Raw genomic sequence first — 113,310 nt, 5'->3', positions numbered from 1 at the left:
AGCAGCCCCCCGCCGTCGTCCTTCTCCTCGGAGGCCGACGGCGACGGCGAAGGCGTCGCGGAGCCGGACGGCTCGTCGGTCTTCGGGGCGGACGGTTCGGGGGCCTTGGTCGGTTCGCTGCTCGCCGACGGGGAGGGCTTGGGCGAGGTGGTGGCGGACGGCCCGGCGTCGTCCTTCGCGCCGTCCTTCGCCGTGGAGTCCTCGCCGTCCTTGTCCGTCTTGTCCGGAGCGGTCACACACGGACCGTCCTTGAAGGGGCTGGTGGGCGGCTGCGGCTTGGCCATCGCCATCTGGGGCGTCAGCCCCATGCCCATGAGCACGGCGGACGGCATGGCGGCGATGGCGATCGCCTTTCCCGCGGGCACGTGGAGCCGTGTCAGCAACGGCTTCTTCGGCGCCGCGTGCCGCGGCCCGGATCTCGCCCCGGCGGCTGCGTTCTGGTGCAGCTCGTCACCCGGCACGGTGCCTCCTGTTCGTCCCGTTGGTCGGGCTCGTTCCTGACAGGTCGTCCAGTCCGAAGCCCGAACCGGCATCGGTGGCCGGTGTGGGATGGGTGGCCAAAACCGGCCCGGCGGCCACATCGCGGGCCGACTCACCGGCGTCGCCGTCGCTCTGCGGACTGCCCGGCGCCCAGGCAACCGCCAGCGCACCACCGATCAGCCCCATCAGGAAGCCGACCACGAAGCCGCCGAAGTTCGAGACGACCAGGGAGACCAGGGAGAGCAGAATCGCCGCCACGCCCGCGAAGACGCGAGAGGCGGGCTGGAACCACATGGTGAGACCGAGCACGACCAGCAGCACGCCGATGATCAGCGAGCCCGCACCGGCCGTTGTCGCCATGCTGAGGGTCATACCCCCGAGCGTGAGGTGCGCATAGGGGAAGTACATGATCGGGACCCCGCCGAGCAGAGTCAGCAGACCGCCCCAGAACGGGCGACGGCCACGCCACTCCCGGAACGAAAGCCGCTTGTGGCCGATGGACTCGATCAGCCGTGGTCGCGTTTCGGCGCTCATGTCGTACAGCTCCTCGGGACTGGCTAATTCGGTGGTTCTGAGCTGGAGTGGCCTACGACGCACCACCGGCGTACGGGCACGGGGAACGGCTCAAGAAGCCGCGCAGCCCCCCGCGCCCGCACGCTCAGTGCGTCAGTAGCACTCGTTCTTGCCCTTGGTGACCTTCATGCTGAGGCCGCTGAGCTTGAACGTGCCGGCCGTGGTCGCCCAGGCCGTCTGCTTGACGCCGGTCAGCACAGCGCTGTCGGCTTCCTGGGCGAACGAACCGGGGTCCGTCTTGTCGCCCTTCTTGATGCCGGGGCCCTTCGTGGTCGAACCCGCGGCAACACCGATGTTGATGTTGCTGAAGGTCGCGTCCGCGTTGAGCTGGTCGAGGTCGATGTAGAGGTTCTTCGCCTCGACCGGCTTGTCGGCACCCGCCTTGAGCACCATCGACACGTCGCCGAAGACCGGGACGGGTACGACGACGGACTGGCACAGGTTCTTGATCTTGGCGCTGGAGAACGCCGAGACCGCGACCGGGATGGCCTTGCCGTCCTTCTGGGCGTCAACGGCTCCGTACTGAACGAAGCCGGTGCCGTCCAGTCGGTCGGTGGCCACCTTGAACTGCTGGCCGGACACGCTGAACGAGGCCGCGAGCGCACCCTGCGAGAGGGCCACGCCGATCGCGGCAGTCGCCGCGACGCTCGGCACCATGACGACGGCGAACCGCTTCCATCTGGTCCCGCCACGAGCCAGGGACTCCATGACTTTCCTCCTTCTCGGACGTACATCTCCGGCGTCGGCCGTCTGAATTGAGCGGCCGCACCTGGGATGGGAGAAGTGCTACGTCCTCGGGAAGGAGAGCGCCCGTCCTCGGAGGCGCAGTGCGTTCCGAATACCGGCGATCACCCCCGAGCGACAACCACTGGCCACGCTCTCGCGCAACCTCCTGGACAGGCCCTGCCGGATGGGGCAGAGACCCCCCTGTCCAAGGCCGGCGCCACTGCCGCCGACCACTCGGTGGGGACCCAATTACCCCGCGGCACCGGCCGGATGCCGGGCTGCGGGAATGGACCGAGCGAGGCCGATCGTGGTGCATTCACGGCCTGGACACAAGAGGCTCGTTACTTGCGGGTAACGGGCCGATAACCGCGCTGCGACCGGCTGATATCACCTGGGCACGGACGGTCGTCGTTAACAACGAAGAGACATCGAGCAACTATGGACATTCCGCCGCGAACACCCCCAGCAGACTTACTCCAAGTAACAGCGGCCGCGTTTACCAAGTTTTGGTAAAACGCGGCCGCTGCTCGTTTGCTACAGGGGCTTGCGGGACCGTCTCGATGAGCGGCCGGCGGTCAGAACAGCACGCGGGCCAGGGCGGCGCGTGCCGCGGTCACCCGCGGGTCCTCCGCACCGATCACCTCGAAGAGCTCCAGCAGTCGCACCCGCGCGGCGTCCCGGTCGTCACCGAACGTCCGCTTCACCGTGTCGACCAGTCGCCCGAAGGCGTCCTCCACATGCCCGCCGACCAGATCGAGATCGGCGGCACGGATCTGCGCCGGCACATCGGCCGGGTTGTCCGCGGCCTCCTTGCGCACGGCCTGCGCATCCAGACCCTGCACCCGCTGGAGCAGTTCGGCCTGTGCGAGACCGAGCTTGGCCTCCGGGTTGCCCGGGTCGTCGGAGAGCACGTTCCGGTACGCCTGGATCGCGCCGCCCAGGTCGCCGGAGTCCAGCGCCGAATTCGCGGCCTCCAGCAGCGCGTCGTACGGGCCGACCGGCACCGGCGCCTCGGCCGCCGCCTGCTGCTCGCCCGCGGCCTGCGCATCGACCGGCGCGCCCACGATGCCGAACTGCTGCTCGGCGGCCTGCACCAGCTGGTCGAGCACCTGGCGGATCTGCGCCTCCGGGGCCGCGCCCTGGAACAGCGGGATCGGCTGGCCCGCGACGACCGCGAACACCGCCGGGATGCCCTGCACCCCGAACTGCTGGAAGAGCATCTGGTTGGCGTCGACATCGACCTTGGCCAGCACGAACCTGCCGGCGTACTCCGCGGCGAGGCGCTCCAGCAGCGGACCCAGCTGCTTGCACGGTTCGCACCACTCGGCCCAGAAGTCGATGACGACCGGAACCTCGGTGGAGCGCTGCAGGACGTCCTGCTGGAACCCCGCCTCGTCGACGTCGTACACCAGACGCGCGCCGCCGGCGGGCGCCGCGCCGTTACGGGCGGCCTCGGCTCGTGCCTGCTCCGCCTTCTGCTTCGCTTCCCCGGCCGCCTTCACCGCGGCGAGGTCGACGACTCCACTCATGGACATGTTGCGTGGCTGCATGGGTCCATCCTCCCCCCTGGGCGCTCTGTTCCGAAAAGCGATGCGGAATTTCCGGTCCGACGGGGGTGCACACACCCGTCGGACCCGCCCGCTGGGGCACCGCCCCCGCCCGCACGCCCCGCCGGAATGCCGGCGTACGACGGGTTCGGTGCCCGCTCGGTCCCGAGGAGGACCCTTGACCGGCCCGAGGAGGACCGGTCGGTGTGGGCCTGGGTCCCCACCCAGGCCCGGTGGCTATCGCTCTTACGCTACGACCCGTAGCGTAACTGCCTGCGCCCCCCTCCCGGCAACCACTTACGGGCCAGTACGCCGTGATCTGTCTCACGAGCCTCGGTTACGGCCCACTTACCGGCCGGTATGGTCGCCCGCATGCACCACTCCGCCAGCCCCCGGAAAGGCCGTACGGGCCGCCCGCGCAGCACCGAGGCCGACCGCGCGATCCTCGACGCGACGCGGGCCGCGCTCGTCGATCTCGGCTGGGGAAAGCTCACCATGAGCGACGTCGCGGCTCGGGCCGGCGTCGCCAAGACGACGCTCTACCGCCGCTGGGCCAACAAGAACGAGCTCGTCGTGGACGCGGTGGCGGTCCTCTTCGACGAGCTCGAACTTCCCGACCGGGGCTGCCTGCAGTCCGACATCGAGGGTGTGGTGCTCCAGTTCGGGGCGCTGCTGGCGCGGCCCGAGACCAAGACGGCGCTGATGGCGGTGGTCGCCGAGTCCACCGCCGACGAAGCGCTGCGCGAGCGGATCCGCTCGGCGATCGTGGACCGACAGAAACGTCTCGTCATCCTCGGCCGGGAACGCGCCCAGCAGCGCGGCGAACTCCCCCCGGACCGCCCGGGACCGGCCGGCGAGCAGGCCGCCGCGCAGGCCATCGGCCTGACCTTCGACCTCATCGCCGGCGCGATCGTGCACCGCACCCTGGTCACGGCCGAGGCGGTGGACACCGCCTGGGCCCACCAGCTCTCGACCGTACTGATCCGGGGGTTGGGCGGGCTGGGGTGAGGGGCCCCCGGCCCTCCCCCCGCGCCTAGACCTGGTACCGCTCCGCACGGAAGAGTCCCAGGTTGTCGGCCACCCACTCGGACGTCCGCGCCAGTCCCTCCTTCAGGGTCACCCGCGGCTCCCACGAAGACCATTCCCGCGCCCGGGAGTTGTCCGACAGAAGCCGCTCGACCTCACTGCCCGAGGGCCGCAGCCGCGCGGCGTCCACCACCACCTCCGCGTCCCGCCCCGAGGCCGCTATCAGCGCCTCGGCGAGCGCGCCGATGGAGATCTCGCGGCCGCTGCCGAGATTGACGACCTGCCCCAGCGCCCGGTCGCAGTCGGCCATCGCCAGGAAGCCGGCCGCGGTGTCGGTGACGAACGTGAAGTCGCGCGTCGGGGAGAGCGAGCCCAGCTTGATCTGCCGGGCGCCGGAGTGGAGTTGGGCCAGGATCGTGGGGATCACGGCGCGCGCGGACTGCCGCGGGCCGTAGGTGTTGAAGGGCCGTACGACCGTCACCGGCAGCTCGAACGCGTGCCAGTGCGACAGCGCCATCATGTCGGCGCCGATCTTCGACGCGGAGTACGGGGACTGCGGCTGGAGCGGATGGTCCTCGCCGATCGGGGCGGTCCGCGCGGTCCCGTAGACCTCGCTGGTGGAGGTGTGCACGAGACGGCGCACGGCGTGCCGGCGGCAGGCCTCCGCCACATTCTCCGTACCGACCACATTCGTCTGGACGTAGGCGCCCGGCGAGTCATAGCTGTACGGGATGCCGATCAGCGCGGCCAGATGGAAGACGGTGTCGCAGCCCGCGACGGCGTCCATCACCCGGCCGGCGTCCCGTACGTCCCCCGCGATCATCTCGACGGGGCCGCCGGGCGCCAGATAGCGGGCCAGATTGCCCTTCTCCGCATACGGCTTGTAGTGCACGAAGGCGCGCACCCGGGCGCCGTTCTCGACCAGCAGATCGACGAGGGTGGAACCGATGAACCCCTCGGCGCCGGTGACCAGGACCGTACGCCCCTTCCACCGCTGCTGCGTGGTGCTGACGTGCTGCGTGGTGCTGATGTGGGCGCTGACGCTCATGCTGACTCCTTCATGTGGGTGGTGAGGCGATGGGGGTCGGGGTGGCCGGCGAGGGCGAGCGCCTTGGCGGCCAGCAGATCGGCGGCCCGCGCATGGGTGCCGGGGTCCGCGGCGGCGCTCATCGCGGCGAGCCGCGCGGGATCGTCGAGCAGCGGCGCGACCAGCGCGTCCAGCCGCTCGGCGGTGGTCTCCGCGTCGGCCAGCAGCAGCGCCGCGCCGGCGTCGGACAGCACCCGCGCGTTGTGCGTCTGGTGGTCCCCGGGGGCGTGCGGGTACGGGACGAGGACGGCCGGCATGCCGATCGTGGCCAGCTCGGCGACGGTCGCCGAACCGGCCCGGCAGACGACCAGATCGGCGGCGGCGTAGGCCAGATCCATCCGGTCCAGGTACGGCACCGCCTCGGCGACCGCCGCCCCGCCGTTCGCCGCCAGTGCCTCCCGGGTCGCGTCCAGGGCCGCCGGGCCGGTCTTGATCAGCAGCCGCAGATCGTCCCGGGACCGGTGGCGGGCGGCCAGCCCCACCGCGGCCTCGGTGAGCCGGGCCGCGCCCAGGCTCCCGCCGTTGACCAGCAGCAGCCGCGCCCCGTCCGGCACGCCCAGCTCCCGCCTGGCGCCCGCCCGCAGGGCCGTACGGTCCAGCTGGGCCAGCGGCCCGACCAGCGGCATCCCGACGGTCTCGGCCCGCTCGCCGCCTACGAGATGTGCGCGGCTGCGGTCGAAGGCGAGCGCGAGATGCGGGGTGAGCCGGGCCGCGAACTTGTTGGCCCGGCCCGGCACCGCGTTGGACTCGTGGACCAGGCTCGGCAGCCCGGCCAGCCGCGCGCCGACGATGACCGGCGCGCTCGGATAGCCGCCCATACCGACCGCGACCTGGGCGCGCTGCTCCTTGAGGATGGCCCGGCACTGGGCGCCCGACCTGAGCAGCGCGGCCGGCAGCAGATAGCGTCGGGCGCCGAGTGACGGGTCGAAGGGGATCATGTCGACGGTGTGCAGCCGGTATCCGGCCTGCGGGATCAGCCGGGTCTCCAGGCCGCGTTCGGTCCCGACGAAGGAGATCACCGCATCGGGCTCGGCCCGGCGGAGCGCGTCCGCGAGGGCGAGCCCCGGATAGATATGGCCGCCGGTGCCGCCCGCACCGATCACGACGGAGAGTGGTGTGCGCATGGCCGCCACGCTCGCGAAGTGCCCTAAGAAGCTTCTAAGAGAGGTGTTTGGCAGCCTGTGTCCATGCCGTCCACGCCCCAGGGCCCAGCCCAGTCACCCACACCCGCGGCCGAGTCTCTCCCGCCCACCGCGGCCGAGTCTCTCCCGCCCACCGCAGCCGAGTCTCTCCCGCCCACCGCACCCAAGATTCTCGTCGTCGACGACGAGCCGGAGGTGCGCGCCGCGGTGGAGGACGGCCTCGCCGTCGAGGGTTACGCGGTGCACGGCGCCGCCGACGGTCTCGCGGCCCTCTCGGAGGTCGCCGCCTGGCAGCCGGACGCCATCGTCCTGGACGTGCTGATGCCGGTCCTGGACGGCCTGGCCGTCTGCCGCCGCCTCCGGGCGCTGGACGACCGCACCCCGATCCTCGTACTGACCGCGCTGGACTCGGTCAGCGAGCGGGTGGACGGCCTGGACGCGGGCGCCGACGACTACCTCGTCAAGCCGTTCGCGCTGGACGAGTTGGTGGCGCGGGTCCGGGCACTGCTGCGCCGCGCCTCGGTGACCGCCGCCGACGACACCTCCCTCGCCTTCGACGACCTGGTCGTCGACCCGGTGACCCGCACCGGCCACCGGGCGGGCCGGCCGCTGGAGTTCAGCCGCACCGAATGGGCGCTGCTGGAGCTGTTGCTGCTGCACCCGGGGCAGGTGATGCCGCGCGAGGTGATCCTGGAGCGGGTGTGGGGCCGCGACTTCGGCCCGGATTCCAACTCCCTGGCCGTATACGTCGGTTATCTGCGCCGCAAGCTGGAGGCCGGCGGCGAGCCCCGCCTGGTCCACACCGTGCACGGCGTCGGCTACCGCCTGGACCGGGCGGACGGGGCGTGACGGGGCGGCGCGGGCTGGGGGCCCGCTGGGTGCGCCGCCGACCGCTGCGTACCCGGCTGGCGCTGGCCGCCTCCGCGGCGGTGGCCCTGGTGGCCGTCGGCGTCTGCGCCGCCGCCTTCGTCATCATCCGCTACCAGATGACCCGCCAGCTCGAACTCAACCTGGCCCAGACCGCCACCCAGGTCACCCACCAGACCCGGGGCTGGGGCCCGACCGTCTCCGACACCTCGTGCCGCTTCCAGGCCGTGCCGTGCGTCCAGATCGTCCCGTCCAGCCCGGCCAGGGACCCGCGCCGGCCGTACGGGCTGCCGGTCGACGACGCCACCCGCGAGGTCGCCGACGGGCGTCGGGAGGCGTACTACACCAAGCTCACGGTCGCCGGACAGCCGGTCCGGATGTTCACCACCCACCTCCCGGGCAAGGACGAGGCGCTCCAGGTCGCGCTGCGCTCGGACACCGTGGAGCGGGGCGTACGGCACGCCGCCTGGGCGCTGTCCGCGGTCGGCGCCGCGGGGGTGCTGCTGGCCGCGGCCCTGGGCTACTGGGTCTCGCGCACCGGCCTGGCGCCGGTCGCCCGGCTCACCGCCACCGCCGAGCGGATCGCGGCCACCCGCGACGCCCGCCACCGCATCGAGCTGCCCCCGGGGTCCCCGTCCCGCGAGGACGAGATCACCCGCCTCGCCGCCACCTTCAACACCATGCTGGGTGAACTGGAGCAGTCGGTCACCGCCCAGCGGCGGCTGGTCGCGGACGCCTCGCACGAGCTGCGCACCCCGCTGACCGCGCTCCGCACCAACGCCGAACTCCTCGCCCGCGCCGACCGGTTGACCGACGCCCAGCGCGACCGCGCCTCCGCGGCGCTCGGCCGTCAGCTCCGCGAGGTCACCACCCTCGTCAACGATCTGATCGAACTGGCCCGGGACGAGGAGCCGCAGCCCCTGGTGGAACAGGTACGCCCGGCGGCACTGCTGGAGCACGCGGTCGGCGCGGCCCGCGAGCACTGGCCGGAAATCACCTTCACCGTCGTCGTCGACCCGGCGGCCGCCGACACCACCATCCCCGGCGTCGCACCCCGCCTCGCCCGCCTCCTGTCCAACCTGCTCGACAACGCCGCGAAGTTCTCCCCGCCCAGCACCCCCGTCGAGTCCCAACTCACCCTCTCCTCAGGCCAGTTGGACCTCACCATCCGCGACCACGGCCCCGGCATCACGGCCGACGACCTCCCCCATGTCTTCGACCGCTTCTACCGCGCGAAGGCTGCCCGCGCCCTGCCCGGCTCCGGCCTCGGCCTGGCCATGGCCCGCCAGATCGCCCGCGCCCACCACGCAGAACTCACCGCGGAGCGGGCGCCGGGGGGCGGCGCGTTGTTCCGTCTGCGGGTTCCGGCCACGGCCGGGGCGCGGTAACGCAGCTGCCGTCACGCCTCACGGGGCCGGTACGTGGCACCGGCGCCCTCGGCCTCCGCCTCCTCGGCCTTCTCCTCGACCGTCGCCCGCACCGCCTGCCGGTCCTGCGGCGCCATGGACCGCCAGCTGTCCCGCATCCCGGAAATGCCGTCGGTCAGCGCCCGATACCCGGACGGGTCGTCGAGCACGTCCTTCAGCTCCAGCCGACCACCGAGCATCTTGCGCGCGAGGTCCTGGAGAGCGGGCGGGGCGGACGGATTGTTCCGCAGGGCCCGCAGGGACTTGGTGAGGTGCTCGTTCTGCTCCTCCGCGAGGTCCCGCTCCTCGACGGGGTAGTCGCGGTCGCCGGGGGCGGTGAAGTTGCCGCTGTTGCTCATGGGGTGGGAATTCCTCTCAGCCGAAGGCGTCGCGCGCGCGGTCGGCCTCGGCCTGGCCGCTTTCGGTGGTGGGGGCAGGGGGCGGGGTGGGGGTGGCGGACCGTGAGGTCGTACCGCTCGCCGGGGTTGCCGCAGAAGCCGCCCCGTCGGATCCGCTGCCGGAGGAGGACGTGCTCCCGGAACCGCCCTCGGACGACGACGTGCTCCCGGAACCACTCTCCGACGAGGAGGACGAGGAGCCGGACTCGCCGCCGGAGGTGCCGCCTTCGCCCGTACCACTGCCCTCGGACGCCGGTGTCTTGTCCTTCGTGGCGATGCCGGCGACCTCGACGAGCCCCGCGGCCTGCTCCTGCTGCCCCTCCCAGATCTTCTTGCCGCCCTCGGCGAAATCGCCCTGCGCGACCTGCCCCACTCCCTGGGCCATGTGGTAGGCGCCGGTGCCGACCTTGCCGATGTCCTTGACCTTGTCGCCGGCGCCCTTGATGCCCCAGCCGTCTTCCTCGAACTCCACGAGGGGCTTCGCCCCCGCCTTCACCGCTTCGCTGACGGAGACCCCGTCCTTCGCCCCGAAGTGGTTCTGGATCCCCTGCGAGACGAGGTTCTGCCCGATCCCCTTGGCCGCGTCCGTGCCGACGGACTTGAGCAGCTCCAGCGCCATCTCCTTGGCGCTCCGCACCACCTTCTTCTGGATGGCCTCGGTGATGGCTTGGATGATCTTCTGCTTCGCCTCGGTGATGATCCTGCGGACGATGACCCGGGTCGTCGCCGTGGCCGCGACCGCCCCGGCTTCCGAGGCGCCGAGTGTGACCGGTGCGGCGGCCTGTGCCATCGCCAACTCGATGGCCAGCGCGATCAGTTGGGCAATCACCGCGATCTTCATCACCATGACGATCGTGGCCACCACCTGGAGCACGATGGCGAGCACCTCCGCGGCGTCGGCCGCGTCGTCGAGGTAGCCGTCGCCCGCGAACTTCTTCCAGGTGTTGTCGAACGCCTCGATCGCCTCACCGGAGTTGGCGCCGTGCACCGCGTTCGCGGCCGTCGTGCCCTCCGCCTGGTACTGGCGAACGGTGGCGGCGAAGCTACTCCAGGCCTCGGCCGCCTCCCGCATCTTGTCCTCGTCGACATTGGGCCACTGAAAGCCCAGCAGATCGAGGATCCAGTCGACCTCCGTAGGAAGCATGATGGTGGCGATGGTGAGTCACTCCCCCGAGCGGCGCAGGTGCGCCGGCGTGTTGGACGTGTGTGGGGCGGGCGGGCTGAACTGGGTGGCGTCAGTTCGCGATTTCGGGGCGGCTTGCCGCGTATTTCGCGAGGTGATCGTGCTGCTCCTGCTCGGTGGCGTCGTAGTGCGCGCCCATCGCCTCGAGCTTGCTGCCGATCTTGGAGAGCTCCTCCCCGAGATGGGGCATCGACTCGCAGATCCCCTCGGCCACCGGCCCGTAGAAGTCGTTGAAGGTGCCGACGAAGTCGTCCTTCCCCCACGCCTCACCGGGATCGCCGCCGACGGCGGCCTTCAGCTTCTTGGCGGCCTCGCTGAAGCCGGAGCCGATATCTCCGAAGACGCCGCCCTGCGTCTTGAGTACTGCCGGATCCACGTCGTAGCCGGAGCCTGCCACGAGTTCCCCTCAATCTTCGCGGTGACGGATCAAATAAATCTCATGGCGTACGGTATCCGACGTTCGCAACAACCGGAAAACGGAAGAGCAGTGAAGATCTTTTTCGTTTTTGCTGCACTTCATCTTCACGACGAGCCACGGCGGCGTCGATGATCTCGCCAGGAGCCGGGAAGGAAACATTCACTGTGCCCCAATTTCCCTCCGTATCCACCCTGAAGCAGGCATGGGGGCGATTCCTCGGCCTGGTCGGCATATTGCTCGGCTTGGCGCTCAGTGCGTGTTTCCTGTGGATGGGGCTGACCCAGACAGGCGTCATGGGTACGCCGGGCACGTTCACCGTCGAGGAGTGCCACCTCGTCACGCATCACAGCACGTCCAAACGCGGCACTCAATCGACCACCGACTACACCTGCAAGGGAGCATTCCGCTCCGACGACGGCAAGGTGGTTGACCCCGCTACCCAGTTGAGCGGTTTGACGAAGAGTCACCCGAAGGGATTCACCTTCGCGACCCAGCGCAGCGGCAATGACGTCCTTATGCAGGACAGCCGAAGCGGAACGGTGAAATTCATCGTCGCCTTCGCTTTTCTCCTCATCGACGCCTTTGGGTACTTCTTGTGGGTCACGCACCTCGACAAGAACAAAACCATGCGGGAGAGCTGGCGCTCCATCAAGGGCACGCCGGCTCGCGCGATCATGATCGGTGCCGCGTCAATAGCGCTCGTCGGAATGGCCGCCAGCGCAGTCTGTGCCCTCACGCTCGCCGGCTGAGCCGGACGGCGACGCCACAGGCCCCGATCCCCACGAAGGACAAGAACCGCCATGTCCAACTCTCCGCACATGTCCGGCAAGACGCCTTTGAAGACGCTATGCGGCCACTTTTTCTTCCTTGCTGTGGCTCTGGTGCTTTTCGTCGTTTGCTTCACCAAAGGGCTGACCGCAGCGGGACTCACGGGCACGCACGGGACCTTCACCGTCGAGGAATGCTTCCGGGAAAGCACAAGTCACCGCTCCACGGCCTCCGACGATTACCAATGTGAGGGCACCTTCCGCTCGGACGACGGGAAGGTCGTGGACGACAAGGCGTCCTTGGGCAGCCTCAACACCTCGTACGACCCGGGCTTCGAACTCGCGACCCAGGGGCACAACGACAGCACCGTTCTCAGCGTCCTGTCCGCTGCGACCTACACCGTCGCCGGTCGCGAGGCGGCCACAGCCAACTTCTCCACCGGCTTCGCCTTCCTCCTCTTCATCATCCCCCTGCAGCTCTTCTCCTGGCTCAGGCGCTTCGACGAACCCACTCGCACCATCCCCCAGCAGTGGGCGGCCTGGCGTGCGACCGCCGGCACCCGGACCCGCAAGATCGTGCTCGGCGCCGCCGCGGCGGCCCTCTTCGGGATGATCGTCGTCGGCCCGGTCCTCGGCTTCGCCCTGACCGCCGGCAGTTGAGCCGGGCCCTGTTGCGCAAAAGGGCGGGGCCGTCGGCATGACGGCCCCGCCCTCCACGTGTGCGGTACTCAGAAGCCGGCCGGCTCCGTGTAGACCCCCCACTCGTCGCGCAGCACCCCGCAGATCTCGCCCAGCGTCGCCTCGGCGCGCACGGCCTCCAGCATCGGCTCGATCATGTTGCCGCCGTTGCGGGCCGCGGTGAGCATCGCGTCCAGGGAGGCACGCACCGCCGCGTCGTCACGGGCCGCCTTGCGGTCCGCGAGCACCCGCACCTGGTCCCGTTCGACCTCATGGCTGACCCGGAGGATCTCCAGGTCGCCGGTGACCGAACCGTGGTGGCAGTTGACGCCGACGACCTTCTTCTCGCCCTTCTCCAGGGCCTGCTGGTACTGGAACGCGGACTCGGCGATCTCGCCGGTGAACCAGCCGTCCTCGATGCCGCGCAGGATCCCGGAGGTCATCGGCCCGATCGGGTGCGCACCGTTCGGCACCGCGCGTGCCCCGCGCTCCCTTATCTGCTCGAAGATCTTCTCGGCGTCCGCCTCGATGCGGTCGGTCAGCGCCTCGATGAACCACGAACCGCCCAGCGGGTCCGCGACATTGGCGACGCCGGTCTCCTCCATCAGCACCTGCTGTGTGCGCAGCGCGATCTCGGCGGCCTGCTCGCTGGGCAGCGCCAGCGTCTCGTCCAGGGCGTTGGTGTGCAGGGAGTTGGTGCCGCCGAGGACGGCCGCCAGCGCCTCGACCGCCGTGCGGACGACATTGTTGTACGGCTGCTGAGCGGTCAGCGAGACGCCCGCGGTCTGGGTGTGGAACCGCAGCCACTGCGCCTTCTCGCTGGTCGCGCCGTACACGTCGCGCATCCAGCGGGCCCAGATCCGGCGTGCGGCACGGAACTTGGCGATCTCCTCGAAGAAGTCGAGATGCGCGTCGAAGAAGAAGGACAGGCCCGGTGCGAAGGTGTTGACGTCCAGGCCGCGGGAGAGCCCCAGCTCCACGTACCCGAAGCCGTCGGCGAGCGTGTACGCCAGCTCCTGCGCGGCCGTCGCCCCCGCCTCGCGGATGTGATAGCCGGACACGGAGAGCGGCTTGTACGCGGGGATGCCCTTCGCGCAGTGCTCCATGAGGTCGCCGATCAGCCGCAGATGGGGCTCCGGCTGGAACAGCCACTCCTTCTGGGCGATGTACTCCTTGAAGATGTCCGTCTGCAGGGTGCCGTTGAGGACGCCCGGGTCGACGCCCTGGCGCTCGGCGGCGACGAGATACATGCAGAAGACGGGTACGGCGGGGCCGCTGATCGTCATCGACGTCGTGACATCGCCGAGCGGGATGTCCTTGAAGAGGACCTCCATGTCGGCGGCGGAGTCGATGGCGACGCCGCAGTGGCCGACCTCGCCGAGCGAACGCGGGTCGTCGGAGTCCCGCCCCATCAGGGTCGGCATGTCGAACGCGACGGACAGGCCGCCACCGCCGGCCTTCAGGATCATCTTGTAGCGCTCGTTGGTCTGCTCGGCGTTGCCGAAGCCCGCGAACTGCCGGATGGTCCAGGTCCGGCCCCGGTAGCCGGTGGGATAGAGGCCGCGCGTGAAGGGGTACTCGCCCGGCCAGCCGATCCGCTCGAAGCCCTCGACCGAGTCGCCGGGGCGCGGGCCGTACGCGGGCTCGACGGGATCGCCCGACAGCGTGGTGAAGTCCGCGTCCCGCTTGCGGGCGGAGTCGTACCTGGCCTGCCAGCGACGGCGGCCCTCATCGATCGCGTCAGCGTCCATACCTTCGAATTTACTAGGACGTCCTAGTAATTGTCGATGGGAGAGCCGCCACAGGGCGCCTGTGGCGGCTTCGCTACGCCTTGACCGGCTCCGGCGCCGCGTCCGCGACCAGCGGCTCGACCTCGCGGACGACCTTGCGCTCGACGAAGAACGCCGCGGTCGGAATGGTGCCCGAGACGAGGACCCACAGCAGCTTGCCGAACGGCCACTTCGCCTTGGAGCCGAGGTCGAACGCGAAGATCAGGTAGACGATGTAGAGCACGCCGTGGACCTGGGAGACGACCAGGGTCAGATCCTTGCCCGTGTCGAAGCCGTACTTGGCCACCATGCAGGCGCACAGGATGAGGAGCATGACTGCGGTGACGTAAGCCATCACCCGGTAGCGGGTCAGCACGCTGGATTTCATGGATACGAGCGTAACCGCCCGGAAAATCCCCGCGGACGCGGGGAGCACGCGATCACCCGGCAGCGGGTGAGGACTCTTCGCGGACCATCCCCGCATACGCAGGGCACAAGCGCGCTGACCCTCAGGAATCGTAAGCCGCGCCCTCAGCCCTTGTCCTCGAAATCCTCCGCCGCCACCCGCAGCGGCCGCAGCATCGCGAAGATCTCCCCGCACTCCTCCGCGTCGTACACCCCGAGGCCGAAATCCATCGCCATCAGGTCGCGGGTGGCCGCGTCGCAGACCTCGCGGCCCTTGTCGGTGATGGAGGCGAGCGTGCCCCGCCCGTCGTTCGGGTTCGGCCGCTTGGCGACCAGACCGGACTTGACCAGGCGGTCGACCGTGTTGGTCACCGACGTCGGGTGCACCATCAGCCGCTCGCCGATCTTCGACATCGGCAGCTCACCGGCCTTGGAGAAGGTCAGCAGCACCAGCGCCTCGTAGCGCGCGAAGGTGAGTCCGTACGGCTTGACCACCGCGTCCACCTCGCCCAGCAGAATCTGGTGGGCCCGCATGATCGAGGTGATCGCGGCCATGGAGGGCACGGCGCCCCATCTCTGCTGCCACAGTTCGTCGGCGCGCGCGATGGGATCGAAAGCAAGGCTGAGCGGCTTCGGCACGCATCCGACCCTACCCGGCGGTCATATTGTGGTCAGCCCTGTCTCAGGTTTCGGGCGCGGAGACGGGGCCATGAGGTCACGGCCGGTCTCCTCCCGTGCGCCGTACCTCGGCGATCACCGCCAGTACGCACACCGCGCCCACGACTCCCCCGGCCGGCATCACCACCCGGAGGGGCGCGAACTCGGCGGCCGCCCCGGCCAGCCCCATCGCCAGCCCCATGATCGTCATGCGTCCCGCCTGCATCACCGTCATGGCCTGTCCCAGCAGCTCCTCGGGGACCGCGGCGACGAACCACCGGTCCACGCCGAAGTTGTACGAGATCCCGGTGCCGGTCAGCACCAGCAGCAGCACGGCCCAGCCCAGCGAGGGCCGCACGGCGAACCCCAGGGACGGGACGACGGCGAAGACGCCCATGGGGTAGGTGAGCCGGGCGCGGGCGTCAGGGCCCAGGAGGGAGCCGACCAGGGTCTCGGCGACGACCGCCCCGACGGGCATGGCGCACAGCAGCAGTCCCAGGCCGGCTGTGCCGGTGCCCAGGAGGTCGGAGTAGGGGATCAGCAGCGACTCCGGGACGACGACGAACGCCGGTGGCAGCCAGGTCAGCAGCAGCAGCGCCCGGATCCGGCGGTCGGCGAGCAGTCGGCGGGTGCCGGCCAGCGAGGCGCCCAGCAGCGCGCCACGGGCCGCGTCGCGCGCCGGGCGGACGACGGTGCCCAGGCGCAGCAGCAGCGCCGAGCCGAGGAACGTGCCGGCGGTGAGGGCGAGCACCGCGCCGGGTGTCACGACGGCCAGCAGCAGGCCCCCGGCGGCGAATCCGGCGAGCTGCGCGCTCTGGTTGACGATGCGGATCACCGAGCGGCCCAGCACGAAGAGATCGCCCTCGCCGAGGATCTCGCCGAGCGTCGCGGCGCGCGTACCGGCGAAGACCGGCGCGATGGCGGCGATCGCGCAGCGCAGCGCGAGCAGCACCGCGACCGGGGTGTGCGGCAGCACCATGCCGGCCGCGGCGAGCGCGCACAGCAGGTCGCAGACGACCAGTACACGGCGGGCCGGGTAGCGGTCGGCGACGGCCGACAGCAGGGTGCCGCCGACGACGTACGGGAGCAGGCCCAGCGCGAAGGTCAGCGCGCTCAGCAGCGGCGAGGCGGTGATCTTGAAGACCAGGAAGGAGAGCGCGATCTCGCAGACGACCACGCCGAGGGAGGAGAGGAGGTGTGCGGCGAAGACGTACCGGAACTCGCGGACGGCGAAGACGGCGCGGTAGCCGGCCGGGGCGGGGCGCTGGTCCGGCGCCGCGACGGGGCACGGGGCGTCGGCGGGCGTGCCGTCCGCATCGGGGCGTGCTGGGGTGCGGCCCGGCTGCGCGGGCCCGGAGGGCGAGGGCATGGCGGCAGCGTGCCGGGCCGGTGACCCGCGCCGTAGTCTTTCGGCCGGAGCCGAATCCTGGGGAGGGGAGGGGCCGGCCATGCCGCTGGACCTGCATTTCGGGGCCGACGATCTGCTGCGTATCCGGTTCGCGATCTCGCCGCTGTGCGAGACCCACGAGGCGGTACGGACCCTGCGGCGCGCAGACCGGCACGGCTACCACCTGCCGTGGCTGCGGCGGATGCGGGAGACGCTGGCCGGGCTCGATCTCTCGCCGCTGTGGCTGTTCATGCCGTCGCCGCCACCCGGGTACACACCGGATTTTCTGGGCCCCCCGCCGGACGTCCCGCTGGCCGGTTTCGACGAGGAGCTGGCGCGGCTGCGTGCGACCGATCCGGCCCTGGCGCGCGCCGAGATGGTGAAGTCGCTGGCCGGGAGGCCGGAGGCGGCGGGTTCGGCGCGTGCCCGTGCGGCGCTGGCGGACCCGGCTCGGGCCGTCCGGGAGCTGGCCGATGTCACCGAGCGGGCCTGGCACGCGCTGCTCGCCCCGGACTGGCCGCGACTGCGCGCGCTGCTGGAGGCCGAAATCGCCTACCGTTCAGGGCAGTTGGCGGGTGGCGGGCTGCAGCGGCTGTTCGCCGATCTGCACCCGGGGATCTCCTGGTCCGGTGACACGCTCACCGTCCGCACCCGTACCGACTTCGTCCAGATGCAGGATCTGGACGGGCGCGGGGTGCTGCTGTTGCCGAGCGTCTTCGTATGGCCGGACGTGGTGAGTGGTTTCGAGCCACCGTGGCAGCCGACCGTCATCTACCCGGCGCGCGGCATCGGCGGGCTGTGGCACGAGCCGGAGACCGGCGCGGCGCTGGCACGGCTGCTGGGCCCGAACCGGGCCGCGGTGCTGGCCGCCCTCGCCGCGCCGTCCTCGACCTCGGCGCTCGCGCACCGCCTGGGCCTGGCCGCCTCGTCCGTCTCGGCGCATCTGTCCGTGCTGCGCGACGCCGGGCTGCTGGCCTCGCGCCGGCACGGCCATCAGGTGCTGTACGAGCGGACACCGCTGGGGATCGCGCTGGCGGCGGGCGGTTAGCCGGGGGGCGGCGGGGGCCGCCGCCCCGGTCAGCCCGCTGCGAGGTGGCGTTCGACCGTCTCGACCTTCGACGTCAGACCGTCCGTGACGCCGGGCCGGATGTCGGCCTTCAGGACGAGCGAGACGCGGCCCGCGCGGGCCTCCACGGCGGCGACGGCGCGCTTGACGACGTCCATCACCTCGTCCCACTCGCCCTCGATGGAGGTGAACATCGCGTCCGTGCGGTTGGGCAGCCCGGACTCGCGGACGACCCGGACCGCGTCGGCGACGTATTCGCCGACGTCCTCGCCGACGCCCAGGGGGCTCACGGAGAAGGCGACGATCATGCGTTGACCGTGCCTTCGCGGCGCGCGCGGGCGGCGATCACGCCGGCCTCCTCCTCGCGCTTGAGGACCCGGTCGCCGTACAGCCCGCCGAAGGGCAGGATCGCGAGCACGAAGAAGAAGGCGACGCGCTTGAAGGGCCACTTGGTGCGGTTCCACACGTCCAGCAGCAGCACCACGTAGGTGATGAACAGCAGGCCGTGGATCAGGCCGAGCGGCATGACCAGGGAGTCGTAGTCGAAGGCGAGCCGGAATCCGGTGCCGAAGATCAGCAGCGCCGGAAAGGAGATCGCCTCCGGGATGGATGCCAGGCGCAGTCGGTGCAGGGCAGCGGCGGTCTTGATGTCCACGGAAACCTCGTTCGGGCGGCATGGGAGGCGGCAACATGCTTGTGCAAGAGTTCACAAGCCTCGCCCCATTGTTACAGCCGCCCCGGCGATCACCGCGTCGGGGGCATATCGGGGAGAACCCGGAGGCAGGTCAGGGGCGAAGGACCTGCCTCGCACGGCTCCGGCCGACTACCGTCTGACCCGTGGCTCAGTTTCGGCTCCAGGGGAGCAAGGTGCTCGCTGTCGATATGACAGGCACCACAGGTGAGGCCGTCAAGGCGAAAAACGGCGCGATGGTCGCGTACGACGGCCAGATGTCGTTCAAGAAGATGACCGGTGGCGGCGAGGGCCTGCGCGGCATGGTCACCCGCCGGCTCACCGGCGAGCAGATGGCCGTGATGGAGGTGAAGGGGCAGGGCACCTGCTATTTCGCCGACCGCGCGAGCGAGATCAACCTGGTGCGGTTGCAGGGCGAGAAGCTCTACGTCGAGGCGAGCAATCTGCTGTGCACGGACGCGGCGCTGCACACCGGCACCACCTTCACCGGGCTGCGCGGCGCCTCACAGGGCAACGGCCTGTTCACCACCACCGTCGAGGGCAGCGGCCAGGCCGCGATCACCTCCGCCGGGCCCGCGGTGGTGCTGCGGGTCACCAAACAGTCCCCGCTCCAGGTCGACCCGGGTGCCTATGTGGCGCACACCGGCGACCTCAAGCAGCACTTCCAGTCCGGGGTCAACTTCCGTACGTTCATGGGCGAGGGCTCCGGCGAGGCGTTCCAGATCCGGTTCGAGGGCGAGGGCCTGGTGTACGTCCAGCCCAGCGAGCGCGACACCGTGGGCGGTGAGGTCTGATGCCGTTCACGGTCCTCAACTCCCGCATGGTGGAGGCCCGGATCGCCCCGGGCACGCGGATGTTCAGCCAGCGCGGCGCGATGCTCGCCTACCGCGGCGAGGTCTCCTTCACCCCGAACATCCAGGGCGGCCAGGGCGGCATCGGCTCGATGATCGGCCGCCGGATCGCCGGCGAGGCCACGCCCCTGATGACGGTGGAGGGCAGCGGCACCGTCATGTTCGGCCACGGCGGCCACCACGTCCATGTCGTCGACCTGACGGGCGAGACGCTGTACGTCGAGGCCGACCGGCTGCTGGCGTTCGACGGCTCGCTCCAGCAGGGCACGATGTTCATGGGCTCGCAGGGCGGCGTGATGGGCATGGTGCGCGGCCAGGTCACCGGACAGGGCCTGTTCACCACCACCCTCAAGGGCCATGGCGCGGCCGCGGTGATGGCCCACGGCGGCGTCATCGAGCTGCCGATCACACCGCAGCGCCCGGTCCATGTCGACCCGCAGGCGTACGTCGCGCACCGCGGCGAGGTCCGCAACAAACTGTCCACCGCCCTCGGCTGGCGCGACATGGTCGGCCGCGGCTCGGGCGAGGCGTTCCAGCTGGAGCTGTCCGGCCAGGGCACCGTCTACGTACAGGCGTCGGAGGAGAAGCTGTGACCGGTCCCGTCGTCCATGACGTCCAGACGCTCCCGGCCGATGACAACGTCAATCCCTACGCCTTCAGCGTGGACCTCAACGGCCAGTGGTTCCTGCAGAAGGGGAAGATGATCGCCTACTACGGGCGGATCGACTTCCACGGCATCGGGCACGGCCACCTCGACCGGCTGATCGCCGGATCGTTCCATTCGCCATTGCACGCCGCGGACTGGGTCGTCGCCGAGGGCCAGGGCAAGATGCTCCTCGCTGACCGTGCCTTCGACGTGAATTCCTATGATCTGGATGAGGGCAACCTCACTATTCGCTCAGGCAACTTGCTCGCCTTTCAGCCATCTCTGTCGCTGAAGCAGTCGATCATTCCGGGGTTTCTGACCCTCATCGGTACGGGCAAGTTCGTGGCCGCCTCCAACGGCCCGGTGGTCTTCGTCGAACCTCCCGTCAGGGTCGACCCGCAGGCCCTGGTCGGCTGGGCCGACTGCCCCTCCCCGTGCCATCACTACGACCATCAGTACCTGCGCGGATTCCTGGGCGGGCTGCGGGCGCACACCGGCATCGGCGGAGCCTCCGGCGAGGAGCACCAGTTCGAGTTCGTCGGCGCCGGAACGGTCCTGCTGCAATCCACGGAGCAGCTGATGCCGGAGCTGGCGACCGGCACGGTGCCGGACGAGGCGGGCGTGCCGGGCGGGGGCGGCCATGCTCAGCAAAGTGGCTCACAACTGCCCCAGCTGCCCGGAAACCTCGGGGGCCTCCAACGCCGCTTCGGGCTGTGAGCGGTAGTCTGCGGACGGTGACCTCGAACGTCTGACCAACACCCGGCACCGGAGCCCGGCCGAGGTTCACCGTCCCCCTCGCGCGTTAATTCATATTTCAACTTTACGGGTAGAATTCATCCATGACGACCGACAGCGACACCCCCTGGCTGACCGACCAGGAGCAGCGTGCCTGGCGCACTCATCTGGACGTCAGCCGGCTGCTGATGCACCAGTTGGAGCGCGACCTCCAGCCGTTCGGGCTGACCAACAACGACTACGAGATCCTGGTCAACCTCTCCGAGGCCGAGGACCGCCGGCTGCGGATGAGCGACCTGGCGACCAGCACCCTGCAGTCCAAGAGCCGTCTCTCGCACCAGATCACCCGCATGGAGAACGCCGGTCTGGTCCGCCGCGAAAGCTGCGAGTCGGACCGCCGCGGCCTGTACGCCGTCCTGACCGAAGAGGGCTGGGACACCATGCGCCGGGTCGCCCCGCACCACGTCGAGTCCGTGCGCAAGCACTTCATCGACCTCTTCGCCACGGAGGACCTGGAGGCGCTCCGCAGCGCCCTCACCCCGGTGGCCGAGCACCTCCGGGAGACCCGCGGCAGCCTCTGACGGCCCGCCGCGGCCCCGGGCGCGGGGGCCGCGGCGCCACCTGCCGGGCGAGCACCCGGCGCCACCCGACGACCCCGCCGGCCACCCGCCTCAGCCGGCCTCTTCTCGGCCGCGGGCCAACGGCAACCGCAGCTCGAAGACCGACCCCTCCCGTACGGCCAGCGAGCCGCCGTGCCGCACCGCGACATCCCGCGCGATGGCCAGCCCCAGACCGGCCCCGCCGTCGTCCCGGGCCCGCGCGTCGTCGAGCCGGACGAACCGCTCGAAGATCCGCTCCCGCTCCGCCTCCGGCACGCCGGGCCCGTCGTCGTCGACCCGCAGCACCGCCCACGCCCCCTCGCGCGCGACCGCCACCCGCACCGACGCCTCGGCATGCCGCTGCGCGTTGTCCAGCAGATTGCCCAGCACCCGCGCCAACTGACTACGGGACCCGGCCACTTCGCCGCCGGCCAGCTTCCCCACCTGCACCGGAATCCGGTCCGTGACCCGCTGAGAGCTCTCCTCCCGCACCAGCGCCGCCAGATCGACCCGGGCCTCCGAGGGACGCTCCCCCGCGTCCAGCCGGGCCAGCAGCAGCAGGTCGGCGGCCAGCCGCTGGAGCCGTACGGTGTCCTGCACCGCGCCCGGCACATCCAGCAACTCCGGGTGCGCCACGCCCACTTCCAGCTGGGTGCGCAGGCTCGCGATCGGGCTGCGCAGTTCGTGCGAGGCGTCCGCGACGAACCGCCGCTGCCGCTCCACGGACTTCTCCAGGGCCGCCAGCGTCTCGTTCGTGGTACGCGCCAGCCGGCCGATCTCGTCCTTCGACGACGGCACCGGCACCCGCCGGCTCAGATCGGTGCTCGCGGTGATCGCGGCCATCTCGCCGCGGATGCCCTCCACCGGCCGCAGCGCCCGCCGGGTCACCAGCCAGGTCACCCCGGCCACCACGACGAGCAGCAGCGGCAGCCCGACGAGCATGGCGTTGCGCACCGTGGCCACGGCGTCCTGCTGCGGAGCCAGCGGCGCGCCGGCCCGTACCGTGGCCTTCGCCCCGCGGGTGTCCTCGGCCTCGATCGACGCGAACCGGTAGTCGGCGACCTTGCCGTCGACGGTCGCGGTGCCGTCCCAGGAGCGCACCTCGTCGTCGACCTCACCGGGCTTCGGCCCACTGACGTCGTCGTCATCCTCGTCGTCGTCCGGCGCATCGGGCACGGGGCCGGACTGCCCGCCCGACGTGCCGACCGGTTTCCCGTCCACCGCGCCCACGTCCTCACCGGCCGCCAGCACCCGCCCGTCCTCGCCGACGACCACCACCGGGTGTTCGTCACCGTCGGGCAGGTCCAGCTTGCCGTAGGCCGTGCCCGTGGCGATCTGCGAGGCGACCTCGCGCGCCGTGACCTGGGCCTCCAGTTCGGCCTGATCGTGGAGATTGCGGCTCAGCACCAGCAGCACCGCGGTCCCGGCCGCGATCAGCGCCAGCGCCACCACCAGCGTCGCCCCGGCGGCCGCCCTGGCCCGTACGGAGCCCAGCACCCTAGCCACCGGTCACCAGCCGGTATCCCGCGCCGCGCACCGTCGCGATGCTGCCGGCGCCGAGCTTGCGGCGCAGCGCGCTCACATACACCTCGATGATGTTGAGATCGCCCTCGTAGGCGAAGTCCCAGACATGGTCCAGGATCTCCGCCTTGGAGACGACGTCCCCGGCCCGCAGCGCCAGCTGCTCCAGAACGGCGAACTCCTTGGCGGTCAGCGCCACTTCCGCACCGTCCCGCTCGACCTTGCGCGAGCCCTGGTCGACGGTGAGCGAGCCCACCCGCAGCACCGGCTGGGCGGTTCGGCCGCGCCGCCGCAGCAGCGCCTTGACCCGCGCCACCAGCACCACGTACGAGAACGGCTTGGTCAGATAGTCGTCGGCGCCGGTGTCCAGGCCCTCGGCCTCGTCGTACTCGCCGTCCTTCGCGGTCAGCATCAGGATCGGCACGTCATGGCCCGCCGCCCGGAGCGCGCCGCACACGCGGTACCCGTTCATGCCGGGCAGCATGATGTCCAGCACGATCAGGTCGTACACGCCCTCACTCGCCTGGTGCAGTCCCTCCAGACCGTCGTGCACCACATCGACCGCGTATCCCTCGGCCATCAGGCCCTTGGCCAGCGACAGGGCCAGCCGCTTCTCGTCCTCCACGATCAACAGACGCATGCGCCCACCATGCCAGGCCCTACCTGAAGAGCCTTTCAGGTGGCTTCAGGTCCCCTTCAGCTTGCTCCGGGCACATTGATCTCACAGCCGATCACCGGGAGAAGACATGAAGCGCAACATCATCATCGCCACCGCCGCCGCGGCCGCCCTCATCGCCGGGGGCACCGCCACCGCCGTCGCGGTCAACGGCAGCGACGGGCCCGGCAGCACGCAGTCCGGCGCGCAGACGTCGGCCCAGCTCGCGGCGCAGGACGCCGGGGCGCACGGCACGGGCCCGGCCAAGGCCCAGCAGCGGGCACAGCCCCAGGCACAGACCCAGGGGCAGTCCAGCATCCGTGTGCAGGACGACGGACGGGACGACGACGGCCGGGAGGACCTCCGCGAGGCCGCGGCCGCCAAGGTGAGCGCGCCGCAGGCCGCGGCCGCCGCGCTGAAGGCCGTCCCCGGCACCGTGACCGGCCTCGACCTGGACTCGGACCGTCCGGGCCTGGTCTGGGACGCCGATGTGCTGGGCAAGGACGGCAAGTGGCACGAGATCACGCTGGACGCCGGCAACGCCCGGGTGCTGAACCAGCGCGTCGACCACGAGGACGACGACGATCACGCCCGGGAGCGGGCCGCTCTCAAGAACGCCGAGGCCCCCAAGATCACGGCGGCGACCGCGGCCCGCACCGCCGCGGCCCACGGCACCGTGACCTCCGTCGACCTGGACGACGACCACCGGGGCAAGGCCGTCTGGGAGGTCGAGACGGTCACCAAGGACGGCAAGGAGCACAAGTTCCTGGTCGACCCGCAGTCCGGCAAGCTGACCGCCGCCCCCGCACAGGGCGACGACGACGGTGACAACGACGGCGCCGACGACTGAGCGGCGGCCCGCGCGGCCCCTACCGGGGGCTGGGACCAGCGGCTGCGGCCGGGGCTCAGCCCCCGTTCGTCAACCCGTCGACCAGTTCGTCCGCCGCCCGGTACGGATCCGTCTCGCCGGTCACGATCCGGTCGGCGAGCGCGTCCAGCCGCTGGTCACCGCGGAGATCGCCGATCCGCTCGCGCAGCGCGGTGACCGCTATCGTCTCGACCTCGCGGGCCGCGCGGGAGCGCCGGCGCTGTGCCAGCACCCCCCGCTCCTCCATCCAGGCCCGGTGCTTCTCCAGCGCCTCGACGACCTCGTCGATGCCCTCGGCGCGGGCCGCGACCGTCTTGACGATGGGCGGGCGCCAGTCGCCCGGGGACCGCGACTCGCCCAGGCCCAGCATGTGGTTCAGCTCCCGGGCGGTGGCGTCGGCGCCGTCCCGGTCCGCCTTGTTGACGACGTAGACATCGCCGATCTCCAGGATTCCGGCCTTCGCCGCCTGGATGCCGTCGCCCATGCCCGGGGCCAGCAGCACCACGCTGGTGTCGGCCTGCGAGGCGATCTCCACCTCGGACTGCCCGACACCGACCGTCTCGACCAGCACCACGTCACAGCCGGCCGCGTCCAGCACCCGGATGGCCTGCGGCGCGGCCCAGGCCAGGCCGCCCAGATGGCCGCGGGTGGCCATCGAGCGGATGTACACGCCGGGGTCCGAGGCGTGCTCGCTCATCCGCACCCGGTCGCCGAGCAGCGCGCCCCCGGAGAACGGCGAGGACGGGTCGACCGCGAGCACACCGACCCGCCTGCCCGCCTTGCGGTACGCCGTCACCAGCGCGGAGGTGGTGGTGGACTTCCCGACGCCGGGCGAGCCGGTCAGCCCGACCACATAGGCGCCGCCGGTGAGCGGGGCCAGTGCCGCCATCACCTCGCGGAGCTGCGGTGACGCCCCCTCCACGAGGGAGATCAGCCGGGCCACCGCCCTCGGCCGGCCCTGCCGTGCCTGCTCCACCAGCTGCGGGACGTCCACCATCGCTGCGCGTCTCCTTCGTGCTCGGCTGTACGCGTTGGCTGCTCGGCGCGTGCTTACCCGGGACTACTTACCCGGGACGCGGATGATCAGCGCATCGCCCTGACCGCCGCCGCCGCACAGCGCGGCCGCGCCCACCCCGCCGCCCCGGCGCCGCAGCTCCAGCGCGAGGTGCAGCACGATCCGGGCGCCGGACATGCCGATCGGGTGGCCGAGCGCGATCGCACCGCCGTTGACATTCACCTTTTCCGGCGACACCCCGAGGTCCTTCATTGACTGGACCGCGACCGCCGCGAACGCCTCGTTGATCTCGATCAGGTCAAGATCCTCGACGGCCAGGCCGTCCTTCTTCAGGGCGTGGTTGATGGCGTTCGACGGCTGCGACTGGAGCGAGTTGTCCGGGCCCGCGACATTGCCGTGCGCGCCGATCTCGGCGATCCACTCCAGGCCCAGCTCCTCGGCCTTGGCCTTGCTCATCACGACGACGGCGGCGGCACCGTCGGAGATCTGCGAGGAGGTGCCGGCGGTGATCGTGCCGTCCTTGGCGAAGGCCGGCCGCAGCTTGCCGAGCGACTCCGTGGTGGTCTCACCGCGGATGCCCTCGTCCTTGCTGAAGATGACCGGGTCGCCCTTGCGCTGCGGGATCTCGACGGGCGTGATCTCGGCCTCGAACAGCCCGTTCTTCTGCGCCGCGGCGGCCCGCTGGTGGGAGCGCGCGGCGACCTCGTCCTGCTCGGGACGGGCGATACCCAGACGGGTGTTGTGCTTCTCGGTCGACTCGCCCATGGCGACGTTCTCGTACGCGTCGGTGAGGCCGTCGTGGGCCATCGCGTCGAGCATCTGCACCGCGCCGTACTTGAAGCCGTCACGGGACTTGGGCAGCAGGTGCGGCGCGTTGGTCATGGACTCCTGGCCGCCCGCGACGACCACCTCGAACTCCCCGGCCCGGATCAGCTGGTCGGCCAGCGCGATCGCGTCGAGGCCCGAGAGACAGACCTTGTTCACGGTGAGCGCGGGGACGTTCATGGGGATACCGGCCTTGACGGCGGCCTGGCGGGCCGGGATCTGCCCGGCGCCGGCCTGCAGGACCTGCCCCATGATCACGTACTCGACCTGGTCGCCGCCGATGCCCGCGCGGTCCAGCGCCGCCTTGATGGCCACACCGCCCAGATCGGCCCCGGAGAAGGTCCGCAGGGATCCCAGGAGCCGGCCCATGGGGGTGCGCGCCCCCGCCACGATCACTGAGGTGGTGCTGTTCGTACCGTTCTTTGCAGACATGCGGTGCGGCCTTCCTTTGCACGGAAGTTAACGAGGGTTCCCGTCAATGTACTGAGCAGTACGCTCCGGGTCACCGGCAAGCGGGTGTGATGGCGCGCACGTTGCGTAACCGGCCGTGCGGGCGGTGCACTGGAGCCATGCTGACGCGAATCGACCACATCGGGATCGCCTGTTTCGACCTTGACAGGACCGTCGAGTTCTACCGTGCCACGTACGGCTTCGAGGTGTTCCACTCCGAGGTCAACGAGGAGCAGGGCGTCCGGGAAGCCATGCTCAAGATCAATGAAACCTCGGACGGCGGCGCCTCCTATCTCCAGCTGCTGGAGCCCACCCGCGAGGACTCCGCGGTCGGCAAGTGGCTTGCCAAGAACGGCGAGGGCGTCCACCACATCGCCTTCGGCACCGCGGACGTAGACAGTGCTGCCGGCGACATCCGAAGCAAGGGCGTGAGGGTCCTCTACGACGAGCCGAGGATCGGTTCGATGGGCTCCCGGATCACCTTCCTGCACCCCAAGGACTGCCACGGAGTGCTCACCGAACTCGTCACCTCCGCACCCCCCGCCCCGACGGACCACTGACCTTCGCGTTCCCCGGCCGGTAGAGTGCAGCCTCGGCCGGGGTAAGGGAGTGGGGCTCGGTCCATACTCTGCCGATGATCTGACACCATTTCTTCGGAAGGGTCAGCTCCGGAAGCACGGATCCGGTACGACATGACGTGTACGGGACGAGCGCAAGCAGGACGGAGACGGCCGCCACCATGACCAGGGGACGGATGGGACCGCGCAGTGCGGGGCAACGACCGCTACGAGGCTGACGACCACCTCTCGCAGTTCGAAGCCGAGATGGAGCGGCTGAAGACCGAGCGGGACAAGGCCGTCCAGCACGCCGACGACCTCGGCTACCAGGTCGAGGTGCTGCGCGCCAAGCTGCATGAGGCGCGCCGCAACCTCGCGACCCGCCCTGCCTACGACAACATCAGTCACCAGGCCGAACAGCTGCTGCGCAATGCGCAGATCCAGGCGGACCAGCTGCGCTCGGACGCCGAGCGCGAGCTGCGCGAGGCCAGGGCGCAGACCCAGCGGCTGCTCCAGGAGCAGGCCGAGCGGCAGTCCCGGCTGGAGGCCGAGCTGCACGCCGAGGCGGTCACCCGCCGGCAGCGGCTGGACGAGGAGCTCAACGAGCGCCGGCAGACCGTCGAGTCGCACGTCAACGAGAACGTCGCCTGGGCCGAGCAGCTCAGGGCCCGTACGGAGTCCCAGGCCCGCCGCCTGATGGAGGAGTCCCGGGCGGAGGCCGAGCAGGCGCTGTCCGCCGCGCGCGCCGAGGCGCAGCGGCTGGCCGAGCGGGCCCGGGAGCGGCTGGGCACCGAGGCGGCCGAGGCCCGCGCCGAAGCGGAAAGCATCCTGCGCCGGGCGCGTACCGACGCCGAGCGGCTGCTGACCGCCGCCTCCAACCAGGCCCAGGAGGCCACCGACCAGGCCGAGCAGCTGCGCACCAGCGCCGGCACCGAGTCGGAGGACGCGCGCCGGCAGGCCGCCGAGCTGACGCGGGCCGCCGAGGCCCGGGTCCAGGAGGCCGACACGGCGCTGCGCGAGGCGCGCGCCGCGGCGGAGAAGCTGGTCGAGGAGGCCCAACAGACCGCCACGAAGCGGCTGTCGGCCACCGAATCGGACAACGAACAACGCACCCGTACCGCCAAGGCCGAGATCGCCCGGCTGGTCAGCGAGGCCACCAAGGAAAGCGACGCGGCCAAGGCCGAGGCCGAGCAGCTGCGGGCGGACGCCCGTGCGGAGGCCGAGCGGCTGGTCGCCGAGGCGCAGGAGACCGCGCGCGCCAAGTCGGCGGAGGACTCCGCGGCGCAGCTGGCGAAGGCCGCGCGGACCGCTGAGGAGATGCTGACCAAGGCGTCGGAGGACGCCAAGGCCACCACCAAGGCCGCCGCGGAGGAGGCCGAACGGCTGCGCAAGGACGCCGAGTCCGAGGCGGACCGGCTGCGCGAGCAGGCGCATGACACGGCCGCCCAGCTCAAGGGCGCGGCCAAGGACGACACCAAGGAGTACCGCGCCAAGACCGTCGAGCTCCAGGAGGAGGCACGGCGACTGCGCGGCGAGGCGGAGCAGCTGCGGGCGGACGCGGTCGCCGAGGGCGAGCGGATCCGCAGCGAGGCCCGCCGGGAGGCCGTCCAGCAGATCGAGGAGGCGGCCGGCACCGCCGAGGAGCTGCTGGGCAAGGCCAAGGCCGACGCGGAGGAGACCCGTTCGGGTGCTGTCGCGGAGAGCGAGCGGGTGCGCACGGAGGCCATCGAGCGCGCCACCGCGCTGCGCCGGCAGGCCGAGGACGCGCTGGAGCGGGCCCGTGGCGAGGCCGAGCAGCTGCTGCTGGAGGGCACCCAGGCCGCCGAGGAGCTGACGTCCGAGGCGGAGAAGAGCGCCCGACAGCTGCGCGCGGAGGCCGAACAGGCCGCCGACGAGCGGCGGACGGAGGCGCAGGCCGAGCTGGACCGGCTGCACACCGAGGCCGAGGACAGGGTCACCGCCGCCGAGGAGTCACTGCGCGAGGCCCGCGCTGAGGCCGAGCAGCTGCGCCGCGAGACCCAGGAGGAGGCGGCCCGGCTCAAGGCGGAGGCCGCGGAGCGGCTGCGGACGATGCAGCAGCAGGCCGAGGACGAGGCCGAGCGGCTGCGCGCGGAGGCCGCCTCGGACGCCTCGGCGGCGCGCTCCGAGGGCGAGTCGGTCGCCGTACGGCTGCGCAGCGAGGCGGCGGCCGAGGCGGAGCGGCTGAAGGCGGAGGCGCAGGAGACCGCGGACCGGGTGCGCGCGGAGGCGGCGGCCGCCGCGGAGCGCACCGGCACGGAGGCGGCGCAGGCGCTGGCCGAGGCCCAGGAGGAGGCCGCACGGCGGCGCCGGGAGGCCGAGCAGCTGCTGGGCGAGGCCCGCGAGGAGGCCCACCAGGAGCGCACCGCGGCGCGCGAGCAGAGCGAGGAGTTGCTGGCGTCGGCCCGTACGCGGGTGAGCGAGGCGCAGGCGGAGGCCGAGCGGCTGGTCGAGGACGCGGACCGGCGCGCGGGCGAGCTGGTGGCGGCGGCCGAGCAGACCGCGCAGCAGGTGCGGGACGCCGTGGCCGGGCTGCACGAGCAGGCCGACGCGGAGATCGCCGGGCTGCGTTCGGCGGCCGAACACGCCGCGGAGCGCACCAAGTCGGAGGCGCAGGCGGAGGCCGACCGGGTCCGCTCGGACGCGTACGACGAGCGCGAGCGGGCCTCGCAGGACGCCACGCGGGTGCGGCGCGAGTCGCAGGAGGCGTCGGACGCCGCGAAGGCTCTGGCGGAGCGGACCGTCACGGAGGCCATCCAGGAGGCCGAGCGGCTGCGGACCGAGGCGGCCGGCGTCCTCGACGAGGCGCGCCGGGACGCCAACACGGCGCGGACCGAGGCCGCCGAGCAGGCCGACCGGCTGGTGTCGGAGGCGACCGCCCAGGCGGAGAAGCTGGTCGCGGACGCCACGGCGAAGGCGCAGCAGCTGCGTACCGACGCGTCCGACGCGCTGGCGTCCGGCGAGCAGGACGCGGCGCGGGCCCGTGCCGAGGCGCGCGACGACGCCAACCGGATGCGCTCGGACGCCGCGGAGCAGGCCGACCGGCTGATCGCCGAGGCCCGTTCGGAGGCCGAACGGATCGTCACCGAGGCCACCGAGCTGACGTCTTCGGCGCAGGACGACGCGGACCGTACGGTGCGCGAGGCCCAGCAGGCCGCCGACCGGCTGCGGGCGGACGGCGAGCAGCAGGCGCGCACCCTGGTCGCGGAGGCGACGGAGACCGCCGAGCGGCTGCGGGCCGAGGCCGCCGAGACGCTGGAGAGCGCGCGTACGGATGCGGAGCGCACCGGCGACGAGGCGCGCAAGGCGGCCAACAAGACGCGGTCGGACGCCGCGCAGCAGGCCGACGAGCTGATGTCGGAGGCCGCGACCGAGGCCGAGCGGCTGCGGACCGAGGCCGCCGAGACGACGGCGGACGCCGAGCGGGACGCGGACCGTACCCGGGCCGAGGCCCGCGAGCAGGGCGACGAGCTGATCGCGTCGGCCACCACCGAGGCGGAGCGGCTGCGGGCCGAGGCGGCCGAGACGGTCGCCTCCGCGCAGGAGCACGCCACCCGGACCCGCGGCGAGTCCGCGAAGGTCAAGGAGGACGCCGAGGCCGAGGCCGAGCGGCTGCGCACGGAGGCTCAGCAGGAGGCGGACCGCCTTCTGGACGAGGCCCGCAAGGACGCCGCCAAGCGCCGCGGGGACGCCGCGGAACAGGCCGACCAGCTCATCGCCAAGGCTCAGGAGGAGGCGCTCAAGGCGGCCACCAACGCCGAGGAGCAGGCCGACACCATGGTCGCGGCGGCCCGCAAGGAGGCCGACCGGATCGTCACCGAGGCGACATCCGACGGCAACGCCCGCGTGGAGAAGGCCCGCGCGGACGCGAATACGCTGCTGGGCGAGGCCCGCGGCGACGCGACGGCCATCAGGGAGCGCGCGGAGGAGCTGCGGGTGCGGATCGAGGCGGAGGTCGAGGAGTTGCACGACCGGGCCCGCCGGGAGTCCGCTGAGACGATGAAGAACGCCGGCGAGCGCGTAGACAAGCTCATCTCGCAGGCCACCGCCCAGCGGGTGGAGGCCGAGGAGAAGGCCGAGCAGCTGGTGTCCGACGCGAACAGCGAGGCGAGCAAGGTCCGGATCGCCGCGGTCAGGAAGGCCGAGGGGCTGATCAAGGAAGCCGAGAACAAGAAGGCCCAGGCCGACCGCGACGCGGAGCGGATGCGCTCCGAGGCCGAGGCGGAGGCCGCCCGGATCATCGCCGAGGGCAAGCGCGAGCTGGAGGTCCTGGTGCGCCGGCGCGAGGACATCAACACCGAAATCTCCCGCGTCCAGGACGTTCTGGAAGCGCTGGAATCGTTCGAAACGCCAACGGGGGGCGCGGAAGGTAAGAACGGGGGCGTCAAAGCCGCCGCGGGCGCGGGTGTAACTCGTTCGAGTGGCAAGCAGTCTGAGGGGTAGCCACTCGAATGAGGGGTCATTCTCCAGATCAATCGGGCATTGACTCGATGACACGCCGTAGTGACCCCTAGGATTCCCCTTATCACCTCACCGGTCTCTTTCGACAGGAACCCCATGAGCGACACTTCCTCCCCCTTCGGTTTCGAGCTCGTGCGGCGTGGGTACGACCGCGGTCAGGTCGACGACCGCATTACGAAGCTCGTCGCCGACCGCGACAGCGCACTGGCCCGTATCACCTCGCTGGAAAAGCGCATCGAGGAACTCCACCTCGAGACGCAGAATGCCCAGGCCCAGGTCAATGACGCCGAGCCGTCCTACGCGGGCCTCGGTGCGCGCGTCGAGAAGATCCTCCGTCTCGCCGAGGAGGAGGCCAAGGACCTGCGCGAGGAGGCCCGTCGGGCCGCCGAGCAGCACCGCGAGCTGGCCGAGTCCGCCGCCCAGCAGGTCCGTAACGACGCCGAGCAGTTCGCCGCCGAGCGCAAGGCGAAGGCGGAGGACGAGGGCGCCCGGATCGTCGAGAAGGCCAAGGGCGAGGCGTCCACGCTGCGCGCCGAGGCGCAGAAGGACGCGCAGTCCAAGCGCGAGGAGGCCGACTCCCTCTTCGAGGAGACCCGCGCCAAGGCCGCGCAGGCCGCCGCCGACTTCGAGACGAACCTCGCCAAGCGCCGCGAGCAGTCCGAGCGCGACCTGGCCTCGCGTCAGGCCAAGGCGGAGAAGCGTTTGGCCGAGATCGAGCACCGCGCCGAGCAGCTCCGCCTGGAGGCCGAGAAGCTGCGTACGGACGCCGAGCGCCGGGCCCGCCAGACGGTGGAGACCGCGCAGCGCCAGGCCGAGGACATCGTGGCCGACGCCAATGCCAAGGCCGACCGGATCCGCAGCGAATCCGAGCGCGAGCTGGCGGCGCTGACCAACCGCCGCGACTCCATCAACGCGCAGCTGACCAACGTCCGCGAGATGCTGGCGACGCTGACCGGTGCGGCCGTGGCCGCGGCCGGCGCCCCCGGCGCGGACGACGAGCCGATCTCCCGGGGTGTCCCCGCCCAGCAGTCCCGCTGACCCTCAGCAGGCCTCACAGAGCAGCCCACGCGCCCCCGTACCGCCCTCCCCGGCGGTGCGGGGGCGCGGCCTTGTGTGGCCTCCACCGGGCGGCTGTGCCCCGGTGGCGGGGGCCTCGGGACGCACCTAGCGTGCTGTACATGATCGAACTTGAGGGGCTGACCAAGTACTACGGCGACACCCTCGCCGTGGACCACCTCACGTTCACGGTGCGGCCCGGAATGGTCACCGGCTTCCTCGGCCCCAACGGCGCGGGCAAGTCCACGACCATGCGGATGATGCTCGATCTGGACCATCCGACCGAGGGCACGGTCCGGATCGACGGCAAGCACTACCGGCAGCTGAACGACCCGCTGACGTATATCGGCGCGCTGCTGGACGCGAAGGCGGTGCACGGCGGCCGCAGCGCCGTCAACCATCTGCTGTGCCTGGCCCAGAGCAACGGCATTCCGCGCGAGCGGGTCGGCGAGGTGCTGGACACGGTCGGGCTGACCTCGGTGGCCGACAAACGCTCGAAGGGCTTCTCGCTCGGTATGAGCCAGCGGCTCGGTATCGCCGCGGCGCTGCTCGGCGACCCCAAGATCCTGCTGTTCGACGAGCCGGTCAACGGGCTGGACCCCGAGGGCATCCACTGGATCCGCAATCTGATGAAGAACCTCGCGGCCCAGGGACGCACCGTTTTCGTCTCCTCGCACCTGATGAGCGAAATGGCGCTGACCGCGGAGCATTTGGTGGTGATCGGGCAGGGCCGGCTGATGGCGGACATGTCGATGGCGGAATTCATCCAGCAGAACTCGCGGTCGTACGTCCGGATGCGGTCGCCGGAGCCGGAGCGACTGCTGGACGTGCTCCACGTGGAGGGCATCGAGGCGGTGGCGGTCGGCAACGGATCGCTGGAGATCGACGGGGTGCCGGCCGACGAGCTCGGCGGGCTGGCCGCCCGGCATCAGCTGGTCCTGCACGAGCTGAGCCCCCAGCGGGCCTCCCTGGAGGAGGCGTTCATGCGGCTGACGGCCGAGTCGGTGGAGTATCACGCGCACGACGGCGAGCCGGTCGCGGCGTACGCGGGCACGCAGGAGCCGGCCCCGAGCGGCTGGGGCGCGGACTGGCAGAAGAAGGGAAGCTGACGATGGCGGAGGTACCGCGGGTTCTGCGGTCGGAGTGGACCAAGATCAAGTCGGTGCGGTCGACGATGTGGACGCTGGGCACCGCCGTGCTGGTCACCATCGCGCTGGGCATGCTGATCTGCACGCTGGTCAGGGTCGACTTCGGATCGAAGTCCATCAACCAACAGATCACCTTCGACCCGACCAACGTCAGCTTCACCGGGATGACCCTGGGCCAGCTCGCGATGATCGTCTTCGGCGTGCTGGTCGTCGCCAACGAGTACAGCAGCGGCATGATCCGCACCTCGCTCGCCGCCGTACCGCAGCGCGCCACCTTCCTCTTCTGCAAGCTCCTGGTCGCCACCGCGCTGGTCCTCGTCGTCGGCCTGGTGACCAGCTTCGCGGCGTTCTTCGCGGGGCAGGCGGTGCTCGGCGAACACCGGGCGTACCTCAGCGATCCGGGGGTGCTGCGCGCGGTCATCGGCGGCGGCCTCTATATGACGCTGATCGCGCTGTTCTCGATGGCGGTGGCGTCGATGCTGCGCAGCGCGATGCTGTCGCTGGGCGTCCTGATGCCCTTCTTCTTCCTGATCTCCAGCATCCTCGGCAATGTCTCCGCGACCCGGAAACTGGGCCGCTATCTGCCGGACCAGGCGGGCCAGAAGATCATGCAGGTGATCGCGCCGGTCAACGATCCGGTGCCGTACGGGCCGTGGGGCGGGCTCGCGATCATGATGGGGTGGACGGCGGTGGCGCTGGCCGGGGGGTTCCTCGTACTGAAGAAGCGCGACGCGTAGCCGCCGCGCCGGGCCGCGTCGAAGGGATTCCCTCCGGAAGACGAGCGGGCGTCGCGCATCGATCCGGATTGACGGGAACCGTCAACGTGCGGATAGCCTCCTAACTCTCACGGGGGCACGAGGGCGCCTCTGCCCCGACCAATCTCGCGAGGGGCGGAGAATGATCGAGGCAGTCGGCCTGACGAAGCGCTATGGCGCCAAGACGGCCGTGCACAACCTGTCGTTCCAAGTACGGCCGGGCACGGTCACCGGCTTCCTGGGGCCCAACGGCTCCGGCAAGTCGACGACGATGCGCATGATCCTGGGCCTGGACGCCCCGACCTCGGGGCGCGCCACCATCGGCGGCCGCCCCTTCCGCCAGCTTCCCAACGCTCCCCGCCAGGTGGGCGCGCTGCTCGACGCCAAGGCCGTGCACGGCGGCCGCAGCGCGCGCCAGCACCTGCTCTGCCTCGCCCAGCTGTCCGGCATCCCGGCCCGCCGGGTCGACGAGGTGCTCGGCGTGGTCGGCCTCCAGGACGTCGCCAAGCGGCGCTCCAAGGGCTTCTCGCTCGGCATGGGCCAGCGGCTCGGCATCGCCGCGGCGCTGCTCGGCGACCCGCAGGTGCTGCTCTTCGACGAGCCGGTCAACGGCCTCGACCCGGAGGGCATCCTGTGGGTGCGCAACCTGATGAAGCAGCTGGCGGCCGAGGGCCGTACGGTCTTCGTCTCCTCGCACCTGATGAGCGAAATGGCGCTCACCGCCGAGCACTTGATCGTGATCGGCCGCGGCCAGCTGCTGGCCGACATGTCGGTCAAGGACTTCATCTCGGCCAACTCCGCCGATTTCGCCCGGGTGCGCACCCCCGACGGTGAGCCCGAGCAGCGCGAGAAGCTGACCTCGACGCTCGGCGAGGCGGGCGGGCAGGTCGTGGCCGAGAAGGACGGCGCGCTGCGGGTGACCGGGCTGCCGCTCCCCCGGATCAGCGATCTCGCGCATGAGGCCGATGTCCGGCTGTGGGAGCTGTCGCCGCACCAGGCGTCGCTGGAAGAGGCGTATATGCAGCTGACGCAGGGCGCCGTGGACTACCGGTCGACGATCGACCAGCGGGCCGGCCTGCAGGAGGCACCGGCCGGATACGGGATGCCGGGCGGCGCGCCGCAGGGCTATGCCGGTCAGGGGTATCCGCCCGGTATGCCGGGCCAGGGCCAGCCGAACCCGTACGCCCCGCAGGACCCGTACGCCCAGCAGGCGCCGCCCGCCGCCGCTCCCGGGCAGGGGTATCCGCCGCCCGCCCAGGGGCAGCCGTACGGCGCGCCCCACCCGTACGGGCAGCAGCCGCAGGCCCCCGCGCAGACCGCACCCGCCCCACAGCCCGCACCGATCGAGGACGCCCGATGACCACCCCTCAGCAGCCGCAGCACCAGCCGCAGCCTGAGCCGAACGCCCCCGGCGCCGCGCAGGCTCAGCCGATGCCGCCCGCCCCGCCCATGCCGCCGGCCGCACCGCCGGCCGCGCCCCAGCAGCCGCAGCAGCAGGACCAGCCTCCGGCGGGCCCCACGCTCGCCAAGGAGGCGGGCACGATGATGCTCCAGGCCCAGCAGGCGCCGGAGCAGAACGGCCCCGCCAAGGAGGCCGGCACGATGATGCTCCAGGCGCAGCCGCTGCCCGAGGCGCAGTCGCAGCAGGCTCCGCAGCACCAGCAGGCTCCGCAGCCGCAGGCCCCGCAGCCCCTCGCGGCTCATGGGCCGGGCGGTCAGGCCCAGGGCGCGGGCGGCGGCACGATGATGCTCCAGGCCGCCCAGCCCCCGGCCCAGTCGCCCCAGCAGCAGCCCCAGCCCGCGTACGCCGGGGCCGGTGCGCCGCAGGGCCAGGTCCCCCAGCAGGGCCAGCCCCCGCAGGGTCAGCCCCCGCAGCAGGCGGCCCCCAACTGGCAGGCCGGCGGCGCCGGTTATGTCTCGCCGATCCCGGTACGCAGTACCCACCTCGGTCATGCGCTGGCCTCCGAGTGGACGAAGATCCGCTCGGTGCGCTCGACGATCTGGACGCTGAGCGTCATGGTCGTCTTGATCGTCGGCATCGGTCTGATGACCGCGCTCGCCCTGAGCAGCCCGGACCGCCAGGTGCACCCGAAGCTCGGGTTCTCGTTCCTCGGCGTCCTGCTGGGCACCCTGGGCATCATCCCGCTGGGTGTCCTGGTGATCTCCTCCGAGTACGGCACGGGGATGATCCGCACCACGATGACCGCGTGCCCCAGCCGGGCACGGGTGCTCACGGCCAAGGCGATCGTCTTCTTCGCCCTGGCCTTCGTCATCACGACCGTCAGCACGACCCTCGTCGCGCTGATCTTCAACGGCATGGTGTACGGCCCGGACGCCACCAGTGACCAGTGGCTGCGGGCCACCGTGGGCGTCGGCCTGTACGTCTCGATGCTCGGCCTGCTGGCCCTGGCCGTGGGCTCGTTGCTGCGGCACTCCGCGGGCGCCATCAGCGCCATGCTCGGGGTGGTGCTGCTGCCCATGCTGCTCGCGGTGTTCATGATCGGCTCGGAGAGCCTCAGGGACCTCAGCGAGGCCCTCATCACGTACTCGATTCCCAACTCGCTGGCGACGCTCTACGACAACCCGTTCCTCGGTACGGAATCGGGCCCGCAGGGCTGGACCCCGCTGTGGATCCTCACCGGCGTGACCGCCGTGGTGTTGGGCGGCGCCTTCGCCGCACAGTCCCAGCGCGACGTGTAGGACGCGACGCACAACGACGCGGGACGCGTCGACCGCTCAGTATCTGGGGGCGTTTCGGGACCGCTGGAGCCGCGCGCTCCGGCGGTCCCGTGCGTTCCAGCACGCTTTGTGCCAGTGTCTGCGGTCGTCGACATCGCCGTCCTGCGGCCAGGCCACCACATGCGGCACGCCGGGCGGGATCTCCTGGTCGCAGCCGGGGCAGCGGTAGTGCTTGGCGGCCCCGCCGCCGCCGATCTGCCGGACGACCCAGTCCTCGCCGCGCCACTCCTCCGTCTTTTCCAGGCCGTAACGGTCCCCGCCGGTGCGGTCGGTGGGCTTCGCACCGCCCCGCTGGCGGTTTCGACGCGGAGACACTGTGCACCTCGGGAAATCTCTGGGGTCACGGGCTGTCACCAGCGTACGCGGCTGGGTGGCCGGAACGTACTGCCCGTTGCGTTTCTGCGATCATCGGGAAATTTGGCCCGCAGGCCGTGCCCTTGGCACGTGTCAGACGTTGTTGCCTGTAAGGGGGGAGTCGCGTCGGCTGCGAGGAGGCAGAGAGCGATGCGCGTTGGGGCTTTCATCCTGGCCGCTCAATTCCCGGGTCAGGGACAAGGGGAAGCACTGCACCGCGCGGTGCGCTCCGCGGAGGTCGCGGAACAGTCCGGTCTCGATGCCGTCTGGCTGGCGGAGCACCACTTCGTCCCCTACGGCGTCTGCCCGAATGCGGTGACCCTGGCAGCGCTGCTGCTGGGCCGGACCCGCCGGATCGGCGTCGGTACGGCCGTCAGCGTACTGCCCACCCAGCATCCGGTGGCGCTCGGTGAGCAGGCGGCGCTGCTGCATCTCACCTCCGGAGGCCGCTTCACGCTCGGCGTCGGCCGGGGCGGCCCGTGGGTGGATCTGGAGGTCTTCGGCACCGGTCTCGCGGCGTACGACCACGGCTTCCCCGAGTCCCTCGACCTGTTGTTGCGCTGGCTGCGCGAGCCCCGGGTCGGCGCGGCGGGCGAGCGCTACGCGTTCCGTGAGGTGGCGGTGGTACCGCGGCCGGATCAGGCGCTGGACTTCCCGGACTCCGCCGGTGCCGCTAATCCGGGGCCGCCGGTGGTGCTGGCCTGCACCTCGCCCGCGTCGGTCCGGCGGGCCGCCGAGCGCGGGCTGCCGATGCTGCTGGGCATGCACTGCGGCGACGACGAGAAGGCGGAGATGGTCGCGCTGTGGCGGACGGCCGCGCGGGAGGCCGGCCGGGACGCCGACGAGGTGGCCGCGGTCGAGCATGTCTCGGCGGGTGTGGTGCAGATCGCCGACGCCCGCAGGGACGCCAAGGAGACGCTGACGAAGGCGATGCCCGGCTGGCTGCAGCAGGGGCTGGGCGCGCATGTGACGGTCGACGGCCGCTATCGCGCGATGCGTGATCCGGTGGCTTATACGGAGCTGTTGTGCGGGCTGCACCCGGTGGGCGAGCCCCGGCTGTGCGCGGACCGGTTGGCGGCGACCGCGGAGCGGACCGGTATCAGCAGGTTCGCGCTGCTGGTCGAGGGCTCCGGCGATCTCGCCGCCACCGAGGAGAACGTCCGCCGGCTCGGGGCCGAGGTCCTGCCGCAGCTGGGGTGACTCCAGGGGGACATCGGCCGGCGGTGCGGTGTGCTGCCGCTGGCGCATGGGCCTCGTACGTGCCCACGCCAAGGGGCGCAGCGGCAGCAACTCCGATCAGCAGTCGCGCAGTTCGGGCGACTGGTTCAGCAGCTGACCCCGAATGGAGGTGAATCGGGCCAGGCGGTCGTCCACCACCGGGTCGAGCGGGAAGACCGCGACACGGTGGCAGTTCTGGAAGGCGAGTCGCACCCCGAAGTGGCGCTCCAACGAACCGCGTATGGCGTCACTCGCCAGCGCGCGCAGCAGCTGGCCGCGCGCCTGCTCGTCCGGCGGAGGCGTCTGATTGTCGGCGAACTCGCCGCCGTCCACCTTCAGCTGAGCCACCAGAGAGCTGATCATCCCCCATGCGTAGGGCAGGGAGTTCCGGACGCAGTCGACAAATGCGGCTTCGTCGACCTCGCCTCGCTCGGCCTGTTCGAGGAGGGCCGGTGAGACGTCGAGCGACATGAGGTTCTCCTCTCGCGGCCCCGCCGGGACGGGACCTCAGGGATGGGACAAGGGGAATTCGCGACAGAGCGTGTTCGCCTCACGACCCCCTGCTTCAACGGTATGCCGCGCAAGAGGCCCGCACCAGGAGATTGCACATACAACCGGCCATTACCGAACGCCTGGGGTGCGGGGGTTTCCGCCGTAAAAGCACAGTGATCCACAGGCGAATCGCGTCGGTGCCCTCCGGTCGAGTAGCGTGGCGCACCATGCGTCTCGTCATCGCCCGCTGCTCCGTCGACTACGCGGGCCGGCTCACTGCCCACCTCCCGTCGGCCCCCCGCCTCATCCTGGTGAAAGCGGACGGCTCCGTCTCCATTCACGCGGACGACAGGGCCTACAAACCGCTCAACTGGATGTCCCCGCCCTGTTCCCTCAAGGAGGGGGACGGCAGTGTGTGGACGGTGGAGAACAAGGGCGGCGAGAAGCTCATCATCACCCTGGAGGAGGTCCTGCACGACTCCTCGCACGAACTCGGCGTCGACCCCGGCCTCATCAAGGACGGTGTGGAGGCGCACCTCCAGGAGTTGCTCGCGGACCGGATCGAAACCCTCGGCGAGGGTTATTCGCTGATTCGGCGTGAATACCCCACCGCTATCGGACCGGTGGATATCTTGTGCCGGGACGCCGATGGCCAGACCGTCGCCGTCGAGATCAAACGGCGTGGCGAGATCGATGGTGTGGAACAGCTCACCCGCTATCTCGAACTCCTCAACCGGGACCCGCACTTGGCCCCGGTGAAGGGCGTTTTCGCAGCTCAGGAGATCAAGCCGCAGGCACGAGTGCTGGCGACCGACCGCGGTATGAGCTGTGTGGTGCTGGATTACGACGCGCTGCGCGGCATCGAGGACGACAAGCTGCGGCTGTTCTGATTCTTCGGCCCGACGGGGCACCCGCGGTGCACCCCGCGGGCCCGCGGTGAACACACCCACGCAAACGGCCCGGTACGCGGCCGGACCGCCGTGATGGCGGCCGGATCCGTACCGGGCCGTTGTGCTGTCCGTCGTGGCCGCCCCGGGGGCGTCAGGCGGTGGGGGTGTCCTCGTCGGCGGGCGGGCTGCCCTCGGCGGACGAGGACGTGCCGTCGGCGGGCGCCGCCTCGGAGGCCGGCGGGCCGGACGCGCTGGTCGTCGTCTGCGGGGACTGGGTGGTCGGGCTGCCCGTGGGATCGTCGGTCGGCGTGGGGTCCGTGGGATCGCCGGTCGGCTCGTCGGTGGGAGTCGGGGTCGGCTTGTTCGTCGGCTTGTGGGTCGGCGTGGGCTCGGCGGTGGGGCTGGTGGGCCGGCTGGTCGGCCCGGTGGGCCCGGGGGGCGGACCCGTCGGCCCGGCGCTGGGGCCGGTCGGCGAGCCGCTGGTGGTGGGCCCGTCGGACGACGGGGACGGGCTGTTCTTGCGGCTCGGGGTGCCGGCCTTGGAGGAGTGGGAGCCGGACGGCGGCAGGCTCGACCCGAAGTCGTCGCCGGGCTGCTGGTCGCCGCTGTCGTCCGTGGTCTGCTCGGTGGTGACCTTGTCGCCCTCGGCGCCGTCGCCGCCGGACGTCATGCCGATCGTCACGACGGTGCCGAGCACGGCCACCAGCAGCGCGCCGGCACCCGCGGCGACCAGGTTGCGCCGGGCGCCACGGGGCGCCTGCCGGCCGGCCCGGGTGTCCGTGCCGTCGCCATCGGAGCCGGCGGCGGCCGCCGCGAGAGCCGTGGTCGGTGCGGTGACCGCGGTGACGGGGGCGACGGCGGCGACGGGGGTGGCCCGGTTGGCGACCGTCGGTGCGGAATCGTCGGCGCGCGGGGCCCGCAGCACCGTGGTCGGCACGCCCTCGGCGGGCGTGGGGTTCGCGTCCGGTGCGGGCGCGCCGGCCGTGACCTTGGGGAAGCCGGTCTTCGGAGTGGTGCCGGAGGCGGCCCTCGTACGGTCCGTGACCAGGGCGAGTGCCCGTCGTCCGGCGACCGCGCCATTGCGGTCGGAGAGCACCCCGCGCAGTCCTATGGACGCCTCCAGCTCGGCGCGCGCCCGGTCGAGACTGCCGGTGCACAGCGCCAGCACGCCCAGTTCGTGGTGGAAGTACGCCTCTTCGGCGACCTCGCCGGCCAGCCGCGCGGCCTCCTGGCCGTGCCGCAGGCTGCGCTCCCAGGCGCTCCAGTGCAGGGCCGCGGCGAACGCGGGGGCGGCCGTGTGGGCGAGCAGCACCGCGGCGCTGGCATGGCCGGTCTCGCGGCTGCCGGTCAGCACGCCCATCGCGGCCAGCACCGCGTCGGACTCGGCGGCGGCCCGCTCCGGGGTGACCGAGGGGTGCCCGGCCCACCAGGCGTAGTGCTGGGCGGCGGTGTGGGCCCGCGCGGCGGCGCCCGCTGCGTAGCCCGCGGCCGTCAGCTGTTCCTGGACGGTCGCGGCGAGCCGGTAGTGGGTGCCGGCCGGGCTGATCAGGCCGCAGCCCAGCAGATCGCCGAGGGCGGCGTCGGCGTGGGTGTCCTGGGTGAGCGCGGGCAGATGCGCCTGGTGCGGCAGCTCGCCGCCGAGGGCGACCGCGAAGCGCAGCGTCTCCTGGGCGGCGGCGCCGAGCCGCTCGGCGAGCAGCGGTGCGGGCGAGGTGGCCGCGCCGAGGGACGGCAGCGGGACGGGCAGCTCAGCGGGGTCGGCGGGGTCCGGGGCCGTGGCTCCGGTGGCCGTGGACTCGTCGGGGAACAGGCCGTATCCGTCGTCGAGCGCGCCGGGTCCGGCCCGCACTTCGTCGCGCTGCCGCAGCAGGGCCGCGGCCTGCACGAAGCGCAGCGGCAGCCCCTCGGACTCGAACCACAGGTCGGCGGCCCAGGCTTCCTCGTCGTCGGTGAGCGGCCGGTCCACGGCGCGCTCCAGCAGCCGTGTGCAGGCGTCGCGGCCGAGGCCGCCGACGAAGACCTCTTCGAGGTGCGAGTCGGGGCTGGGGGCCGCGACGTCCGGGGTGGCGGCGATCAGGAAGGCGCACTCGGGGGTCGCGGCGAGCAGCTCGTCGAGTGCGGCACCGCCGAATTCCAGGTCGTCGAGGACGACGATCGCGCCGATGCCGGCGAGCAGCCGGCGCAGCTCGGGGCGGTCGGGGCGGTGCTGGGGGGCGTCGTAGACGGCGGTGAAGAGCGCGTGGAGCAGGTCGGTGGAGGTGCGGTGGTAGCCGGAGAGCCGGACGACGCCGTCGGGGGCGACATCGGCGCAGGCGGTGGCGACGGCGTCCAGCAGCCGGGTGCGGCCCGATCCTGAGGGGCCGGTCAGGCGTACGGAGCGGCCGCGGGACAGCAGCCGTACCAGGCGTTCGATCTCCTCGGAGCGCTCCTCCAGGGGGATCTCGTGCCCGGCGAAACCGGGCTGGGCCGGGGGCAGCGGGGGCGCCGCGGCATGGGCGGCCTCGGTGCGCTCCTGCGGGCTGCGCTTCCCGGGTTCGGCGGGGCGCTCCCCGGGCGGACAGGGCTCCACCTCGCTGCCGTCGACGGGGTTGACGGTGACCAGGTAGTTGCCGGCGACGAGCCGGACCACACGGGCCTGCCCGCCGGAACCGCCCGGCCCGCCGGAACCGCCTTGCGGGCCGCCGAACGCGGGTGCCGGCGGCAGGGCGGGTCGGCCCTGCGCGCCGTGCTCCTCAGGTCCCCGGTGGGTGTTCGGGTCCATGCTGACTGCTCCCAGTGACGTGCCGACTGCTCCTCCGGCCGTCCGCACTCCCCCGGCTCCGGCCGGTTCGTCCTCAGCCGTCGCGTCTGGTCCGGTCCCGCCGTGGCCGATGGCATACGCCGGGGAACCGAACCATAGACCGGGAGAGCGGATCGACGCATCGCCGGGGGCCGGTACTGACCGGAACCTCCGGGTGTGGCGGAGCTCCTTCGCTTTTGCGGCGTTTCGGCCGTCCGGCCTCGGCCGACCGGGACCGCTCCCGGCCGCCGTCGCGACCGGCGCCTCAGACCCGAGGAAGCGATTCCGCTTCGATACCGCCCTCGATGGCGAGGATGCGGTGCAGCCGGGTGGCGACCAGGAGCCGCTGCATCTGGGGCGGCACCCCGCGCAGCACCAGCCGGCGGTTGACCCGGCCCGCGCGCCGGTGCGCCCCCATGATCACTCCGAGGCCGGTGGCGTCCCACGAATCCAGTTCGGTCAGGTCCAGCACGAGGTCACCGCGACCGGAGTCGACGGCGGTGTGCAGGGCCGTACGGGCGTCCGCCGCGCTGCGGACGTCGAGGCGGCCCCCGACGACCAGCTCGACGTGGTCGCCCCTGATGTGCATATGCGCTCCCCGAAGTGGTGGGTATTCGTGCCTTGAGGTCTACAGAACTGACTGCCTCTCATGCGGACAAGTTGCCGCCTGTAAGCGAACCGATACCGAATTCACCCGGTGGGGTGACCCCCCGGATTCACTCGTCCGGGGGACTTGACGCGGTATCAGTGCGCGTAGAAGCCCTGCCCACTCTTGCGGCCGATGTCACCTGCGTCGACCATGCGCCGCATGAGCTCCGGCGGCGCGAACTTCTCGTCCTGGGACTCGGTGTAGATGTTGCTGGTGGCGTGCAGCAGGATGTCGACGCCCGTCAGATCGGCGGTGGCCAGCGGTCCCATCGCATGGCCGAAGCCCAGCTTGCAGGCGATGTCGATGTCCTCGGCGCTCGCCACGCCCGATTCGTACAGCTTGGCGGCCTCGACGACCAGCGCCGAGATCAGCCGGGTGGTGACGAAACCGGCGACGTCGCGGTTGACGACGATGCAGGTCTTGCCGACGGACTCGGCGAACTCCCGGGCGGCGGCGAGGGTTTCGTCACTGGTCTTGTAACCCCGCACGAGCTCGCACAGTTGCATCATCGGCACCGGCGAGAAGAAGTGCGCGCCGACGACCCGCTCGGGGCGGGAGGTGGCCGCGGCGATCTTCGTGATCGGGATGGCGGAGGTGTTGGAGGCCAGCACCGCGTCATCCTTGGCGATCTTGTCCAGCGCCTGGAAGATCTCCCGCTTGACCTCGATCTTCTCGAAGACCGCCTCGACGACGATATCGGCGTCGGCGACGGCGTCGAGGTCGGTCGTGGTGGTGATGCGGGCCAGCGCCTGCTCGGCGGCGGACGCGTCCAGCTTGCCCTTGCCGACGAACTTCTCGTACGACGCCTCGATGCCGCCCTTGCCGCGGGCCAGCGCCTCATCCGTCACATCGCGGAGGACGACGTCCCAGCCTGCCTGAGCGGAGACCTGCGCGATACCGGAACCCATGAGTCCGGCGCCGATGACGGCGAGCTTCCTTGCCACTGCTGTCCCCTAACACCCTGTGCACTTAACGGCTCTCAAGGTGACGTTAGCGCTCGTGAGCGATCCTTTGGTGGGTAAGAGATGCGCGTCACGTCTCAGATGACGGACTTCACACCGCCGATGGGCGGACATCGACCGGAAACCGGCGAGACGGACGTCACTCGGCCGCACGTACGGCGTAGTTGAGGACCTTTTCGCTCAGAAGATCCTCCATTTCGTCCAGCAGTACGAGCATCTCGCGGGAGACGACGGCGGGCTCACGGCCGGCGGTCATCTCCCGGACGATGGCGGCCATCAAGGTCTGATGCACCCAGTCGATCTGGCCGGCCATCAGACCGGGCATCGGATCGTCGTCCGCCGCGCCCGTCTCCCGCCGGAGGGTGGCCACCAGCTCGTCGTACTGCTCCCGCTGCAGGGACGACAGGCGTGCCTGGAGGGCGGCCGACCCGTTGACGACCTTCATGAAGCGATCGAAGCCCTCGGCGAGTCCGATCTGGGGCGAGACGCTCTCCACCTCCTCGCGCAGCTCGCGCAGTACGGCGACGGCGGCCGACTCCCCCGCGCGCCGGGCCCGTACGAACCGCGACAGCCGGTCGACCAGGGCCTTGCCGCGGTCCAGGAAGAGGTCCTCCTTGGCCGGGAAGTAGTTGTACACGGTGTTGACGGAGACGTCCGAGGCCTCGGCGATCTCCGCGATGGTCACCGCGTCGAAGCCGCGCTCCAGGAAGAGGCCGGTGGCCATGTCCGAGATGTACTGGCGGGTCTGCCGCTTCTTCCGTTCCCTGAGTCCCTCTGCCATGGCCTCACTCTACCCTTCGCTGGGCTCAATGAAATTTTGGGCACATTGCAATTTTTAAGTCCCTCTGTTTTTCTGTGGGCATGCCCGTACTCAGCACGTCCGGACTCGCCCGGACCTTCACCACCAAAAACGGCCCCGTCGACGCCGTACGCGGTATCGACCTCACCGCCGAGCGCGGTGAGATCCTCGGCTTCCTCGGCCCCAACGGCGCCGGCAAGACCACCACCCTGCGGATGCTCACCACCCTGCTCGCACCCACCGGCGGCACCGCGACCGTCGCCGGCCGCGACCTCGTCCGCGACCCGGCGGGGGTGCGCCGCGCCACCGGCTACGTCGCCCAGTCCGGCGGCGTCGACCCGAGCGTCTCGGTACGCGAGGAACTGGTCACCCAGGCCCGCCTCTACCGCCTCGGCAAGGCCCAAGCCCTCGCCCGTACCGAGGAGTTGGCCGCCGACCTCGGCCTGACCGAGCTGCTGGACCGCAGGACCGCCGCGCTCTCCGGCGGCCAGCGGCGCCGGCTGGACATCGCGATGGGGCTCACCCACCGCCCCGAGGTGCTGTTCCTCGACGAGCCGACCACCGGTCTCGACCCCGGAAGCCGCGCCGACCTGTGGGAGCTGATCCGCCGGATCCGCGCCGACCACGGCACCACCGTCTTCCTGACCACCCACTACCTCGACGAGGCCGACGCGCTCGCCGACCGGCTGGTGATCGTCGACAGGGGCGTGGTCGTCGCCGAGGGCACCCCCGACTCCCTCAAGCGCACCCACGCCGGCTCCCCCGACGCGTCCCTCCAGGACGCCTTCCTCGCCATCACCGGCCGCCCTTCCGCACCCCAGGACCAGACCCCCGTAGCCGTCTAGGAGCCCCCATGCCCACCTTTCTCTCCGACACCGCGCTGGTCTTCGGGCGCTACGCCCGCCAGACCCTGCGCTCCAAGCTCCAGATACTCTTCGGCGTCCTCATGCCGCTGCTGTACCTGCTCTTCTTCGGTCCGCTGCTGACCGATCTGCCACTTTCCTCGGCCGGCAGCTCCTGGCAGCTGCTGGTGCCCGGTCTGCTGCTCCAACTCGGCCTGTTCGGGGCCGCGTTCTGCGGTTTCGGCATCATCATCGAGAAGCAGCACGGAGTCGTGGAGCGGATGCGGGTGACACCGGTGAGCCGGCTCGCGCTGCTGCTGGGACGCGTACTGCGCGACGCGCTGCTCTTCGTCTTCCAGTCCGCGCTGCTGGTGCTGGCCGCGCTGGCCATGGGCCTGCGCGCGCCACTGGCCGGCATCCTCATCGGCTTCGCGTTCGTCGCCCTGCTGACCGTCTCGCTCGCGTCGCTGTCCTACGCGCTGGCGCTGAAGGTCACCACCCCGCAGGAGTTCGCACCGGTCATCAACGCGGTCACCATGCCCTCGATGCTGCTCTCCGGGCTGATGCTGCCGATGACACTGGGCCCCACGTGGCTCGATGTGCTGTCGCACTTCATGCCGTTCCGTTATCTCGTGGACGCGGTACGGGCGGCGTACGTCGGTTCCTACGCCTCCTCGGCCATGCTCTACGGCGTCCTGGTCGCGCTCGTGCTCGCCGCCGTATCGCTGGCCGTCTGCACCCGCACCTTCCGCAGGGCCGCGGCGTAGGCTCGCCACCATGGTGAATCTGACGCGCATCTACACCCGCACCGGCGACAAGGGCACCACCGCCCTCGGCGACATGAGCCGCACCGCCAAGACCGATTCGCGGATCTCGGCGTACGCGGACGCCAACGAGGCCAACGCGGCGATCGGCGTCGCGCTGGCACTGGGCTCGCTGCCCCAGGACGTCGCGGCGGTACTGCTGCGCGTACAGAACGACCTCTTCGACGTCGGAGCCGACCTGTCGACGCCGGTGGTGGAGAACCCCGAGTTCCCGCCGCTGCGCGTCGAACAGGCTTACATCGACAAGCTGGAGGCCGACTGCGACCGCTTCCTCGCGGACCTGGAGAAGCTGCGCAGCTTCATCCTCCCGGGCGGCACCGCGGGCGCCGCGCTGCTGCACCAGGCATGCACCGTCGTACGCCGCGCGGAGCGCTCGACCTGGGCGGCCTTCGAGGAACACGGCGAGACCATGAACCCGCTCACCGCCACCTACCTCAACCGCCTCTCCGACCTGCTGTTCATTCTGGCCCGGACGGCGAACAAGGAGGTCGGGGACGTGCTGTGGGTGCCGGGCGGGGAGCGCTGAGGCGGACGGACGCGATCCCGGGCGAGGCGCGCTAGCGACCGCCGCCCGTGAGCGAGTGCCCCCGCTCGTCCGTCCGCTCCATGGCCGGTGCTCGCTTCGGCCAGATCGTGTAGCTGGTCGCGATCACCAGGTTGATCCCGATCAGCCACAGCATCCTGCTCTGCCAGCCGCGCAGCGAGGTGGTCTGCGCGGGGTCGCCCACGTACCAGGCCGCGGCCTGGAGCAGACCGATCGCGATCAGCGCGGCGAGGATCCAGCGGCCGGCCGTCCGCCACTCGTACACCGTGCGCGCCGTCCCGTAGCGCGGCGGCTTCACCGGGGGCGGGCCGCCCGCGAAGCGGTGGGCGAAGCGGGCGTCCACCCACTTGACCGTGCGGTGGCCGAGCGCGACGGAGAAGCCGATGTAGATGGCGGCCAGGCCGTGCTTGATGTCGGCCTGTGCGCCGTTCTTGAGGTCGACGGCGGTGGCGATCAGGAGGACGAGTTCCAGCAGCGGCTCCAGCAGCAGTACGGCGGCGCCGGTACGCGGCATCCGAGCCAGATAGCGCAGGCTCAGCCCGCCGGCCAGCAGTACCCAGAAGCCGACCTCGCAGATGATGATCAGCGTGACGATCACGAATTCTCCTCCTCGCGGGAACTGCCTCCAGCCTCCGCCGGGAAACAGCCGCCCGCGTCGTCGCCCGCGACGATCCCTGCCTGCATCTTTCGATGTAGGCGCGGGCGGTCCGGGCTCCCCCGGGGCGTGGAGGTGGCGGGCGGCATCGCCGTGTTGGATGGCGGGGTGACGGTGACCACGAAGGGCTCCTTCGCCGCCCTGACCGCCCGTCCGCACCGCGACGATGTGCGCATCGCGGTCTGCGGACTGCTCGGCGGGCTGCTGCTGTGGGCGCTGGGGCTGCGCAACGGCGTCCCTGTGCCGGGCATCCCGGACCGGTTCGCGCTGGTCGCGCTGGTCGTGATGAGCGGTACGGAGCTGCTGCGCCGCACGGCCCCGCGGACCGCGCTGGTGCTCGCCGGCGGGGCGCTCGCCCTGGATCTGTGCACCGGCGGGCTGATCGCCACGATCGTGATGTTCACGGACGTGGTGTACGCGGCCGTGCTGTACGGCTCCCCGGCGATGGCCCGCCGGATCCCGATCGCCTCCGAGGTGATCACCGTGCTCGCCACGCTCGTCCCCGTGGCGCTGCTGCGCAATCCGCAGGCGCTGCTGTTCGGCGTCGGCACCGGCGTACTGACCATCGCACCCGCCTGGACGGGCGCCATCATCCGCCAGCACCGCGACGCCGCCCAGGCCGCCCGGCTGCGGGCCGAGCAGACCGCGCTGCTGGCCGAGATGGACCGGACCCAGGCGGTGGCCGGCGAGCGGGCCCGGATGGCCCGCGAGCTGCACGACCTGGTCGCCAACCATCTGTCCGCCATCGCGATCCACTCGACCGCCGCGCAGGCCATCGACGACCCGGCGGCGACCCGCGAGGCGCTCGGCGTGATCCGGGAGAACAGCGTGCAGGGGCTGGCCGAAATGCGCCGTCTCATCGGGCTGTTGCGGGACTCCGCGGGCACCAGCGGCGACGAACCGGCCGCGACCCCCACTCTCGGCGGGCTCGACGCGCTGATCGCCCAGGCCCGTACGAACGGCGCGACCAGCGGACTGACGTTCACACTCGACGACGCGCGGCACGGCGACGGCGAGGGGGCCGCGGCCAAGCTCGTGGCGCCGGTCGAGCTGGCCGCGTACCGCATCGTCCAGGAGTCGCTGACCAACGCGCTCAAGCACGCCGCGCCCGGCGAGGTCAGGGTGCGGATCGCCCATGAGCGCGGCGGGGCGCTCACCGTCACCGTCAGCAGCCCGTACGCCGACCGGCCCGGTCCCCGCGCGCCCGGCTCCGGCGCCGGGCTGGTCGGGATGCGGGAACGGATCGCCCTGCTGGGCGGGGCGTTCGAGGCCGGCCCGGAGAGCGGCACGGGCGGACGGATCTGGCGGGTGCGGGCCGCGCTGCCGGCGCCCGAGGAGGAGGAACGACGATGACAGGGGGACGACGATGACCGATGCCGGCACGCGGCCGATCCGGGTGCTGGTGGCCGAGGACCAGTCCGCCGTACGGGCCGGGCTGGTGCTCATCCTGCGCTCCGCGCCCGACGTCACCGTCGTCGGGGAGGCGGTGGACGGCGAGGAAGCGGTCCGCCTCGCCCGTGAGCTGCGCCCCGATCTCGTCCTCATGGACGTCCAGATGCCGCGGCTCGACGGGGTCTCCGCCACCCGGCAGATCGTCTCCGAGGGGCTGGCGGACGTCCTGGTGCTGACCACCTTCGACCTGGACGAATATGTCTTCGGGGCGCTCCGGGCGGGCGCGGCGGGCTTTCTGCTCAAGGACAGCGACGCGGCCGCGCTGCTGACGGCGGTGCGCACGGTGGCGTCCGGCGAGGGGCTGATCGCCCCGGCGGTGACCCGCCGGCTGATCGCCGAGTTCGCCCGGCCGAGCACCGCGCCCCGGCCGGCGCGGGACGGCGACGGCCCCGATCCGGCGGTACTGGACGCACTGACGCCGCGCGAGCGGGAGGTGCTGGGCTGTCTGGGGCGGGGGCTGTCCAACGCCGATATCGCGGTGCGGCTGGTGATGGCGGAGGCCACCGTGAAAACGCATGTCAGCCGGCTGCTGGCCAAGCTGGCGCTGCGCAGCCGGCTCCAAGCGGCGGTACTGGCACAGGAGTTGGGGGTCGAGGGGCCGTAGACGGCGGGCCCTCGGGAGGTGACCCTTAGGGGGTGGTCGAACAGATCCCCTAGGGGACGCGAGGCCCCCTTGCAGGCCACAACGTGGGGGCGCGGGGCGGTATTCCCGTGTGGTTCAGGGCTCCGCCCAACGAGACACCCCTAATTAGGCGACATTGACTCGTTGTCCGGGCGGTGCCGCCTCCAGCCAGGCCAGGAAGCCGGTGAGGGCGTCCTCGCTCATCGCCAGCTCCAGGCGGGTGCCGCGGTGGCCGCAGGCGAGCACGATGGAGTCGGAGAGCAGCGCCAGCTCCTCCTCGCCCTGGGGGGTACGGCGCTCCAGCACCTCGATGGCGGAGCGTTCCAGCATCCGGCGGGGCCGGGGCGCGTACGAGAACACCCGGAACCACTCGATCCGGTCACCGTTGTAGCGCGCCACGCCGTAGATCCAGCCCTTGCCGCTGGGCTCGGTCTCGTTCTCCGGCACGTTCCAGCGCAGGCTGCAGTCGAAGGTGCCGCCGGACCGCTGGATGAGCCGTCTTCTCAGACCGAAGACGAACAGCCCCAGCAGCACCAGTACCACGACCGCGCCGCTCACAAGCAGAGCGAGGACCATCTCGACCGACCTCCTCGCATCGAATACGGGAAACGCACCTGCATTGCCTCAGCCGCGGGCCGCTCCGGACAGTTCCCGGGCAGCCCGCGGCTGAGGATCGATCTCGTCGGTGACGGGTTCAGTGAACGCCCGTCACCGCACGCAGCCGGACATCGGCACGGCGCTCGGCGGCCGCGTCGGCCTCCGACTTCGCTCGCTCCAGGGCCCGCTCCGCGCGCTGGACATCGATCTCGTCCGACAGCTCGGCGATCTCCGCGAGCAGAGACAGCTTGTTGTCGGCGAACGAGATGAAGCCGCCGTGCACCGCGGCGACGACGGTGCCGTCACCGCTCTCGCCGGTCGTACGAATCGTCACCGGGCCCGACTGCAGCACGCCGAGCAGCGGCTGATGTCCGGGCATGACGCCGATGTCGCCCGACGAGGTGCGCGCGACGACCAGGCTGGCCTCGCCGGACCAGACCTGACGGTCCGCGGCGACCAACTCGACGTGCAGCTCAGCCACGATGGCTCCTCGGGTCTCCACCTGCCTGGCTCGGCAGATGTTGGGTCAAATACTAGTGGTCGTACGGGCCGGGGGTGGCCAGGGCCACCCCCGGGACCGCGAGCACGGGCTCAGGAGACGCCCAGCTCCTTGGCGTTGTTCTTGAGGTCCTCGAGGCCACCGCACATGAAGAACGCCTGCTCGGGGAAGTGGTCGAAGTCGCCGTCGGCGATCGCGTTGAAGGCCGCGATCGACTCGTCCAGCGGCACGTCCGAACCGTCGATGCCGGTGAACTGCTTCGCCGCGTGGGTGTTCTGCGACAGGAAGCGCTCGATACGACGGGCACGGTGGACGACCAGCTTGTCCTCTTCGCCCAGCTCGTCGATACCGAGAATGGCGATGATGTCCTGCAGGTCCTTGTACTTCTGCAGGATCGCCCGGACGCGGGAGGCCGCGTCGTAGTGGTCCTGCGAGATGTAGCGCGGGTCCAGGATGCGGGACGTCGAGTCCAGCGGGTCGACCGCCGGGTAGATGCCCTTCTCCGAGATCGGACGGGAGAGGACCGTCGTCGCGTCGAGGTGCGCGAAGGTCGTCGCCGGCGCCGGGTCGGTCAGGTCGTCCGCGGGGACGTAGATCGCCTGCATCGAGGTGATCGAGTGACCACGGGTCGAGGTGATGCGCTCCTGCAGGAGGCCCATCTCGTCCGCCAGGTTCGGCTGGTAACCCACCGCGGAGGGCATGCGGCCCAGCAGGGTGGAGACCTCGGAACCGGCCTGGGTGAAGCGGAAGATGTTGTCGATGAAGAACAGCACGTCCTGCTTCTGCACATCGCGGAAGTACTCCGCCATGGTCAGACCGGCCAGCGCGACCCGGAGACGGGTGCCCGGGGGCTCGTCCATCTGGCCGAACACCAGCGCGGTCTTGTCCAGAACGCCGGACTCTTCCATCTCCGCGATGAGGTCGTTGCCCTCACGGGTGCGCTCACCGACACCGGCGAACACGGAAACACCCTCGTGCAGCTTGGCCACACGCATGATCATTTCCTGGATGAGGACGGTCTTGCCGACGCCCGCACCACCGAACAGACCGATCTTGCCGCCCTTGACGTACGGGGTCAGCAGGTCGACGACCTTCAGGCCGGTCTCGAACATCTCGGTCTTGGACTCGAGCTGGTCGAAGGCCGGGGCCTTGCGGTGGATGGGCCACCGCTCGGTGACCTCGGACTCCGCCTCCGGCTCGTTCAGGATCGCACCGAGGGTGTTGAACACCTTGCCCTTGGTGATGTCGCCGACGGGGACGGTGATGCCCTCGCCGGTGTCGGTCACCGGGGCCTGGCGGACCAGACCGTCGGTGGGCTGCATCGAGATGGCGCGGACCAGGCCCTCGCCGAGGTGCTGCGCGACCTCGAGGGTCAGCGTCTTGAGCGCGCCCTCCTCGGCCGGGTCGGCGACCTGAACGGTCAGCGCGTTGTAGATCTCCGGCATCGCGTCGACGGGGAACTCCACGTCGACGACCGGGCCGATGACCCGCGCGACGCGGCCCGCAGCCGTGGCCGTTTCAACAGTGGTGGTCATAGTGGTCAGTCACTCCCCGCGGTCGCGTCGGCCAGTGCGCTGGCGCCACCGACGATCTCGCTGATTTCCTGGGTGATTTCGGCCTGGCGGGCCGCATTGGCAAGCCGCGAGAGCGACTTGATGAGCTCTTCCGCGTTGTCGGTCGCCGACTTCATCGCACGGCGCGTGGCGGCGTGCTTGGAGGCGGCGGCCTGCAGAAGCGCGTTGTAGATCCGCGACTCGACGTACCGCGGCAGCAGCGCGTCGAGGACGTCCTCGGCCGACGGCTCGAAGTCGAACAGCGGCAGGATCTCGCCCTTGGCGGTCTCCTCCGCGTCCGGCTTGTCGAGGCTGAGCGGCAGCAGACGGCCGTCGATCGCGTTCTGCGTCATCATCGACACGAACTCGGTGAAGACGATGTGGAGTTCGTCCACGCCGCCCTCGGCCGTGTCCTTCTGTACGGCGTCGATCAGCGGTCCGGCGACCGCCTTGGCGTCCGCGTACGTCGGGCTGTCGGTGAAGCCGGTCCACGAATCCGCGACCTTGCGCTCACGGAAGGTGTAGTACGAGACACCCTTGCGGCCGACGATGTACGTGTCGACCTCCTTGCCCTCGGCCTTGAGCCGCTCGGTGAGCTGCTCGCCGGCCTTGATGGCGTTCGAGGAGTAGCCGCCGGCCAGACCGCGGTCGCTCGTGATGAGCAGCACCGCGGCGCGGGTCGGGTTGTCCACCTCGGTGGTGAGGGCGTGCTGGGTGTTCGAGCCGGTGGCAACCGCTGTCACCGCGCGGGTCAGTTCACTCGCGTACGGCGTCGATGCCGCCACCTTGCGCTGCGCCTTGACGATGCGCGAGGCGGCGATCATCTCCATCGCCTTGGTGATCTTCTTGGTCGCGGTGACGGAGCGGATGCGACGCTTGTAGACCCGGAGCTTGGCTCCCATGGATCAGGTCCCTTCCGTCGTCACTTGGCGGAGCCGACCGGGGCGTCCTCGCCGAGCAGCTTGCCGTCCGAGGTCTCGAACTGCTGCTTGAAGGTGGCGACGGCGTCGGTGAGCGCCTGGATGGTGTCGTCGGACATCTTGCCGCCCTCGCGAATGCTGGTCAGCAGGTCCTTCTTCTCCCGGCCCAGGTGGTCGAGGAGCTCCCGCTCGAAGCGGCGGATGTCGTTGACCGGCACGTCGTCCATCTTGCCGGTGGTGCCGGCCCAGATGGAGACGACCTCGTCCTCGGTCGGGAAGGGCGCGTACTGGCTCTGCTTCAGCAGCTCGACCATGCGCTTACCGCGCTCCAGCGAGGCCTTGGAGGCCGCGTCCAGGTCGGAACCGAAGGCGGCGAACGCCTCCAGCTCGCGGTACTGGGCGAGGTCGACACGGAGTCGGCCGGAGACCTGCCGCATGGCCTTGTGCTGGGCGGAGCCACCGACACGGGAGACCGAGATACCGACGTTCAGCGCCGGGCGCTGGCCCGCGTTGAAGAGGTCGGATTCCAGGAAGCACTGGCCGTCGGTGATGGAGATGACGTTGGTCGGGATGAACGCCGACACGTCGTTGGCCTTGGTCTCGACGATCGGGAGGCCGGTCATCGAGCCGGCGCCCATGTCGTCGGAGAGCTTGGCGCAGCGCTCCAGCAGACGCGAGTGCAGGTAGAAGACGTCACCCGGGTAGGCCTCACGGCCCGGCGGACGGCGCAGCAGCAGCGACACGGCGCGGTAGGCGTCGGCCTGCTTCGACAGGTCGTCGAAGACGATCAGGACGTGCTTGCCCTGGTACATCCAGTGCTGGCCGATGGCCGAACCGGTGTAGGGCGCCAGGTACTTGAAGCCCGCCGGGTCGGACGCCGGGGCGGCGACGATGGTGGTGTACTCCAGGGCGCCGGCCTCCTCCAGCGCGCCGCGCACGGACGCGATGGTGGAGCCCTTCTGGCCGACGGCGACGTAGATGCAGCGGACCTGCTTCTTCGGGTCGCCCGAGCGCCAGTTGTCGCGCTGGTTGATGATGGTGTCGACGGCCAGAGCGGTCTTGCCGGTCTGGCGGTCACCGATGATCAGCTGGCGCTGGCCGCGGCCGATCGGGGTCATCGCGTCGACGGCCTTGTAGCCGGTCTCCATCGGCTCGTGCACCGACTTACGGACCATGACGCCCGGAGCCTGCAGCTCCAGGGCGCGGCGGCCCTCGGACTCGATCTCGCCGAGGCCGTCGATCGGGTTGCCCAGCGGGTCGACCACGCGGCCGAGGTAGCCCTCGCCCACGGCGACCGAGAGCACCTCACCGGTGCGCTGCACCGGCTGGCCCTCCTCGATGCCACTGAACTCGCCGAGGACCACCGCACCGATCTCGCGCTCTTCCAGGTTCAGCGCAAGACCGAGCGTGCCGTCCTCGAACTTCAGCAGCTCGTTCGCCATCGCCGAGGGAAGACCCTCGACCTTCGCGATGCCGTCACCGGCCTCGCTGACCGTGCCGACCTCTTCGCGCGAGGCCGCGTCCGGCTTGTACGCCTGGACGAAGTTCTCCAGCGCGTCCCGGATCTCCTCCGGCCGGATCGTGAGCTCCGCCATCTGGGTTCCCTGCTCTCCTTGTTGGGCCCGAAGTTACTTGCGGGGGTCTGAGGGGGTGTCCCTCAGGGGGTTTCCGCTTACGGCCCAACTCGGGCCGCCGTCATGCTTGTGCTGTGTCGCCGGGGCGTGTTCCGGACCACAGCCGGACCTCTCGGTCCGGCCGGCTGGTCCGGCGCTCGTCCGCCGGTTGTGCAGCTCTTGAGTTGGTGGCTGGGTCAGCCGGCCATCCGCCGGGAGGCCTCGTCGAGGCGCTCCGCGATGGTCCCGTTGATGACCTCGTCGCCGACCCGGACCTGGAGCCCGCCGAGGACCTCGGGGTCCACGTCGAGGTTCAGGTGGATCTGCCGTCCGTACAGCTCGGTCAGCGAGGCGCCGAGACGCTGCCGCTGCCCTTCGCTGAGCGGTACGGCGGAGGTGACCACCGCGATCATCCGACCCCGGCGGCTCGCCGCCAGCTTGGAGAGGGCTTCGAGCCCTGCTTCCAGGCTACGGCCCCGCGGGTGCCCGACCAGACGGATCACCAGTCGCTCGGTGACCGGGTTGGCCCGGCCGCCCAGCAGCGAGTGCAGCAGCTCCGCCTTGGCGGAGACCGTCGCGATCTGGTCGGTCAGCGCCCTGCGCAGCTCACCGGACGAGGCGACGATCCGGCCGAACCGGAACAGCTCGTCCTCGACGTCGTCGAGCTGGCCGGCCCGCTGTGCCGCGACGAGGTCGGCGCTGTAGGACAGCTCCTCGAGCGCGTCCGCCAGTTCGCGCGAACGCGACCAGCGGGCGCGGACCATGCCGGTGACCAGGTCGAGGGCCGGGCCGCCGATCTGGTTGCCGAGCAGCCGCCCGGCCAGTTCGGCTCGCGCCTCGCCGGCCTGCGCCGGGTCGGTCAGGACCCGACGCAGCGACACCTCGCGGTCGAGCAGAGCGGTGACGGCAGCCAGCTCCTCGGCGAGCTTCGCCGCGTCGACGGAGGTGTCGTCCGTCAGCGCGTCGAAACGCTCGCGTGCGGAGGCGAGTGCCTCGCGGCTCGCTCCGTTCATCGGCCGGCCTCAGCCTTCGTCGTGTCCGACGCCGCCTGGGCCTCGAGCTCGTCGAGGAAGCGGTCGATGGTCCGGCTCTGCCGGGCGTGGTCCTCGAGGGACTCGCCGACGAGCTTGCCGGCCAGGTCGGTGGCGAGCTTGCCCACGTCCTGACGCAGCGACTGCGCGGCCGCCTTCCGGTCAGCCTCGATCTGGGCGTGACCGGCAGCGATGATCTCCTCACGCTGCCGCTGGCCCTCGGCGCGCATCTCGGCGATGAGGGTCGCGCCCTGCTCCTGCGCCTCCTGGCGCAGTCGCGCGGCCTCATGGCGAGCGTCGGCGAGCTGCGTCCGGTACTCGTCGAGCACCTGCTGCGCCTCGGCCATGGCCTCTTCGGCCTTCTTCATCCCGCCCTCGATCGCCTCGTGGCGCTCGTCCAGAACCTTGTTGATGTTCGGGAGAAGCTTCTTGGCGAGGATGCCGAAGACGATGAAGAAGGCGATCAGGCCGATGACCAGCTCAGGGATCGGCGGGACCAGGGGGTTCTCGGGAACCTCCGCCGCCATGGTGGTGACCTGGGCGATCACATCAGTGCCTTCCGTCTGAATGGGATGGTCGATGAGCTTCGTTTACTTGAAGACGAAGCCCATGACGATGCCGATCAGGGCGAGCGCCTCACAGAAGGCGAAACCCATGATCTGGTTGGTGCGGATCAGGCCGGCGGCCTCGGGCTGACGAGCCAGGGCCTGGGTGCCGTTACCGAAGATGATGCCGACGCCGACGCCGGGGCCGATCGCGGCGAGGCCGTAGCCGATGGCGCTGGCGCTGCCGGTGAAGGCGGTTTCGGAGGCGAGGTTGACAGTCTCGAGAGCAGCGGACATGCCGTTACTTCCTTCTCATTTCACGGACCGGTGGGGGTTGGCCACCGGACAGCTGTTGGGGCGGGAGGCGGGGTGCTCAGTGGTGCTCGGCGAGCGCGCCCTGGACGTAGTTGCAGGCCAGGAGGACGAAGACGTACGCCTGGACGGCTTGGATGAAGAGCTCGAAGGCGGTCATCGCGAGCGTCATGGCGAAGGACGCGCCCGCGTAGACGATGCCGATCCCGTTCAGCAGGTACCAGCTGGCGATGGTGAACATCAGGATCAGCAGGTGGCCGGCGAACATGTTCGCGAAGAGCCGGACCGCGTGGGTGAAGGGCCGGATGATCACGTTCGAGATGAACTCGATGACGACGATCAGCGGCAGCACCCAGCCGAGCGACTTGTCGTAGCCGGTGATGTTCTTCCAGCCGCCGACGAAGCCGTGCTTCTTGAACGTCAGGTACATCCACAGGATGTAGACGATCGCCGCGAGGCCCGCGGGGAAGGCGATGACCGACGTCACCGGAAACGCCATGACCGGGATGATGGACCAGAGGTTCATGATCCATACGAAGAAGAACAGCGCGACCATGAAGGGGACGTATTTCTCGCCCTCCTTCTTGCCCAGGGCGTCATAGACGAGACCGCGGCGCACGAAGTCGTAGCCCGCTTCGCCGATCATCTGCAGCTTGCCGGGAACAACTTTCGCCTTGCCGAATGCGGCCCAGAAGAACCACACGACGACGACCGTGCTGAGCAGAGCCAGCAGCATCGGCTTGTTGAACTCGAACCCACCGACTGTGAACAGGGGGTCGAATACGAACGAATGAAGACCCGGGGCCTCGAAGCCACACCCCGGGATCAAGAGGTGGCACTCCGTGTCGAAGGCGAGCATCGTTTCAGCACTCACCGCGGGCTCCTTCAGCGTGGCGCATGGGTACGGCAACCTCGTTGTGTCGGCGCGGCGTTGAGCCACGGTGCGGCACTGGACTGGTCTTACGGATTTGGGGGCGGCGGGCCGGCGCTGGGCCGAGCCGGATCACAGGCATCGGCCGCGAGAACTGCCCATTCCAGCGCGTGGAACTCGGGAGCTCAGCCGCCTGCGCCATCTGTGCCGCAGTTGGCACCGGACGATAGCAGGCCCGCATGAGGGCATTTATTCCGGCCCTACGTGTCACGTCGGCGACCCCGCCGTCTCCGCCTTCTTGGCGTCTGCGGAGTCGGGGTCCACGTACAGAATCTTCGCCTTCATATGACCGCGGGTCTGTGCCGCGATCCATACGAGGGTGGCGCCGAGCAGAGTGAAGGCGAATGCCTTCGTGTCAAAGAGCGTGGTGTCCTTGAAAGTCAGCAGGAACACCGCGACGAGCAGGATCTGCACGGAGTACAGCAGCAGCCCCATCATCTGGAACAGCTGCGGGTAATTCCTCGCGGTGTGCTGCAGAACGGCGAGCCCGGCGCCCATCACGAGCACCACCAGCGCGGTGCCGACGACGGCGCCGACCGCTCCCGTCCCGCCTGCGACCACAGCGCTCACGACAGCGGCGAGGGCGCCGGTGGCGAGCGTGGGTACAACGGCATGGAGGAGTAGTCGGGCGTCATTCGACTGCATAGCGGCGCTCCGGCAAAGGGTGGGGGTGTGTTCGTCAGGGACGAGCGTAGACCCGGCCGGAGGAAGATCCTGAGGCCAAAAGGCCGTCGCACTACGGTCCTTCGGCTCTGTCGCCGGGTTTCGTGAACGGTATCACAAACTATTTGATGAGGTCTTTACCTGGTTCGTGTGGACCCTGTCACACTTGAGCGTGAACCCGATCGTTGGTGCACTGACGGCTCGACTTTTGTCTGGTATGGGGTCAACCGCCCCGCTTTCCCGGCCGTGTCGCGCCACTCGAACCCCCGGTTCAGTGATGACTGTCCGCCTTACGGCGGTCCACGAAACGTGACCGGTCGCCGATCGCGGTGGCGCCGTGAAGGCTCGCCGGCACCGTCTCGGGCCCCTCGCCGGCCTCGCCCGCACCCACCGTGCCCTCTTCGCCTGCCGCCGCGGCCTGAGCCGCCGGCTCGCGTACGACCCTGCGGTAGCGCGGCGGAACCATCCACTCCGCCCAGCGCGGGGCGCGCGGCGTGAAGCGCGGCAGCAGGAGCAGCACCAGACCGACCGCGCTCAGCAGCACGATGCCCAGCACGATCCACATACTGGCGTTGTTCACCGAGTAGGCGACCGCGCCGAACGCGATCAGCGCCGACCAGAAGTACATGATCAGCACGGCACGGCTGTGCGAGTGCCCGATCTCCAGCAGCCGGTGGTGCAGATGCCCCCGGTCGGCGGCGAACGGCGACTGGCCCTTCCAGGTACGCCGCACGATCGCCAGGATGAGGTCGGCCACCGGCACCGCGATGACGGTCAGCGGCAGCAGCAGCGGAATGTAGACCGGCACCATCGCGTGCGTGGCCTCACGGACACCGCCCGCCTTCTGGCCCAGCAGGTCGGGGTCGACCTGGCCGGTCACCGAGACCGCGCCGGCGGCCATCACCAGGCCGATCAGCATCGACCCCGAGTCGCCCATGAAGATCCGCGCCGGATGCATGTTGTGCGGCAGGAAGCCCAGGCACATGCCCATCAGAACGACCGAGAACAGCGTTGCGGGCGCGGCCGCCTCGATGCCATAGCCGAACCACATCCGGTACGCGTACATGAAGAACGCCGCGGCGGCGATGCACACCATGCCGGAGGCCAGCCCGTCCAGACCGTCGACGAAGTTCACCGCGTTGATGGTGATCACGACCAGTGCGACGGTCAGCAGCGTGCCCTGCATCGGGGTCAGCGAGACGGTGCCGACGCCGGGCACCGGGATCCACAGGATCGTCAGCCCCTGGAGGACCATCACTCCCGCGGCGATCATCTGGCCGCCCAGCTTGACCAGCGCGTCCACGCCCCACTTGTCGTCCAGCACACCGAGGATCCAGATGAGGGCCGCACCGGAGAGCAGCGCCTTCGGCTCGTCGGAGTGCTCGAAAACACTCTTGAGGTTCGTCAGATGCGCGGCGACCAGCAGACCCGCGCACAGCCCGCCGAACATCGCGATGCCGCCGAGCCGCGGTGTGGGCTCGCGGTGCACATCACGCGCGCGGATCTCCGGCATCGCCCCGGCCGCGATCGCGAACTTCCGCACCGGGCCGGTCAGCAGATAGGTCACCGCGGCCGTGACGCACAGCGTCAGCAGGTATTCACGCACGGGCTGCCCCATTGGTATAGCTGGCCATCACAGCCACACACCATATGCGTGCCGGGCGCCTGGCCGTGAATGCAGCCGTGAATATAAGGGAAGACGCACGCCGGCCCTGCGGGGTTCCAGCCGTCAGCCGCGTTCCGGATATGGCGGGAACCGATGCGCCAGGGCGACCGTCGCCGGACGGACCGCGCCGTCCTCGCGCAGCGCCGCCCCGATCAGGTCGGCGATCTCCCGCATCTCGGCCTCGCCCATCCCCTGGGTCGTCACGGCGGCGGTGCCCAGCCGGATACCGGTCCGCCGCGCGGCGAGATCCTCCCGCACCTCGCACGGCAGGGCGCAGGTGTCCAGGACGATCCCGGCGGCCGCCAGCCGGCCGCGTGCGGTCCGCGCGTCCACGCCGAGCGGTGCGGTGTCCGCCGTGATCAGGTGGGTGTCGGTACCGCCGGTGGTGATCGTCAGCCCCTGCCCGGCCAGCGCCGCGGCGAGCGCGCGGGCGTTGGCGATCACCTGATGGGTGTACGCGCCGAAGGCGGGTGTGGCGGCCTCGCCGAAGGCGACGGCCTTCGCGGCGACGGCGTTCATCTGGGCTCCGCCCTGGGTGAAGGGGAACACCGCCCGGTCGATGCGCTCGGCCAGCCGCCCGCCGCACAGGATCATCCCGCCGCGCGGCCCGCGCAGCACCTTGTGGGTGGTGGCACACACCACGTCGGCGTACGGGACGGGGCTGGGCGCCGCTCCCCCGGCGATCAGTCCCATGGGGTGGGCGACGTCCGCGATCAGATAGGCGCCGGTCTCGTCGGCGATATCGCGGAACTCGGCGTAGTCCATGTGCCGCGGGTAGGAGATCGAGCCGCAGACGATGGCCTTGGGCCTGCGCTCCAGGGCCAGCGCCCGGATCGCGTCGTAGTCGAGCAGCCCGGATTCCTCGTCGACGCCGTAGCCGGCGAAGTCGAACCAGCGGCCGGAGAAGTTGGCGGGCGATCCGTGGGTGAGGTGCCCGCCGTGCGGCAGGGACATCGCCAGGACGGTGTCCCCGGGGCGCAGCAGGGCGGCGTAGGCGGCCAGGACGGCCGAAGACCCGGAGTGGGCCTGGACGTTGGCGTGTTCGGCGCCGAAGAGCGCCTTGGCGCGTTCCACGGCGATCCGCTCGGCGAGGTCGACGATCTCGCAGCCGCCGTGGTGCCGGGCACCCGGATAGCCCTCGGCGTATTTGTTGCCGAGCGGCGAGCCGAGGGCGGCGAGGACCGCGGGTGAGGCGAAGTTCTCCGCGGCGATCAGCTGGAGGCCGTCGCTCTGGCGGGCGCTCTCGCCGAGCAGCGCACCGGCGATCTCCGGGTCCTGGCGGAGCAGCGCGGCGAAGTCGGGGGCGCCGGCCGGCAGGGTGCCGTCACGGGCGGCGGCGCGCGCCCGGTCCTCGATCTTCTCGGCCTCGGCGGGTTCGGCGACGGCGGCCTCGCCGCGGGCTGACGCGGTGCTGCGGGGTGACGCGGTGGTGGCGGGCATCGCTTGCTCCGGGCCTCGTACGGGGACGTAGTCCCAATGTAGGCGCGGCCGGGCGATCGGGCGCGGTGTGCGCACCGGACGGGCGGCGCGTACGTCTCAGGCGCGGGCGGGTACTCCGGTGAGGGCCGTGACGACCGGGTCGAGCGCCTGGTTGATCTCGTCGCCGATGGAGCGGAAGAAGGTGATGGGCGCGCCGTAGGGGTCGTGGACCTCGTCGGACTCCGGGGTGGGCGCCAGCAGCCAGCCGCGCAGCGCGGCGGCCGCGCCGACCAGCGCGCGGGCCCGCTCGACCAGGCCGCAGTCCGGCAGGGCCGGGTCGGGCTCGGGCAGCGTGGCGGGGTCTATGGCCCGCACCAGCCGGTTGAACTCCTTGAGCGTGAACGTGCGCAGCCCGGCGGAGTGGCCCATCGAGATGACCTGGGCCCGGTGGTCGCGGGTCGCGGTCAGCACCAGGTCGGCGCGGATGACGTGCTCGTCGAGCAGCTCACGGCCGGTGAACCCGCCCGGGTCCGCGCCGTAGTCGGCGCACACCGTCGCGGCGTGCGCCTCCATGGGGGCGCCTTCGTGGCCCCACGTACCCGCGCTCTCCACGATCAGCCCGCCGCTGTGCGCCCCGCCCAGCCGCAGTTCCAGGGCATGGCGGTGCAGCCGCTCGGTGATCGGCGAGCGGCAGACGTTGCCGGTGCTGACGTGGAGGATCCGGAAAGGGGGTGCAGGGGGGAGGAGGGGGTCATCGCCTGGTCCCGCTATGCCACGCCCCAGGGGCGCCATCAATTGGCCACCTCGAGCTCGGGTACCACCTTGCGCAGCTCTTCCGCGCTGATCGCGCCCTCGCGCAGCAGCACCGGGACCTTGCCGGTGACGTCGACGATCGAGGACGGTACGGCGGCGGGCGTGGGGCCGCCGTCGAGGTAGACGGAGACCGAGTCGCCGAGCATCTCCTGCGCGGCGTCGCAGTCCTGCGGGGACGGGTGGCCGGTGAGGTTGGCGCTGGAGACGGCCATCGGGCCGAAGTCGGTCAGCAGCTCGATCGCGACGGGGTGCAGCGGCATCCGCACCGCGACCGTGCCGCGGGTCTCGCCGAGGTCCCAGGTCAGCGACGGCTGGTGGTTGGCGACGAGGGTCAGCGCGCCGGGCCAGAAGGCGTCGACCAGCTCCCAGGCCTGCTCCGAGAAGTCGGTGACCAGGCCGTGCAGGGTGTTCGGGGAGCCGACGAGGACCGGGGAGGGCATACCGCGGCCACGCCCCTTGGCCTCCAGCAGGTCGCCGACCGCCTCGGCGCTGAAGGCGTCCGCACCGATGCCGTAGACGGTGTCGGTCGGCAGCACGACCAGCTCGCCGCGGCGGACGGCCGAGGCGGCCTCGCGCAGGCCGGTCGCGCGGTCGGTCGCGTCGCTGCAGTCGTATCGCCGTGCCATTAGCGGTCCTCCTGGTGCGGAACGGTTGTGGGGTTCATCGGGGCGGCGGGGGTCATGGCGTCGCCCGGCGAGCGGTGGCGAAGCGGGGCCGGTTGTTGAGATCGGGGTGGTCGGCCGCGTCCGCCCACCCCTTCTCCTCGGTGAAGATCCACGGCACCTGGCCGCCCTGGGTGTCCGCGTGCTCGATGACGACGACGCCGCCCGGCCGCAGCAGGCGGTGTGCGGTCCGCTCGATGCCCCGGATGGTGTCCAGGCCGTCCTCGCCCGAGAACAGCGCGAGCTGGGGGTCGTGGTCGCGTGCCTCGGGCGCGACGTACTCCCACTCGGTCAGCGGGATGTACGGCGGGTTGGAGACGACCAGGTCGACCTGCCCGTCCAGTTCGGGAAGCGCGGTCAGCGCGTCGCCGTGATGGAGAACGACGCGGGACCCCTCGACGTTCTTGCGGGCGTACCGCAGGGCCTCCTCGGACAGCTCCACGGCGTGCACCCGCGAGCGCGGCACCTCCTGGCCCAGGGCGAGTGCGATGGCGCCCGAGCCGGTGCACAGGTCGACGATCAGCGGCTCGACGACGTCCATGGCGCGCACCGCGTCTATCGCCCAGCCGACCACCGACTCGGTCTCCGGGCGGGGCACGAACACCCCGGGGCCGACGGCGAGTTCGAGGTAGCGGAAGAAGGCACGCCCGGTGATGTGCTGGAGCGGTTCGCGCGCCTCGCGGCGGGCGACCGCCTCCCAGTAGCGGGCGTCGAAGTCGGCGTCCTTGACGTTGTGCAGCTCACCCCGTTTGACGCCGTGCACGAACGCGGCGAGCTCCTCGGCGTCGAAGCGCGGCGAGGGCACACCGGCGTCGGCCAGCCGCTGGGTGGCCTGGGCCACCTCGGCGAGCAGAAGGTTCACGGGGCCTTCCTCCTAGTGCGCTTCTTCACAGGGTCTTACGGGTGGTGCGCGTCGTGCGGTCTTGTCGTGCGGTCCTACTGGGCGGCGGCGAGCTTGGCGGCCGAGTCGGCGTCGACGCACGCCTGGATGACCGGGTCGAGCTCGCCGTCGAGCACCTGGTCCAAGTTGTACGCCTTGAAGCCCACGCGGTGGTCCGAAATGCGGTTTTCCGGGAAGTTGTACGTACGGATGCGCTCCGAGCGGTCAACCGTTCGCACCTGGCTGCGCCGGGCGTCCGACGCCTCCCGCTCGGCCTCCTCCTGGGCGGCGGCCAGCAGCCGCGAGCGGAGGATGCGCAGCGCCTGCTCCTTGTTCTGGAGCTGGCTCTTCTCGTTCTGGCAGGAGACGACGATGCCGGTGGGCAGGTGCGTGATGCGGACCGCGGAGTCGGTGGTGTTGACGGACTGGCCGCCGGGGCCCGAGGAGCGGTAGACGTCGATCCGCAGGTCGTTGGGGCCGATCTCGACCTCGACCTCCTCGGCCTCGGGCGTGACCAGCACACCGGCCGCCGAGGTGTGGATACGGCCCTGCGACTCGGTGGCGGGCACCCGCTGCACGCGGTGCACCCCGCCCTCGTACTTCAGCCGCGCCCAGACGCCCTGTCCCGGCTCGGTGGCGCCGCCCCCGCCCTTGGTCTTCACGGCGACCTGGACGTCCTTGTAGCCGCCGAGGTCGGACTCGTTCGCCTCGAGGATCTCGGTCTTCCAGCCGGCCCGCTCGGCGTAGCGCAGATACATCCGCAGCAGGTCGCCGGCGAACAGCGCGGACTCCTCGCCGCCCTCGCCGGCCTTGACCTCGAGGATGACGTCCTTGTCGTCGCTGGGGTCGCGGGGCACGAGCAGCAGCCGCAGCTTCTCGGTGAGCTGCTCGCGCTGGATGTCGAGTTCCTTGACCTCGTCGGCGAAGTCCGGGTCGTCCGCGGCGAGTTCGCGCGCGGTCTCCATGTCGTCGCCGGTCTGCTTCCAGCTGCGGTACGTCGCGATGATCGGGGTCAGCTCGGCGTAGCGCTTGTTGAGCCGCATGGCCTCGCGCTGGTCGCCGTGGACCGCGGGGTCGGCCAGCCGCTTCTCAAGATCGGCGTGCTCACCGATCAGTTCCTCGACCGCCTCGAACATCTTGGGTTCCTCTGCTGACTGGCCGGCTGCTGGCTGGCTGACGTGTCCATCCGGGGCGACCCCCGGGCTCCGCCCGTACGGCGGGAGCTCTGTACGACTCTGCGAGATCGGGGGAACCCCGGTCCCCCGTCAAATAAAGACGCCGGTCCGGTCACCCCTGGGCAGGGGCGACCGGGAACCGGCGCCTTGCGGGTCGCTACTTCTTGGCAGCCGCGGCCTTGCCGAAGCGGGCCTCGAAGCGGGCCACGCGGCCGCCCGTGTCCATGATCTTCTGCTTGCCCGTGTAGAACGGGTGGCACTCGGAGCAGATGTCCGCGCGGATGCTGCCGCCGGCGACGGTGCTACGGGTGGTGAACGACGCGCCGCAGGTGCAGCTGACCTGGGTCTCGACGTACTCCGGGTGGATGTCGCGCTTCAAGGGATTCTCCTAGGTTCGGGAGCGCTCCGGGTCGTGTCGCGGGTTGCGTCACGTGAACCGGGGCCGACGGTCCAGTCTGCCAGGACTCGCCGTATCTCCCAAAACCGGGGTAGGTCCGCAACTATTCCCCGGCCGGCCGTACGGCTTGTCCGGTTACTGCACGTAGGTGCCCGTACCGCCCTTGTCACCCGCGGAGTCCTTGATCGCGGACTTGGGGATGGCCTGGTCGTGGTGGAGCGCGTCCCAGACCTGCCGGCTCTGCTTCTCCAGCGGCAGCACCCGGTCCGGGTCGATCTTGTCGTAGGTCACCGGCAGCGTCACCATGTCGATGTTGCCGGAACCGATGCCGCCCAGGCTCTTGGCCAGCCCGGTCAGTTCGCCGACCGAGTTGAGGTCGGTGTCGGTGGTGATGGCCTTGGTGGCGGTGTCGGCGACGTCGTACAGCTTGGCGGGACTGGTCAGCAGTCCGACGTTCTTGACCTGGTCCATCAGCGCCTTGATGAACGTCTGCTGGAGCTGGATACGGCCCAGGTCGCTGCCGTCGCCGCCGGGGACGCCGTGCCGGGTCCGTACGAGCCCGAGCGAGTCCTCGCCGTCGAGGGTGTGCTTGCCGGGCTTCAGGTGCAGATGGCTGTTGTCGTCGTCGATCGCCTTGGTGGTGGTGATCTCCACACCGCCCAGCGCGTTGATGAGCTTCTTGAACCCGGTGAAGTCGACCTCGATGAAGTGGTCCATACGGATCCCGCTGATCGACTCGACGGTCTTGACGGCGCAGGCCGGGCCGCCGACCTCGTAGGCGGTGTTGAACATCGCCCGCTGCGATCCGGGGACGTCCTTGCCGTCCTTGGTGCAGTCGGGCCGCTTGATCATGGTGTCGCGGGGGATGCTGACGACGCTGGCCTTCTTGTGGCCCTTGTAGACGTGCACGACCATCGCGGTGTCGGAGCGCGCGCCCCCCTCGTCCCGGCCGTACTTCCCGTTCTTGCCGGCCCGGGAGTCGGACCCCATCACCAGGATGTCCATCGATCCGTTGTCGACGTTCTTCGGCCGGTCGTGGCCGAGGGCGGCGTTGATGTCGACGCCCTTCAGGTTGCCGTTGAGCTTGAAGTAGACATAGCCGACTCCGGCTCCGCCGAGCAGAACGACGCCGACCAGCGCGCACAGGCTGATGGTCAGCGCGCGGCGGCGTCGGGTCGGACCCTTGCGCCGGCGGCCCGTGGCCCGTATGCCGCGGGCACGGCTTCCGGCCGTCTTGGTCCCGTTGCTGTCCGCCATCTGCTCCTCAGTCCTCGTTGTCTCGGCTACCCCTCGCCGTCACCGTGTTCCGTGCTGTCACGGCTGTTGCGCCTAGTCAGACGGGAGGTCGACGGGAAGGGTTGCACAGCGCCACATGAGGGCTTTCTTAGAAACAGGGTCAGCCGACGCCCGACGCCCGGCCGCTGCCGCACGCCTCACCTGGGCTTACGCCCCGATTTGGGGCATGGCTGGATCTTGACGGCGGCCGGCGAACTTGTGCCGAACGTCTCAGGCGGGCAGCACAGAGCCCCCCTCGCCGGGAGAGGCGAGGGGGGCTCTGTGTCGCTACGTCACTACGTCGCTACCGGCGTCAGTCGTTGCCGTTGCTCATACCGGGCGTCGTCTTCTGGATCTGGAGCAGGAACTCCGCGTTGGACTTCGTCTGCTTCATCTTGTCGAGCAGCAGCTCGATGGCCTGCTGCTGGTCCAGCGCGTGCAACACCCGGCGCAGCTTCCAGACGACGTTCAGCTCGTCGCTGCCCAGCAGGATCTCTTCCTTACGGGTGCCGGACCCGTCGACGTCCACCGCCGGGAAGATGCGCTTGTCGGCGAGCTTGCGGTCGAGCTTGAGCTCCAGGTTGCCGGTGCCCTTGAACTCCTCGAAGATCACCTCGTCCATCCGCGAGCCGGTCTCGACCAGCGCGGTGGCCAGGATGGTCAGCGAACCGCCGTCCTCGATGTTCCGCGCGGCACCGAAGAAGCGCTTCGGCGGGTAGAGCGCGGTCGAGTCGACACCACCGGACAGGATGCGGCCGGAGGCGGGAGCCGCGAGGTTGTACGCGCGGCCCAGGCGGGTGATGGAGTCCAGCAGGACGACCACGTCGTGACCCAGCTCGACGAGGCGCTTGGCGCGCTCGATGGCCAGCTCGGCGACGGTGGTGTGGTCCTCGGCCGGGCGGTCGAAGGTCGAGGAGATGACCTCGCCCTTGACCGACCGCTGCATGTCGGTGACCTCTTCGGGCCGCTCGTCGACGAGGACGACCATCAGGTGGCACTCGGGGTTGTTGCGGGTGATCGCGTTGGCGACCGCCTGCATGATCATGGTCTTACCGGTCTTCGGCGGGGCCACGATCAGACCGCGCTGGCCCTTGCCGATCGGCGCGACCAGGTCGATGATCCGGGTCGTCAGACCGCCCGACTCGCCCTCCAGGCGCAGCCGCTCCTGCGGGTAAAGCGGCGTCAGCTTGCCGAACTCCGCGCGCTGGCGGCCCTGTTCGGGCGCCACGCTGTTGACCGTGTCCAGCCGGACCAGCGCGTTGAACTTCTCGCGGCGCTCGCCGTCCTTGGGCTGGCGGACCGCACCGGTGACGTGGTCACCCTTGCGCAGGCCGTTCTTGCGGACCTGGGCGAGCGAGACGTACACGTCGTTCGGGCCCGGCAGGTAGCCGGAGGTCCGGATGAACGCGTAGTTGTCGAGGATGTCGAGAATGCCCGCGACGGGGATCAGGACGTCGTCCTCGGAGACCTGCGGCTCGTTGCCGAAGTCCTCGCGGCCACCACGACGGCCACGGCGGTCGCGGTAGCGGCCACGACGGCCACGGCGGCCGCCCTCGAAGTCGTCGTCGTCATCCGCACGGCGGTCCCGCTGGCGGTTGCCGCCCTGGCCGCCGCCGTCCCCGGCGTCGCCCTTGCGGCGGTCACGGTCCCGCTGGCCGCGCTGGCCACGGTCCCCGCGGTCGCCCTTGGGGCCGCGCTCCTGGCGCTCGCCGCGGTCCTGGCGCTCACCGGTCCTGGCCTGACGGCCCTCGCCGGTGTCGACCGCGGTCTCGGCCTTGGCATCCGCCTTGGCCGCCGTCGTGTCGGTCTTCGCCTCGACCTTGGTCTCGGTCTTGAGGTCGCCGGAAGCGGCCTCGGGGCTGCCCGCGGCGGCGGTGGCCCGGCGCCGGCGGCGCTCGCCGGCCGGCTGCTCGTCGGTGGGGGCACCTCCCTGGTCGAGCGAAGCCGAGACCTTGGGGGACGGCTGGCCCGGGATCTCGATCTGCTGCTGGGCGACGGCCTTCTCGGCCTTGCCCGCCTTGTCGGCCTTGGCGGCCTTGCCGGTGGCCTCCGCGTCGTCGCCGGTGCGGGCCTTGGACGTGGTACGGCGCTTGGGCTTGGTCTCGGTGTCGGCGGGCGCGTCGGCCTTGGCCGCGGTGCCCGAGCCCCCGGCCTGCTTCTCCTTGATGACCTCGATCAGCTGGCTCTTGCGCATCCGCGCGGTGCCCTTGATGCCGAGGCCGGAGGCAACCTGCTGCAGCTCTGCCAGGACCATGCCGTCAAGGCCGGTGCCGGAACGGCGTCGCCGCGAGGCAGGGGCTGTGGCAGCACCGGTGGCAGGCGCGGCGGGAGCGTCCGTGGCGGGCGCGGTGGCACTGCCATCGGTGCGCACGCCCATCAGATCGGTGGTGTCGCTCACGAAGGGTCCTTCCCTGGAGCGGGCGTCGGCCTGTCTGGCTCGGCGACCGGTTGTGCTGTCCGGCTGTGGTCCTTTGGTCTTTCGGATTGGAGCCGGGGCGGTGGTCCCGCCGGATACGGCGGAGAGATCAATTCATGGTTCCGGCGAGCGAATGAGAGTGACTTCGTCACGCCGAATTCCGGAGCGTGCTCACTTCTGCTCAGGCCATTGCTCCAAGCAGTTTGGGAGGCTCCCGGAAGAAAGTGGTCCCGATGGGGGACACGAAGCACCGCGCCACACTGGCGTCGAGTACTGACTTGAGGTTAACACTACCGGATCCAACAAACATTCCCCCTCTCCAAGACCGGCAATCGTCGATCACTCCGTGTGATCACCCGGCGAGCGGCAGCACGCAGGTGCCCGCCGCGTCGAGGGTCAGCCGGTTGGCCGCCCACCCCTCTCCCGCCAGAGCTGCGACCTTGTCGGCCGCGGCTTCCTCCACCAGCGCGAGCACCGTGGGGCCCGCACCGGAGATGACTGCGGGGACGCCGTCCGCGCGCAGTCGGTTCACCAGGGCCACGCTCTCCGGCATCGCGGGGGCGCGGTATTCCTGGTGAAGTCGGTCCTCGGTCGCGGCAAGCAGCAGCTCGGGGCGCCTGGTCAGGGCCTCGACGAGCAGTGCGGCACGGCCGGCGTTGGCCGCGGCGTCCACATGCGGGACGGTACGCGGCAGCAGTCCGCGGGCGGTCTCGGTCAGCACCGGCTTTCCGGGCACGAAGACCACCGGAACGATGGAATCGGCGGGATCCATCCGGATCGCCCGCGCGGATCCGGTGTCCATCCAGGCCAGCGTGAAGCCGCCCAGCAGACACGCGGCGACGTTGTCGGGGTGGCCCTCGATCTCGGTGGCCAGCTCCAGCAGCGCGGCATCGTCCAGCCGCTGCTCGGCGCCTATGGTCACCGCGCGGGCGGCGACGATGCCGGCGCAGATGGCGGCCGAGGAGGACCCCAGGCCGCGGCCGTGCGGAATGCGGTTGGCGCAGACGATTTCCAGGCCGCGCGGCTGGCCGCCGAGCACCTCGAAGGCCGTCCGCATCGACCGGACGAGCAGGTGGCTCTCGTCGCGCGGGAGGGTGTCGGCCCCCTCACCTGCGATGTCGACGTGCAGACCGGAGTCGGCGACCCGCACCACGACATCGTCGTACAGGCCCAGGGACAGACCCAGGGCGTCGAAGCCGGGACCGAGATTGGCGCTGGTAGCGGGGGTGCGCACCCGGACGGCGGCGGCGCGGAACGCGGGACCGGCCATCGCTCGATGACTCTCCTTGATTGATGCTGCGGCACTGCCCCAGAACGCTGCGGCGCCGAGGCGCCCGGCCGGTTCATGGGGTCTGTTCTGACCTGCCCTGCACACCACTGCGTTATGCCGTGGGGAGGGGAGTTGGCTGCCAGCCTATCGAAGGAAGGTTCTGTGACGACATAGGGCGCACAGGAGGCGCACGATGCGTGTCGCACGCCATCCTGTGCCCCGAGACTGCCTTCTCCGGACTTTGCGGCCTTTGCACAATTTGCTGAACGGGGGTGGCGTGACGGCTGACGCGCCGCCCCCCGCAGCCCAGGGACATGACCTGCCCCTGGGCCCGTGGCCGCTAGACGAGGCCGAGGTGCTCGGCCGCGGCGTCCGCGTCGATCGGGACCGTGACCGGCTGCGGCGCGCCGGCCACCGCCCAGTCCGGGTCCTTGAGGCCGTTGCCGGTGACCGTGCAGACGATCTTCTGGCCCGGGTCGACCTTGCCCTGCTCGGCGGCCTTGAGCAGACCGGCCACGGAGGCGGCCGAGGCGGGCTCCACGAAGACCCCCTCCTGGGCGGCCAGCAGCCGGTAGGCGGCCAGGATTTGACGGTCCGTCACCTCGTCGATGAAGCCGCCGGACTCGTCCCGGGCCTGCTCGGCGAACGCCCACGAGGCGGGGTTGCCGATGCGGATCGCGGTGGCGATGGTGTGCGGGTCCTTGACGACCTCGCCGCGCACGATCGGCGCGCTGCCGGACGCCTGGAAGCCCCACATCCGCGGAGTGCGGCTCGCGATGCCGTCCGCGGCGTACTCCTTGTAGCCGCGCCAGTACGCCGTGATGTTGCCGGCGTTGCCGACCGGCAGCACATGGATGTCGGGCGCGTCGGCGAGCATGTCGACGATCTCGAAGGCGGCGGTCTTCTGGCCCTCGATACGCACCGGGTTAACGGAGTTCACAAGTGCGACGGGGTACTTCTCGGAGAGACCGCGGGCCAGCGTGAGGCAGTCGTCGAAATTTCCGTCGATCTGAAGGATCTTCGCGCCGTGCACCAGCGCCTGGCCCATCTTGCCGAGCGCGATCTTGCCCTGCGGGACGAGCACGGCGCAGACCATGCCGGCGCGCACCGCGTAGGCGGCGGCGGACGCGGAGGTGTTGCCGGTGGAGGCGCAGATGACCGCCTTGGCCCCCTCCTCCTTGGCCCGCGTGATGGCCATCGTCATCCCGCGGTCCTTGAACGACCCGGTGGGGTTGGCACCCTCGACCTTGAGGTGCACCTCGCAGCCGGTGCGCTCGGAGAGCACCTGGGCGGGTACCAGGGGGGTGCCGCCCTCCCGGAGGGTGACGACCTCGGTCGTGTCGCTGACCGGAAGCCGGTCACGGTATTCCTCGATGATTCCGCGCCACTGACTGCTTGTCGTGGTCACAGTGGAATTGGCAGACATGGGTTCCTTTACTCCCCTTCGACCCGCATGATGCTGGCGACACCGCGGACGGTGTCCAGCTCGCGCAGTGCCCCGACGGTCGACGACAGGGCCGCGTCGGCCGCTCGGTGGGTGACGACGACGAGGGACGCCTCGCCGTCCTTGCCCTGCTGACGGACCGTATCGATCGATACGCCGTGTTCGGCGAAGACCGTCGCGACCTGCGCGAGAACGCCGGGCTTGTCGGCCACGTCGAGACTGATGTGGTACCGCGTGACGACCTCGCCCATGGGGCTCACCGGCAGCGCCGTGTACGCGGATTCTCCCGGCCCGGTGGCGCCGGCGAGCTTGTTGCGGCAGACCGCGACGAGGTCGCCGAGGACCGCGGAGGCGGTCGGTGAGCCGCCCGCGCCCGGTCCGTAGAACATCAGCTGGCCGGCCGCGTCGGCCTCGATGAAGACCGCGTTGTACGCCTCGCGCACGGAGGCCAGCGGGTGGCTGAGCGGGATCATCGCGGGGTGCACCCGGGCGGTCACGGACTCGCCGTGCGCGGCCCGCTCGCAGATGGCGAGCAGCTTGACCGTACAGCCCATCCGCTTGGCGGAGGCGATGTCGGCGGCGGTGACCTCGGTGATTCCCTCGCGGTGCACATCGTCGATGGTGACCCGGGTGTGGAAGGCGATACCTGCCAGGATCGCGGCCTTGGCGGCGGCGTCGAAGCCCTCGACGTCGGCGGTCGGGTCGGCCTCGGCGTACCCGAGGGCGGTCGCCTCGTCGAGCGCCTCGGAATATCCCGCTCCGCTCGAGTCCATCTTGTCGAGAATGAAGTTCGTGGTGCCGTTGACGATGCCGAGGACGCGATTGACCTTGTCGCCGGCGAGCGACTCCCGCAGCGGCCGCACCAGCGGGATCGCGCCGGCGACGGCGGCCTCGTAGTACAGATCGGCGTCATTGGCCTCGGCCGCGGCGTGCAGCGCGGCGCCGTCCGCGGCGACCAGCGCCTTGTTCGCGGACACCACGCTCGCGCCGTGCTCGAAGGCGGTGGTGATCAGGCCCCGGGCCGGCTCGATACCGCCGATCACCTCGATGACCACGTCGATGTCGCCGCGTTTGACGAGTGCCATGGCGTCGGTGGTGACGAGCTCGGCCGGGATGCCGTCGCGCACCCTGTCAGGGCGGCGGACGGCGATCCCGGCGAGCTCAACGGGCGCTCCGATGCGGGCTGCGAGGTCGTCGGCGTGCGTCGTCATGATGCGAGCCACCTCTGAGCCGACAACACCACAGCCCAGGAGCGCCACCTTCAGCGGACGCGTACGCATCATTCGACCTCTGCTTTTCATCGATCCCGTTTTTCCTGCTCGGTAATCCACCAGTCTCACGCACCGGACGGCACTTTCCGTCGGTCGTCCGGATACCGAGACATTTCTTTCATCCGGGGGACCAGCCCGTGGATCGGCCCCTACCCGACATCCAACCGCAGGAGATCTTCCTCCGTCTCCCGCCGGATGATCATCCTCGCCGCACCGTCCCTGACCGCGACGACCGGGGGTCGCAGCGCGTGGTTGTAGTTGCTCGCCATGGACCGGCAGTACGCGCCGGTGGCCGGCACCGCGAGCAGGTCGCCCGGCGCCACATCGGCGGGCAGGAAGGCGTCGCGCACGATGATGTCCCCGCTCTCGCAGTGCTTGCCGACGACCCGCGAGAGCATCGGCTCGGCGTCCGAGGTCCGCGAGACCAGCGCGACGCTGTACTCCGCGTCGTAGAGCGCCGTGCGGATGTTGTCCGACATGCCGCCGTCCACGGACACATACGTCCGCAGCCCTTCCAGCTCCTTGACGGTGCCCACCTCGTACAGCGTGAACGCGGTCGGTCCGACGATCGCCCGCCCCGGCTCGACGGACAGCCGCGGGACGGCCAGACCTGCGGCCGCGCATTCCTTGGCGACGATTTCGCCCAGCGCCTTGGCGATCTCGTGCGGCTCCCGCGGATCGTCGTCCGAGGTGTACGCGATACCGAGCCCACCGCCCAGATCGATCTCCGGCAGTTCGATCCCGTGCTCATCGCGTACTTCGGTCAGCAGCTGCACCACGCGCCGCGCGGAGACCTCGAATCCCGCCATATCGAAGATCTGCGACCCGATATGCGAATGAATTCCGACGAGTTCCAGCCCGTCCAGCTTCAGCGCCCGCCGGACCGCCTCCGCGGCCTGCCCGCCGGCCAGCGCGATACCGAACTTCTGGTCCTCGTGCGCGGTGGCGATGAACTCGTGGGTGTGCGCCTCGACGCCGACCGTGACCCGGATCTGCACCCGCTGCCGCTTGCCGAGCCGGTCCGCGATATGCGCGACCCGCACGATTTCCTGGAACGAATCCAGCACGATCCGGCCCACCCCCGCCTCCACGGCGCGGGTGATCTCCTCCGTGCTCTTGTTGTTGCCGTGCAGCGCGATCCGCTCGGCGGGCATTCCCGCCGCGAGCGCCGTGGCCAGCTCGCCGCCGGAGCAGACGTCGAGATTCAGGCCTTCTTCGTTCAGCCAGCGCACTATGGCCCGGGACAGGAAGGCCTTACCGGCGTAGAAGACATCGGCATCCGGCCCGAAGGCGTCCTTCCAGGCGCGGCAGCGCTCCCGGAAGTCGTCCTCGTCCAGGAAGTACGCGGGCGTGCCGAACTCCTCGGCGAGGGTGCCGACGTCGATCCCGCCGACCGTCACCGCGCCGTCGGCGTTGCGCCGGACGGTACGGGACCAGACGAGCGGGTCGAGGGCGTTGAGGTCGGCGGGCGGGCCGGCGTAGTGCCCCTCGGGCAGCACATCGGCGTGCCGGGGCCCGGCGGGGTGTGCGGAACGGCTCATAACTGTGAAGATCCCCTCAAAGGCGTTCAGAGGTGTTCGGGCGCGGAGATGCCGAGCAGACGCAGGCCGTTGGCGAGCACCGTCCCGGTGGCCTCGGCAAGGGCCAGGCGGGCGCGGTGCACGGCCAAGGGTTTCCGCTCCCCGACGGGCAGCGGCGGGCAGACGTCCTGCCAGCGGAGGAACGCATCCGCCGTCGCCTCCAGATGGCGCACCATCCGGTCCGGCGCCCGATGGCGGGCCGCCGCTTCGACGGTGCGGGGGTAGGTGCCGAGGAGGGTGTGCAGGCCCTGTTGGGGCTCCTCCGGGGCGTGCGGCGATTCCTCCCCGGGCGCGCTCCCGAACCCCAGGTCCCGGGCATTGCGCGACAGCGCCCGGGTCCTGGCGTAGGCGTACTGCACCCGGAACCGCGGATTGCTCTCCCGCTGCACCGGCCGCTCGGGCAACCGCACCGGATCATGCGCGGCGGGCCGCAGCAGCGCCCAGCGCGCGTCGTCGGCGCCCAGCCGGGCGACGAGGTCGGCGAGCTCGCCCGCACCGGGGCCCGGGTCGGCCGGCGTCTCGGTACGCAGCCCCGCGGCCGGCAGCAGCCGCCGCAGCGCCTCCGCGACGACGCGCGCCCGCGCACCGGAAAGCCCCGCCGGAAGCAGCTCCCCGCCGAGGACCTCGCCGCCGCTCCTGCTCCCGTACTCCGGGCCCTGCGCGAGCACCTGCCGTACGAGCGCGGTGCGCGCACCGTCCCCCAGCGTGAAATTCAGGAACCCCGGGCCGGCGATCTCCACCCGGGCGATACCGGCGCTCCCGGCCAGCCGCTTCCGCAGGATCTCGGCGACCTCCCGCGCGGGCCGGCCCGCCGGCCCGGCGAGCTGCAGCGCGACATTGGAGGCGTAGTCCCCGCACCCGGCCCGCGGCGGCGGCTGCACCACGATCCGCGCCGGCACGGGCACGGAGAGCTCTCGCTCCTCGACGGCACCACGCACGGAGCGCAGGACGGTACGGGAGAGCTCAGCGGGGGTCACGGGACAAGCGTATGGGAGAAGGGGGGCGAACACGCGACCCGGTTTCGCCCTGTGGACACCCCGCGCGGGGGCCGGGCGCCGGGCCGGGCCTCGTGCACCGGGCGGAGGCTCGGGCCTGGGGCCGTGCCTCAGGCGCCGGGCCGGGCCGCGGGCTCCGAATCCCCGCCGGCCTCCACCAGCCCGATCCCACCGGACGCGGCGCGCTCGGCCCCGCTCCCCTCGACGGCCCCGCCCCGGGACCCGCGCTCCCGCTGCCGCCCCTCGCGCACCAGCATTCCCACGGTCCGTACGAGCTCCGTCGGCTCGAACGGCTTCGCCAGGAACGCGTCCACCGCGACCGACTCGCCGTTGTCCATGTCGCCCTGGACGCATGCGCTGACGATGGCGATGGGGATGTCCCAGGTCCGCGGATCGGAGCGCAACCGGGCGGCGGTGTGCAGACCGTTGAGCCGCGGCATCATCACGTCGAGGGTGACCACATCGGGTCTTACGTGGTGCACGACATCCAGACACTCGGCACCATCAGCCGCGGTCACGACCTCGAAGCCCTCCAGCTCGAGATTGACCCTGATCAACTGCCGGATCACCTTGTTGTCATCGACAACAAGGATCCGACCGGACAAGCCAGGCACACCATGAGACTAGGGGCCCACCTGCGGCTGCGTCCCAGTTTTGCCCACTTCCGCCCCCGTGCGGGGGACCTTTCCCCGACCGCCGTCGACACCGCCGCACGATGCGCTAGGCCCCCTCCCCCGGACCCCCGAAAACCCTGTTCATGGACACCCCGTCAGAGCTGGTAGTGTTCTACCCGTCGCCGCACAAGACGGCGCAACGCCCCCGTAGCTCAGGGGATAGAGCAACGGCCTCCGGAGCCGTGTGCGCAGGTTCGAATCCTGCCGGGGGCACTTCGAGTGAAGTGCCGAAGACCTTCCGATCAGCGGAGACGCTGAGCGGGGGGTCTTTTTTCTTGCGCCCACGAGCCGCTGCGGGAGGGCTTCGGCGGGCCGGTGAGCAGCGGGCCGGGGGAGATCCGGCCGGCATGCGAAGACCGGGCACTCGGCCGTCCAGCCAGGTGCCCGGTCGGGGATCGGTACGAACCGCGGCGCGGTCAGCCGTCGATGCGGACCGGCAGGGACTCGATTCCGTAGACGATCGACAGTTTCCGGAATGCCAGTTCCTCCGGTTCGGCGGCCAAACGCATGTGGGGGAACCGGCGTACCAGTGCGGGATAGGCGGCGCGGAGTTCCATCCGGGCCAGTTCCGCGCCGACGCAGCGGTGGATTCCGTAACCGAAGGCGAGATGGGAAGGGACGTTGCGGGAGGGGTCGAACTGCTCCATTTCGGGGCCCAGTTTGCCGTCCCGGTCCGCGCCGCTCAGTGAGCACAGCACCACATCCCCGGCGGCGATGTGCACGCCGCCGATTTCCAGGTCCTCGCGCGCGAAGCGCGGGAACGCCACCTGTACGACGGTGAGATAGCGCAGCAGTTCCTCGACATAGCGGTCGACGACCTCGTCGCCGTCGTGCAGGGCCGCGAAGTGCTTCGGGTCCTGGAGCAGGACGAGCGTGCCGAGCGCCAGCATGCTGGCGGTGGTCTCGAATCCACCGGTCAGTACGCCGTCGGCGAGCCCCGCCAGTTCCTCGTCGCTGACCGAGTCGCCATGCTCCTTGACGATCATGCCGAGCAATCCGTCGCCCGGATTCTGGCGCTGCTTCTTGACGATGTCCCGGAAATAGGAAAGGGATTCCGATATGGCGCCGAAGGAGGCGTTCGCTCCGCTGAAAAGGTCGAAGCGGGCGGCGCTGAGGCGCTCGAAGTCGGCGCGGTCTTCGTAAGGGACGCCGAGGAGTTCGCAAATGACGAGGGACGGGATGGGGAGCGCGAAGGAATGCACGAGGTCGACCGGCTCACCGTTTTTGCCGGCGGCTTCCACGGCGTCCAGGCGTTCCTCGACGATCTCATGGATGCGGGGGGTGAGCCGGCCGAGGCGGCGCATGGTGAATTCGGGTGTCAGCAGCCGGCGGAGACGGGTGTGCACGGGCGGGTCGGCGAATCCGAGGCCGCCGGGATTCTGGTCGACTCCGGCGCCCGCCTTGCCGACCAGGTTGGTGAAGTCGGAGCTGAAGGCATTGGCCTTTCCGAGCACCGCCTTGACCTCGTCGTACCCGGTGACCAGCCAGACGTTGGCGGCTATCGGCACCGGAAGCCGGGTGATGGGCTCCTTCTCCCGGACGGCCGCCAACTCGCCTACGGGATCGAGTCCATCGCGCCGCAATGGCATCAGGACAGACTCGGGCAAGAAAGACATTCGAGACAGGTCGAAGCCTTTCTTCTGTGTTCTCGCCAGATACATACGGCCGGCCCAGGCGATGATCCGGGAACGGAGAGTCGTCATGACGCTAATACTGCCTTTCGTCGAGGGGGACGGTCACCCGCGCTCGGCTGCCCGAAGGAGCCGAGTCAGCACAGGACCTCCACTCGGCGTGGACGGATGTGTCGTACGCCATAGCCCCTCGCTCGCGGCGGTCATGGCCCAGGGTCCATGCCGTCGACCGGTGTCTCCGGCCGTCCGCATCAGCGTGACGAGCTCGGCCTTCTGCTTTTTGTTCTGGACGAGTTTACAAACTGCCATTGGCCTCGTTCACGGAACAACCCTGGACCGACCCTGGTCCTTCCCTGACTCAACCCTGAACGATCCCTGACCCCTCCCCGGTAAGTCCCCTATGCCTCCCCCGAGGTGCGGCCGCTATCCCTCCCGCACCTCCCTGTGCGCCACCTTGCCGTCGCGGAAGGTGTGGACGTGCCGGACGGACCCTGCGCCCGGTGGTCGCCGCCGGCGGCCCTGGCCGCCTGCCGTACCCGGACGGCGATCGGGCCGGCCGGCTCCCCCGGCGCGGTGGGAATGCCGTACGTCATACCCGGCGCACAACCGCACACCGGGAAGCGCGACTTGTTATTCCTTCCGCGCCGAACGGACCGAGCGGGAGAGTGCGAGAGTGCGAGAGGGGAATCGGCGCGCCGGGAAATTCGATGGTCCGCGTCCTCTCCTCCGCACAGACTCTCCCTATGGCTGACTTAGGTGTCATTGGTCTCATTCGCGGTCTCTATGTCGCCCGATGGTGTGCGCGGATAGGTGTGCGGGTCACCGCGCTGTGCGATAGCGACCCGGCGCGGCTGACCGAGGCGGCGCGCGAATTCCCCGACGCCCTCCGGACCGCGCGGTGGCAGGATCTGCTCGCGCCCGAAGCCGGCCTGGACGGCGTGCTGCTGGCGCACGACTTCGACCGGCACGCCGAGCCGGCCGTCGCCTTTCTCGACCGCGGCATCCATGTGCTGAGCGAGACCGCGGCGTGTACGACCGAGCGGGAGGGCCGGGCGCTGGTCGCGGCCGCCGAACGCGGCAGCGCCTCGTACTCCTTCGCCGAGAACTATGTGACGCATGCTCACGTACGCGCCATCCGCCGCATCGTGCGGGACGGCGGGATCGGCACCCCCCAGCTGATCGAGTCCGACTACCTGCACGGCGCGTCTCCCGAGGACATCGCGGCGATGATCGGCGACCCGGCGCACTGGCGCGGCCGGATCCCGTCCACCGCCTACTGCACCCACGCGCTGTCGCCCGTCCTGGACGTCACCGGCGCCTGGCCGGTCGAGGTCAGCGCCTTCCCGGTGACGGCGGAGCGGCGGCCGGCGGCCGTGGTGCTGATGGTGCGGCTGTCGGACGGCGGGCTGGCGGTCACCCGGCAGTCGTTCCTCCAGGGCGAGCCGGACAGCCACTGGCACTGGTTCTCGGTACGCGGCTCACGGGGCCTGGCGGAGTCGGTACGGGCCGCGGGCGACCGCTGCTGGCACGTGCGACTGCGCCGGGACGCCTGGGCCACGGCCGACGGGCGCGGCGCGTACGAGGAGGAACTGACGCCGCCGGCGCTGCGGCTGGCGGCGGGCGGCGGCGCCCCGGGCGGGCCGCGGACCGTCGAGGTGCCCCGGCACGACGAGGGAACCGCGCTCATCGCGGACGCCTTCCGTGCGTGCATGGAGGAGGGCGCGGCGCCCCGTGTCCCGGTGCGGCCGGCCGTCGCGGCCTCGCTCGTGGGGACGTCGGCCGCGGTGTCGCTCGCCGAGGGCGGGCGGGCGGTGGCCGTCCCCGATGTGCGTTCCTGGCCCGGACACAGGGAGACCGGACACAGGGAGATCGGCCCCGCTTCGGAATTCCCGGCCTGAGAATCTCCCCGGCGAATCTCCCGAGCCGGGGGGCCTCCCGGCTGCACCCGTCGCGGAGGGCGATGAGTTGCGCACCCTCCGAGGTCTCTTTAGCGTGAGGCAAGCGAGGCGGACATACCGCAACAAAGCGATACAAAGCCGTGCTCGCAGCCGGGCAGCCGGGCTGGGGCGCGGCTCTCGCGTCCCTACGGCGCAGCCCCCACCCCGTCCGTCACCCGACTCCCGGCACCCCCACTTGACTCATCCCACAGGGATTCTCCCCTTCGCAGGAGGAAGCCAGATGTTTCCGAAGTCGAAGTCCGGCAAGCTCGCGCTCTACGTCCTGTCGGGCGCGCTGACCTCTGCCGTCGCTGCCGGTCCGGCCATGGCGGTCGGGAGCGGCGAGGACCACCGCAGGCCCTACAAGGGCAAGGTGATCGCCAAGACGGGCCTGCTGAAGCGCAGCGGGCCGAGCACCAAGTACAAGGTGATCGGCAGCAACCCGTACGGCAAGATCGTAAAGATCAAATGCAAGGTCAACGGCGAGAACATCAAGGGCAACCCCCGCTGGTACAAGCTCAAGGACGGCTCCTACGCCTGGTCGTCCGCGCGCTACATCATGAACATCGGGGAGGCTCCGGACTGGTGCTGATCCCCGCCGGTGCCGCTCCGGGCACCGGCGGTTGAGGGATTCTCCGCGCTCGTACGCCTCGCCGGCCTCGCGCCGTCCGGGGCGTACGGCGCGGTGTGCGGAGGGCACCCCCCGAACGCCGTTTCCGGCATAACGGAAATATGGGCCGCCGCTTGCTACGTTTCCAGCCATGACGGCAACGGCAACGGCGGCCCCCGCGCGCCCCGCGGACACTCCCCCGCCGCCACCGTGTCCCCCACGACGCGGCATCGAACTGGCCCTGCTGGTGGCCGCCGTCCTCATCAGCGTCTGCGGCTATCTCGCCGTGGGCCTGGCCAAGACACATGCCGTCCCGGGCGGCGCAGCCGGCTATGGCGCCGGGCTCGGCGGCCTGGCGCTGCTGGCCCATCTCGCCATCCGGTTCCGCGCCCCGTACGCCGACCCGCTGCTGCTCCCCATCGCCGTACTCCTCAACGGGCTCGGCCTGGTGCTGATCTACCGGCTCGATCTGGAAACGCCCGGCGACCTGGCCGCGCCCATCCAGCTGATCTGGTCCACGGTCGGCGTCGCACTGTTCACCGCGGTGGTGGTGCTGCTGCGCGACCACCGGATGCTCCAGCGGTACGCCTACGTCTGCGCGGCCCTGGCGCTGCTCCTGATGGCCGCGCCGATTCTCTTCCCCGCCCTCAACGGCGCCAGGATCTGGATCCGGGTCGCGGGATTCTCCATTCAGCCCGGCGAGTTCGCGAAGATCCTCATCACCGTCTTCTTCGCGGCGTATCTCGCCGCCAACCGCGGCGCGCTGGCCCACACCGGGCGCACGATGGGCCCGCTGCGACTCCCCACCGGCCGGCTGCTCGGCCCGATCGTCGCGATCTGGCTGCTCAGCGTCGCCGTCCTGGTCCTCGAACGCGATCTGGGCACCTCGCTGCTCTTCTTCGGGGTCTTCGTCGTCCTGCTGTACGTGGCCACCGGGCGGACCGGCTGGATCGCCGTCGGCCTGCTGCTCGCGGGCGCCGGCGCGGCCGCCGTCGGGACGCTGGAGCCGCATGTCCACAGCCGGGTCCAGGACTGGCTGCACCCGTTCGCGGGCATCGCGGCGGGCGAGGGCCCCGGCCAGCTCGCCCAGTCGCTGTTCGCCTTCGCCGGCGGCGGGATGCTCGGCACCGGGCTCGGCCAGGGCCACTCGTATCTGATCGGCTTCGCCATGAAGTCCGACTTCATCCTGGCGACCTTCGGCGAGGAACTGGGACTGGCCGGACTGACCGCCCTCTTCACGCTCTACGCCCTGCTGGTGGCCCGCGGCTACCGCGCCGCGCTCGCCCTGGGCGACCCGTTCGGCAGCCTGCTCGCCGTCGGCCTCGCCACCCTGCCCGCCATCCAGGTCTTCGTCATCGCGGGCGGGGTGATGGGGCTGATCCCGCTGACCGGGATGGCGATGCCGTTCCTCGCCCAGGGCGGGTCGTCCGTCGTCACCAACTGGATCATCATCGCGCTGCTGCTGCGGATCAGCGACCGGGCGCACGCGCCACGGCCGGAGGTGAGCGATCTGCCCGCCACGGGCTGCCGGCCAGGCCCGGTCCTCCCCGAGGCCGGCCGGTGATCCGCTGCATCCGGCACACCGCCGCCTTCACCCTCCTGCTACTGGTCGCGCTGCTGGTCAACGCCGCGCGGGTGCAGCTCTTCGCGGCGGACGAGTACACCGGGAACGCCGCCAACCGCCGTACGGTGATGGCCCGTTACGCGCAGCCGCGCGGCGCCGTCCTGGTGGCGGGCAGGCCGGTCACCGGCTCCCGGGACAGCGGCGGCCGGCTGCGCTACGAGCGGACGTACACCGAAGGACCGCTGTACGCACCGGTCACCGGCTACTCCTCGCAGGAATTCGGCACCTCCCAGATCGAGCGCGCCGAGGACGGCATCCTCTCCGGCACCGATGAGCGGCTCACCACCTTCGCCTGGTGGGACGAGCTGGCGCGCGCCCACCGGCCGGGCGGCAATGTCGTCACCACCATCCGGCCCGACACCCAGCGCGCCGCGTTCGACGGGCTGGGCCCCCGCAAGGGCGCGGTGGTCGCGATCGAGCCGCGCACCGGCCGGATCCTGGCGCTGGCCAGCACCCCTTCGTACGACCCGGGCGAGCTGTCCGGCAACGGTCCTTCGGCCGGCGCGGCCTGGCTGCGGCTCAACAACGACGCGGACCGGCCGTTGCTCAACCGGGCGATCCGGCAGACCTATCCGCCCGGCTCCGCCTTCGAGGTCGTCACGGCGGCGGCCGCGCTGGACAGCGGCCTGGTCACCGATATCGACGCCCCTGCGGACGCCCCCGATCCGTACCCGCCGGGCGGCGCCGGCGGCCGGTTCGGCAACCCGTCGACGGGCTGCGCGCACGCCACCCTCAGGGCCGCCTTCCTGGCCTCCTGCGACACCGTCTTCGCACGGCTGGGCGCCGGCATCGGGGCGCGCGGCATGGCCGACGCGGCGCGGGGCTTCGGCTTCGACGGCCGCGGCCTGCGCATCCCCTCCCCCGTCGTGCCCAGCACCTTCGGCACCCGGATGGCCCCGGCGCAGGTCGCACAGTCCGCCATCGGGCGGTACCGCACCACCGCCACCCCGCTCCAGATGGCGATGGTCGCGGCGGCGGTCGCCAACGACGGGACGCTGACCCCGCCACGGCTCGTCGACCGGGTGACCGACGCGGACGGGACCACCGTCTTCAGCAGCAGCCACCGCCGCGCGCGGCAGGCGATGGGCCCGGCCACCGCCCAGCGGCTCCAGGAGATGATGGTCGACGTCGTGGCGCACGGCAGCGGACGGCAGGCCGCCATCGAGGGCGTCACCGTCGGCGGCAAGGGCGGCACCGCCCCGTACGACCCGCACAACGAGGGCACCCCGTACGCCTGGTTCCTCTCCTGGGCGCGGGCCAAGGACCGCATGCAGCCCGCGGTGGCGGTGGCCGTGGTCGTGGAGGACCCGGAGAACGTCGTGGCGAACCCGGAGAACCCGGAGAACCCGGAGAACACAGAGGGCCCGGAGAACCCGGAAGAGCCGGAGAACCCAGAGGGCACAGCCACCGTCCGCGCGGACAGCGACGGCGCGGCGCCGATCGCCCGCGCGGTCATGCGGGCGGCGCTGGACTGAGACCCGTGCCGCCTACCCGCCGGCCCCCGTCGGCCACAATGACCGCATGGCCGACACGACTCCTCCCCCGCGCCCGCTGCTCTCCCTGGCCGAGGTGGAAGCGCTGGCCCGGCGCGCGCACTCGGGTCAGACGGACAAGGCGGGCCGCCCGTATGCCGAGCATCTGGCCGCGGTCGCGGCGGGCGTACGCGAACGAGGCGGCAGCGACGAGCAGATCGCCGCGGCGTGGCTGCACGACGCGGTGGAGGACGCCGCGCTGAGCCGCGCATGGCTGGCCGACGCGGCGCTCACCCCCGCGACGAAGGACATGATCCTCGCCGTCACCAAGCGCGCGGGCGAGCCGGTCGAGGAGTACACCGCCCGCATCCTGGCCACGCCCGGCGCGCTGCTGGTGAAGGAGTCCGACCTCGCGCACAACGCCGATCCGGCCCGGCTCGCCGTCCTGGACGCCCCGACGCGGGAGCGGCTGACGGCCAAGTACGCGCGGGTGCGGGCGCTGTTGGGGCTGGCCGGGTAGTTCCTGCTCCGCCCGCGGGCAGCGCGCGGCAGGGCCGGTGCGGTAGGCCCCGAGCGGTCGGCCCCGTGCGGTAGGCGCTAGAGCTCGCCGATCCACACGGGCAGCGATTCCCGCCGCAGCGCCCAGTCCGCCGGGAGAGCCTCCACCCCCGTACGGGCTCCCACCACCCCGCCCGCGATCGCACAGGTGGTGTCCACATCACCCAGGCCCGCGGCGGTCGTCCAGAGGGCGGACTCCAGATCGCCGGGATGCCGGGCGGCGCACCACAGGGCGAACGGGACGGTGTCGTCGGCGCGGATTCGGCGGCCGTTGCCGAGGATCTCGGCGGCCTGTTCGGGGGTGGTTTCCGGGGGCAGCCCGGCGGCCCGCAGCAGGCCTTCGCGTACCGGGCCGTCGGGGGTGCGGGCGGCGACCGCGGTGAGTTCCGGCGCACGGCCACGGGCCGAGAGCGCCGCCGCGACGGCCACCGCCACCGCGCCCGCGATGCCCTCGGGGTGGGCATGGGTGACCCGCGCCGAGCGCGCCGCCTGCTCCACGACGCGATCCAGGTCGTCGTGGAACCAGGCGCCGAGCGGCGCGACCCTCATCGCCGCCCCGTTGCCGAGGCTGCCCTCGCCGCCGAAGAGCGCGGACGCCAGTTCCGCCCACTCGTCGGGGGACGCGGCGACGCGGGGCAGCAGCGCGTGCATGCCGGAGCCGTAGCCGCGGCCCGGGTCGGCCTTGTACGTTTCCGCGAACTCCCTTGCCAGCGGCTGGAGTTCCACCTCTCCGTGCTTCCGGAGTACGCGCAGGAGGGCGAGCGCCATCGCGGTGTCGTCGGTCCAGTGCCAGTGCGGATCGGGCGGTGTACGGCGCTCGGCAATCAGCTGCCGGGCCTCGGCCTCCGGGCGGAACAGCCGGAAGAAGCGCTCCCCGAAGGCGTCACCGAATGCCAGCCCTTCGAGGCTTGCGTATGCGGCGGCTCGTGCTCGGTCGTCCATGCGGGGATCCTGCCATGGCAAGATCCTCCCCGTCTGGGCCGGCGAGCAACGAGCAAGGAGAGACGTGACCCAGCCAGAACTCCCCGACATGGGAGACCCTTTGCCGCGAGACGGGCTTCCGGACTGGAAGGTCCGCTTCTACCAGCGGGCAATGGCGGTCCTCGGCCTGGGAGCCCCGTGGGTCTTCCTCTGGGTTGCGGTGCGAAGGAATCCGGGACTGTGGTGGATCCCGGTGCTGACTCTGCTCGGTACGTATGCGGGGCTCTTTGTCATCGTCCGGAACTGGCGGGACCAGTTCCGCCGGGCCTGTGTGGCGCTGGCGGGCGTGGTGGCCTGCTGGCTGGTGTGCGGGGAGCTGTTCCGGCAGCTGAACTGAGTGTGGCGCCGGGGAGCGGGGACCGCCCTCGGTCAGCTCTCCTCCGCCGCCCCCTCCTCGATCGCCGCCGCGACCTCCGCCGTACGGGCCTCCTCCTCGGCCGCGAAGCGTTCCGCGTCGAGCTTCTCGGCCAGTTCCTCGTCCTGCTCCATCAGCTGGTCCAGGTTGGCGTCGCCCATCTCGAAGACGCCCATGTCGACGTAGGCGCGCTGCAACCGCTCGCCCCACAGGCCGATGTCCTTCACACACGGCACGATCCGGCTGAACAGCAGTTTCCGGAAGAGATGCAGGAATTCGGAGCGCTCGGTGAATTCGGCGGCCTCCTGCGGTGGAATGCCGAAGTTCTCCAGGACCTCCAGGCCGCGAAGCCGGTCGCGCATCAGGTAGCAGCCCTCGATGACGAAGTCCTCGCGCTCGCGCAGTTCGGCGTCGGTGAGCTGCTTGTAGTAGTCGCGCAGCGCCATCCGCCCGAAGGCGACATGGCGGGCCTCGTCCTGCATGACGTAGGCCAGGATCTGCTTGGGCAGCGGCTTGGTGGTGGTGTCGCGGATCATGCCGAAGGCGGCCAGCGCGAGGCCCTCGATCAGCACCTGCATGCCCAGATACGGCATGTCCCAGCGGGAGTCCCTCAGGGTGTCGCCGAGCAGCGCCTGGAGGTTGTCGTTTATCGGGTAGAGCATCCCGACCTTGTCCTGGAGGAAGCGGCTGTAGATCTCGGCGTGCCGGGCCTCGTCCATGGTCTGGGTGGCGGAGTAGAACTTGGCGTCGAGGTCCGGGACGGACTCCACGATCCGCGCGGCGCACACCATCGCTCCCTGTTCGCCGTGCAGGAACTGGCTGAACTGCCAGGACGTGTAGTGCTGGCGCAGATCGCCGCGGTCCTTCTCCGTCATTTTGTCCCAGTACTTGGTGCCATACAGGGACATCGACTCATCGGGGGTCCCGAGCGGGTCCTTGGGGTCGACCTCCAGGTCCCAGTCGATGCGCAGGGTGGCGTCCCACTGCTTGTCCTTGCCCTTCTGGTAGAGGGCGAGCAGCCGGTCCCGTCCGTCGTCGTAGTCCCAGCTGAAACGGGCCGCGCCGGAGGCGGGCACCTTCCACAGGGGCTCGCCTGGGTCCTGGACGTACAGATCTCGGGTCGACACGGACGCCGCCTCCTTGGGTCGCCAAACGCCTTGCCCCGGGTGGTGGTTGGCAGGCTCACACGTTTCTTACTGAAGGGTCAATAACTCGCGCAGAAGGGATTGACGTCCTTGCTGACACGCAGTCTCATAAGATGCGACCGCGGGTAACCCCACTAGCGAGGTAGCCACAGCCATGACGAGCGCGCCCACCGCAATGACCGTGACGGATACCGAAGTCCTGCGGGACGCCCTCGGGCTGCTCAAGGACCGGGAACAGGTCGCCGAGCGACTGCTCGACTCCTCCGCCAAGCACTCCTTCGACCCCGACACCGAACTCGACTGGGACGCGCCCCTCGAAGAGGGCAAGTGGTTCTGGCCGCCGGAGCTGGTCTCGCTCTACGACACCCCGCTGTGGAAGCGGATGTCCCTGGAGCAGCAGCAGGACCTCTCACGGCACGAAGCCGCCTCCCTCGCCTCACTGGGCATCTGGTTCGAGATCATCCTGATGCAGCTCCTGGTGCGCCATATCTACGACAAGCCGGTGACCAGCGCACATGTGCGTTACGCGCTCACCGAGATAGCCGACGAGTGCCGGCACTCCAAGATGTTCGCGCGCATGATCCACAAGGGCGGCGCACCGACGTACCCGGTCTCCCGGCTCAACCACAACCTCGCCCGGATCCTCAAGACGGTCTCCACCACCCCGGGTTCCTTCGCCTGCACCCTGCTCGGCGAGGAGATCCTGGACTGGATGCAGCGGCTGACCTTCCCGGACGAGCGGGTGCAGACCATCGTCCGCGGCGTGACCCGCATCCATGTCGTCGAGGAGGCCCGGCATGTCCGGTACGCGCGCGAGGAACTGCGCAGGCAGATGGTCACCGCGCCGCGCTGGGAGCGGGAGTTGACCCGTATCAGCTCCGGTGAGGCGGCCCGGGTCTTCTCCATCGCCTTCGTCAACCCGGACGTCTACGCCAACGTCGGCCTCGACAGGCGCGAGGCCGTCGCCCAGGTGCGGGCCAGCGGCCACCGCCGCGAGGTCATGCAGTCCGGCGCCCGGCGGCTGACCGACTTCCTGGACGAGATCGGCGTACTGCGGGGCGTGGGCCGCCGGTTGTGGAAGAGCTCCGGGCTGCTGGCCTGACCGGGCCGCCGGTGCGGCCATACGGCCACGTACTCGCACGTATCAGCCATGCCGTACGAGCACATGTACGAACCCGAATCCGGGGCGGTTACGCTGCTGTTCATGAACGGCAGCGGCACCGCCCCAGCAGTACCCCGACCCGCCTATCGCAGGATGGGCGTCGAGCAGCGCCGCAGCCAACTGCTCGCCGCCGCCCTGGACCTGTTCGCGCAGCGTGCCCCCGAGGACGTCTCGCTGGACGATGTCGCGACCGCGGCCGAGGTCTCGCGCCCGCTCGTCTACCGCTACTTCCCCGGCGGCAAGCAGCAGTTGTACGAGGCAGCGCTGCGCAGCGCGGCCGACAAGTTGGAAGGCTGCTTCGCGGAACCGGAGACGGGCCCGCTGACCCAGCGGCTGTCCCGTGCCCTGGACCGCTATCTGGCGTTCGTCGACGAGCACGACGCGGGGTTCAGCGCACTGCTCCAGGGCGGCAGCGTCGTGGAGACCTCCCGTACGTCGGCGATCGTGGACGAGGTGCGGCGCACCGCCGCCGACCAGATCCTGCGGCACATGGGGGAACCCGAGCCGGGCGTACGGCTGCGCATGACGGTCCGCATGTGGATCACCGCCGTCGAGGGCGCCTCGCTGATCTGGCTCGACGAGGACAAGCAGCCCGCGCTCGACGAGCTGCGCGACTGGCTGGTCGACCACTTCGTCGCCCTGCTGACCGCGACCGCGGCCCGGGACCCGCAGACCGCGCGGGTGACCCGGGCGGCCCTGGAGCTGGAGACCGCCGACGGCCCGGTGGGCGATCTGGCGCGCCGTATCCTGCCGGTCGTGAGTGACGCCGCACACCTGCTGTGACCTGCGGCTCCGCCGCCGCCACGGGATGCGCCCGTACGGCGGTCCGCGGTCCCGCGGGCGACCGAGGGGTGTGACACTTGGGGAGTGAGAAGCGAGAACACCCCCTTCGTCGGCGGGCCCCTGGACGGCCGGGTGCTGCCGGTACTGGTCGGCGCTACCGGCCAGCCGCCGAAGACGTACGAGATCCCGGTGCCGAACGACGACGGGCGGCCGCCGACGCTGCATCTCTACCGGCGGGTCCCGGCACGGGTGGGGCGCCTGGGGCTGCCGAGCGGGTGGAAGTACGAGTACGCCCCGGAGGGGAAGGCGCCGCAGGGGAAGACGTCGGAGGGGAAGTCGCAGGCCGGCCCCAAGTGGCCCTGGAAGAAGTCGCGTTGAGCGCGGCCCGCGCAGACCTCCGCACCTTCACCGAACCTGGTCCGGACCATTGACAGCAGTGGTCTAGTCCTGTTTGCTGCCTGGCCAGGGAGCCGCCCCGCGCCTCCCTGGCCGGCCCCATCCCGCAGGGGCGGCCCCCTCCCCACCCTCGACCGCGCACCCCCGGCGCCGTCGACGAAGGAGCAGCCCCCATGCGCCTGCGTATCCCCCGCCCCGGCCTGCCGGCCTCTCCCCGCCCCCACCTGGCGGCGCTTCCGGGGCCCCGCCGCCCCGCAACCGTCGCGGGACGCACCCTGCGCACCCTCCACCTGCGCACCAGGGCCGTGCCGGCCGCACTCGCCGCCGTCACCGCGATGGCCGTACTGGCGGTCGCCGCCGAGACCAGCACCGCGCACGCCACCGGCGCCGCCGATGCCAGCGCCGCCGCACGGCCCGCCGCGGACACCCCGCCGACGACCGGACAACGAGCCGCGGACCTGCCCGCCCACGCCCTCGTCGGCTATCTCCACACCAGCTTCGCCAACGGCTCCGGCTACACCCGGCTCGCCGACGTCCCCGACAGCTGGGACATCATCGACCTGGCCTTCGGCGAGCCGACCTCCACCACCTCGGGCGACATCCGCTTCGCGCTCTGTCCGCGGACCGAGTGCCCCGGAGTGGAGACCGAGGACGAGTTCAAGGCCGCGGTCAAGGCCAAGCAGGCGGCCGGCAAGAAGGTGCTGATCTCCATCGGCGGACAGAACGGCCAGGTCCAGCTGACCACCACCGCGGCCCGCGACGCCTTCGTGAAGTCCGTCGGCGGGATCATCGACCGCTACGGGCTGGACGGCCTGGACATCGACTTCGAAGGCCACTCCCTCGCCCTCGACAACGGCGACACCGACTTCAGGAACCCCACCACGCCGGCGATCGTCAACCTCATCTCGGCGGTGCGGACCCTCAAGGGCAAGTACGGCGAGAAGTTCACGCTGACCATGGCACCGGAGACCTTCTTCGTCCAACTGGGCCACCAGTACTACGGCTCGGGCCCGTTCGGCGGCCAGGACCCCCGGTCGGGCGCCTATCTCCCGGTCATCCACGCGCTGCGCGACGACCTCACCCTGCTGCACGTCCAGGACTACAACTCGGGCCCGATCATGGGCCTGGACGAGCAGTACCACACGATGGGCGGCGCGGACTTCCACATCGCGATGACGGACATGCTGCTGGCCGGCTTCCCGGTGGCCGGCAACAAGGACAACGTCTTCCCCGCGCTCAAGCCGTCCCAGGTCGCGATCGGCCTGCCCGCGTCCACCAGCGCGGGCAACGGCCACACCCCGCCCGCCGAGGTCGCCGACGCGCTCAACTGCCTGACGAAGAACGCGGATTGCGGCGGCTACCGACCGCACGGCAGCTGGCCGGAGCTGCGCGGCCTGATGACCTGGTCGATCAACTGGGACCGCTACAACGACTGGGAATTCCAGAAGAGCTTCGACGCCTACTTCGGCGGCTGATCGGGTGGTCTGATTGTCATAAAGCGCCGGAACCGCCACCCATTAGCCGGAAATGTATGACTGCCGTGGCAGCATCCGAACCGTCAGATCCATCCGGACGGCTCGGATGGTGCCGCGGGAGTCGGAGGTGGATTCGTGTCCGGTCGATTGCTGAGGTCGGTCTGCGCGCTGGCGCTCGTAGGCGCCGCGACGGTCGCCCTGCCCGCGTCGCAGGTGCTGGCCGAGGGGGTCCCGGATCCGTCGCCGATGGGGGCCGCGGGCGGCGGGACGGCAGGGACGTCAGGGACGGCGGGGGCCGGGGCAGGGGGGACCGGGGCCGGGGGGACGGGGATGGCGGAGCCGGGGCCGTCGGGGACGGCGGTGCCGGAGACCGGCTCGTCGGACACGGGCGAGGGAGAGCTGGGACGGGTCACCGAGGGCGCCGACGGGGGCCCCATGGCCGGCGGAAGCACCGGCGAACCCACGGACACAGGCGAGAGCACGAGCCCCGATGCCGATGCCGATACCGATGCGGATGCCGACGCCCCGCTCTCCCCCACGGAGCGCACCCCGAGCGCGCTGCTCAGGCAGCTTCAGTCCCTCTACCGCAAGACCGAGGAGTCGACCGAGGCGTACAACGCCACCCAGGAGGACCTCGGCGAGGCACAGCAGCATTTCACGGCGCTCGACACCCGGCTGGCGAAGGCCCGTAGGCAGCTGACCGAGGCGCGGGCCGACGCGGGGCGGCTGGCCCGCCTGCAGTACCAGGGCGCGAGCACGGGCGGACTCTCGTCGTATCTGCGCATCCTGATGGCCGAGGATCCCCAGCAGGCGATGGACTCGGGGCACTTCCTCCAGGAGGCGGCCGCCGAGCAGGCGGCCACCGTCGCCCGGCTCACCGGCGCCGAGAAGACGGCCAACGCACTGGCCAAGGAGGCCCGTGCCTCGCTCGACCAGCAGCGACACCTGACCGACCAGCGCAGACAGCAGCGGGACACGGTGCTGGAGAAGCTCAGGGCGGTCGAGGAGCTGCTCGCCTCGCTCACCGAGGAGCAGCTCACCGAGCTCAGCCAGCTGGAGGCGCAGGGCATCGACAGCGCGCAGCGCACCGCGCTGGCGACCGGCGCGGTCGGCGGGAGGGACCAGGAGGGCAAGGAGAGCGCGCCGTCACGGGTCGGCGAGCGGGCGCTGGCGTACGCCCTCGACCAGGTCGGCAAGCCGTATGTCTGGGGTGCGACGGGACCGGATTCCTTCGACTGCTCGGGGCTGACCTCACAGGCGTGGGCGCATGCCGGGCGGCGGATCCCGCGCACCAGCCAGAAGCAGTGGAAAGAGCTGCCGCATGTGCGGCTGAACGAGCTGCGCCCCAGCGACCTGGTCATCTACTTCCGCGGGGCGACGCATGTGGCGATGTACGTCGGCGGCGGCAAGGTCGTCCAGGCGCCCAAGCCGGGCGGACGGGTGGAGATCGTGCCGATCGCGTCGAATCCGCTGCTGGGGGCGGTACGGCCGGACCCGGGGCCGGGGCCGGAGGGGACCGAGGAGACGAAGGGGACCGGGGAGCGGGAAGCCGGGGGGACGGAGGAGACCCGCCGGAGGGACGAAGACAGGCGGCGGGAGGACGACAGGCGGCGGGACGAAGACCGGCGCAGGGAGGAAGACAGGAGGCCGGACAGGCGGCCGGAGGGAGCCTGGCGTCCGGAGGAGGACTGGAGTCCCTGGGACGAGTGGGACGCGGAGGAGCGGGCGCTGCGGCCGATGCGGCGGCTTGAGGCCGTCTGGCGGATCTGAACTGCGGAATTCCGCAGTGTCGGGGTGGTGCCTGCACCACCCCGACAGTGTGGCCTGCATGGTGGATCGAGGCCTGTGGCCGGCGGAACATCGTTGATGTGCGGACGCGGATGTCCGCGCGGAAGTCCCTTGGGGAGGAACGGTGTTCAGGTTGATGAGACATGCCTCGGTGAGACGACGACGGGCGGTCACCGCGGGGTGGGGAGTGGCCACGGCGGCGGTCGCGGCCGGGGTCGCGGCGGTTGTCCTGCCGGCGACGGCCGGTGCCTCGGCCGGGGCCGGCACGGCGGGGGTGCCCGCGCGCTACGCGGACCAGCGGCTGGCGTGGCGGGCCTGCGCCGACGCACCGTCGCTGGAGTGCGCGGCGATGACCGTGCCGCGCGACTGGCACCGTCCGGATGCCGGCGAGGACCTCACCGTGGAGGTGTCCCGGCACCGGGCGACGGATCCGGCGCGCCGGCGCGGGGTGTTGATGATGGCGGCGGGCGGCCCCGGTGCCTCGGGGCTGACCCGGCCCAAGGGGTTCGCCGAGCGGTCTCCGGAGCTGGCCGCCGTGTACGACGTGGTGGGCTTCGACCAGCGAGGGGTCGGACGCAGCACTCCTCTGCGATGTGTGACCGACGCCGAGTTCCGGGACTTCTTCGCCCATGACTTCCGCGACCGCTCCCCCGCGGCGATACGGGGCGTCCTGGACCGCTCACGCCAACTGGCGCGCCACTGCGCGTCCCGGAGCGGTGATCTGCTGCCGTACCTCACCACCGACCAGGCGGTCCGCGACATGGACCTCTACCGCTCGCTGCTCGGCGCCCCGAAGCTCTCCTACTACGGCCCGTCCTACGCCACGATGCTCGGCGCCTACTACGCGACGGAGTTCCCCCGGCGGGTGGACCGCTTCGTCCTGGACAGCAATATCGCCTTCGGCGGCAGCTGGCAGACCTTCGAAGAGGGGCAGCCGATGAGCTTCCAGCGCCGCTTCGAGAAGGACTTCCTGCCCTGGCTCGCCCAGAACGACGCGGTCTACCACTACGGGCGCACCCCGGCCCAGGTGCAGGCGAGGTGGGAGCGACGGCGCGCCGCGCTGCGCGAGCGCCCGATACGGTTCGGCACCTCGGTGCTGGGGCCCAACCAGCTCGACAGCGGCGCGATCCAGGCGATGTACGACGCCAAGGCGTTCCCCGCACTCGCGCAGGGCCTCGCGGTCCTGGAGCACTGGGACACCGCGTCGCCGCAGGAGAAGCGGGCCGTCCAGGACGGATTCACCCACTACCTCTCGCCGGACTTCCTCGCCGACTTCTCTGCGGTGACCTGCAACGACACTCCCTGGACGCGCGACCTGGACCACTGGATACGCCGCAGCGCCAAGGACACCGCCGACCATCCGCTGATGGGCGCCAGGGAGCTGGCGTTCGCCGCGACCTGCGCGGCCTGGCCCGCCTCCGACGCCCCGCGAGTCCGGGTGACGGGCAAGGGGCTGCCGACGACCCTCATGCTCAACTCCCGCCATGATCCGGCCACTTACTACGAGGGGGCGATAACCGCCCATCGCGCGCTGCGCGGCTCGCGTCTGGTGACGGCGGACGGCGGTGACCACGGCCTGTACCGGCACGGCAACGCCTGTGTGGACAACGCCGTGGACGCCTTCCTCCTGCGGGGGACGCCCCCGGCCCGGGACACGGTGTGCGCGTCGGGCGCGGCCGCCGGGGCCGGGAGCGGGGGCCGCGTCAGCCGGTGACCGAGGCCAGGTAGGCGTTCGCCTTGTCCGGGTCGTAGAAGAAGTTGTCGAGGTCGGACGGGTCGTCGAAGCCGTTGGCGAAGCGGTCGGCGATGCTCTGGACCTGACCGGCCGCGCCGATGATGTTCAGGACGTGCTCGGGCGGCGGCGCCAGCATCGCGTTGGTGAACTTGGTGACGTGCTGGGCGGTGTCCCAGTAGCGGTCGAAGGTGGCCTGCATCCAGTCCCCGTCGAAGGGCTTGTCACCGTGCTCGACGATGGACGCGAGGTAGGCGGCGGCGCACTTGGACGCGGAGTTGGAGCCCTGGCCGGTGATCGGGTCGTTGGCGACGACGACGTCCGCCACACCCAGGACCAGTCCGCCGGACGGCAGTCGGCCGATGGGCTTGCGGACGGTCGGGGCGTAGCGGCCGGCCAGCGTGCCGTTGCCGTCGGTCAGCTCGACCTTGGTGGCACGGGCGTACTCCCACGGCAGGAAGGTCTCCATGAGCTCCAGCGTCTTGGCGAGGTGCTCGTTGGGGTCCTTGATGTCCTGGAAGACGTCCAGCGGGCCGCCGGGGATGCCCTCCCAGAAGAGGATGTCGGCACGGCCGGAGGTGGTGAGAGTCGGCATGACGAACAGCTCGCCGACGCCGGGCACGAGGTTGCAGCGCACCGCCTCCACATCGGGGTGCTCGGGGCGCGGGCCCAGTCCGTGGACGTAGGCGACGGCGAGCGAGCGCTGCGGGGTGTCGTAGGGAGAACGGGCGGCGTCCCGGCCGAACATGGACACCAGCTCGCCCTTGCCGGCCGTGACCAGCGTCAGGTCGTAGCGGCTGGCGAAGAAGTCCAGGTCGGAGACGGCGGCGCCGTGGATGACGAGCTGGCCGCCGCGCTGTGCGAAGGTCTCCATCCAGCCGGCCATCTTGACCCGCTGGTCGACGGACTGGGCGTAGCCGTCCAGCTTGGCGACCCAGTCGATGGCGCGGACCGAGCCGTCGGGCGCCGCGTGGCTGCCGGGCGCGGCGACCGAGACGCCCAGGCCCTCGATGCGCGGGGCCTGGCTCTCCCAGAAGTTGATCTGGAGGTCGCGCTCGTGCTGGAGGGCGGTGTCGAACATGCACTGCGTCGACATGACCCGGCCGGAGCGGATCTCGTCGGCGGTGCGGTTGGACATGAGGGTGACCTCGTAGCCCTGGGACTGGAGACCGAGGGCGAGCTGAAGTCCGGACTGGCCGGCTCCGACGATCAGGATCTTCCGCATGGCGGCTCTTCTCTGCTCACTGCTGTCGTACGGGGGGTGGGGCTGGTGCGGGCGTGGGGGGCGGGGCCGGTGCGGGCGCGGGGGCGCCGTGCGAGCGCGGGCGTTATTCGGGCGAGGTGTCGAGGGCGTGCGCGACCAGCGCCAGCAGCGACTCGGTCACCGTGATCCGCTTGCGTGCGTCCATGATCACGACGGGCACGTGCGGCGGCACGGTCAGCGCGTCGCGGACGTCGGCCACGGCGTACGACTCGGTCCCCTCGAAGTGGTTGACCGCGACGACGTACGGCAGTCCGCAGCTCTCGAAGTAGTCCAGTGCGGGGAAGCAGTCCTCCAGCCGCCGGGTGTCGGCCATCACGACCGCGCCGATCGCGCCCCGCACCAGGTCGTCCCACATGAACCAGAAGCGCTGCTGACCGGGCGTGCCGAACAGATAGAGCACCAGGTCCTGGTCGAGGGTGATCCGCCCGAAGTCCAGCGCGACCGTGGTCGTGGCCTTCTCCGGGGTGGCGGAGAGATCGTCGGTGCCCTCGCTGGCCTGCGTCATCACCGCCTCGGTCTGCAGCGGGGTGATCTCCGAGACCGACCCGACGAAGGTGGTCTTGCCGACGCCGAAGCCGCCCGCCACCACGATCTTGGTGGCGATCGGCGCCCGCGTACGGTCCGTCTGCCAGCTCTGCAGGCCCTCGTCGGCGTCCGGCGCCGGGGCGTCGGCCTCTCGCACGGGATCGGCGGTCATCGTCGGCCCGGCCGCTCTCGTGTCAGAGCCTGTGAAGTCCACTCAGCACCCTTTCCAGCAGTGCGCGGTCGGGCCGGCCGATACCGTGCCCGGTGCCGTACACACGAATCTTTCCCTGGTCGGCGAGATCGCTGAGCAGGACGCGGACCACGCCCAGCGGCATTTTGAGCAGTGCGGAGATCTCCGCGACCGAACGCATCCGGCGGCACAGTTCGACGATCGCGCGCATCTCCGGCATGACCCGTTCGACCCAGCGGCCTTCCGTCGAGGCCAGCTCCAGTCGGTCGTCGGGGGCGTCCAGTGCGGCGACGAACGACTCGACGAGCAGCACATGGCCGAATCGGGTGCGGCCGCCGGTCAGCGAGTACGGGCGGACGCGGGCGGGTTTCCTCGCCCCGCCGCCGCGTATGGGGAGTTTCGGGGTCACTGGGCACTCTCCATCGACTTGCGGAGTTCCGTGCGGAGTTCGGGGGTCAGGACGTGTCCGGCCCGGCCGACGAACAGCGCCATGTGGTAGGCGATGACGCTCATGTCGCAGTCCGGGGCGGCGTGCACACCGAGCAGTGAGCCGTCGCTGATCGACATGACGAACAGGCTGCCCTCCTCCATCGCGACCATCGTCTGCTTGACGCCCCCGCCGTCCATGAGCTTCGCGGCGCCGTTGGTGAGGCTGCCAAGGCCGGAGATGATGGTGGCGAGATCGGCGCTGGATCCTCTGGGCCCGTCAGTGCCGCCGGCCTTCGCCGCCGTCTCGTCCGCCCGGTCGGGGTCGGAGGACAGCAGCAGCAGACCGTCGGAGGAGACCACCGCGACCGAGCGGATGCCGGGCACCTCGTCGACCAGGTTGGTCAGCAACCAGTGCAGATTCCGTGCCTGACTGCTCAGTCCCTGTCCGTGAGCAGTGGGCGCTTGCGCCTTCAATCGCGTGCCTCCTCGACAACATGGCGATCTCCCGGGGCCCCCGCTCCGTCGGTGTCGGCCTGTGGGATGTGCTGCTCCGCGGTACGTTCTGCGATCTCGGCCTCGACCTCGCGCCGGCCGTCCCGCGCGCCCTGCTGGAATCCGCCGAGCCGGCGGCGCAGCGCCTCGGCGTTGACCCCGCCGCTCGTGCGCGGGGCGGGCGGCTGCTGCGCCACGATCTTGGGCGTGCGCTTGGGCAGACCGGTGCCGGTCGTCCGCCGCTCCCCGGCGGACGGGGCGTCGGCGGGCTGGGCCTCTCCTGTCTCTCCTGCCTCGGCGGTCTCGACGGCCTGCGCGTCGTCGGCCTGCGCGTCGTCCGTCTGATCGGCCGTCCGATCGGCCGTCTGCCGATCGGCCGGTGCGCCGTCGTTCTCGGGGCCGGCGATCTCGGGGCGGGCGTGCTCGTCCGGGCCGATGGCGTACGGGTCGCCGGCGCCCTGCCCGCTGCTGCCGTGGTCGCCCACGGCCTCCTCGTCCTCGGGGCGGGTGTGCTCGCCGCCGCCGACGGCGTACGGGCCGGGCGACTCCGGGCCGTACGGGCTCGGTTCGGGCGCGGCGCCGAGCCCTGCCGCGTCGATCGCGCGCTCCGCGGCGGCGACGAACGGGTCGATGGCGGGGGCGGGGGCGGGCGCGGGCGGAGCCTCGTCGACGGGCTCGGCCGTGGCAGCGTCGAGCGGCGCGGATTCCGGGGCCTCGTCGCCGCCCCTGGCCTCGTCGGTCACGGACGCGTCATCGGCACCCGGGGCGTCACCGGCAACCAGCGCGTCACCGGCACTCTCACCACCGGCAGCCTCGTCAACCACACCGGCGTCAGCCGCATCAGCACCAGCAGCGCCGAAAGCCCCGGAAGCCCCAGCAGCAGCACCAGCAGAATCGGCACCCCCGCCGGCGTCACCCCCCTCGCCGGCACCCACGGCATCCACGGCCTCGACGGCCTCCGTGGTCTCGACAGCCTCCGTGGCCTCGGCCGCCCGGTCCCCCGCCGGCACCCCCACGCCGGCCACCGCTCCCGCCGCTGCCGCCCGGTCCACCCACGACCGCCGCGTCAGCAGGGCGTTGGAGTTCGCCTCGGCGACCGAGCCGGGCAGGTTCTGGCCGGGGACCGCGTCCGCCGGGGACGCCGCCGGGTGGGCGGCCGGTGCCGGGCGGGTGGGCAGGATGGAGCGCGGGAGGACGACGACGGCGGTGACACCGCCCTGCTTCTGGTCCCGCAGCTGGACCCGGATGCCGTGCCGGGCGGCCAGCCGTACGACCACGTACAGGCCGAGCCCCAGGGCCTCGTCGACGGTCTCCGAGGACGAGGCGGCCTCGGCGTCCGACAGTCGCTCGTTGAGCTCCGCCAGCCGGTCCGGGGTCATCCCTATGCCCTCGTCCTGGACGGAGAGCATGACCTCGCCGCTCTCCAGCAGCCAGCCGGAGACCTCGACATGGGCGTCCGGAGGCGAGAACGCGGTGGCGTTCTCCAGCAGTTCGGCGACGAGATGGCTGAGGTCGTCCGCGGCGAACCCGGCGACCTGGGAGTGCGGCGGCAGCGACTGGACGCGGACCCGCTCGTAGCGCTCTATCTCGCTGATCGAGGCGCGCAGTACGTCCAGCAGCGGTACCGGCCCGACATGCGAGGTGGCGTGTTCCGCGCCCGCCAGGACGAGGAGGTTCTCGCTGTTGCGGCGCATCCGCGCCGCGAAGTGGTCCAGCTTGAAGAGGGTTTCCAGCCGCTCCGGGTCGTGCTCCTGCTCCTCCAGCGCCTCGATGACGCCGAGCTGGCGCTCCACCAGGCCCAGGGTGCGCAGCGACAGATTGACGAACCGTCCGTGCACGCCGGCGCGCAGGGCCGCCAGCCGCTCGGTGAGGTCCGCGACCTCTTCCCTGAGCTCCTCGCCCTGCTCCTGGAGGACCTCGCGCTCGGCGACCAGCCGCTGCCGGCCGCCGACCAGCCGCTTGCGCTCGCCCTCCAGTTCCGCGGTGCGCCGCGCCAGCTCGCCGACCTGGGCGTGCAGCGCGTTGACGGACCGTACGGCGGCGGCGAACTCGTCGTTGCGGCCCTTGTAGGCGATGGGCTCCTCGTGCGCGGGGTCCTCGGCCACCCGCTTGGCGCCGATCCGCAGCGCGGCCAGCGGCTGGGTCAGGGAACGCGCGGCCCAGACGCCGGCGCCGACGGCCAGCAGCAGGCAGAGCCCCTCCAGGCCGATGCGGATCTCCAGCTGCGTCACATCGTCGTCGCGCAGGGCCGCCAGCCGCTCGATGTCGGCGGTGGCCATCGCCGACTCGACGCCGCGCATCAGGCCGACGCGAGCGGTGAGCGTGGCCTGCACCCGCTGGCGGTTGAGCCGCAGATCGGCGGCGTCCAGGAAGGGCTGGTCGGTGAGATGGGTGAGATAGCGCTCGGCGATGGTGACGTCGGTGCCGTTGACGGTGCGGTCGTAGCGGTCCCTGGCGCCCTGGCTCGCCGACTGGGTGAAGTCGCCCAGCGCGCCCTGTTCCCGCAGATGCGCGAGCTGGGCGGCGGCGGCCAGCCGGGGCTGCGGGCCGCCCGCGTTGAGCGCGGCGAGCAACAGGCCTCGGGTGCCGGCGGCCTGGTCGGCGGCGCGGCCGAGGGCGGGCAGCGCGCGGGTGTCGGCGTCCGCGGCGTCCGCGCGGGCGGGCAGGCCGCGGGCGATGTCGTCGCTTATGGCGCCGAGCGCCTGGACGACCTGGGTGTACGCGTCGAAGGTGTCCTCGGCCGATCCGGGCCCGGACAGCGCCTGGTGACGGGTCTGCGGCAGCGCGGCGAGGAGCTTGGCGGCCTCGGCGTAGACCGCGCTCTCCCCTGAGGCGTCGCCGGCCTCCGCGCGCAGCTCGCCGATCTGCCGGTCCACCCGGGCGCGCTGGGACTGCGCGGCCTTGTCGCCGTCGCGGGCGCTGCGCCCGGCGGCGACGTAGGCGGTCATGGCGTCGCGCTCGTCGGCGAGGGAGTGCGCGAGCGCGATGGCGCGCGCGTTCAGCTCGGCGAGGTCGACCAGCTGCTGGGTGTTCTGGGCGTTGTCGGCCGCGGTGGCTATGGCGGGCGCGCCGGCGCCCAGGATGGCTACGGCCACCACGGCCACGGCCCCGACCAGCCGGTTGCGTACCCGCGCGGGACGCCGTCCCGTGCCGTCGCCGCCGTCCGTCGTGCCCGGTCCCGAGACCGAACCGGCCGGTGAACCCGGCTTCCCTGCGCCGCCCCGAAGCCGCTTCATCCGCACCGCTGCTCGCATTCCTGTCTCGCCTGCCCACGCCGTGTTGGCGTCGCGGACCCGGCTCGCTTCCGCTCGCGGGGCGGACTTGCGCGAAGGCCCGCACGTCGCCCGACATCCCCCCAGAAGACGGCGCCACGCGCCGACCGCCCGCAGTACATCCGCGAAGGGAAACAGCCCGGTTCTGCGCGTCGCGACGAACGTCCTGGCCCACCCCAATGATCCGGGAAGCGACCATTCCACCGGCGCCGCGCAGTGGCTCGGCAACAGATGCCCGGCCACCTGAACGAGTGAACATCAATCGCAGTTTGACCATCAACTCCCCCGCACGGCCGACCTGGGCCGCAACGGCGTGCCACGGCGAGACGCGTTTGGAGAACCGCCGCGGCCCTGGAAAGATGCGCGCCCGCAGCCAGCCGAACCCGTCCATCGGCGCTTTCCGACCGCCGCCGACCTGGCCGTGCGCCAACGACCCCGCTCGGCACGGCCACCGGGCCCGATCGGCCGTCTCCGGCAGACTTGCCCGCATGCGCATCGAACTCGCCATCGAGCCGGGTGATCCCCAACGCCCAAACGAGGACTACGCGTCGGTCGCCCTTCCGGCCTCCGGCCAGGGCGGTGTCCTGGTCCTCCTGGACGGTGTGACGCCCCCGGAGGGCGACGTCGGCTGCGTGCATACGGTGCCGTGGTTCACCGCGCGCCTCGGTGGCGCGATGCTCGAACTGTCGGGTTCACACCCGGATATGACGCTGACTGAGGCGCTCGCCGCGGCCATCGCCCGCACGGCCGACGCGCACCGATCCACCTGTGACCTTTCTCACGCCCGCACTCCGCAGGCAACGGTGGTCGCCGCGCGGTGGTCCGGACACGCCGTCGAGCACCTGGTGCTGTCGGATTCCGTCCTCCTCCTGGAACGGACGGACGGCTCGGTGCGTCCCGTGCTGGACCCCCGGCTGGACGAACTGCCGCCCGCGGTCCGCGCGCAGCGGGACGCCGTACGGGCGCTGCCCCGGGGCTCCGCCGAACGGGCCGCGGCGGGCCGGGAGTACGGCCGCGCGGTCGAGGCGCTGCGCAATGCCGAGGGGGGCTTCTTCACCGCGGCCGCGGATCCCGCGGTGGCCGCCCGCGCGGTGACCGGCAGCACTCCGCGCGCCGGGATCCGCTCGCTGACCGCGCTGACCGACGGGGCGGGCCGCTGGGTCGAGGTCTTCCGCGCGGGCTCCTGGGCGGACTGCGCCGCGCTGGTCGCCGAGCAGGGGCCACAGGCGCTGATCGACCGGGTGCGGGCGGCGGAGGCGGCCGACCCGGACTGCGCCGCGTACCCGCGTGGCAAGGGGCGGGACGACGCCGCGGTGGTTTTTGTCGCGCCGTGACAAAAAGGGGCACGGGAGCGGGCGCCGCCGACGGCCGGGCGGCGGCCGCCCGTGGTGTCACCGGTCTACCGGCAGCCCTCCGGGCTGCTGCCCCTCCTGCCCCTCCTGGCACCCCTGCCCTTCCTGCCCTTCCTGCCCGGCATTGAGCTGGTGGAGCAGGCGGGCGAGTTCGGCGACCTCGGCGCGGTCCCAGGAGGCGAGGCGGCGGGCGTACTGGGCGCGGCGGGCGGTGCGGACGCGGGTGAAGCGGTCCAGGCCCTCGTCGGTGATCCGCACCAGGACGGCCCTGCCGTCGGCCGGATCCGGTGCGCGGGCGATGAGCCCGAGGCGTTCCAGTGCGTGCAGCTGACGGCTCATCGTGGCCTTGCCGACGCCGAAGAAGCCCGCCAGGTCGGTCGCGCGCTGTGCGCCGGCGTCGGCCAGCCGGACCATGAGCCCGTACGCGGCCGGCTCCAGATCGGGGTGGACCTCGCGCGCCAATTCGCCGGACGAGGCCCGCGCCCGCCGCAGAAACACCGCCAACTCGCGTTCCAGGGACAGGAATACGTGGTCCACACCACTCGGTTCGCCGTTCGCCGTCGTACCGTCGGCTCCGGTGTTGTGCACGTCAGCGCCCTTTCCCTCTTTCCCCGCCCTGGAATTTTCCGTCCGCGGCGGCCGAAGCCGCAGCTCGGACAGTATTTCGCACGGTTAGACCAACGGCTGCCCGGTAACACTCTTTTGGGAGGGTGGTCTACGCGCGTACCGGTATTCGTGGCATGACCACACCAAAATCCGGCCCATGCGCCATTCCCTCCTCATTCCCCCCTCAGGTCACTCACCGAGATCCCTCGAGATCTACGGAGGCACGTATGACCGTGCGCAGATCCGGCTCCCCCCACCCCCCGGCGCGGTCCCTCGCGACCGCGGCCGGAATCCTCCTCGCGATAGTCTCCCTCCTTCTGTTCGGTCTGCCCGGCACCGCCGCCGCGGCCACGACCGCCGCTCCGGAACCCACCCACCCGGGCCAGGACTGGGCCGGTTCGGAGATCGCCAAATACGAAGGCGGCGCCGGCGGCCGGGGCATCACGCAGCAGCCCTCGCTCCGGGCGTCCGTCCACGGCGTGGACGTCAGCAGCCACAACCGCAATGTCGCCTGGTCGACGCTCTGGAAGAGCGGAGTCCGCTTCGCCTACGTCAAAGCGACCGAGTCCAGGAGCTACACCAACCCCTATTTCACCCAGCAGTACAACGGTTCGTACCGGGTCGGCATGATCCGTGGTGCGTACCACTTCGCGACCCCCAACACCTCCAGCGGCGCGGCCCAGGCGAACTACTTCCTCGCCCACGGCGGCGGCTGGTCCAAGGACGGCAAGACGCTGCCCGGGGCGCTCGACATGGAGTACAACCCGTACGGCGCGACCTGTTACGGGAAGAGCGCGGCGGGGCTGGTCAACTGGATGAAGGACTGGTTCGCGACGTACAAGAAGCGCACCGGCCGGGACGCCGTCCTCTACACCTCCACCCGCTGGTGGAAGAAGTGCACCGGCAACTCCCGGGCCTTCGGCAGGACCAACCCGCTGTGGGTCCCGCGCTACGGCTCCTCGGTCGGCGAACTCCCGGCCGGCTGGGGCTTCCACACCATCTGGCAGTACACGTCGTCCGGTCCGACGGTCGGTGACCACAACCGGTTCAACGGAGCGTACGACCGGCTGAGAGCGCTGGCGAACGGTTGACCAAGCGGCCGTGCGGCCCCCACCCGCGCCCGGCCGCAGGCATGAGAGGGCCCCACCGCACGTGGAGTGCGGCAGGGCCCTTCCCGTTTCACGCGGCCATCGGGACCTTCGGCGCCGCTCCGTTGGACGCCGGCGTCAGCGCCAGCTCCAGCACCTGGCGGACATCCGACACCGGGTGGACCTCCAGCTTTTCCAGGACCTCGGCCGGGACGTCGTCCAGGTCGGCCTCGTTCCGCTTCGGGATCACCACGGTGGTGATGCCGGCCCGGTGCGCGGCCAGCAGCTTCTGCTTGACGCCGCCGATCGGCAGCACCCGCCCGGTCAGCGACACCTCACCGGTCATCGCCACCTCCGGCCGGACCTGGCGCCCCGACAGCAGCGAGGCCAGCGCCGTCGTCATCGTCACGCCGGCGCTGGGACCGTCCTTGGGGACGGCGCCCGCCGGTACGTGCAGATGCACGCCCCGCTCCTTCAGATCACCGACCGGAAGCTCCAGTTCCGCGCCGTGCGAGCGCAGGAACGACAGCGCGATATGCGCCGACTCCTTCATCACGTCGCCGAGCTGACCGGTCAGCTGGAGCCCCGACCCACCCGTCTCCGGGTCGGCCAGCGACGCCTCGACGTACAGCACATCGCCGCCGGCGCCGGTGACCGCGAGGCCGGTGGCCACACCGGGCACCGCGGTCCGCCGCTCGGCCGGGTCCTGCGCCGACTCGGGAGTGTGGTGCGGCCGCCCGATCAGCGGGCGCAGCTGCGCGGTCCCGACCGTGAACGGCAGCTCCCGCTCGCCCAGTTCGTGCTGGGCGGCGACCTTGCGCAGCAGCCTGGCGACGGCCCGCTCCAGGTTGCGGACGCCGGCCTCGCGGGTGTACTCGCCCGCCAGCTTGCGCAGCGCGTCCTCCTCCAGGGTCACCTCGCCGGGCTCCAGGCCGGCCCGCTCCAGCTGCCTCGGCAGCAGGTGGTCCCGGGCGATGACGACCTTCTCGTCCTCCGTGTAGCCGTCCAGGCGGACCAGCTCCATCCGGTCCAGCAGCGGCTCCGGAATCGCTTCGAGGACGTTGGCCGTGGCCAGGAACACCACATCGCTGAGGTCCAGTTCGACCTCCAGGTAGTGGTCACGGAAGGTGTGGTTCTGCGCCGGGTCCAGGACCTCCAGAAGGGCCGCTGCCGGGTCGCCCCGGTAGTCGGACCCCACCTTGTCGATCTCGTCGAGGAGGACGACCGGGTTCATCGAGCCGGCCTCCTTGATGGCGCGGACGATCCGGCCGGGCAGCGCGCCGACGTACGTACGGCGGTGACCGCGGATCTCCGCCTCGTCACGGACGCCGCCGAGCGCGACCCGGACGAACGAGCGCCCCATGGCCCGCGCGACCGATTCCGCGATCGACGTCTTGCCGACCCCGGGAGGGCCGACCAGCGCCAGCACCGCGCCGCCCCGGCGTCCGCCCACCAGGCCCAGACCGCGTTCCGAGCGCCGCTTGCGCACCGCCAGGTACTCGGTGATCCGCTCCTTGACGTCCTCCAGGCCTGCGTGGTCCGCGTCCAGGACCTCCTTGGCGCCGGCGATGTCGTAGGCGTCCTCGGTGCGCTCGTTCCACGGCAGTTCCAGAACGGTGTCCAGCCAGGTGCGGATCCACGAGCCCTCGGGGCTCTGGTCGCTCGCCCGCTCCAGCTTGTCGACCTCCTTCAGGGCGGCCTTGCGGACCTCCTCGGGCAGGTCGGCGGCCTCGACCCGGGCGCGGTAGTCGTCGCTCTCGTCCTCGGGGTCGCCGTTGAGCTGGGCGAGCTCCTTGCGGACCGCCTCCAGCTGCCGGCGCAGCAGGAATTCCCGCTGCTGCTTGTCGACGCCCTCCTGGACGTCCTTGGCGATGGACTCGGCGACGTCCTGCTCGGCGAGGTGCTCGCGCAGCGCCTCGGTGGCGAACTTCAGCCGGGCCACCGGGTCGACGGTCTCCAGCAGCCGGACCTTCTGTTCCGTCGTCAGGAACGGCGAGTACCCGGAGTTGTCGGCGAGCGTCGGCACATCCTCGATCTGCTGGACGCGGTCGACGACCTGCCAGGCGCCGCGCTTGCGCAGCCAGCTGGTGGCCAGCGCCTTGTACTCCGTGACGAGTTCGGCGACGGAACCGGGGAGCGGGTCCGGGACCCGCTCCTCGACGGTGGTGCCCTCCACCCACAGGGCGGCGCCGGGCCCGGTCGTGCCGGAACCGATCCGCACCCGGCCCAGGCCGCGTACCAGCGCGCCGGGATCGCCGTCGGACAGCCGCCCGACCTGCTCGATCCGCCCCAGCGTGCCGATGCCGGCGTACGTACCGTCAACCCGGGGCACCAGCAGCACCTTGGGCTTGTTGCCCGAGGGCCCCGAGGACGCGGCGGCCTGGGCGGCCTCCACCGCCGCCCGCACCTCCGCGTCGGACAGGTCCAGGGGCACCACCATGCCGGGCAGTACGACCTCGTCATCGAGGGGCAGCACGGGCAGAGTGAGCGATGTGGACGTCGAAGCCATGATCTCCCCTTCGGCAGGCAAGTTGAGCTGTACTCACTCAATGCGGTGGGGGCGGGAGATGTTCCCCGGAGGGTGTTCGCTGTGAGCGATCGGGGCGGCCGCTACCAGTGGGCGGGGCGGGCGAGGGCCGGTGGCAGCGTGGTGGCCTGGTCGCCCTTGGCGGCGTTGAGCTGCGACTGGGTGAGGAAGATGCTGCCGGTGAGGTCGGCGCCGCCGAGGTCGGCGTCCCTGAGGTCCGCGCCGATCAGGTCGGCCGACCGCAGATCGGCGCCCTTGAGGTCGGCGGCGATGAGGTAGGCGCCGCGGAGGTTGGCGCCCCGCAGATCGGCGCCCTTCAGGCGGGCTCCGATCAGGTCGGCGCCCCGGCGGTCCTTCCTGCGGCCCGGGATCTTGGCGCGTACGAGCTCACTGGTGCGCAGCAGCAGCGCGTTGACCTCGCCCCGGTGCGCCGGGACGTCCAGACCCTTCAGTTCGTCGGCGGTGCCGCGGGTGAGGCGTTCGGTCTTCTCCAGGGCGCGCCGCAGTTCGGCGTGGACCGGGCGGGCCGGCGCCAGGGTCAGCGCCTCGGCCAGGTACCAGAGCAGCTCATGGAGCTGGCGCATGACGGGGAACACATCGAACATCTGCCGTGCGGTGCCCGGCGCCTGCCGCCAGTCCTGACCGCCGAAGGTGACCTGGGAGACCTTCTGGCCGGCGCCGAAGCAGTCGAAGACGGTGCAGCCGGAGAAGCCGCGCCGGCGCAGGTCGGTGTGGATGCCGCAGCGGAAGTCGGTGCTCAGGTTCGGGCAGGGCCGCCCGGCGTCCTTGTCGATCGCGAAGTCCGCCGAGGCCGCGAACGGCAACGCGACACAGCACAGCCCGAAGCAGCTGCCGCAGTCGGACTGCAGGCCGAGATCCGCGGACTGCGGGCCGGGATCCGCGGCCTGCGGGCCGAGGTCTGTGCTGCCGGGATGCGGGGAGGGGCGGTCCTGGGACACCGTGCGTGAACTCCTGCCGAGGGGGCCATGGGTGCTCCATTCTCCCAGCCGGCCGTCTTGGGCGGCGTTGTCAGTGGTCGCCCCTAGCCTTCGGAACATGAGCATGATCGGAGAGTACGCACGTGTCACGCCCGCCGAACTCGACCGGGCCGTCCGCGATCCCGAGTGGGCACTGCGGCTGGTCGGCAGGCGGATGGACGCGGAAGCGGCCCGCGGCACGCCTCCGGCGAAGGCCCGCTGCCTCGACGTCGACCAGGCCTGGGGCGCCCTCGGCTTCCTGCTCGCCCGCGCGGCCTTCCCCGTGGACATCGTGCACGGCGAGGACGCCATCGAGGACGCCGAGGACTGGGGCTACGGCCCGCCCCGCTTTCTCACCCCCGACCGGGTCCGGCTGGCCGCCAAGGCGCTGGACCAGATATCCGCCGAGGACCTGACGTCCGGCGTCACCCCGGAGGACCTCGCCGGCGCGCGGGTCTACCCGGCTCTCATCTGGGAGCGCGGCCAGTCCCTGGACTACGTGCGCCACCACTACGCCCGCCTCTGCCCGTTCTTCCGCACGGCGGCCGACGCCGGGGACGGGGTGCTGATCTGGTTGGGCTAGGTCGTGTCCGCAAAGTGGTTGTCGCGTTGGTCTGTTCGTGGTGCGTCGACATGAGCTGACTGATGAGTCGTGGGCGGTGATCGAGCCGTTGCTGGCGCCGTCGAGGATGGGCCGGCCAGTCCGCGACCGCCGGCAGGTGGTCAACGGCATTCTGTGGAAGCTGTCCACCGGGGCGGCCTGGCGGGACCTGCCCGAGCGGTACGGACCGTGGAAGACGGTCTACGAACGCTTTCGCCGCTGGTCCGCCGACGGCACCTGGGACCGCCTGCTGGCCCATGTCCAGCAGCATTCCGACGCCGTCGGCGCCGTCGACTGGACGATCGTGTGCATCGACTCGACCACCGTGCGAGCCCACCAGCATGCGGCCGGGGCCCGATAAGGGGGCAGTCCTGGCCAGGTGAGGCGCTCGGCCGGTCCCGCGGCGGACTGACCACGAAGATCCACCTCGCCTGCGACGGGCAGGGGCGGCCGCTGGCTTTCACCCTCACCGCCGGGAACGTCAACGACTGCACCCAGCTCGAAGCGGTCATGGCCCGCATCCGCATCGAGCGGTACGGGCCCGGCCGCCCCAGGACACGGCCCGACCGTGTTGTCGCGGACAAGGGCTACTCATCCACGAAGATCCGCAGCTATCTGCGGCGGCGAGGCGTCAAAGCAGCGATTCCCGAACGGATCGACCAGATCAACGGCCGCATCCGTCGAGGCGAGAGCCGGTGCCGACTCGACCGGGCCGCCTACCGACGCCGCAACGTCGTCGAACGCTGCTTCAACCGACTCAAACACAACAAGGCCCTCGCCACCCGCTACGACAAACGCGCCCGCCACTACCAAGCCCTGGTCACCATCGCCTGCCTCCGACTATGGCTGCCCTGACTTTGCGGACACGACCTAGGGCGTGTCCGACGGGTCAGGGTCGGCGCCGCGGGGGCCGGGCCGCCCCCGCCGGCCTCACCCGTCAGTGAGTGCGTGCCCCGCGCAGCGCCGGGTGGCCCAGGTCCCCGAGGAGCGGGGCGGCCGTGGCGCGTTGGGCGCGCCAGCGGCGCAACAGGGGCCAGCCGGCGACGCCCAGGGTGAGCGACAGCAGATGGCCCCAGTCGCTCACCGGATCGGCGTAGGCGAGCAGATCGGTGACGACCAGATAGCCGGCGCCGGCCAGCAGCGGCCAGCGGGACCAGGCGGGGAGCAGACCGGCGAGCGCTCCGGTGCACGTCATCACGCCGAAGCTGATGCCGTAGTCGAGGCGGTGCAGGGCGCTGTCCGGCAGCTGCCCGGCGGCGACCGAGAAGCCCACCGGCAGTTCGGTCGCGAGGGTGGCCAGCGCATGGCCGCCGAAGAACACAGCGGCGGCGCGCAGCCCGCCGATCCGCCGCTCCAGGGCCGTCAGCACGAAGAGGAAGCCGACGGCGTACGCCGAGGTCATTCCGCCGGCGATCCACAGCGCGCTGGCCACGAGGACCAGCAGCGGGGTGCGCGCGAGATGGACGACGTCGGTACTGGAGCCCCGCAGCAGCTCGTCGACCAGCGAGGGGTCGGCATGCTCCGCGAAGAACGAGGTCGCCGCGAGGAGGGCGGCGTAACAGAAGGTGAAGGGGGTGCCGAGAGGGGTGGGCAGGAGTTTCCAGGGACGCCACCGGGTGCGCGACCGGGCGGCCGGCCCGGCCCCGTCCGCGGGAGCCGCCGGAGCCTCGGGCGCCGCAGCGGGTGCCGGCCCCCCGCGCTGCCGGGGAATCCCCCCGAGGACGGGCGGCCGCTGCGGGTCGGCGGCAGGGCCGTCCGTCCGCCCGCCCTCGACGGCCGTGTCGCCCGACATCCCGTCGGCGGTTCCAAGCCAGCTCACTGCACGAAGCCCCTTCCGTTCCGGCGCGCCGCCGCCGAAGAACAGCCACGCCGGTGTGGTCCCCCGGCCGTGATTCCGCTGTCGTGATTCCGTCGTCGTGAAGAACGTTGGCGACCACCCTGCACGCTCAACCCATGAGCGAGCTGTGCGAGTGAGATGCATCACGTGACGCAACCTCCATGAGATTCGCCACGTCAACGGTCGGCGGGCGGATCGGAGGCGGACCGCGGCCATGATCCCGAATGCCGGAACGGCGGGCCCGAACGGTTGGACCACCGCAGCCGCCGTTGGCCAAGATGGCGGTATGGCTCCCGTATCCCCCTCGTATGAGACGCATCCGGCGGCCGGCCCCCAGGAGGCCCCGCGCATCCTCGACCGACGCCAAGGCCCTTACGGCGAGGTGGTGTTGCGCGCCCGCGGCGGGACCCCGGCGGTCTACGAGATCATCGCCAACGGCTGCTTCCTGATGGACACCTCCGACGGCCGCTCGGAGCGCCTGCTGATCGACGCCGCACTGTCCGAACTGCCGCCCGGACGCACCCGGCCCGCCGTCCTGATCGGTGGCCTCGGTGTCGGCTTCTCGCTGGTCCGGGCCGCGGAGGAGCCGCGGTGGGGCCGGATCGCCGTGGTCGAACGCGAGGCGGCGGTCATCGACTGGCACCGCACGGGCCCGCTGTCGGCGGTCTCGGCGGCCGCGCTGGCCGATCCCCGTACCGAGATCCTGCACACCGACCTGGTCGCCTACCTCCGCGACGGAGCGGGCCAAGACGCCTTCGACGCCCTGTGTTTGGACATCGACAACGGCCCGGACTGGACCGTCACCGAGGACAACGGCAGCCTCTACTCCCCCACCGGTCTCGCCGCCTGCCGGGACCGTCTGACGCCCGGCGGGGTGCTCGCCGTGTGGTCCGCGCAGCCCTCGCCGGCATTCGAACAGGCTCTGCGAAATGCCGGTTTCAGCGGGGTGCGGACGGAAGAGATCCCTGTTGTCCGAGGTGTCCCGGACGTCGTCCACCTCGCCCGCAAGGGCGCGTAGCCGTCAGTCACACCATGGCTTTACGCTGCTGCCCAGCAAGACGCGACCACGCAGGGGACATGCAGGGGCGGGCGATGGACCAGACTCAGACAACCCAGGGCGGCACCGCCGCGGCCACGCCGGGCGCCCAGCGCCGGGTGCTGGTCGTGGAGGACGACCCGACGATCGTCGACGCCATCGCGGCCCGGCTGCGCGCCGAGGGCTTCCAGGTGCAGACGGCGACGGACGGCCCGGCCGCCGTGGACACCGCCGAGGCCTGGCAGCCCGACCTGCTCGTCCTCGATGTGATGCTGCCGGGCTTCGACGGCCTGGAGGTGTGCCGCCGGGTCCAGGCCCAGCGCCCCGTTCCGGTGATGATGCTCACCGCCCGGGACGACGAGACGGACATGCTGGTCGGGCTGGGCGTCGGCGCCGACGACTACATGACCAAGCCCTTCTCGATGCGGGAGCTGGCCGCCCGGGTGCATGTCCTGCTGCGCCGGGTCGAGCGCGCCGCGCTGGCCGCGCACACCCCGCGCAGCGGCATCCTGCGCCTCGGCGAGCTGGAGATCGACCACGCGCAGCGCCGGGTCCGGGTGCGCGGTGTGGACGTCCATCTCACCCCCACCGAGTTCGATCTGCTGGTCTGCCTGGCGAACACCCCGCGTGCGGTGCTCTCCCGTGAGCAGCTGCTGGCCGAGGTCTGGGACTGGGCGGACGCCTCCGGGACGCGCACCGTCGACAGCCACATCAAGGCGCTGCGGCGCAAGATCGGCGCCGAGCGCATCCGTACGGTCCACGGCGTCGGCTACGCCCTGGAGACCCCGGCCGCATGATGCGGTGGCGCCTTTCCGTGCGGGAGTCGTGGCGACCGCGGGTGCGCAGCTGGCGCCTTTCCGCGCGGGAGGCCCTGGGGCGATCCCTGCGGCGACTGCGGCGGCCCCCGGCCCGCGAGTGGTGGCGACTGCCCGCCCAGGGCCTGTGGGAGCGGATCTGGGAGGGGCTGCGACCGCTGGATCCGTACCGCTCCGTCAAGGCCGCGCTGGGCGCGCTGGTCATCGTCTCGGTGATCATCACCACCCTGCTGGTGTTCGTCGCGATGCACTCCGCGACCGAACTGCGGGTGATCACGGTCTTCTCGATCATCGCCTCGCTGCTGATCACCCAGTTCGTGGCGAACAGCCTGACCGCGCCGCTCGGCGAGATGACGGATGTCACCCGTTCGATGGCACATGGTGACTACACCCGTCGGGTGCGCTCCGGTCGCCGCGACGAGTTCGGTGACCTGGCCAGCGCCTTCAACCGGATGGCGGCCGACCTGGAAGCGGTGGACACCCACCGCAAGGAGCTCGTGGCGAATGTCTCGCACGAGCTGCGCACCCCGATCGCGGCGCTGCGCGCGGTGCTGGAGAACGTCGTGGACGGGGTCTCCGAGCCCGATCCGGAGACGATGCGGACCGCGCTGAAGCAGACCGAGCGGCTCGGCCGGCTGGTCGAGCACCTTCTGGACCTGTCCCGGCTGGACAACGGGGTGGTGCCGCTGCACGCCCGGCGCTTCGAGGTCTGGCCGTATCTGTCGGGGGTGCTCAAGGAGGCCAACATGAGCCGGGGCGCCTCGACGCTCTCTGCGCTGTCCGGGGTTGCCGGTTCCGGCACCCACACCCGTACGGACGTGCATCTGCACCTCGATGTCTCACCGCCGGAGCTGACCGCGCACGCCGACGCCGAGCGGCTGCACCAGGTCGTGGCCAATCTGATCGACAACGCGATCAAGCACAGCCCGCAGCACGGCAGGGTCACCGTGCACGCCCGGCGAGGCGAGGGGCCGGAGAGCCTGGAGCTGGAGGTGCAGGACGAGGGCCCCGGCATCCCCGAGTCGGAGCGCTACCGGGTCTTCGAACGGTTCAACCGCGGCGGTCCCGGCGCGTCGGGGCCCGGCACCGACGGCGGTACGGGACTGGGCCTGGCCATCGCGCGCTGGGCGGTGGATCTGCACGGCGGACGGATCGGCGTGGCCGAATCCCCACGTGGCTGCCGTATCCGCGTCACCCTTCCGGGGCTGGAGTCAGCTCGCGGTTGACGCCCGTGACGTAGGGTCGGTCGTGGGAGCACTCATCACCGGATCTCACTCCGGGGTGCGCCGACGATGAGTTCTACCCGCACGCGGGCAAACTTCGTGTGTTTCCCGCCATGTCATGCCCTGAAACCCTTCGGTGAATGTGACGTGCGCGACGAGTGACCCTCCCGGACTGCACCAAAGGTCACAACAGGCGTAGCCTTTATTCCCGCTGTCCACCACCTTAGGAAGCGGAAGAGGGCGGTTGCCGCCGTGTCGCTACAGTCCCCCAACAGCTCGAGCATCTCGACCGACCAAGAGGGGCAGGGAAAGAACCCTGCCGCCGCGTTCGGTCCCAATGAGTGGCTCGTCGACGAGATCTACCAGCAGTACCTCCAGGACCCGAACTCGGTAGACCGAGCCTGGTGGGACTTCTTCGCTGACTACAAGCCGGGCGGCGCCAACGCGTCGGGCCAGCCGGCGGAGGGCTCGGCCCCCGCCGCACCCGCCCCGTCCCAGGCCGCGCCGGCCGAGCCCAAGCCCGCCGCCCAGGCGCCGGCCCCGGCTCCGGCTCCGGCGGCCGCCCCGGCCCC

Annotated in this window: 107 protein-coding genes, 1 tRNA gene and 1 pseudogene (1 of these 109 only partly in view); 46 read left to right on the top strand and 63 right to left on the bottom strand. The window is 71.1% G+C overall.

Translation table 11 applies throughout. The features are described from left to right. The 4 genes from FCH28_RS26445 to FCH28_RS26425 all read right to left on the bottom strand — a co-directional run. On the bottom strand, positions 1 to 461 hold the 5' end (the start) of the coding sequence (locus FCH28_RS26445; protein ID WP_136742664.1) for a hypothetical protein. It extends 811 nt beyond the left edge of the window; the window shows 461 of its 1,272 coding nt (coding positions 1-461); its start codon is at positions 459 to 461; its stop codon lies beyond the left edge, outside the window. After that, positions 451 to 1,014 carry a DUF6114 domain-containing protein gene (locus FCH28_RS26440; RefSeq protein ID WP_136742663.1) on the bottom strand — a complete coding sequence of 188 codons (564 nt, stop codon included), beginning with the start codon at positions 1,012 to 1,014 and terminating at the stop codon, positions 451 to 453. Before FCH28_RS26440 ends, FCH28_RS26445 begins: the two co-directional genes overlap by 11 nt. Before the next feature lie 132 nt (positions 1,015 to 1,146). Continuing rightward, positions 1,147 to 1,761 (bottom strand): DUF6230 family protein, encoded by a 615-nt coding sequence (locus tag FCH28_RS26435; protein ID WP_136742662.1) that lies wholly within the window; start codon positions 1,759 to 1,761, stop codon positions 1,147 to 1,149. A 593-nt stretch (positions 1,762 to 2,354) separates the two neighbouring features. Then, positions 2,355 to 3,329 carry a tetratricopeptide repeat protein gene (locus tag FCH28_RS26425; protein ID WP_136742661.1) on the bottom strand — a complete coding sequence of 325 codons (975 nt, stop codon included), beginning with the start codon at positions 3,327 to 3,329 and terminating at the stop codon, positions 2,355 to 2,357. Between the two features lie 369 nt (positions 3,330 to 3,698). Between FCH28_RS26425 and FCH28_RS26420 the strand changes: the two genes are divergently transcribed. After that, entirely contained in the window at positions 3,699 to 4,334 is a 636-nt protein-coding gene (locus FCH28_RS26420) for a TetR/AcrR family transcriptional regulator (RefSeq protein ID WP_136742660.1), read from the top strand. Positions 4,335 to 4,359: 25 nt separating this feature from the next. Here FCH28_RS26420 and FCH28_RS26415 read toward each other — a convergent pair whose 3' ends face one another. Both FCH28_RS26415 and FCH28_RS26410 read right to left on the bottom strand, forming a co-directional pair. Further along, positions 4,360 to 5,400: an SDR family NAD(P)-dependent oxidoreductase gene (locus FCH28_RS26415; protein WP_136742659.1), complete on the bottom strand. Its 1,041-nt coding sequence runs from the start codon at positions 5,398 to 5,400 to the stop codon at positions 4,360 to 4,362. Then, positions 5,397 to 6,563 (bottom strand): UDP-N-acetylglucosamine--N-acetylmuramyl-(pentapeptide) pyrophosphoryl-undecaprenol N-acetylglucosamine transferase, encoded by a 1,167-nt coding sequence (locus tag FCH28_RS26410; RefSeq protein ID WP_136742658.1) that lies wholly within the window; start codon positions 6,561 to 6,563, stop codon positions 5,397 to 5,399. Before FCH28_RS26410 ends, FCH28_RS26415 begins: the two co-directional genes overlap by 4 nt. A gap of 63 nt (positions 6,564 to 6,626) precedes the next feature. Between FCH28_RS26410 and FCH28_RS26405 the strand changes: the two genes are divergently transcribed. Continuing rightward, on the top strand, positions 6,627 to 7,430 hold the full coding sequence (locus FCH28_RS26405; protein ID WP_246103221.1) for a response regulator transcription factor: 804 nt from the start codon (positions 6,627 to 6,629) through the stop codon (positions 7,428 to 7,430). After that, positions 7,427 to 8,836, top strand: coding sequence for a HAMP domain-containing sensor histidine kinase (locus FCH28_RS26400; protein ID WP_136742657.1), 1,410 nt, complete (start codon positions 7,427 to 7,429; stop codon positions 8,834 to 8,836). Before FCH28_RS26405 ends, FCH28_RS26400 begins: the two co-directional genes overlap by 4 nt. Positions 8,837 to 8,847: 11 nt before the next feature. Here the strand turns inward: FCH28_RS26400 and FCH28_RS26395 are convergent, their stop codons facing one another. The 3 genes from FCH28_RS26395 to FCH28_RS26385 form a co-directional block, all read right to left on the bottom strand. Further along, positions 8,848 to 9,213 carry a hypothetical protein gene (locus tag FCH28_RS26395; RefSeq protein WP_136742656.1) on the bottom strand — a complete coding sequence of 122 codons (366 nt, stop codon included), beginning with the start codon at positions 9,211 to 9,213 and terminating at the stop codon, positions 8,848 to 8,850. A gap of 16 nt (positions 9,214 to 9,229) precedes the next feature. Continuing rightward, positions 9,230 to 10,396, bottom strand: a complete 1,167-nt coding sequence (locus tag FCH28_RS26390) for a WXG100-like domain-containing protein (protein ID WP_136742655.1) — start codon at positions 10,394 to 10,396, stop codon at positions 9,230 to 9,232. A gap of 91 nt (positions 10,397 to 10,487) precedes the next feature. After that, entirely contained in the window at positions 10,488 to 10,832 is a 345-nt protein-coding gene (locus tag FCH28_RS26385; RefSeq protein WP_136742654.1) for a hypothetical protein, read from the bottom strand. Between the two features lie 185 nt (positions 10,833 to 11,017). Here FCH28_RS26385 and FCH28_RS26380 point away from each other — a divergent pair, with 185 nt between their 5' ends. Together FCH28_RS26380 and FCH28_RS26375 are read left to right on the top strand one after the other, a co-directional pair. Continuing rightward, positions 11,018 to 11,602: a hypothetical protein gene (locus FCH28_RS26380; protein WP_136742653.1), complete on the top strand. Its 585-nt coding sequence runs from the start codon at positions 11,018 to 11,020 to the stop codon at positions 11,600 to 11,602. A 132-nt stretch (positions 11,603 to 11,734) separates the two neighbouring features. Then, entirely contained in the window at positions 11,735 to 12,280 is a 546-nt protein-coding gene (locus FCH28_RS26375) for a hypothetical protein (RefSeq protein ID WP_136742652.1), read from the top strand. Positions 12,281 to 12,348: 68 nt separating this feature from the next. Here FCH28_RS26375 and icmA read toward each other — a convergent pair whose 3' ends face one another. From icmA to FCH28_RS26355, 4 genes are all read right to left on the bottom strand, one after another. Next, a complete protein-coding gene (gene icmA, locus FCH28_RS26370) occupies positions 12,349 to 14,049 on the bottom strand; it encodes a coenzyme B12-dependent isobutyryl-CoA mutase large subunit (protein ID WP_136742651.1) in 1,701 nt (566 codons plus the stop codon). Positions 14,050 to 14,122: 73 nt separating this feature from the next. Beyond that, positions 14,123 to 14,455, bottom strand: coding sequence for a DUF3817 domain-containing protein (locus FCH28_RS26365; RefSeq protein ID WP_136742650.1), 333 nt, complete (start codon positions 14,453 to 14,455; stop codon positions 14,123 to 14,125). 143 nt (positions 14,456 to 14,598) lie between these two features. Continuing rightward, the gene (locus FCH28_RS26360; protein WP_136742649.1) at positions 14,599 to 15,111 is read right to left on the bottom strand and encodes a MarR family winged helix-turn-helix transcriptional regulator; all 513 of its coding nucleotides are present in this window, start codon (positions 15,109 to 15,111) and stop codon (positions 14,599 to 14,601) included. A gap of 76 nt (positions 15,112 to 15,187) precedes the next feature. Further along, on the bottom strand, positions 15,188 to 16,498 hold the full coding sequence (locus tag FCH28_RS26355) for an MFS transporter (protein WP_136742648.1): 1,311 nt from the start codon (positions 16,496 to 16,498) through the stop codon (positions 15,188 to 15,190). Between the two features lie 79 nt (positions 16,499 to 16,577). On the opposite strand from FCH28_RS26355, the gene FCH28_RS26350 reads away from it, so the two are divergent. After that, a complete protein-coding gene (locus tag FCH28_RS26350) occupies positions 16,578 to 17,564 on the top strand; it encodes an ArsR/SmtB family transcription factor (RefSeq protein WP_136742647.1) in 987 nt (328 codons plus the stop codon). Positions 17,565 to 17,593: 29 nt separating this feature from the next. Here FCH28_RS26350 and FCH28_RS26345 read toward each other — a convergent pair whose 3' ends face one another. Next, positions 17,594 to 17,890: an MTH1187 family thiamine-binding protein gene (locus FCH28_RS26345; protein ID WP_136742646.1), complete on the bottom strand. Its 297-nt coding sequence runs from the start codon at positions 17,888 to 17,890 to the stop codon at positions 17,594 to 17,596. Next, entirely contained in the window at positions 17,887 to 18,237 is a 351-nt protein-coding gene (locus tag FCH28_RS26340) for a DUF3817 domain-containing protein (protein ID WP_136742645.1), read from the bottom strand. Before FCH28_RS26340 ends, FCH28_RS26345 begins: the two co-directional genes overlap by 4 nt. 182 nt (positions 18,238 to 18,419) lie before the next feature. Here FCH28_RS26340 and FCH28_RS26335 point away from each other — a divergent pair, with 182 nt between their 5' ends. The 4 genes from FCH28_RS26335 to FCH28_RS26320 all read left to right on the top strand — a co-directional run bounded on the left by FCH28_RS26335 (position 18,420) and on the right by FCH28_RS26320 (position 21,086). Further along, on the top strand, positions 18,420 to 19,067 hold the full coding sequence (locus tag FCH28_RS26335) for an AIM24 family protein (protein ID WP_136742644.1): 648 nt from the start codon (positions 18,420 to 18,422) through the stop codon (positions 19,065 to 19,067). Then, positions 19,067 to 19,717: an AIM24 family protein gene (locus FCH28_RS26330; protein WP_136742643.1), complete on the top strand. Its 651-nt coding sequence runs from the start codon at positions 19,067 to 19,069 to the stop codon at positions 19,715 to 19,717. The genes FCH28_RS26335 and FCH28_RS26330 overlap by 1 nt, the downstream gene beginning before the upstream one ends. Further along, positions 19,714 to 20,487, top strand: a complete 774-nt coding sequence (locus tag FCH28_RS26325) for an AIM24 family protein (protein WP_136742642.1) — start codon at positions 19,714 to 19,716, stop codon at positions 20,485 to 20,487. Before FCH28_RS26330 ends, FCH28_RS26325 begins: the two co-directional genes overlap by 4 nt. Before the next feature lie 122 nt (positions 20,488 to 20,609). Next, entirely contained in the window at positions 20,610 to 21,086 is a 477-nt protein-coding gene (locus tag FCH28_RS26320; protein ID WP_136742641.1) for a MarR family winged helix-turn-helix transcriptional regulator, read from the top strand. Between the two features lie 90 nt (positions 21,087 to 21,176). Here the strand turns inward: FCH28_RS26320 and FCH28_RS26315 are convergent, their stop codons facing one another. After that, positions 21,177 to 22,598 carry a sensor histidine kinase gene (locus FCH28_RS26315; protein ID WP_136742860.1) on the bottom strand — a complete coding sequence of 474 codons (1,422 nt, stop codon included), beginning with the start codon at positions 22,596 to 22,598 and terminating at the stop codon, positions 21,177 to 21,179. A 4-nt stretch (positions 22,599 to 22,602) separates the two neighbouring features. Beyond that, a complete protein-coding gene (locus FCH28_RS26310; protein WP_136742640.1) occupies positions 22,603 to 23,265 on the bottom strand; it encodes a response regulator transcription factor in 663 nt (220 codons plus the stop codon). A 106-nt stretch (positions 23,266 to 23,371) separates the two neighbouring features. Between FCH28_RS26310 and FCH28_RS26305 the strand changes: the two genes are divergently transcribed. Continuing rightward, positions 23,372 to 24,130, top strand: a complete 759-nt coding sequence (locus tag FCH28_RS26305; protein WP_136742639.1) for a PepSY domain-containing protein — start codon at positions 23,372 to 23,374, stop codon at positions 24,128 to 24,130. Positions 24,131 to 24,185: 55 nt separating this feature from the next. Here the strand turns inward: FCH28_RS26305 and meaB are convergent, their stop codons facing one another. After that, positions 24,186 to 25,145 carry a methylmalonyl Co-A mutase-associated GTPase MeaB gene (gene meaB, locus FCH28_RS26300; protein ID WP_136742638.1) on the bottom strand — a complete coding sequence of 320 codons (960 nt, stop codon included), beginning with the start codon at positions 25,143 to 25,145 and terminating at the stop codon, positions 24,186 to 24,188. 63 nt (positions 25,146 to 25,208) lie between these two features. Then, positions 25,209 to 26,384, bottom strand: a complete 1,176-nt coding sequence (locus FCH28_RS26295; RefSeq protein WP_136742859.1) for an acetyl-CoA C-acetyltransferase — start codon at positions 26,382 to 26,384, stop codon at positions 25,209 to 25,211. A gap of 173 nt (positions 26,385 to 26,557) precedes the next feature. Here FCH28_RS26295 and mce point away from each other — a divergent pair, with 173 nt between their 5' ends. The 7 genes from mce to FCH28_RS26260 all read left to right on the top strand — a co-directional run bounded on the left by mce (position 26,558) and on the right by FCH28_RS26260 (position 37,133). Beyond that, entirely contained in the window at positions 26,558 to 26,998 is a 441-nt protein-coding gene (mce, locus tag FCH28_RS26290) for a methylmalonyl-CoA epimerase (protein ID WP_136742637.1), read from the top strand. Between the two features lie 207 nt (positions 26,999 to 27,205). Continuing rightward, complete coding sequence (scy, locus tag FCH28_RS26285; protein WP_136742636.1) at positions 27,206 to 31,456, top strand: polarized growth protein Scy; 4,251 nt, start codon at positions 27,206 to 27,208, stop codon at positions 31,454 to 31,456. 114 nt (positions 31,457 to 31,570) lie between these two features. Further along, positions 31,571 to 32,512, top strand: a complete 942-nt coding sequence (locus FCH28_RS26280) for a coiled-coil domain-containing protein (RefSeq protein WP_136742635.1) — start codon at positions 31,571 to 31,573, stop codon at positions 32,510 to 32,512. A 140-nt stretch (positions 32,513 to 32,652) separates the two neighbouring features. After that, positions 32,653 to 33,639: an ABC transporter ATP-binding protein gene (locus FCH28_RS26275; protein WP_136742634.1), complete on the top strand. Its 987-nt coding sequence runs from the start codon at positions 32,653 to 32,655 to the stop codon at positions 33,637 to 33,639. Between the two features lie 2 nt (positions 33,640 to 33,641). Further along, positions 33,642 to 34,415: an ABC transporter permease gene (locus FCH28_RS26270; protein WP_136742633.1), complete on the top strand. Its 774-nt coding sequence runs from the start codon at positions 33,642 to 33,644 to the stop codon at positions 34,413 to 34,415. Between the two features lie 160 nt (positions 34,416 to 34,575). Further along, positions 34,576 to 35,793, top strand: a complete 1,218-nt coding sequence (locus FCH28_RS26265; RefSeq protein ID WP_136742632.1) for an ABC transporter ATP-binding protein — start codon at positions 34,576 to 34,578, stop codon at positions 35,791 to 35,793. Then, complete coding sequence (locus tag FCH28_RS26260) at positions 35,790 to 37,133, top strand: ABC transporter permease (RefSeq protein ID WP_136742631.1); 1,344 nt, start codon at positions 35,790 to 35,792, stop codon at positions 37,131 to 37,133. The genes FCH28_RS26265 and FCH28_RS26260 overlap by 4 nt, the downstream gene beginning before the upstream one ends. A 36-nt stretch (positions 37,134 to 37,169) precedes the next feature. Here FCH28_RS26260 and FCH28_RS26255 read toward each other — a convergent pair whose 3' ends face one another. Further along, positions 37,170 to 37,487: an ATP/GTP-binding protein gene (locus tag FCH28_RS26255; RefSeq protein WP_136742630.1), complete on the bottom strand. Its 318-nt coding sequence runs from the start codon at positions 37,485 to 37,487 to the stop codon at positions 37,170 to 37,172. A 189-nt stretch (positions 37,488 to 37,676) separates the two neighbouring features. On the opposite strand from FCH28_RS26255, the gene FCH28_RS26250 reads away from it, so the two are divergent. Then, the gene (locus tag FCH28_RS26250) at positions 37,677 to 38,726 is read left to right on the top strand and encodes an LLM class flavin-dependent oxidoreductase (protein WP_136742629.1); all 1,050 of its coding nucleotides are present in this window, start codon (positions 37,677 to 37,679) and stop codon (positions 38,724 to 38,726) included. A 96-nt stretch (positions 38,727 to 38,822) separates the two neighbouring features. Here FCH28_RS26250 and FCH28_RS26245 read toward each other — a convergent pair whose 3' ends face one another. Further along, positions 38,823 to 39,215: an SCO5389 family protein gene (locus FCH28_RS26245; RefSeq protein ID WP_136742628.1), complete on the bottom strand. Its 393-nt coding sequence runs from the start codon at positions 39,213 to 39,215 to the stop codon at positions 38,823 to 38,825. A gap of 248 nt (positions 39,216 to 39,463) precedes the next feature. Between FCH28_RS26245 and nucS the strand changes: the two genes are divergently transcribed. Continuing rightward, positions 39,464 to 40,126 carry an endonuclease NucS gene (gene nucS, locus FCH28_RS26240; RefSeq protein WP_187363928.1) on the top strand — a complete coding sequence of 221 codons (663 nt, stop codon included), beginning with the start codon at positions 39,464 to 39,466 and terminating at the stop codon, positions 40,124 to 40,126. A 151-nt stretch (positions 40,127 to 40,277) separates the two neighbouring features. Here nucS and FCH28_RS26235 read toward each other — a convergent pair whose 3' ends face one another. The 4 genes from FCH28_RS26235 to FCH28_RS26220 all read right to left on the bottom strand — a co-directional run bounded on the left by FCH28_RS26235 (position 40,278) and on the right by FCH28_RS26220 (position 45,297). Beyond that, complete coding sequence (locus tag FCH28_RS26235; RefSeq protein WP_136742626.1) at positions 40,278 to 42,887, bottom strand: ATP-binding protein; 2,610 nt, start codon at positions 42,885 to 42,887, stop codon at positions 40,278 to 40,280. 283 nt (positions 42,888 to 43,170) lie between these two features. Further along, the gene (locus tag FCH28_RS26230) at positions 43,171 to 43,494 is read right to left on the bottom strand and encodes an STAS domain-containing protein (protein ID WP_136742625.1); all 324 of its coding nucleotides are present in this window, start codon (positions 43,492 to 43,494) and stop codon (positions 43,171 to 43,173) included. Between the two features lie 155 nt (positions 43,495 to 43,649). Next, on the bottom strand, positions 43,650 to 44,498 hold the full coding sequence (locus tag FCH28_RS26225; RefSeq protein WP_136742624.1) for a 3-hydroxyacyl-CoA dehydrogenase family protein: 849 nt from the start codon (positions 44,496 to 44,498) through the stop codon (positions 43,650 to 43,652). Positions 44,499 to 44,655: 157 nt separating this feature from the next. Continuing rightward, positions 44,656 to 45,297, bottom strand: a complete 642-nt coding sequence (locus tag FCH28_RS26220; protein ID WP_136742623.1) for a TetR/AcrR family transcriptional regulator — start codon at positions 45,295 to 45,297, stop codon at positions 44,656 to 44,658. Between the two features lie 80 nt (positions 45,298 to 45,377). Here FCH28_RS26220 and FCH28_RS26215 point away from each other — a divergent pair, with 80 nt between their 5' ends. The 3 genes from FCH28_RS26215 to FCH28_RS26205 are packed head-to-tail and all read left to right on the top strand — an operon-like array spanning position 45,378 to position 47,507. Continuing rightward, entirely contained in the window at positions 45,378 to 46,160 is a 783-nt protein-coding gene (locus tag FCH28_RS26215) for an ABC transporter ATP-binding protein (protein WP_136742622.1), read from the top strand. An 8-nt stretch (positions 46,161 to 46,168) separates the two neighbouring features. Further along, entirely contained in the window at positions 46,169 to 46,924 is a 756-nt protein-coding gene (locus tag FCH28_RS26210; RefSeq protein WP_136742621.1) for an ABC transporter permease, read from the top strand. Positions 46,925 to 46,934: 10 nt separating this feature from the next. Then, positions 46,935 to 47,507, top strand: a complete 573-nt coding sequence (locus FCH28_RS26205; RefSeq protein WP_136742620.1) for a cob(I)yrinic acid a,c-diamide adenosyltransferase — start codon at positions 46,935 to 46,937, stop codon at positions 47,505 to 47,507. Positions 47,508 to 47,538: 31 nt separating this feature from the next. On the opposite strand, the gene FCH28_RS26200 is transcribed toward FCH28_RS26205, so the two are convergent. Beyond that, entirely contained in the window at positions 47,539 to 48,123 is a 585-nt protein-coding gene (locus FCH28_RS26200) for a hypothetical protein (RefSeq protein ID WP_136742619.1), read from the bottom strand. A gap of 165 nt (positions 48,124 to 48,288) precedes the next feature. On the opposite strand from FCH28_RS26200, the gene FCH28_RS26195 reads away from it, so the two are divergent. Together FCH28_RS26195 and FCH28_RS26190 are read left to right on the top strand one after the other, a co-directional pair. Continuing rightward, positions 48,289 to 49,533, top strand: coding sequence for a sensor histidine kinase (locus FCH28_RS26195; protein ID WP_246103219.1), 1,245 nt, complete (start codon positions 48,289 to 48,291; stop codon positions 49,531 to 49,533). Between the two features lie 13 nt (positions 49,534 to 49,546). Next, positions 49,547 to 50,236, top strand: a complete 690-nt coding sequence (locus FCH28_RS26190; RefSeq protein ID WP_136742618.1) for a response regulator — start codon at positions 49,547 to 49,549, stop codon at positions 50,234 to 50,236. 144 nt (positions 50,237 to 50,380) lie between these two features. Here FCH28_RS26190 and FCH28_RS26185 read toward each other — a convergent pair whose 3' ends face one another. The 25 genes from FCH28_RS26185 to FCH28_RS26065 form a co-directional block, all read right to left on the bottom strand. After that, positions 50,381 to 50,830, bottom strand: a complete 450-nt coding sequence (locus tag FCH28_RS26185; RefSeq protein WP_136742617.1) for a DUF2550 domain-containing protein — start codon at positions 50,828 to 50,830, stop codon at positions 50,381 to 50,383. 118 nt (positions 50,831 to 50,948) lie between these two features. Next, positions 50,949 to 51,332, bottom strand: coding sequence for a F0F1 ATP synthase subunit epsilon (locus tag FCH28_RS26180; protein ID WP_136742616.1), 384 nt, complete (start codon positions 51,330 to 51,332; stop codon positions 50,949 to 50,951). A gap of 110 nt (positions 51,333 to 51,442) precedes the next feature. After that, positions 51,443 to 52,885 carry a F0F1 ATP synthase subunit beta gene (gene atpD / locus FCH28_RS26175; protein ID WP_136742615.1) on the bottom strand — a complete coding sequence of 481 codons (1,443 nt, stop codon included), beginning with the start codon at positions 52,883 to 52,885 and terminating at the stop codon, positions 51,443 to 51,445. A gap of 5 nt (positions 52,886 to 52,890) precedes the next feature. Beyond that, on the bottom strand, positions 52,891 to 53,805 hold the full coding sequence (locus tag FCH28_RS26170; RefSeq protein WP_136742614.1) for a F0F1 ATP synthase subunit gamma: 915 nt from the start codon (positions 53,803 to 53,805) through the stop codon (positions 52,891 to 52,893). 20 nt (positions 53,806 to 53,825) lie between these two features. Beyond that, on the bottom strand, positions 53,826 to 55,418 hold the full coding sequence (atpA, locus tag FCH28_RS26165) for a F0F1 ATP synthase subunit alpha (RefSeq protein WP_136742613.1): 1,593 nt from the start codon (positions 55,416 to 55,418) through the stop codon (positions 53,826 to 53,828). A gap of 215 nt (positions 55,419 to 55,633) precedes the next feature. Then, positions 55,634 to 56,449 carry a F0F1 ATP synthase subunit delta gene (locus FCH28_RS26160; protein WP_136742612.1) on the bottom strand — a complete coding sequence of 272 codons (816 nt, stop codon included), beginning with the start codon at positions 56,447 to 56,449 and terminating at the stop codon, positions 55,634 to 55,636. Then, positions 56,446 to 57,012, bottom strand: a complete 567-nt coding sequence (locus FCH28_RS26155; protein ID WP_136742857.1) for a F0F1 ATP synthase subunit B — start codon at positions 57,010 to 57,012, stop codon at positions 56,446 to 56,448. Before FCH28_RS26155 ends, FCH28_RS26160 begins: the two co-directional genes overlap by 4 nt. 45 nt (positions 57,013 to 57,057) lie before the next feature. Then, positions 57,058 to 57,309 (bottom strand): ATP synthase F0 subunit C, encoded by a 252-nt coding sequence (gene atpE / locus FCH28_RS26150; RefSeq protein ID WP_136742611.1) that lies wholly within the window; start codon positions 57,307 to 57,309, stop codon positions 57,058 to 57,060. 76 nt (positions 57,310 to 57,385) lie between these two features. Continuing rightward, positions 57,386 to 58,183: a F0F1 ATP synthase subunit A gene (gene atpB / locus FCH28_RS26145; RefSeq protein ID WP_136742856.1), complete on the bottom strand. Its 798-nt coding sequence runs from the start codon at positions 58,181 to 58,183 to the stop codon at positions 57,386 to 57,388. A gap of 279 nt (positions 58,184 to 58,462) precedes the next feature. Further along, complete coding sequence (locus FCH28_RS26140; RefSeq protein ID WP_136742610.1) at positions 58,463 to 58,900, bottom strand: Cg1360 family ATP-synthase-associated protein; 438 nt, start codon at positions 58,898 to 58,900, stop codon at positions 58,463 to 58,465. Between the two features lie 289 nt (positions 58,901 to 59,189). Continuing rightward, positions 59,190 to 60,536: an MraY family glycosyltransferase gene (locus FCH28_RS26135; protein WP_187363927.1), complete on the bottom strand. Its 1,347-nt coding sequence runs from the start codon at positions 60,534 to 60,536 to the stop codon at positions 59,190 to 59,192. 111 nt (positions 60,537 to 60,647) lie between these two features. Next, on the bottom strand, positions 60,648 to 62,024 hold the full coding sequence (locus FCH28_RS26130) for a serine hydroxymethyltransferase (protein ID WP_136742608.1): 1,377 nt from the start codon (positions 62,022 to 62,024) through the stop codon (positions 60,648 to 60,650). A 96-nt stretch (positions 62,025 to 62,120) separates the two neighbouring features. Then, the gene (locus FCH28_RS26125; protein WP_425472000.1) at positions 62,121 to 62,798 is read right to left on the bottom strand and encodes an arsenate reductase/protein-tyrosine-phosphatase family protein; all 678 of its coding nucleotides are present in this window, start codon (positions 62,796 to 62,798) and stop codon (positions 62,121 to 62,123) included. Further along, complete coding sequence (locus FCH28_RS26120; RefSeq protein ID WP_136742607.1) at positions 62,795 to 63,442, bottom strand: L-threonylcarbamoyladenylate synthase; 648 nt, start codon at positions 63,440 to 63,442, stop codon at positions 62,795 to 62,797. The genes FCH28_RS26125 and FCH28_RS26120 overlap by 4 nt, the downstream gene beginning before the upstream one ends. Positions 63,443 to 63,494: 52 nt before the next feature. Beyond that, positions 63,495 to 64,340 (bottom strand): peptide chain release factor N(5)-glutamine methyltransferase, encoded by an 846-nt coding sequence (gene prmC / locus FCH28_RS26115; RefSeq protein WP_136742606.1) that lies wholly within the window; start codon positions 64,338 to 64,340, stop codon positions 63,495 to 63,497. A 74-nt stretch (positions 64,341 to 64,414) separates the two neighbouring features. Then, positions 64,415 to 65,494, bottom strand: a complete 1,080-nt coding sequence (gene prfA, locus FCH28_RS26110) for a peptide chain release factor 1 (protein ID WP_136742605.1) — start codon at positions 65,492 to 65,494, stop codon at positions 64,415 to 64,417. Between the two features lie 196 nt (positions 65,495 to 65,690). After that, positions 65,691 to 65,912, bottom strand: coding sequence for a 50S ribosomal protein L31 (gene rpmE / locus FCH28_RS26105; RefSeq protein ID WP_136742604.1), 222 nt, complete (start codon positions 65,910 to 65,912; stop codon positions 65,691 to 65,693). Positions 65,913 to 66,065: 153 nt separating this feature from the next. Further along, positions 66,066 to 67,187: an LCP family protein gene (locus tag FCH28_RS26100; RefSeq protein ID WP_136742603.1), complete on the bottom strand. Its 1,122-nt coding sequence runs from the start codon at positions 67,185 to 67,187 to the stop codon at positions 66,066 to 66,068. Between the two features lie 331 nt (positions 67,188 to 67,518). Beyond that, positions 67,519 to 69,603: a transcription termination factor Rho gene (gene rho / locus FCH28_RS26095; RefSeq protein ID WP_136742602.1), complete on the bottom strand. Its 2,085-nt coding sequence runs from the start codon at positions 69,601 to 69,603 to the stop codon at positions 67,519 to 67,521. A gap of 370 nt (positions 69,604 to 69,973) precedes the next feature. After that, on the bottom strand, positions 69,974 to 70,891 hold the full coding sequence (thrB, locus tag FCH28_RS26090) for a homoserine kinase (protein WP_136742601.1): 918 nt from the start codon (positions 70,889 to 70,891) through the stop codon (positions 69,974 to 69,976). A gap of 340 nt (positions 70,892 to 71,231) precedes the next feature. Beyond that, positions 71,232 to 72,317 (bottom strand): threonine synthase, encoded by a 1,086-nt coding sequence (gene thrC / locus FCH28_RS26085; RefSeq protein ID WP_136742600.1) that lies wholly within the window; start codon positions 72,315 to 72,317, stop codon positions 71,232 to 71,234. Positions 72,318 to 72,325: 8 nt separating this feature from the next. Beyond that, complete coding sequence (locus tag FCH28_RS26080) at positions 72,326 to 73,618, bottom strand: homoserine dehydrogenase (RefSeq protein ID WP_136742599.1); 1,293 nt, start codon at positions 73,616 to 73,618, stop codon at positions 72,326 to 72,328. Positions 73,619 to 73,755: 137 nt separating this feature from the next. After that, complete coding sequence (lysA, locus tag FCH28_RS26075) at positions 73,756 to 75,147, bottom strand: diaminopimelate decarboxylase (protein ID WP_136742598.1); 1,392 nt, start codon at positions 75,145 to 75,147, stop codon at positions 73,756 to 73,758. Between the two features lie 26 nt (positions 75,148 to 75,173). Then, positions 75,174 to 76,163 carry an ArgS-related anticodon-binding protein NrtL gene (gene nrtL / locus FCH28_RS26070; protein ID WP_136742597.1) on the bottom strand — a complete coding sequence of 330 codons (990 nt, stop codon included), beginning with the start codon at positions 76,161 to 76,163 and terminating at the stop codon, positions 75,174 to 75,176. Between the two features lie 128 nt (positions 76,164 to 76,291). Further along, positions 76,292 to 76,786 carry a response regulator gene (locus FCH28_RS26065; protein WP_136742854.1) on the bottom strand — a complete coding sequence of 165 codons (495 nt, stop codon included), beginning with the start codon at positions 76,784 to 76,786 and terminating at the stop codon, positions 76,292 to 76,294. Positions 76,787 to 76,996: 210 nt separating this feature from the next. Here FCH28_RS26065 and FCH28_RS26060 point away from each other — a divergent pair. Then, a tRNA-Arg gene (locus FCH28_RS26060) sits at positions 76,997 to 77,068 on the top strand. Positions 77,069 to 77,271: 203 nt separating this feature from the next. Here FCH28_RS26060 and FCH28_RS26055 read toward each other — a convergent pair. Further along, positions 77,272 to 78,558 carry a cytochrome P450 gene (locus FCH28_RS26055; protein ID WP_136742596.1) on the bottom strand — a complete coding sequence of 429 codons (1,287 nt, stop codon included), beginning with the start codon at positions 78,556 to 78,558 and terminating at the stop codon, positions 77,272 to 77,274. 671 nt (positions 78,559 to 79,229) lie between these two features. Between FCH28_RS26055 and FCH28_RS26050 the strand changes: the two genes are divergently transcribed. The 5 genes from FCH28_RS26050 to FCH28_RS26030 all read left to right on the top strand — a co-directional run bounded on the left by FCH28_RS26050 (position 79,230) and on the right by FCH28_RS26030 (position 84,649). Beyond that, positions 79,230 to 80,384 carry a Gfo/Idh/MocA family protein gene (locus FCH28_RS26050; protein WP_136742595.1) on the top strand — a complete coding sequence of 385 codons (1,155 nt, stop codon included), beginning with the start codon at positions 79,230 to 79,232 and terminating at the stop codon, positions 80,382 to 80,384. 280 nt (positions 80,385 to 80,664) lie between these two features. After that, positions 80,665 to 81,015, top strand: coding sequence for an SH3 domain-containing protein (locus FCH28_RS26045; RefSeq protein ID WP_136742594.1), 351 nt, complete (start codon positions 80,665 to 80,667; stop codon positions 81,013 to 81,015). A gap of 169 nt (positions 81,016 to 81,184) precedes the next feature. Next, positions 81,185 to 82,597: an FtsW/RodA/SpoVE family cell cycle protein gene (locus tag FCH28_RS26040; RefSeq protein ID WP_136742593.1), complete on the top strand. Its 1,413-nt coding sequence runs from the start codon at positions 81,185 to 81,187 to the stop codon at positions 82,595 to 82,597. Further along, the gene (locus tag FCH28_RS26035; RefSeq protein WP_136742592.1) at positions 82,594 to 84,132 is read left to right on the top strand and encodes a penicillin-binding transpeptidase domain-containing protein; all 1,539 of its coding nucleotides are present in this window, start codon (positions 82,594 to 82,596) and stop codon (positions 84,130 to 84,132) included. Before FCH28_RS26040 ends, FCH28_RS26035 begins: the two co-directional genes overlap by 4 nt. A 46-nt stretch (positions 84,133 to 84,178) precedes the next feature. After that, complete coding sequence (locus tag FCH28_RS26030) at positions 84,179 to 84,649, top strand: HD domain-containing protein (RefSeq protein ID WP_136742591.1); 471 nt, start codon at positions 84,179 to 84,181, stop codon at positions 84,647 to 84,649. A 77-nt stretch (positions 84,650 to 84,726) separates the two neighbouring features. Here FCH28_RS26030 and FCH28_RS26025 read toward each other — a convergent pair whose 3' ends face one another. Further along, positions 84,727 to 85,629 carry an ADP-ribosylglycohydrolase family protein gene (locus FCH28_RS26025; protein ID WP_187363925.1) on the bottom strand — a complete coding sequence of 301 codons (903 nt, stop codon included), beginning with the start codon at positions 85,627 to 85,629 and terminating at the stop codon, positions 84,727 to 84,729. Between the two features lie 64 nt (positions 85,630 to 85,693). On the opposite strand from FCH28_RS26025, the gene FCH28_RS26020 reads away from it, so the two are divergent. After that, positions 85,694 to 86,005 (top strand): hypothetical protein, encoded by a 312-nt coding sequence (locus tag FCH28_RS26020; RefSeq protein ID WP_136742589.1) that lies wholly within the window; start codon positions 85,694 to 85,696, stop codon positions 86,003 to 86,005. A gap of 32 nt (positions 86,006 to 86,037) precedes the next feature. On the opposite strand, the gene FCH28_RS26015 is transcribed toward FCH28_RS26020, so the two are convergent. Then, positions 86,038 to 87,150 carry a ferritin-like domain-containing protein gene (locus tag FCH28_RS26015; RefSeq protein WP_136742588.1) on the bottom strand — a complete coding sequence of 371 codons (1,113 nt, stop codon included), beginning with the start codon at positions 87,148 to 87,150 and terminating at the stop codon, positions 86,038 to 86,040. Between the two features lie 172 nt (positions 87,151 to 87,322). Between FCH28_RS26015 and FCH28_RS26010 the strand changes: the two genes are divergently transcribed. The 6 genes and pseudogenes from FCH28_RS26010 (at position 87,323) to FCH28_RS25985 (ending at position 94,486) form a co-directional block, all read left to right on the top strand. Next, entirely contained in the window at positions 87,323 to 88,270 is a 948-nt protein-coding gene (locus FCH28_RS26010; RefSeq protein WP_136742587.1) for an AurF N-oxygenase family protein, read from the top strand. A 102-nt stretch (positions 88,271 to 88,372) separates the two neighbouring features. Continuing rightward, entirely contained in the window at positions 88,373 to 89,113 is a 741-nt protein-coding gene (locus FCH28_RS26005) for a TetR/AcrR family transcriptional regulator (RefSeq protein ID WP_136742853.1), read from the top strand. A gap of 84 nt (positions 89,114 to 89,197) precedes the next feature. Continuing rightward, positions 89,198 to 89,491 carry a hypothetical protein gene (locus tag FCH28_RS26000; protein WP_136742586.1) on the top strand — a complete coding sequence of 98 codons (294 nt, stop codon included), beginning with the start codon at positions 89,198 to 89,200 and terminating at the stop codon, positions 89,489 to 89,491. A gap of 476 nt (positions 89,492 to 89,967) precedes the next feature. Next, a pseudogene (locus FCH28_RS25995) lies at positions 89,968 to 90,984 on the top strand (chitinase); the annotation flags it as partial. Positions 90,985 to 91,119: 135 nt separating this feature from the next. Continuing rightward, a complete protein-coding gene (locus tag FCH28_RS25990) occupies positions 91,120 to 92,754 on the top strand; it encodes a C40 family peptidase (RefSeq protein ID WP_246103217.1) in 1,635 nt (544 codons plus the stop codon). 169 nt (positions 92,755 to 92,923) lie between these two features. After that, complete coding sequence (locus FCH28_RS25985; RefSeq protein ID WP_246103215.1) at positions 92,924 to 94,486, top strand: alpha/beta hydrolase; 1,563 nt, start codon at positions 92,924 to 92,926, stop codon at positions 94,484 to 94,486. Here the strand turns inward: FCH28_RS25985 and FCH28_RS25980 are convergent. From FCH28_RS25980 to FCH28_RS25960, 5 genes are all read right to left on the bottom strand, one after another. Next, the gene (locus FCH28_RS25980; protein ID WP_136742584.1) at positions 94,476 to 95,729 is read right to left on the bottom strand and encodes a styrene monooxygenase/indole monooxygenase family protein; all 1,254 of its coding nucleotides are present in this window, start codon (positions 95,727 to 95,729) and stop codon (positions 94,476 to 94,478) included. The genes FCH28_RS25985 and FCH28_RS25980 overlap by 11 nt on opposite strands. Positions 95,730 to 95,832: 103 nt before the next feature. Continuing rightward, positions 95,833 to 96,465, bottom strand: a complete 633-nt coding sequence (locus FCH28_RS25975; protein WP_136742583.1) for a GTP-binding protein — start codon at positions 96,463 to 96,465, stop codon at positions 95,833 to 95,835. A 22-nt stretch (positions 96,466 to 96,487) separates the two neighbouring features. Beyond that, positions 96,488 to 96,892: a DUF742 domain-containing protein gene (locus FCH28_RS25970; RefSeq protein WP_136742582.1), complete on the bottom strand. Its 405-nt coding sequence runs from the start codon at positions 96,890 to 96,892 to the stop codon at positions 96,488 to 96,490. Further along, positions 96,889 to 97,386, bottom strand: coding sequence for a roadblock/LC7 domain-containing protein (locus FCH28_RS25965; RefSeq protein WP_136742581.1), 498 nt, complete (start codon positions 97,384 to 97,386; stop codon positions 96,889 to 96,891). Before FCH28_RS25965 ends, FCH28_RS25970 begins: the two co-directional genes overlap by 4 nt. After that, complete coding sequence (locus FCH28_RS25960) at positions 97,383 to 100,640, bottom strand: sensor histidine kinase (RefSeq protein WP_136742580.1); 3,258 nt, start codon at positions 100,638 to 100,640, stop codon at positions 97,383 to 97,385. Before FCH28_RS25960 ends, FCH28_RS25965 begins: the two co-directional genes overlap by 4 nt. A 524-nt stretch (positions 100,641 to 101,164) precedes the next feature. Here FCH28_RS25960 and FCH28_RS25955 point away from each other — a divergent pair. Continuing rightward, complete coding sequence (locus FCH28_RS25955) at positions 101,165 to 102,010, top strand: protein phosphatase 2C domain-containing protein (protein ID WP_136742579.1); 846 nt, start codon at positions 101,165 to 101,167, stop codon at positions 102,008 to 102,010. 57 nt (positions 102,011 to 102,067) lie between these two features. Here the strand turns inward: FCH28_RS25955 and FCH28_RS25950 are convergent, their stop codons facing one another. Further along, positions 102,068 to 102,616, bottom strand: coding sequence for a MarR family winged helix-turn-helix transcriptional regulator (locus tag FCH28_RS25950; RefSeq protein WP_136742578.1), 549 nt, complete (start codon positions 102,614 to 102,616; stop codon positions 102,068 to 102,070). 245 nt (positions 102,617 to 102,861) lie between these two features. On the opposite strand from FCH28_RS25950, the gene FCH28_RS25945 reads away from it, so the two are divergent. Further along, the gene (locus FCH28_RS25945; protein WP_136742577.1) at positions 102,862 to 103,725 is read left to right on the top strand and encodes a lysozyme; all 864 of its coding nucleotides are present in this window, start codon (positions 102,862 to 102,864) and stop codon (positions 103,723 to 103,725) included. A gap of 88 nt (positions 103,726 to 103,813) precedes the next feature. On the opposite strand, the gene lon is transcribed toward FCH28_RS25945, so the two are convergent. Together lon and FCH28_RS25935 are read right to left on the bottom strand one after the other, a co-directional pair. Continuing rightward, positions 103,814 to 106,231, bottom strand: a complete 2,418-nt coding sequence (gene lon, locus FCH28_RS25940; protein ID WP_136742576.1) for an endopeptidase La — start codon at positions 106,229 to 106,231, stop codon at positions 103,814 to 103,816. Between the two features lie 101 nt (positions 106,232 to 106,332). Then, positions 106,333 to 107,208, bottom strand: a complete 876-nt coding sequence (locus FCH28_RS25935) for a pentapeptide repeat-containing protein (protein ID WP_169314255.1) — start codon at positions 107,206 to 107,208, stop codon at positions 106,333 to 106,335. A gap of 97 nt (positions 107,209 to 107,305) precedes the next feature. Here FCH28_RS25935 and FCH28_RS25930 point away from each other — a divergent pair, with 97 nt between their 5' ends. Both FCH28_RS25930 and FCH28_RS25925 read left to right on the top strand, forming a co-directional pair. After that, entirely contained in the window at positions 107,306 to 107,809 is a 504-nt protein-coding gene (locus FCH28_RS25930) for a YfbM family protein (RefSeq protein ID WP_169314254.1), read from the top strand. Between the two features lie 40 nt (positions 107,810 to 107,849). Then, positions 107,850 to 108,682, top strand: a protein-coding gene (locus FCH28_RS25925) for an IS5 family transposase (protein ID WP_246103213.1) whose coding sequence is annotated in 2 segments (ribosomal slippage) — positions 107,850 to 108,186 and positions 108,186 to 108,682 — 834 coding nt in all. Because the reading frame shifts where the segments join, the coding sequence is not laid out codon by codon here. 82 nt (positions 108,683 to 108,764) lie between these two features. Here FCH28_RS25925 and FCH28_RS25920 read toward each other — a convergent pair. Further along, a complete protein-coding gene (locus FCH28_RS25920) occupies positions 108,765 to 109,646 on the bottom strand; it encodes a rhomboid-like protein (RefSeq protein WP_246103211.1) in 882 nt (293 codons plus the stop codon). Between the two features lie 304 nt (positions 109,647 to 109,950). On the opposite strand from FCH28_RS25920, the gene FCH28_RS25915 reads away from it, so the two are divergent. The 4 genes from FCH28_RS25915 to FCH28_RS25900 all read left to right on the top strand — a co-directional run. Further along, positions 109,951 to 110,682, top strand: a complete 732-nt coding sequence (locus tag FCH28_RS25915; RefSeq protein WP_136742575.1) for a spermidine synthase family protein — start codon at positions 109,951 to 109,953, stop codon at positions 110,680 to 110,682. A gap of 74 nt (positions 110,683 to 110,756) precedes the next feature. Next, the gene (locus tag FCH28_RS25910) at positions 110,757 to 111,497 is read left to right on the top strand and encodes a response regulator transcription factor (RefSeq protein ID WP_136742574.1); all 741 of its coding nucleotides are present in this window, start codon (positions 110,757 to 110,759) and stop codon (positions 111,495 to 111,497) included. Further along, positions 111,494 to 112,741 carry a HAMP domain-containing sensor histidine kinase gene (locus FCH28_RS25905; protein ID WP_425471999.1) on the top strand — a complete coding sequence of 416 codons (1,248 nt, stop codon included), beginning with the start codon at positions 111,494 to 111,496 and terminating at the stop codon, positions 112,739 to 112,741. Before FCH28_RS25910 ends, FCH28_RS25905 begins: the two co-directional genes overlap by 4 nt. A gap of 249 nt (positions 112,742 to 112,990) precedes the next feature. Continuing rightward, positions 112,991 to 113,310: 2-oxoglutarate dehydrogenase E1 subunit family protein (locus tag FCH28_RS25900; protein WP_136742573.1), on the top strand; the 320-nt coding region annotated here is incomplete at its 3' end.

The sequence above is a fragment of the Streptomyces piniterrae genome, assembly GCF_005048155.1.
Taxonomy (GTDB): Bacteria; Actinomycetota; Actinomycetes; order Streptomycetales; family Streptomycetaceae; genus Streptomyces; species Streptomyces piniterrae.
The sequence above is the reverse complement of the archived record's forward strand: the minus strand, read 5'-3'. Positions and strand labels throughout refer to the sequence as shown.

Coding starts and splice junctions, on each gene's coding strand:
- FCH28_RS26440 (WP_136742663.1), bottom strand. CDS start 1,014: ATGAGCGCCGAAACGCGACCACGGCTGATCGAGTCCATCGGCCACAAG.
- FCH28_RS26435 (WP_136742662.1), bottom strand. CDS start 1,761: ATGGAGTCCCTGGCTCGTGGCGGGACCAGATGGAAGCGGTTCGCCGTC.
- FCH28_RS26425 (WP_136742661.1), bottom strand. CDS start 3,329: ATGCAGCCACGCAACATGTCCATGAGTGGAGTCGTCGACCTCGCCGCG.
- FCH28_RS26420 (WP_136742660.1), top strand. CDS start 3,699: ATGCACCACTCCGCCAGCCCCCGGAAAGGCCGTACGGGCCGCCCGCGC.
- FCH28_RS26415 (WP_136742659.1), bottom strand. CDS start 5,400: ATGAGCGTCAGCGCCCACATCAGCACCACGCAGCACGTCAGCACCACG.
- FCH28_RS26410 (WP_136742658.1), bottom strand. CDS start 6,563: ATGCGCACACCACTCTCCGTCGTGATCGGTGCGGGCGGCACCGGCGGC.
- FCH28_RS26405 (WP_246103221.1), top strand. CDS start 6,627: ATGCCGTCCACGCCCCAGGGCCCAGCCCAGTCACCCACACCCGCGGCC.
- FCH28_RS26395 (WP_136742656.1), bottom strand. CDS start 9,213: ATGAGCAACAGCGGCAACTTCACCGCCCCCGGCGACCGCGACTACCCC.
- FCH28_RS26390 (WP_136742655.1), bottom strand. CDS start 10,396: ATGCTTCCTACGGAGGTCGACTGGATCCTCGATCTGCTGGGCTTTCAG.
- icmA (WP_136742651.1), bottom strand. CDS start 14,049: ATGGACGCTGACGCGATCGATGAGGGCCGCCGTCGCTGGCAGGCCAGG.
- FCH28_RS26365 (WP_136742650.1), bottom strand. CDS start 14,455: ATGAAATCCAGCGTGCTGACCCGCTACCGGGTGATGGCTTACGTCACC.
- FCH28_RS26355 (WP_136742648.1), bottom strand. CDS start 16,498: ATGCCCTCGCCCTCCGGGCCCGCGCAGCCGGGCCGCACCCCAGCACGC.
- FCH28_RS26350 (WP_136742647.1), top strand. CDS start 16,578: ATGCCGCTGGACCTGCATTTCGGGGCCGACGATCTGCTGCGTATCCGG.
- FCH28_RS26345 (WP_136742646.1), bottom strand. CDS start 17,890: ATGATCGTCGCCTTCTCCGTGAGCCCCCTGGGCGTCGGCGAGGACGTC.
- FCH28_RS26330 (WP_136742643.1), top strand. CDS start 19,067: ATGCCGTTCACGGTCCTCAACTCCCGCATGGTGGAGGCCCGGATCGCC.
- FCH28_RS26320 (WP_136742641.1), top strand. CDS start 20,610: ATGACGACCGACAGCGACACCCCCTGGCTGACCGACCAGGAGCAGCGT.
- FCH28_RS26310 (WP_136742640.1), bottom strand. CDS start 23,265: ATGCGTCTGTTGATCGTGGAGGACGAGAAGCGGCTGGCCCTGTCGCTG.
- FCH28_RS26305 (WP_136742639.1), top strand. CDS start 23,372: ATGAAGCGCAACATCATCATCGCCACCGCCGCCGCGGCCGCCCTCATC.
- meaB (WP_136742638.1), bottom strand. CDS start 25,145: ATGGTGGACGTCCCGCAGCTGGTGGAGCAGGCACGGCAGGGCCGGCCG.
- mce (WP_136742637.1), top strand. CDS start 26,558: ATGCTGACGCGAATCGACCACATCGGGATCGCCTGTTTCGACCTTGAC.
- FCH28_RS26280 (WP_136742635.1), top strand. CDS start 31,571: ATGAGCGACACTTCCTCCCCCTTCGGTTTCGAGCTCGTGCGGCGTGGG.
- FCH28_RS26275 (WP_136742634.1), top strand. CDS start 32,653: ATGATCGAACTTGAGGGGCTGACCAAGTACTACGGCGACACCCTCGCC.
- FCH28_RS26270 (WP_136742633.1), top strand. CDS start 33,642: ATGGCGGAGGTACCGCGGGTTCTGCGGTCGGAGTGGACCAAGATCAAG.
- FCH28_RS26265 (WP_136742632.1), top strand. CDS start 34,576: ATGATCGAGGCAGTCGGCCTGACGAAGCGCTATGGCGCCAAGACGGCC.
- FCH28_RS26260 (WP_136742631.1), top strand. CDS start 35,790: ATGACCACCCCTCAGCAGCCGCAGCACCAGCCGCAGCCTGAGCCGAAC.
- FCH28_RS26250 (WP_136742629.1), top strand. CDS start 37,677: ATGCGCGTTGGGGCTTTCATCCTGGCCGCTCAATTCCCGGGTCAGGGA.
- FCH28_RS26245 (WP_136742628.1), bottom strand. CDS start 39,215: ATGTCGCTCGACGTCTCACCGGCCCTCCTCGAACAGGCCGAGCGAGGC.
- nucS (WP_187363928.1), top strand. CDS start 39,464: ATGCGTCTCGTCATCGCCCGCTGCTCCGTCGACTACGCGGGCCGGCTC.
- FCH28_RS26235 (WP_136742626.1), bottom strand. CDS start 42,887: ATGGACCCGAACACCCACCGGGGACCTGAGGAGCACGGCGCGCAGGGC.
- FCH28_RS26230 (WP_136742625.1), bottom strand. CDS start 43,494: ATGCACATCAGGGGCGACCACGTCGAGCTGGTCGTCGGGGGCCGCCTC.
- FCH28_RS26220 (WP_136742623.1), bottom strand. CDS start 45,297: ATGGCAGAGGGACTCAGGGAACGGAAGAAGCGGCAGACCCGCCAGTAC.
- FCH28_RS26215 (WP_136742622.1), top strand. CDS start 45,378: ATGCCCGTACTCAGCACGTCCGGACTCGCCCGGACCTTCACCACCAAA.
- FCH28_RS26210 (WP_136742621.1), top strand. CDS start 46,169: ATGCCCACCTTTCTCTCCGACACCGCGCTGGTCTTCGGGCGCTACGCC.
- FCH28_RS26205 (WP_136742620.1), top strand. CDS start 46,935: ATGGTGAATCTGACGCGCATCTACACCCGCACCGGCGACAAGGGCACC.
- FCH28_RS26190 (WP_136742618.1), top strand. CDS start 49,547: ATGACCGATGCCGGCACGCGGCCGATCCGGGTGCTGGTGGCCGAGGAC.
- FCH28_RS26185 (WP_136742617.1), bottom strand. CDS start 50,830: ATGGTCCTCGCTCTGCTTGTGAGCGGCGCGGTCGTGGTACTGGTGCTG.
- atpD (WP_136742615.1), bottom strand. CDS start 52,885: ATGACCACCACTGTTGAAACGGCCACGGCTGCGGGCCGCGTCGCGCGG.
- FCH28_RS26170 (WP_136742614.1), bottom strand. CDS start 53,805: ATGGGAGCCAAGCTCCGGGTCTACAAGCGTCGCATCCGCTCCGTCACC.
- atpA (WP_136742613.1), bottom strand. CDS start 55,418: ATGGCGGAGCTCACGATCCGGCCGGAGGAGATCCGGGACGCGCTGGAG.
- FCH28_RS26160 (WP_136742612.1), bottom strand. CDS start 56,449: ATGAACGGAGCGAGCCGCGAGGCACTCGCCTCCGCACGCGAGCGTTTC.
- atpE (WP_136742611.1), bottom strand. CDS start 57,309: ATGTCCGCTGCTCTCGAGACTGTCAACCTCGCCTCCGAAACCGCCTTC.
- atpB (WP_136742856.1), bottom strand. CDS start 58,183: ATGCTCGCCTTCGACACGGAGTGCCACCTCTTGATCCCGGGGTGTGGC.
- FCH28_RS26140 (WP_136742610.1), bottom strand. CDS start 58,900: ATGCAGTCGAATGACGCCCGACTACTCCTCCATGCCGTTGTACCCACG.
- FCH28_RS26135 (WP_187363927.1), bottom strand. CDS start 60,536: ATGGGGCAGCCCGTGCGTGAATACCTGCTGACGCTGTGCGTCACGGCC.
- FCH28_RS26130 (WP_136742608.1), bottom strand. CDS start 62,024: ATGCCCGCCACCACCGCGTCACCCCGCAGCACCGCGTCAGCCCGCGGC.
- FCH28_RS26120 (WP_136742607.1), bottom strand. CDS start 63,442: ATGGCACGGCGATACGACTGCAGCGACGCGACCGACCGCGCGACCGGC.
- prfA (WP_136742605.1), bottom strand. CDS start 65,494: ATGTTCGAGGCGGTCGAGGAACTGATCGGTGAGCACGCCGATCTTGAG.
- FCH28_RS26100 (WP_136742603.1), bottom strand. CDS start 67,187: ATGGCGGACAGCAACGGGACCAAGACGGCCGGAAGCCGTGCCCGCGGC.
- thrB (WP_136742601.1), bottom strand. CDS start 70,891: ATGGCCGGTCCCGCGTTCCGCGCCGCCGCCGTCCGGGTGCGCACCCCC.
- thrC (WP_136742600.1), bottom strand. CDS start 72,317: ATGTCTGCCAATTCCACTGTGACCACGACAAGCAGTCAGTGGCGCGGA.
- FCH28_RS26080 (WP_136742599.1), bottom strand. CDS start 73,618: ATGATGCGTACGCGTCCGCTGAAGGTGGCGCTCCTGGGCTGTGGTGTT.
- lysA (WP_136742598.1), bottom strand. CDS start 75,147: ATGAGCCGTTCCGCACACCCCGCCGGGCCCCGGCACGCCGATGTGCTG.
- FCH28_RS26055 (WP_136742596.1), bottom strand. CDS start 78,558: ATGACGACTCTCCGTTCCCGGATCATCGCCTGGGCCGGCCGTATGTAT.
- FCH28_RS26050 (WP_136742595.1), top strand. CDS start 79,230: ATGGCTGACTTAGGTGTCATTGGTCTCATTCGCGGTCTCTATGTCGCC.
- FCH28_RS26045 (WP_136742594.1), top strand. CDS start 80,665: ATGTTTCCGAAGTCGAAGTCCGGCAAGCTCGCGCTCTACGTCCTGTCG.
- FCH28_RS26040 (WP_136742593.1), top strand. CDS start 81,185: ATGACGGCAACGGCAACGGCGGCCCCCGCGCGCCCCGCGGACACTCCC.
- FCH28_RS26030 (WP_136742591.1), top strand. CDS start 84,179: ATGGCCGACACGACTCCTCCCCCGCGCCCGCTGCTCTCCCTGGCCGAG.
- FCH28_RS26025 (WP_187363925.1), bottom strand. CDS start 85,629: ATGGACGACCGAGCACGAGCCGCCGCATACGCAAGCCTCGAAGGGCTG.
- FCH28_RS26010 (WP_136742587.1), top strand. CDS start 87,323: ATGACGAGCGCGCCCACCGCAATGACCGTGACGGATACCGAAGTCCTG.
- FCH28_RS26005 (WP_136742853.1), top strand. CDS start 88,373: ATGAACGGCAGCGGCACCGCCCCAGCAGTACCCCGACCCGCCTATCGC.
- FCH28_RS25980 (WP_136742584.1), bottom strand. CDS start 95,729: ATGCGGAAGATCCTGATCGTCGGAGCCGGCCAGTCCGGACTTCAGCTC.
- FCH28_RS25975 (WP_136742583.1), bottom strand. CDS start 96,465: ATGACCGCCGATCCCGTGCGAGAGGCCGACGCCCCGGCGCCGGACGCC.
- FCH28_RS25960 (WP_136742580.1), bottom strand. CDS start 100,640: ATGAAGCGGCTTCGGGGCGGCGCAGGGAAGCCGGGTTCACCGGCCGGT.
- FCH28_RS25955 (WP_136742579.1), top strand. CDS start 101,165: ATGCGCATCGAACTCGCCATCGAGCCGGGTGATCCCCAACGCCCAAAC.
- FCH28_RS25945 (WP_136742577.1), top strand. CDS start 102,862: ATGACCGTGCGCAGATCCGGCTCCCCCCACCCCCCGGCGCGGTCCCTC.
- lon (WP_136742576.1), bottom strand. CDS start 106,231: ATGGCTTCGACGTCCACATCGCTCACTCTGCCCGTGCTGCCCCTCGAT.
- FCH28_RS25930 (WP_169314254.1), top strand. CDS start 107,306: ATGAGCATGATCGGAGAGTACGCACGTGTCACGCCCGCCGAACTCGAC.
- FCH28_RS25915 (WP_136742575.1), top strand. CDS start 109,951: ATGGCTCCCGTATCCCCCTCGTATGAGACGCATCCGGCGGCCGGCCCC.
- FCH28_RS25910 (WP_136742574.1), top strand. CDS start 110,757: ATGGACCAGACTCAGACAACCCAGGGCGGCACCGCCGCGGCCACGCCG.
- FCH28_RS25905 (WP_425471999.1), top strand. CDS start 111,494: ATGATGCGGTGGCGCCTTTCCGTGCGGGAGTCGTGGCGACCGCGGGTG.